Source organism: Halostagnicola sp. A-GB9-2 (assembly GCF_030068615.1).
Classification (GTDB): Archaea; Halobacteriota; Halobacteria; order Halobacteriales; family Natrialbaceae; genus Halostagnicola.
On record NZ_JASJOC010000014.1, the window covers coordinates 1 to 90,366 of the forward strand.

At 58.7% G+C, this 90,366-nt stretch carries 71 protein-coding genes and 3 pseudogenes; 33 read left to right on the plus strand and 41 right to left on the minus strand.

Going from position 1 to position 90,366, the window contains the following annotated elements; all coding sequences use genetic code 11:
- Window positions 1-1,210, plus strand: a 1,210-nt coding sequence (locus QNM96_RS20185) for an FAD-dependent oxidoreductase (protein WP_283838606.1), incomplete at its 5' end; no start/stop codon positions are given.
- 104 nt (window positions 1,211-1,314) lie between these two features.
- Here QNM96_RS20185 and QNM96_RS20190 read toward each other — a convergent pair.
- Together QNM96_RS20190 and QNM96_RS20195 are read right to left on the minus strand one after the other, a co-directional pair.
- Window positions 1,315-2,283: an alpha-ketoacid dehydrogenase subunit beta gene (locus QNM96_RS20190; RefSeq protein WP_283838607.1), complete on the minus strand. Its 969-nt coding sequence runs from the start codon at window positions 2,281-2,283 to the stop codon at window positions 1,315-1,317.
- Between the two features lie 11 nt (window positions 2,284-2,294).
- The gene (locus tag QNM96_RS20195; protein WP_283838608.1) at window positions 2,295-3,452 is read right to left on the minus strand and encodes a thiamine pyrophosphate-dependent dehydrogenase E1 component subunit alpha; all 1,158 of its coding nucleotides are present in this window, start codon (window positions 3,450-3,452) and stop codon (window positions 2,295-2,297) included.
- Window positions 3,453-3,618: 166 nt separating this feature from the next.
- Between QNM96_RS20195 and QNM96_RS20200 the strand changes: the two genes are divergently transcribed.
- The 4 genes from QNM96_RS20200 to QNM96_RS20215 all read left to right on the plus strand — a co-directional run bounded on the left by QNM96_RS20200 (window position 3,619) and on the right by QNM96_RS20215 (window position 7,060).
- Window positions 3,619-4,629 (plus strand): ABC transporter substrate-binding protein, encoded by a 1,011-nt coding sequence (locus QNM96_RS20200; RefSeq protein WP_283838609.1) that lies wholly within the window; start codon window positions 3,619-3,621, stop codon window positions 4,627-4,629.
- Between the two features lie 71 nt (window positions 4,630-4,700).
- Window positions 4,701-5,486 carry an ABC transporter ATP-binding protein gene (locus tag QNM96_RS20205; protein ID WP_283838610.1) on the plus strand — a complete coding sequence of 262 codons (786 nt, stop codon included), beginning with the start codon at window positions 4,701-4,703 and terminating at the stop codon, window positions 5,484-5,486.
- Window positions 5,487-5,489: 3 nt separating this feature from the next.
- Entirely contained in the window at window positions 5,490-6,290 is an 801-nt protein-coding gene (locus QNM96_RS20210; RefSeq protein WP_283838611.1) for an ABC transporter permease, read from the plus strand.
- Entirely contained in the window at window positions 6,281-7,060 is a 780-nt protein-coding gene (locus QNM96_RS20215; RefSeq protein WP_283838612.1) for an ABC transporter permease, read from the plus strand. Before QNM96_RS20210 ends, QNM96_RS20215 begins: the two co-directional genes overlap by 10 nt.
- A 120-nt stretch (window positions 7,061-7,180) precedes the next feature.
- Here QNM96_RS20215 and QNM96_RS20220 read toward each other — a convergent pair whose 3' ends face one another.
- The 5 genes from QNM96_RS20220 to QNM96_RS20240 all read right to left on the minus strand — a co-directional run bounded on the left by QNM96_RS20220 (window position 7,181) and on the right by QNM96_RS20240 (window position 14,179).
- Entirely contained in the window at window positions 7,181-8,086 is a 906-nt protein-coding gene (locus tag QNM96_RS20220; protein ID WP_283838613.1) for a tetrahydrofolate dehydrogenase/cyclohydrolase catalytic domain-containing protein, read from the minus strand.
- Between the two features lie 200 nt (window positions 8,087-8,286).
- On the minus strand, window positions 8,287-8,898 hold the full coding sequence (locus QNM96_RS20225; RefSeq protein WP_283838614.1) for an aminodeoxychorismate/anthranilate synthase component II: 612 nt from the start codon (window positions 8,896-8,898) through the stop codon (window positions 8,287-8,289).
- Window positions 8,895-10,409 (minus strand): anthranilate synthase component I family protein, encoded by a 1,515-nt coding sequence (locus QNM96_RS20230; protein ID WP_283838615.1) that lies wholly within the window; start codon window positions 10,407-10,409, stop codon window positions 8,895-8,897. The genes QNM96_RS20225 and QNM96_RS20230 overlap by 4 nt, the downstream gene beginning before the upstream one ends.
- Before the next feature lie 148 nt (window positions 10,410-10,557).
- Entirely contained in the window at window positions 10,558-12,990 is a 2,433-nt protein-coding gene (folP, locus tag QNM96_RS20235; RefSeq protein WP_283838616.1) for a dihydropteroate synthase, read from the minus strand.
- 787 nt (window positions 12,991-13,777) lie between these two features.
- On the minus strand, window positions 13,778-14,179 hold the full coding sequence (locus tag QNM96_RS20240; RefSeq protein WP_283838617.1) for a thioesterase family protein: 402 nt from the start codon (window positions 14,177-14,179) through the stop codon (window positions 13,778-13,780).
- Between the two features lie 191 nt (window positions 14,180-14,370).
- Here QNM96_RS20240 and QNM96_RS20245 point away from each other — a divergent pair, with 191 nt between their 5' ends.
- Together QNM96_RS20245 and QNM96_RS20250 are read left to right on the plus strand one after the other, a co-directional pair.
- A complete protein-coding gene (locus QNM96_RS20245) occupies window positions 14,371-15,933 on the plus strand; it encodes a class I adenylate-forming enzyme family protein (RefSeq protein ID WP_283838618.1) in 1,563 nt (520 codons plus the stop codon).
- Window positions 15,934-16,433: 500 nt separating this feature from the next.
- A complete protein-coding gene (locus tag QNM96_RS20250) occupies window positions 16,434-17,786 on the plus strand; it encodes a hypothetical protein (RefSeq protein WP_283838619.1) in 1,353 nt (450 codons plus the stop codon).
- Between the two features lie 89 nt (window positions 17,787-17,875).
- Here QNM96_RS20250 and QNM96_RS20255 read toward each other — a convergent pair whose 3' ends face one another.
- Window positions 17,876-18,361 carry a phosphopantetheine adenylyltransferase gene (locus tag QNM96_RS20255; RefSeq protein WP_283838620.1) on the minus strand — a complete coding sequence of 162 codons (486 nt, stop codon included), beginning with the start codon at window positions 18,359-18,361 and terminating at the stop codon, window positions 17,876-17,878.
- Window positions 18,362-18,705: 344 nt separating this feature from the next.
- Here QNM96_RS20255 and QNM96_RS20260 point away from each other — a divergent pair, with 344 nt between their 5' ends.
- Complete coding sequence (locus QNM96_RS20260; protein WP_283838621.1) at window positions 18,706-19,560, plus strand: methylenetetrahydrofolate reductase; 855 nt, start codon at window positions 18,706-18,708, stop codon at window positions 19,558-19,560.
- A gap of 196 nt (window positions 19,561-19,756) precedes the next feature.
- Here the strand turns inward: QNM96_RS20260 and QNM96_RS20265 are convergent, their stop codons facing one another.
- A complete protein-coding gene (locus QNM96_RS20265) occupies window positions 19,757-20,716 on the minus strand; it encodes a formyltetrahydrofolate deformylase (protein ID WP_283838622.1) in 960 nt (319 codons plus the stop codon).
- 295 nt (window positions 20,717-21,011) lie between these two features.
- Between QNM96_RS20265 and QNM96_RS20270 the strand changes: the two genes are divergently transcribed.
- Window positions 21,012-21,965, plus strand: a complete 954-nt coding sequence (locus QNM96_RS20270) for an NAD(P)-dependent oxidoreductase (RefSeq protein WP_283838623.1) — start codon at window positions 21,012-21,014, stop codon at window positions 21,963-21,965.
- An 89-nt stretch (window positions 21,966-22,054) separates the two neighbouring features.
- Here the strand turns inward: QNM96_RS20270 and QNM96_RS20275 are convergent, their stop codons facing one another.
- Window positions 22,055-22,834: an aldolase/citrate lyase family protein gene (locus QNM96_RS20275; RefSeq protein ID WP_283838624.1), complete on the minus strand. Its 780-nt coding sequence runs from the start codon at window positions 22,832-22,834 to the stop codon at window positions 22,055-22,057.
- Between the two features lie 360 nt (window positions 22,835-23,194).
- Here QNM96_RS20275 and QNM96_RS20280 point away from each other — a divergent pair, with 360 nt between their 5' ends.
- Window positions 23,195-23,956, plus strand: coding sequence for an IclR family transcriptional regulator (locus QNM96_RS20280; protein WP_283838625.1), 762 nt, complete (start codon window positions 23,195-23,197; stop codon window positions 23,954-23,956).
- Window positions 23,957-24,578: 622 nt separating this feature from the next.
- Window positions 24,579-25,514 (plus strand): VOC family protein, encoded by a 936-nt coding sequence (locus QNM96_RS20285; RefSeq protein WP_283838626.1) that lies wholly within the window; start codon window positions 24,579-24,581, stop codon window positions 25,512-25,514.
- A gap of 225 nt (window positions 25,515-25,739) precedes the next feature.
- Here QNM96_RS20285 and fdhF read toward each other — a convergent pair whose 3' ends face one another.
- Window positions 25,740-27,857 (minus strand): formate dehydrogenase subunit alpha, encoded by a 2,118-nt coding sequence (gene fdhF, locus QNM96_RS20290; protein ID WP_283838627.1) that lies wholly within the window; start codon window positions 27,855-27,857, stop codon window positions 25,740-25,742.
- Window positions 27,858-28,046: 189 nt separating this feature from the next.
- Between fdhF and QNM96_RS20295 the strand changes: the two genes are divergently transcribed.
- A complete protein-coding gene (locus QNM96_RS20295; RefSeq protein WP_283838628.1) occupies window positions 28,047-28,625 on the plus strand; it encodes a hypothetical protein in 579 nt (192 codons plus the stop codon).
- 146 nt (window positions 28,626-28,771) lie between these two features.
- Window positions 28,772-29,548 (plus strand): fumarylacetoacetate hydrolase family protein, encoded by a 777-nt coding sequence (locus QNM96_RS20300; protein ID WP_283838629.1) that lies wholly within the window; start codon window positions 28,772-28,774, stop codon window positions 29,546-29,548.
- Window positions 29,549-29,669: 121 nt separating this feature from the next.
- On the opposite strand, the gene QNM96_RS20305 is transcribed toward QNM96_RS20300, so the two are convergent.
- The 3 genes from QNM96_RS20305 to QNM96_RS20315 all read right to left on the minus strand — a co-directional run bounded on the left by QNM96_RS20305 (window position 29,670) and on the right by QNM96_RS20315 (window position 32,745).
- The gene (locus tag QNM96_RS20305) at window positions 29,670-30,452 is read right to left on the minus strand and encodes a fumarylacetoacetate hydrolase family protein (RefSeq protein ID WP_283838630.1); all 783 of its coding nucleotides are present in this window, start codon (window positions 30,450-30,452) and stop codon (window positions 29,670-29,672) included.
- Between the two features lie 180 nt (window positions 30,453-30,632).
- Entirely contained in the window at window positions 30,633-31,586 is a 954-nt protein-coding gene (locus tag QNM96_RS20310; protein WP_283838631.1) for a VOC family protein, read from the minus strand.
- 199 nt (window positions 31,587-31,785) lie between these two features.
- Window positions 31,786-32,745 (minus strand): amidohydrolase family protein, encoded by a 960-nt coding sequence (locus tag QNM96_RS20315; protein WP_283838632.1) that lies wholly within the window; start codon window positions 32,743-32,745, stop codon window positions 31,786-31,788.
- Window positions 32,746-32,964: 219 nt separating this feature from the next.
- Between QNM96_RS20315 and QNM96_RS20320 the strand changes: the two genes are divergently transcribed.
- A complete protein-coding gene (locus QNM96_RS20320) occupies window positions 32,965-33,336 on the plus strand; it encodes a VOC family protein (protein WP_283838633.1) in 372 nt (123 codons plus the stop codon).
- A 66-nt stretch (window positions 33,337-33,402) separates the two neighbouring features.
- Here the strand turns inward: QNM96_RS20320 and dmpG are convergent, their stop codons facing one another.
- The 8 genes from dmpG to QNM96_RS20360 form a co-directional block, all read right to left on the minus strand.
- Window positions 33,403-34,440, minus strand: a complete 1,038-nt coding sequence (dmpG, locus tag QNM96_RS20325; protein ID WP_283838634.1) for a 4-hydroxy-2-oxovalerate aldolase — start codon at window positions 34,438-34,440, stop codon at window positions 33,403-33,405.
- Window positions 34,433-35,374: an acetaldehyde dehydrogenase (acetylating) gene (locus QNM96_RS20330; protein ID WP_283838635.1), complete on the minus strand. Its 942-nt coding sequence runs from the start codon at window positions 35,372-35,374 to the stop codon at window positions 34,433-34,435. The genes dmpG and QNM96_RS20330 overlap by 8 nt, the downstream gene beginning before the upstream one ends.
- A gap of 124 nt (window positions 35,375-35,498) precedes the next feature.
- Complete coding sequence (locus tag QNM96_RS20335; protein ID WP_283838636.1) at window positions 35,499-36,992, minus strand: aldehyde dehydrogenase family protein; 1,494 nt, start codon at window positions 36,990-36,992, stop codon at window positions 35,499-35,501.
- 359 nt (window positions 36,993-37,351) lie between these two features.
- Complete coding sequence (locus tag QNM96_RS20340) at window positions 37,352-38,659, minus strand: FAD-dependent oxidoreductase (RefSeq protein ID WP_283838637.1); 1,308 nt, start codon at window positions 38,657-38,659, stop codon at window positions 37,352-37,354.
- A gap of 101 nt (window positions 38,660-38,760) precedes the next feature.
- Entirely contained in the window at window positions 38,761-39,210 is a 450-nt protein-coding gene (locus QNM96_RS20345) for a DUF126 domain-containing protein (protein WP_283838638.1), read from the minus strand.
- The gene (locus QNM96_RS20350; protein ID WP_283838639.1) at window positions 39,207-40,493 is read right to left on the minus strand and encodes an aconitase X catalytic domain-containing protein; all 1,287 of its coding nucleotides are present in this window, start codon (window positions 40,491-40,493) and stop codon (window positions 39,207-39,209) included. The genes QNM96_RS20345 and QNM96_RS20350 overlap by 4 nt, the downstream gene beginning before the upstream one ends.
- 194 nt (window positions 40,494-40,687) lie before the next feature.
- Complete coding sequence (locus tag QNM96_RS20355) at window positions 40,688-42,760, minus strand: TRAP transporter fused permease subunit (RefSeq protein ID WP_283838640.1); 2,073 nt, start codon at window positions 42,758-42,760, stop codon at window positions 40,688-40,690.
- Between the two features lie 60 nt (window positions 42,761-42,820).
- On the minus strand, window positions 42,821-43,870 hold the full coding sequence (locus QNM96_RS20360; protein ID WP_283838641.1) for a TAXI family TRAP transporter solute-binding subunit: 1,050 nt from the start codon (window positions 43,868-43,870) through the stop codon (window positions 42,821-42,823).
- Between the two features lie 469 nt (window positions 43,871-44,339).
- Between QNM96_RS20360 and QNM96_RS20365 the strand changes: the two genes are divergently transcribed.
- The 3 genes from QNM96_RS20365 to QNM96_RS20375 all read left to right on the plus strand — a co-directional run bounded on the left by QNM96_RS20365 (window position 44,340) and on the right by QNM96_RS20375 (window position 47,038).
- Window positions 44,340-44,792, plus strand: a complete 453-nt coding sequence (locus QNM96_RS20365) for a MaoC family dehydratase (protein WP_283838642.1) — start codon at window positions 44,340-44,342, stop codon at window positions 44,790-44,792.
- Between the two features lie 159 nt (window positions 44,793-44,951).
- On the plus strand, window positions 44,952-45,551 hold the full coding sequence (locus QNM96_RS20370; RefSeq protein ID WP_283838643.1) for a TetR/AcrR family transcriptional regulator: 600 nt from the start codon (window positions 44,952-44,954) through the stop codon (window positions 45,549-45,551).
- Window positions 45,548-47,038, plus strand: a complete 1,491-nt coding sequence (locus QNM96_RS20375) for an MATE family efflux transporter (protein WP_283838644.1) — start codon at window positions 45,548-45,550, stop codon at window positions 47,036-47,038. The genes QNM96_RS20370 and QNM96_RS20375 overlap by 4 nt, the downstream gene beginning before the upstream one ends.
- Window positions 47,039-47,537: 499 nt before the next feature.
- Here QNM96_RS20375 and QNM96_RS20380 read toward each other — a convergent pair whose 3' ends face one another.
- From QNM96_RS20380 to QNM96_RS20400, 5 genes are all read right to left on the minus strand, one after another.
- A complete protein-coding gene (locus QNM96_RS20380) occupies window positions 47,538-48,521 on the minus strand; it encodes an ABC transporter permease (RefSeq protein WP_283838645.1) in 984 nt (327 codons plus the stop codon).
- A complete protein-coding gene (locus QNM96_RS20385; protein WP_283838646.1) occupies window positions 48,518-49,585 on the minus strand; it encodes an ABC transporter ATP-binding protein in 1,068 nt (355 codons plus the stop codon). Before QNM96_RS20385 ends, QNM96_RS20380 begins: the two co-directional genes overlap by 4 nt.
- Complete coding sequence (locus QNM96_RS20390) at window positions 49,575-50,633, minus strand: ABC transporter ATP-binding protein (protein ID WP_283838647.1); 1,059 nt, start codon at window positions 50,631-50,633, stop codon at window positions 49,575-49,577. The genes QNM96_RS20385 and QNM96_RS20390 overlap by 11 nt, the downstream gene beginning before the upstream one ends.
- Window positions 50,634-50,637: 4 nt before the next feature.
- Entirely contained in the window at window positions 50,638-51,390 is a 753-nt protein-coding gene (locus QNM96_RS20395; protein WP_283838648.1) for an ABC transporter permease, read from the minus strand.
- A 371-nt stretch (window positions 51,391-51,761) separates the two neighbouring features.
- A complete protein-coding gene (locus QNM96_RS20400) occupies window positions 51,762-53,525 on the minus strand; it encodes an ABC transporter substrate-binding protein (RefSeq protein ID WP_283838649.1) in 1,764 nt (587 codons plus the stop codon).
- 1,317 nt (window positions 53,526-54,842) lie between these two features.
- Between QNM96_RS20400 and QNM96_RS20405 the strand changes: the two genes are divergently transcribed.
- Both QNM96_RS20405 and QNM96_RS20410 read left to right on the plus strand, forming a co-directional pair.
- Complete coding sequence (locus QNM96_RS20405; protein WP_283838650.1) at window positions 54,843-56,519, plus strand: aldehyde ferredoxin oxidoreductase C-terminal domain-containing protein; 1,677 nt, start codon at window positions 54,843-54,845, stop codon at window positions 56,517-56,519.
- An 80-nt stretch (window positions 56,520-56,599) separates the two neighbouring features.
- Window positions 56,600-56,881: a MoaD/ThiS family protein gene (locus QNM96_RS20410; RefSeq protein WP_283838651.1), complete on the plus strand. Its 282-nt coding sequence runs from the start codon at window positions 56,600-56,602 to the stop codon at window positions 56,879-56,881.
- Window positions 56,882-56,919: 38 nt separating this feature from the next.
- Here QNM96_RS20410 and QNM96_RS20415 read toward each other — a convergent pair whose 3' ends face one another.
- Window positions 56,920-57,843, minus strand: coding sequence for an FAD-dependent oxidoreductase (locus QNM96_RS20415; protein WP_283838652.1), 924 nt, complete (start codon window positions 57,841-57,843; stop codon window positions 56,920-56,922).
- A 202-nt stretch (window positions 57,844-58,045) separates the two neighbouring features.
- Between QNM96_RS20415 and QNM96_RS20420 the strand changes: the two genes are divergently transcribed.
- From QNM96_RS20420 to QNM96_RS20435, 4 genes and pseudogenes are all read left to right on the plus strand, one after another.
- Window positions 58,046-59,815, plus strand: coding sequence for a CocE/NonD family hydrolase (locus QNM96_RS20420; RefSeq protein WP_283838653.1), 1,770 nt, complete (start codon window positions 58,046-58,048; stop codon window positions 59,813-59,815).
- A 195-nt stretch (window positions 59,816-60,010) separates the two neighbouring features.
- Window positions 60,011-61,204, plus strand: coding sequence for a beta-ketoacyl synthase N-terminal-like domain-containing protein (locus QNM96_RS20425; protein WP_283838654.1), 1,194 nt, complete (start codon window positions 60,011-60,013; stop codon window positions 61,202-61,204).
- Entirely contained in the window at window positions 61,201-61,704 is a 504-nt protein-coding gene (locus QNM96_RS20430; protein ID WP_283838655.1) for an OB-fold domain-containing protein, read from the plus strand. Before QNM96_RS20425 ends, QNM96_RS20430 begins: the two co-directional genes overlap by 4 nt.
- A gap of 64 nt (window positions 61,705-61,768) precedes the next feature.
- Window positions 61,769-61,953, plus strand: a pseudogene (locus QNM96_RS20435) (IS4 family transposase); the annotation flags it as partial.
- A gap of 79 nt (window positions 61,954-62,032) precedes the next feature.
- Here QNM96_RS20435 and QNM96_RS20440 read toward each other — a convergent pair.
- Together QNM96_RS20440 and QNM96_RS20445 are read right to left on the minus strand one after the other, a co-directional pair.
- Window positions 62,033-62,266 (minus strand): annotated as a pseudogene (locus QNM96_RS20440) (IS6 family transposase); the annotation flags it as partial.
- Window positions 62,267-62,331: 65 nt separating this feature from the next.
- Entirely contained in the window at window positions 62,332-63,393 is a 1,062-nt protein-coding gene (locus QNM96_RS20445) for an alcohol dehydrogenase catalytic domain-containing protein (RefSeq protein WP_283838656.1), read from the minus strand.
- Between the two features lie 92 nt (window positions 63,394-63,485).
- On the opposite strand from QNM96_RS20445, the gene QNM96_RS20450 reads away from it, so the two are divergent.
- A complete protein-coding gene (locus tag QNM96_RS20450; protein WP_283838657.1) occupies window positions 63,486-64,502 on the plus strand; it encodes an ABC transporter substrate-binding protein in 1,017 nt (338 codons plus the stop codon).
- A 19-nt stretch (window positions 64,503-64,521) separates the two neighbouring features.
- On the opposite strand, the pseudogene QNM96_RS20455 reads toward QNM96_RS20450, so the two are convergent.
- Window positions 64,522-64,753: pseudogene (locus QNM96_RS20455) on the minus strand (IS6 family transposase); the annotation flags it as partial.
- A 293-nt stretch (window positions 64,754-65,046) separates the two neighbouring features.
- Here QNM96_RS20455 and QNM96_RS20460 point away from each other — a divergent pair.
- Entirely contained in the window at window positions 65,047-65,565 is a 519-nt protein-coding gene (locus QNM96_RS20460; RefSeq protein WP_283838658.1) for a VOC family protein, read from the plus strand.
- 879 nt (window positions 65,566-66,444) lie between these two features.
- Here the strand turns inward: QNM96_RS20460 and QNM96_RS20465 are convergent.
- Both QNM96_RS20465 and QNM96_RS20470 read right to left on the minus strand, forming a co-directional pair.
- Window positions 66,445-67,206 carry an SDR family NAD(P)-dependent oxidoreductase gene (locus tag QNM96_RS20465; RefSeq protein WP_283838659.1) on the minus strand — a complete coding sequence of 254 codons (762 nt, stop codon included), beginning with the start codon at window positions 67,204-67,206 and terminating at the stop codon, window positions 66,445-66,447.
- Between the two features lie 199 nt (window positions 67,207-67,405).
- On the minus strand, window positions 67,406-68,644 hold the full coding sequence (locus QNM96_RS20470; RefSeq protein WP_283838660.1) for a hypothetical protein: 1,239 nt from the start codon (window positions 68,642-68,644) through the stop codon (window positions 67,406-67,408).
- 373 nt (window positions 68,645-69,017) lie between these two features.
- Here QNM96_RS20470 and QNM96_RS20475 point away from each other — a divergent pair, with 373 nt between their 5' ends.
- Window positions 69,018-69,803, plus strand: a complete 786-nt coding sequence (locus QNM96_RS20475) for an IclR family transcriptional regulator (RefSeq protein ID WP_283838661.1) — start codon at window positions 69,018-69,020, stop codon at window positions 69,801-69,803.
- A gap of 467 nt (window positions 69,804-70,270) precedes the next feature.
- On the opposite strand, the gene QNM96_RS20480 is transcribed toward QNM96_RS20475, so the two are convergent.
- Window positions 70,271-70,606 carry a hypothetical protein gene (locus QNM96_RS20480; protein ID WP_283838662.1) on the minus strand — a complete coding sequence of 112 codons (336 nt, stop codon included), beginning with the start codon at window positions 70,604-70,606 and terminating at the stop codon, window positions 70,271-70,273.
- A 135-nt stretch (window positions 70,607-70,741) separates the two neighbouring features.
- Between QNM96_RS20480 and QNM96_RS20485 the strand changes: the two genes are divergently transcribed.
- Window positions 70,742-71,107 (plus strand): Rieske 2Fe-2S domain-containing protein, encoded by a 366-nt coding sequence (locus QNM96_RS20485; RefSeq protein WP_283838663.1) that lies wholly within the window; start codon window positions 70,742-70,744, stop codon window positions 71,105-71,107.
- 13 nt (window positions 71,108-71,120) lie between these two features.
- Here QNM96_RS20485 and QNM96_RS20490 read toward each other — a convergent pair whose 3' ends face one another.
- Complete coding sequence (locus QNM96_RS20490) at window positions 71,121-72,242, minus strand: amidohydrolase family protein (protein WP_283838664.1); 1,122 nt, start codon at window positions 72,240-72,242, stop codon at window positions 71,121-71,123.
- Window positions 72,243-72,657: 415 nt separating this feature from the next.
- On the opposite strand from QNM96_RS20490, the gene QNM96_RS20495 reads away from it, so the two are divergent.
- Both QNM96_RS20495 and QNM96_RS20500 read left to right on the plus strand, forming a co-directional pair.
- Complete coding sequence (locus QNM96_RS20495) at window positions 72,658-74,199, plus strand: GMC family oxidoreductase N-terminal domain-containing protein (RefSeq protein WP_283838665.1); 1,542 nt, start codon at window positions 72,658-72,660, stop codon at window positions 74,197-74,199.
- Between the two features lie 236 nt (window positions 74,200-74,435).
- A complete protein-coding gene (locus tag QNM96_RS20500) occupies window positions 74,436-75,470 on the plus strand; it encodes a 2,3-butanediol dehydrogenase (protein ID WP_283838666.1) in 1,035 nt (344 codons plus the stop codon).
- A 114-nt stretch (window positions 75,471-75,584) separates the two neighbouring features.
- Here the strand turns inward: QNM96_RS20500 and QNM96_RS20505 are convergent, their stop codons facing one another.
- A complete protein-coding gene (locus tag QNM96_RS20505; RefSeq protein WP_283838667.1) occupies window positions 75,585-77,030 on the minus strand; it encodes an aldehyde dehydrogenase family protein in 1,446 nt (481 codons plus the stop codon).
- A gap of 172 nt (window positions 77,031-77,202) precedes the next feature.
- Between QNM96_RS20505 and QNM96_RS20510 the strand changes: the two genes are divergently transcribed.
- Window positions 77,203-78,162 (plus strand): MBL fold metallo-hydrolase, encoded by a 960-nt coding sequence (locus QNM96_RS20510; RefSeq protein WP_283838668.1) that lies wholly within the window; start codon window positions 77,203-77,205, stop codon window positions 78,160-78,162.
- Between the two features lie 24 nt (window positions 78,163-78,186).
- Here the strand turns inward: QNM96_RS20510 and QNM96_RS20515 are convergent, their stop codons facing one another.
- The 4 genes from QNM96_RS20515 to QNM96_RS20530 all read right to left on the minus strand — a co-directional run bounded on the left by QNM96_RS20515 (window position 78,187) and on the right by QNM96_RS20530 (window position 84,866).
- Window positions 78,187-79,335 (minus strand): acyl-CoA dehydrogenase family protein, encoded by a 1,149-nt coding sequence (locus QNM96_RS20515; protein ID WP_283838669.1) that lies wholly within the window; start codon window positions 79,333-79,335, stop codon window positions 78,187-78,189.
- A gap of 63 nt (window positions 79,336-79,398) precedes the next feature.
- On the minus strand, window positions 79,399-81,084 hold the full coding sequence (locus tag QNM96_RS20520) for an AMP-binding protein (RefSeq protein ID WP_283838670.1): 1,686 nt from the start codon (window positions 81,082-81,084) through the stop codon (window positions 79,399-79,401).
- A 107-nt stretch (window positions 81,085-81,191) separates the two neighbouring features.
- Complete coding sequence (locus QNM96_RS20525; protein ID WP_283838671.1) at window positions 81,192-83,129, minus strand: 3-hydroxyacyl-CoA dehydrogenase NAD-binding domain-containing protein; 1,938 nt, start codon at window positions 83,127-83,129, stop codon at window positions 81,192-81,194.
- A 186-nt stretch (window positions 83,130-83,315) separates the two neighbouring features.
- On the minus strand, window positions 83,316-84,866 hold the full coding sequence (locus QNM96_RS20530; protein ID WP_283838672.1) for a GMC family oxidoreductase N-terminal domain-containing protein: 1,551 nt from the start codon (window positions 84,864-84,866) through the stop codon (window positions 83,316-83,318).
- Window positions 84,867-85,357: 491 nt separating this feature from the next.
- Here QNM96_RS20530 and QNM96_RS20535 point away from each other — a divergent pair, with 491 nt between their 5' ends.
- The 3 genes from QNM96_RS20535 to QNM96_RS20545 all read left to right on the plus strand — a co-directional run bounded on the left by QNM96_RS20535 (window position 85,358) and on the right by QNM96_RS20545 (window position 88,205).
- On the plus strand, window positions 85,358-86,440 hold the full coding sequence (locus tag QNM96_RS20535; RefSeq protein WP_283838673.1) for a hypothetical protein: 1,083 nt from the start codon (window positions 85,358-85,360) through the stop codon (window positions 86,438-86,440).
- Between the two features lie 91 nt (window positions 86,441-86,531).
- On the plus strand, window positions 86,532-87,101 hold the full coding sequence (locus QNM96_RS20540) for a hypothetical protein (protein WP_283838674.1): 570 nt from the start codon (window positions 86,532-86,534) through the stop codon (window positions 87,099-87,101).
- Between the two features lie 21 nt (window positions 87,102-87,122).
- A complete protein-coding gene (locus tag QNM96_RS20545) occupies window positions 87,123-88,205 on the plus strand; it encodes a hypothetical protein (protein ID WP_283838675.1) in 1,083 nt (360 codons plus the stop codon).
- Window positions 88,206-88,508: 303 nt separating this feature from the next.
- Here QNM96_RS20545 and QNM96_RS20550 read toward each other — a convergent pair whose 3' ends face one another.
- On the minus strand, window positions 88,509-89,540 hold the full coding sequence (locus tag QNM96_RS20550) for a zinc-binding dehydrogenase (RefSeq protein ID WP_283838676.1): 1,032 nt from the start codon (window positions 89,538-89,540) through the stop codon (window positions 88,509-88,511).
- Window positions 89,541-90,366: the final 826 nt, after the last annotated feature.

The following is a 90,366-nucleotide window of genomic DNA, read 5'->3' on the forward strand; positions in this document are numbered from 1 at the left end:
GGAGATGGGCGTCCACGCCGACCCGTCGATCGACATGCGAGCGCTCGTCGAGTGGAAGGACGATGTCGTGGATCAACTGACCGGCGGCGTCGAAAAATTATGCAAGGCCAACGGCGTCTCGTTGGTCGAGGGCACCGCGACGTTCATCGACGAGGACGCCGTTCGCGTCGCCCACGGCGGCGAAGGTCAGGGGAGCGAGTCGATCGAGTTCGAACACGCCGTCATCGCGACGGGGAGTCGTCCGCTCACGATCCCCAACTTTGATTTCGCGAACGACTCGATCTGGTCTTCTCGGGATGCGCTCGATGCCGAGGAAATCCCGGACGAGCTCCTCGTCGTCGGCGCGGGGTACATCGGCATGGAACTTTCGACCGTGTTCGCGAAAGCCGGCGCTACCGTGACTGTCGTGGAGATGCTCGAGGATGCCCTGCCAACCTACGAGGACGACATCGCACGCGTCGTCAAAGATCGAGCGGAGGAACTCGGTATCGACTTCCGATTCGGCGTCAGCGCAACCGATTGGGACGAGGCCGACGGCGGCGTACGGGTACGCGCGGAAGACGAGGACGGCGAGGAGTCGGTCTTCGACGCAGATCGCGTCCTCGTTGCCGTCGGTCGGGAACCGGTCACCGAGGACCTTGAGATCGATGCGCTCGGGCTCGAAACCAACGATCGCGGATTCATCGAAACCGACGAGCGGGCGCGAACAGACCTCGAGCACGTCCTCGCGGTGGGTGACGTGGCGGGGGAACCGATGCTGGCTCACAAGGCCAGTGCTGAAGGGCTCGTCGCCGCCGGCGTCGCCGCCGGAGAACCCGTGGCGCTCGATCACCAGGCGATCCCCGCGGCCGTCTTTACGGACCCCGAAATCGGAACGGTCGGGATGACCGAAGCGGAGGCCACCGATTCTGGATTCGACCCCGTCGTCGGAACGATGGCGCTGCGAGCCAACGGTCGGTCGCTGTCGATGGGCGAATCCGACGGATTCGTTCGAGTCGTCGCCGATTCCGAAACCGGGTTCGTCCTCGGTGGACAGATCGTTGCTCCGGAGGCGTCTGAACTCATCGCCGAACTCGGTCTCGCGATCGAAATGGGCGCGAAACTCGAGGATATTACGGGAGCCGTCCATGCCCATCCGACACTGTCGGAGGCTATCATGGAAGCGTCCGAGAACGCTCGAGATCGGGCCATTCACACGTTGAATCGGTAACCCTCGAGACGGAATTCTGAGTCGTGTTGCTCGTCGAACTGGACAGATCGCATCGAATCGTCCGAAAACGAGCCGCGTCGCAAGAAAACCCGGTTGCAGGACCGTCAGTGACTCATCGTTTCTTCGATCGCTTCTTCGATGCGCGGCGGATGCGGGATGTAGAAATCTTCCATCGACAGGAGCGGAACGGGAATATCGAATCCGGTGACCCGGTTGATCGGCGCTTCGAGGTACATGAGCGCGTCGTCGTTGATCGCGGCGATGACTTCGCCGCCGAAGCCGCCGGTCTTGGCCGCTTCGTGGACGACGACACACCGCCCCGTCTTTCGCACGGATTCGAGGACGGTCTCCCTGTCGAAGGGGGAAATCGTTCGGAGGTCGATGATCTCAGCGTCGACGTTCTCGAGGTTGTCGACGGCCTCTATCGTGTTGTGCATCATCGATCCCCAGGAGACGACGGTAACGTCGGTTCCTTCCCGGCGTACCGCCGCTTTCCCGAGCGGTTCGGTGTAGGTCTCCTCGGGAACGTCTTCTCGGAGCGAGCGATAGACGTGTTTGGGTTCCATGAACAACACCGGATCGGGATCGCGGATGGCGCTGATGAGCATTCCCTTCGCGTCGTGCGGGGTCGACGGAATCGCCAGTTTCAGGCCGGGGATGTGCCCGTACGCTCCTTCGAGGCTTTCGGAGTGGTGCTCAAGCGCACGAACGCCGGCGCCGTAGGGCGTGCGAACGACCATCGGTGCGGTGAGTTCGCCGCGGGTTCGCCAGCGGATTCGGCTTGCGTTCGTGACCAACTGGTCGAACGCGGGCGGCAGAAAGCCCGAAAACTGGATCTCGGCGACCGGGCGGTAGCCGTGAGTCGCCAATCCAACCGCGGCCCCGGCGATGGCGATCTCCGAGAGCGGTGCGTCGAGCACTCGGTCCGACCCGAACTCCGCTAACAGCCCCTCGGTGGCTCGGAAGACGCCGCCGGATTCGGCGACGTCCTGCCCGAAGACGACAGTCTTGTCGTCGTTTTCCATCTCTTTGTGCAATGCGTCGTTGACCGCTTCGATAATTGTCGCGTTCATGATATTGGCTCTTATCCCTTGGGTCGGCGTTCGATATGGTCGTACACGTCGGGCCGTTCTTCGAGAAAGTCTTCTAATCCTGCTAATTGGCGCTCGAGTTCGGGCGGCATTTCTTTGTAGAGATACTCAAATATCTCCTCGACATCGCGCTCTTCGAACTCGTCTGCGGCCTCGACGGCCTCCTCGAACTCCGTCCCAAACTCCTCGCGGATCGCCGCTTCGTCGACCGCGTCCCACCGACCGGTTTCCTCGAGGAACGAACGGTACCGCTCGAGCGGATCACGGTCTTTCCATTTTTCGACCTCCTCGTCGCTTCGGTAGCGAGTCGGGTCATCGCTCGTGGTATGTGCGCCCCGTCTGTACGTGACCGCTTCGACCAGAACCGGGTTCCCCTCGAGGGCGCGCTCTCGGGCGGTCGAGACCGCATTGTAGACGGCGAGCACGTCGTTGCCGTCGACGCGAATGCTGTCGATTCCGTACGCGAGTGCCTTCTGTGCGACCGTCTCGGCGTTCGTCTGCTCGTCGAAGGACAGCGAAATAGCGTACTGGTTGTTCAGACAGAAAAACACCGCGGGAACGCCGAGAACGCCGGCTAAGTTCATGCCTTCGTGAAACGCGCCGGTCGACGTCGCACCGTCGCCGAGGTTCGTGAACGTGACGGTGTCTTCGTCCCCGAGTTGCATCCCCCACGCCTTTCCGGTTGCGAACGGGACGTGCGCACCGACTGAGATGGACATCGGAACGATGTTTGCGTTCCTCATTCTCGACGCATCTTCGATGCCGCGCCAATACATGAGGAGGTCTCGCAGCGGAAGTCCGTGCATCAACAACGCAGCTGCCTCGCGGCCATACGGGAATATCCAGTCGTCCAGTGAAAGGGCGGATCCACTCCCGACAATGCTCGCTTCTTGCCCCCGTCCCGAAGCGATCGTTCCGAGTTGACCGCGGCGCTGAAGTTTCGTTGCACGATCATCGTACACGCGCTGTACGAGCATCCACCGATAGAGATCGCGAAACTCGTCGTCGCTGAGATCGGGCACCCGCTCAGAATCGAACGATCCGTCGGGATCTACCACGGAGTACGTTTCAATATCCACGTCTCCTTGCGAAATCGGGTCGACGCCGACGTCACCCGGCGTGAAAGAGATGGACTGTGGACTGTTATCCATTGTACGATTCTACATCTCCTAACTAACGATAAACGGTTTCTTCTACAGGTAATATTTTCCTACAGTACGCGATTTGGCTGTGTCGAACTTTGGAGATATAGATGCACTAACACGTGCGTGGCGTGTTACCGTAACACTTTTACCAATTCTGTATGACTACCAATGTATGCTACCTAGTAGCAGAAGGCAATTCCTTAAAACTGGTACAGCCGCAACAGCTGTCGGTCTCACAGGACTGGCAGGGTGCGTGGGATCGGATGAAGGGGCGCTTCAATTCAACTTTGTCGTCCCAATCGAAAATCTGGGCTCCTTGCTCGATATTCCCGAGCTCCAAGACGAGTTAGAGCACGTCGGCGAAGACTACGAGTTCGAGATTCATCAGGACGCGAGTACACCCGATACCGTAAACGCGCTCGCATCCGGCGAAGCTGATCTCGGATTACTAACCATGGAGAGTTTCCCCAATGCAGTTGCCGCCGACGCCGTTCCCGGTGGAATCTCGACGATCGCTATCGACATGTGGGACGCTCACCCGGACTACTTCGCGGTGAACGTCTGCTCGCTTCCGGACTCGGACATTACTGAACCCGAGGATTTGGAGGGTGGAACGGTCGCCGTTAACGCGGTCGGGACCGGCGTCCACGCAGTCTACGTCAAAATGTTCGATCAACTCGGTATCGACCACGAGGAAGACGTCGAATTCATCGAGCAGGGGTTCCCGACATTTATTCCGGGGCTCGAAGATGGAATCTTCGATGCGGCGATTTTCCCCGGCCTGTATTCCGTCGATGCGCGAAGCGAGGGGCTCACTGAAGTCTTTACAACCCGAGACGCGTTCCAGGAGGAACTCCGACCGTACCCATACACGTTCACGACTGCGACGAATGACGCGATCGATGAAAAGGAAGACGAACTCCAGGCGTGGATGGATGACTTCCGAGACGTTATCGATTACATCGAAAACAACCGCGACGAGGTTGTCTCGCTCGCCGCTGATCACTTCGAAATCCCCGAAGAGACGGTCGACCAGTTCTTCCTGACGGAGAACGACTACTACCGCGACTTCGAGATCGACTTCGACGCTCTCCAGGGAATCGTCGACGAAATGTACGACCTCGGTCTCACCGAGGAGGAGGTCAATATGGAAGAGCACGCGACGAACGAATTCGTCTCGTAATGGGATCGATGCTGTGTGGTCGTATCGCATGAGAACAGTTAAATAGCGTTTCGCCGCATTCCTAATCAAAAATGGTTGAAGGACACGTCACAATCTCGAATCTGGAAAAAGTATACGAATCGGGGGCTGAACGAACGAAGGCGATCGACGACCTCTCCTTAGAGGTACCAAGCGGCGAGTTTTTGAGCGTCGTCGGTCCCAGCGGGTGCGGAAAAAGCACGCTCTTGTATCTCGTTGCTGGGTTTCTCGAGGCGTCGTCGGGCACGATGGCGGTCGACGATCAGTCGATCAACGGACCGGGGACCGACCGAGGTGTCGTCTTTCAGGACTACGCGCTCTTTCCGTGGCGCACCGTCATGGGAAACGTCACGTACGGTCTCGAACAGAACGGTGTCGCCAAGGAGGAACGCCGCTCGAGAGCGCAGCGATTCATCGATATGATGGACCTCGACGGGTTCGAGGATAAGTACCCGAAGGAGCTCTCTGGCGGAATGAAACAGCGGGTTGCTCTCGCGCGAACCCTCGCGTACGATCCGAAGATTCTCCTCATGGACGAACCGTTCGGTGCGCTGGATCAACCGCTCCGCGAACTGCTCCAGGATCACCTTCTCGACATTTGGCGCGATCTCGAGAAGACGGTGATGTTCATCACTCACGACGTGGAGGAAGCGGTCTACCTCTCGGAGCGTGTGATGATCATGACTCGCCATCCTGGAACGAAAAAAGCGTCCGTCGAAATCGATGTCGACCGATCGCAGGATCGGGAGGATATCATCATGTCCGACGAGTACACCGATATGAAAAACCAAGTTTGGCAGTCACTTCGCGAAGAAACCCAACCGGAGAAACAACTGTAACCCATGTCCTATGCCAACCTTCGATTAGCCGATGTCGAAGAAACGGTGCCCGAGTCGATCCAGCGGCCCGTTCGGTTTCTCCTCGAATGGATCCCGTTGTTCATCGTCATAGGGTTCTGGGAGTTCGCCAGCGGCGTGTTCGTCCCCAGTGTCGTCCTCCCTCCGCCGTCCGAAGTCGCGTCCGTCACGTGGGAGTTGCTTGTTTCCGGTGACGTGTTGCCCCACCTGCAGATCTCGCTGTTCCGCGTCGGGGTCGGGCTCGCACTCAGCATCTCGATAGGCGTCCTGCTGGGGGTCGGTATGGCCCGCTCGGATCCCGTCGAGGACTTCTTTGAAGTCTTCCTCGCGTTGATCTACCCAATCCCCAAAGCGGCGCTCGTTCCGCTCGCGATCCTCTGGTTAGGCGTCGGTACGGAAACGGCGGTCTTGATCGTCTTCCTGGCCTGCTTGCTTCCGATCGTCTTGAACAGTTATAACTCCGCTCGAGACGTCGATCAGAACCTTATTTGGTCCGCACAGATGATGGGGATGCCGTCCTGGAAGATCCCGCTCAAGGTGGTCATCCCGGCGACGATACCGAGTATCCTCACCGGGATTCGACAAGCGATACCGATTGCGTTCATCGCGCTCGTGAGCGCGGAACTCATCGCCTCGAACGAAGGCGTCGGATTCGAAATTCTGCGCTACAGCGAGGTCGGCGCGTACACGCACATGTTCGCCGTCCTCGTTATCATTTCGGCGGCCGCTTTCTTCGCGGTCCGTGGGTACGAGTGGTTAGAACAGAAGGTGGTTCGATGGACGTAAGCAACAAGCTCTCGTTCGACCGTACCGATGCGGTCAACGCCGGAAAGTCGGTGTATTCGTTAATCATCGTTCTTCTGATCTGGGAGATCGTGACTCAGCTCGGGATGATTCACTACTACTTCCTCCCACCCCTTTCGGATATCCTCGTTCGGTTCTTCGAGATGACCGTTGACGGGACGCTCATCTACCACGGCTATCTGACGGTTCGACGGGCCCTCGTCGGTCTCGTGATCGCCTGTACGCTCGGGATAGTTATCGGCGTACTGACAGCTCGCAACCGAATTGCGAGCTGGTTCTTCGATCCCATCATCGAGGTCGGCTATCCCGTCCCCGTCATCGCTCTCGTTCCGGTCTTCCTGTTCTGGTTCGGGACCGGCGACCTCTCGAAGATCGTGCTCGTCGCGATCGGCTGTTTCTGGCCCGTCGCGATCAACGTTCGGAACGCGACTCGAGACGTCGACGAGAACCTCATCTGGTCGGCTCGGATGATGGGAACGTCGGATCGACAACTGCTCAGAAGAGTGATCGTTCCGGCCTCGGCTCCCGGCATTATCTCCGGCATCCAGATCGCGCTCCCGATCTCGCTGATCATCACCTTCGTCTTCGAGATGGTCGCGGGCGGCGGCGGGCTCGGCCACATCGAGATCCAGGGCGTGCGAACGTTCGATTCGGTGCAGGTCTACGCGACGTTGATCGCGATCATGATTCTCGGATTCGCCCTCGACAGGGGTCTCCGTCAAGTGCGCTTTAGACTCCTTAATTGGACCTAACGGGAGCATCCCTCTTTCTTCACTGTCGTAGCGTTCGACGTGATCGATCGGTACGAGAAAATGTCTCGTCGGACGGCTACTCACTGGGGCGTCTACCGAAGTGGAGACGATTAGAAACGATCACAGCGTCGGCTCCGGCAACTCGACTTCGATACCTTCCTGCAGACCCGTCGCCTTCACCGTATTGTACAGAAGCATCGATATCGTCATCGGTCCGACGCCGCCAGGAACTGGCGTAATCGCACCGGCTTTCTCTTTTGCACTGTCGAATTCGACGTCTCCGACCAGTTCGTACCCCTTCTCGGTAGCCGCATCGACGCGGTTGACGCCGACATCGATGACGACGGTCCCTTCCGAGATCATCGAGCCGTCGATGAGGTTCGGGACGCCGGTCGCCGCGACGACGATATCCGCGTCGCGGGTTTTCTCGCCGAGGTCGCTCGTGCGCGAGTGGCAAACGGTGACGGTCGCGTTACCGCCCGGCCCTTTTTGCGTTAGTAAGTTTGCCAGCGGTTTGCCGACGATGTTCGACCGGCCGACGATGGCGACATCTTTCCCTTCCGGATCGACGTCTATCGCCGACAGGAGTTTTTGGACGCCGTGAGGCGTGCACGGAACGAATCGCGGAGTACCCGAGACGAGTCGCCCGACGTTTTCCGGATGAAAGCCGTCCACGTCTTTCATCGGATCGATCCGCTGAAGTACCGCCTGCTTGTCGACGTGGTCGGGAACCGGCATCTGGACGAGGATGCCGTTCACGTCGGGATCCGAATTCAGAGTATCGATATGTTCGAACAACTCCTCCTGTGACGAATCCGCGTCGATCTCGATGTGAATGCCGTTTACGCCGACCGCATCACACGCCCGCTGTTTCATCGAGACGTACGTCTCGCTGGCGTCGTCGTCGCTCATGAGAACGGTCGCGAGGCTCGGGGTGACCTCCGAGTCCGATAACGCGGCTACGCTCTCCGTCAGTTCGTTCTTGATCCGGTCTCCGATCTCGTTGCCGTCGATAATTTGGGTCATGTTGTGGCGAACACCTTTAGTTTGGGTTTCCGTGTACGAATACGAGTCGATTCAGGCTGGTCCGTCGATTACTCCGGAATATCGCTCGCCCTCGTCCACTCGGTGGGTACCAAGTCACAATCAACCTAAAAAATGATTTCGATGTCTGTAACGCCGAAGCGACGCGTACGCGAGTAATCGACCGGCGTCCAGCGTCGCTTTCACTCGACAACCGCAATCGAACTGCAAAAGTTCTCGACCATTCGCTCTCCCATCTCGGTGAGAACGCTTTCCGGGTGAAATTGAATCCCGAAATGGGGCTTTTCCGCGTGTCGGACGCCCATAAGCACGCCTCGCTCGTCGTCAGTTCGTGCTGTCGGGACGATGCAATCGGGAAGTTCGCTACCCGTCGCCGCGAGCGAGTGGTACCGGCCGGCCGTAATCGGGTTCGGAAGGCCGGCGAACAGTCCTTCGTCGTCGTGTACGACAGTCGATGATTTTCCGTGGACCACTTCGGGCGCGTGGTCAACGGGTACACCGTTGGCCGCACAGAGCGCCTGATGGCCGAGACACACGCCCAGCGTCGGATACTCGGTTTCAACGAAGATATCCATCGAGACGCCGGCATCGTACGGTGTTCCGGGTCCCGGCGACACGACGATTCCGTCCGGATCCAGTTCGCGAACCCCCGCGATGTCGATTTCATCGTTGCGTCGGACCACGACTGGCGACGAACTGCGCGCTTCGGTCCCGTGCGTTGCTGGGACGGCATCACCGATGTACTGTACCAGATTGTAGACGAACGAGTCGTAATTGTCGATAATCAGGATCATTTGACATCCTCGAGTGTGCCGGTCGGCGTTTCGACGTCGAAAGACCCGCTTTCGTCGAGTGCCGTGTCGATAGCGGTGATCAGTGCGGCAGCTTTGTCCAGCGTCTCGTAGTATTCACTACCCGGATCGGAGTCGTGGACGATTCCCGCTCCCACCCGAAGGTGGTACTCGTCTTCGTGCCGGACGAGCGTTCGGATAATGATGTTCAACGTAGCGCGGTCGTCGAAACCGAGGACGGCGATACTGCCGGTGTACGGCCCGCGACACGTGTGTTCGACTTCGTCGATAATTTCCATCGTTCGCGGTTTGGGTGCGCCGGTGATCGTTCCGCCGGGAAAGACCGCGCCGATGGCGTCCGCGATCGAAGTCTCGGCACGCCGTTTCCCTTCGATCAGTGAGACGAGGTGCATCACCTCCGAATACCGGTCGATGCGGCGGTATTCGGTAACGTCGATGGTTCCGTACTCGCAGACTTTTCCGAGGTCGTTCCGTTCGAGGTCGACCATCATTGCGTGTTCCGCGCGCTCTTTTTCGTCTGCGCGTAACTCCGTCTCGAGCGATTCGTCTTTCTCCTGGGTCTCCCCGCGAGGACGAGTTCCGGCGATCGGTTCCGTCGCCACCCGATCGTCTCTGACCTCGAGCAGAAGCTCCGGGCTCGCACTCACCAGATCGACGCCCGGGTATTCGAGCAGTCCCGAGTAGGGGGCCGGGTTAACAGCCCGGAGCGCCGAGAACGCTTCGACCGGATGGACGTTCGCCGGTGCCGTGAGCCGGTGAGAGACGTTCGCCTGGAACGTGTCTCCGTTGCGGACGTGCTCTTTGACCGTTCTCACTCGGTCGGCGAACCCCTGCGGGCCGCAACTGCTTTCGAAGCTGGCCGATTTCGCGGCCGATGTCGGCATCGATATATCGGACGAACCCGTCGTCGCGTCTTCGGCTAGTGCCACCGCTTTTTCTCGTCCGCGCTCGTACGCCGCCCTCGGATCGTCTTTCACGACCGGACAGGCGGTAACGTGGAGTGTAACCTCCCCGTCGCACGGCTGACGCCAGGCGGCGACGCAGTCGAATACACCGAGCTGGAGGTGGGGCAGTCGTCGCTCGTTTCTCGTCGTCGTCGGCAGATCCTCGAGTTCGCGGGCGACATCGTACGAGAGCCAACCGAACGCACCGCAGGGGTAGGGCACGTTGCAGTGACCCCGGACCAGCTGTTCGCGTTCGAGGAGTTCGTCGATAGCCGCTAACGACGGACTCGAGTCGCTGTCCTCGCGGAAGACGTCCTCCGTGTCGATCCGAACGCGTTCGATCGGTTCGATGCCGAAGTACCCCCAGCCGTCCTGACCGCCGGAGGTCTCGAGATAGAACCCGCCGGCCCCGTCTCGAGCGTTTCGGTACGCGTCGAACGTGTCCGAAACGACGACGCGCACTTCGACCGGAACTCTGGCGTTCGAGGGTGCGTTCTCGGCGACGCTTGCGAACGTCTCGACGTCCGTTTTGACGGCTGGTTCAGTCATGGCCGGGGAGATTCTACTCGTGGCGATCGTTTTGGGTGTGTCCAGTAGCTATCCGGAGGTACGTCGGTGGTCAAAATAACTGGTTCCCCGGGCCGGGGCCGCTGTTGGGAGGTCCGGAAACTGGGTGCCGCGAGAAATGTGTTATCCATTAGAGGTTGTCTCCTGACTGCTTTACAGATCTCGCCGTTCGGACCGCCGCCGCGTTCTCGGCGACATCGTGGACCCGAATAATGTCCGCACGGCGTTCGGCGGCCAGTGCGGTCGCCGCGACTGTCGGTGCAAGCCGATCGTCGGGCCCGCACCCGACCTCGCTGAACAGCGATTTGTGAGAGTGCCCGAGAAGCACCGGACAACCGAGCGCCTGCAGTTCGTCGAGTCGGCCGATCAGTTCGAAGCTCTCCGACGCGTTCTTTCCGAACCCGATTCCGGGATCGACGATAATTCGTTCCCTCTCGATTCCGTTTCGCTCGGCGAGCAAGATTCGCTCCGTCAGATCGTCGATCACGTCCTCCACGATATCGTCGTACGGTACCGTTTGATCGGGATTCACCGGCGTCTCTAGGCTGTGCATCACGACGACGGGAACGTCGTTCTCGGCGACGACCTGGCGCATCTCGGGATCTACAAGCCCCGAGACGTCGTTGATGATATCCGCTCCCGCGTCGAGAGCCGCTTTCGCGACCTCAGCTTTTTGCGTATCGACGGCGACGAGACTCGAGCGATCCGCGAGCCGTTCGACGACCGGGATAACGCGATCGATCTCCTGGTCGGCGGGCACCGGCTTTGCCCCCGGTCGCGTGCTTTCGCCGCCGATATCGACGATGTCTGCACCGTCTTCGATGAGGCGAGTGGCTCTCTCGACGGCGTCTTCGGTCCGGTTGTACTCGCCACCGTCGTGGAAGCTGTCCGGCGTCACGTTCGCGACCCCCATGATGGCCGGCGAGTTCTTGGCCCATGGATACTCGCTCCACGGGTTGTCCTCGTCGAAGCCAAGGGTAGTGCGAAGTTGGGACGCAATATGGGAGAGCTCGCCGTCGGTTTCCTCAAGCGCTTCGATGAGTTGGCGGAACTGGTTGTGAGATCCATTCAGAACGACATCGACGTGCTGGTGAACGCCCTCGATGGCCGAGGCGGTCGCCGCTCCGCCCACAGACCGCATGCGTTCCGTTAGCTCGTCTACACTCCTCGGTCGACAGAAGGTCTTGACCGTCTGTTGCTGAAAATCCTCCAGCACACTCGAGGCGCGTGTGGGCGAGATCTGACTATTCTCGAGCACTTTCCGTAAGCTCGCCCGTGAGCGAGTTCGTTTCGGAATGAGGCGTCTCGTCCATCGATCTCGAGCTTCGGCGACCGTATACAGTGATCCCGTCACGAGCACGAAATCGTCGGGTTCGGCGCGGTCGATCGCTCGTTCGACCGCGGTGAGAACCGTCGGGGCAGTAGTGACGTCGGCAGCTGTTTCCCGGTCGACGATACTCTCGAGCGTTTCAGGTGACTCGGCGCGGTCTACGTCCGGTTGGCAGACGACGGCCGTGTCGAACCGGGGGAGTGTAGCGACCATCTCTTCGTGGTCTTTGTCCTGTAGTACCCCGAGGACCACGTGGAGTCGATCGTAGTCGTATCGGTCCACGAGTGACGCGAGTTTTGAACAGGCATCCGGGTTGTGAGCGCCGTCGAGCGCGACGTACGGCTCCGACGTGACGATTTCGAAACGCCCCGGCCACTGCACTCGCCGGAGTCCCTCCTCGACCGTCGACCGTTCGACGTCCGCGACCTGCGTTGCGAGCACTGTCGCGATGCCAGCGTTTATCGCTTGATGAGTTCCGAGGAGCGGGATCCGCGCCTCGAGATCCCACTCTGGGGTCTGTACGGTTACGCGCTCTTCAGTTTCGGATACGACCCCGTGGCTCTCGACGCGGACATCCGAACCCCGGCCACCGACGGTTACGGTCGCCGTCTCCTCGCGGATGGCCGAGAGCGCTTCGCCGATTGCACCGGTCACTAACGGTCCGTCTGAAGGGGCAACCTGAGCCTTATCACGGGCGATTTCTTCGACGGTTTCGCCGAGCAGATCCGTGTGTTCCAAACTGACCGACGTGACCGCACTGGCGACGGGGTCGACGACGCTCGTCGCATCGTATCGTCCGCCGATCCCGACCTCGAGTATCGCAATATCGACGTCCTGTTCGGTAAAGTATGCGAACGCGAGAGCGGTCAGTACCTCGAACTGCGTCGGTGCGTCGCCGGCGGCGGCACGTTCGTTCACGTGTGATTGTATTCGCGAAACGAGCGATGTCAGCCGTGATTTCGGTATTTTCCTTCCATTGAGGCAGATCCGTTCGCGAAGATCGTTCAAATCGGGCGACGTGTACAACCCCACGTCTACCCCTTCCCTTTCGAGAACGCTTGCGAGCATACTCGCTGTGCTTCCCTTCCCGTTGGAGCCGGCAATCTGGATGTAATCGATTGTGTCGTATGGGACCTCGAGATCTCTGAGCATATTCTCCGTCGTTTCTGTCCCAAACTTCGGTCTAGATCGCTGTAGGGTAGCTAGATAATTGACTGCCTCGAAATACTCCATACTCTCGGTAATATTCTGTGAAGTATTAAGCTAACGGTGTCTTCTGAACGTATTTTGGTCTCGCTTTCGAGAAGCCGCTGGCTCGCGCCGTCGTTCTCCGGTAGTATTGTGGACGTTTCATGCGACTAGCTACTAGTGTCCCGATTCCGTTTGATCCGAGTATATGGGAAGAAATACGCGAAGCATTGGTGGGTGGTAACATACAACCTTCGATAAATTGCGCACGTGGATAGCGTTTTTTGGAAGCTTTTTGGAAGCCGCTCGTTCGTCCGCTCGTCACGCTCTCGGATTTATTTCCGAAATAATCGGAAGAATATACTCATTCCGTGTAGGGGCGTCTAGGCCGGTTACCCCGCGCAGAATGGTGGTATGTTATCTTTCAACAAGGGCGAGGGATGCTGTGGCGTTCGCCCTCATGTGGGCGATCCGGATCGGAGACTCGAGAAATCCGAGCCAATTTACAATAATATGGGTGTAATAATACTCGCTGAGACAGACGGGCATAGGATTGTAATGGAAATTGAGTGCCGGCTTGTTCAGGCGATGATCCGATAGTATCGGAAATAGAAATAACCCCTCGTGTAGAAGCCGGAATTTAGGTGGCTAGCGGCGCGATCGACGATATGAGCGATGTCGTGTGCTGTCAGCCGGTCTCGCAATAGCACCACCTCTTTGTCGTCGCCTCGCGTGTCGTAAAAACCGAGATCGCTCTCGAGGCTCGTCGAAGATCGATTCAGGAGTGAATACGCATCGGGCTGTGAATCAACACAGCCTGTTCAGAACGGGGCTATTCAGCCGTGTCGCCGAGAATCGCCTTGATCTCGTCGGGTAGCGGTCGACTCTGATTGTCCTCTTCCGAGACGCAGACGTGTTGCTCGTGTCCCGTGTACGCCGTACCACCGTCCTCGTGTGTCGCGGTGAACTGCATCCCGAGGCTCTTGTTTCCGATTTCGGGCTCGACCGAGATCTGGAGCACGTCCCCGACCATCACGGGACGTTCGAACTCCATGTCCATCGCGACGATCGGCAAGAAAACTCCGTACTCCTCTGGGATATCCCAGTACGCGATTCCGTTGTCGTCCATGTATTCCTCGCCGGCGCAGTGCATCGCGTTAATGAGCCGTGGATAGTAGGCGATACCTTGCGGATCAGCCTCTCCCCACGCACATTTCCATTCGTGCTGAAACATCGTTCGAAATTGGTTTTCCCTTGTATAAGTAACTTCCCCTCGATTGATACCACGTTCTTATCGGCTGGAAACTAGCGCACTCGACCGAATTCAACGTATTTCCGCTTTCTATCCCCTGAACGATGTGGTCCTATGACACGTAGCAGGATAACACTCAAACTATAAGTAAAACCACTACAAGCGTATCTACTATGCACCACACTTCGACAGTCGAAGTACCGGCGATCAAGGATCTCTCGAGTATTGCGGCCGAAAACAATCCCCACAAACCGGCCTTTGGCAACGGTATCGACGGCAGGGGAGTAACCTGGCAAGAGTTCAACGACGAGAGCAACCAGGCCGCGAACGCCTTCGGGGAACACCTCGGACAGGGTGACCGAGTCGCGCTTCTCTGTGAAAATTCCCTCGAGCATACGACCCTCTGGAACGGCGCGCTCAAAGCGGGGTGTACCGTCTCGAATCTCCACGTCCGAGCCTCCCCGAACACGCTCAAGTACTGTATCGACTCGTTTCGGCCTCGAGCGCTCGTCGTCGACGAATCAACCGTCGAATTCTTCGAGGAGCGCGTTCGCGATAAGCTCTCGACCGACATCGACGTGATCGTCAGCACGGGCGAGTCACAGTTTGACTTCGATCGATCGTTCGAAACGTTCATCAGCGATCAACCGACCGACCAACCGGACGTCCGCGCTCGAGAGGACGACACTGCCGTCGTGATGTGGACATCGGGGACCACGGGAAAACCCAAGGGCTGGTGCCACACTAATCGCAGTCTGTACATGCGCGCAACGGCGGTAGTCGACGTCCTCGAGGTGAATCGGTCGACGAGGCAACCCCACGTCTTTACGCCGTCGTTCGCGGCGTGGTACTCGGTGGTGCTTCCGGCGCTAGTCTCTGGTGCGACGACGTATTTCCTCCAGACCTGGGATCCCGAGGAGTATCTCCGGACGATCGACGAGTACAATCTGACGACCGCGCTGCTCGTCCCGACGATGTGGCGGGAACTCCTCAACCTCGACTCGTTCGGTGATTTCGACGTGAGCTCCCTTCAAGCGATCACGTCGGCGGGAGAGGTTCTCGACGCGACGACGCTCGAGCGGTTGCGGGAGAACATCTGTGACATCGTCAAAAACTCGTACGCGGCGACGGAGGCGTATGCGACGGTGATGACGAACGACGAATTGGAGGAGGGCCGGATCGAAAGCGTCGGAAAGCCGGTGCCGGGGGTACAGATCAGGATCATCGACCGCGACGGCTCGTATGAGGATGTCAAACCGACGGGTGAGGTCGGAGAGATAGCAATCAAGGCACCCGATTGTCCGGTTTGGGCGTGGGGGCGTACGGAGAAAACCGAAAGCACGTTCGAGGACGGGTGGTGGCATTCCGGCGATCTCGGCTACCGGGACGAAGAAGGATTTCTGTACCTCGAGGGGCGGACCGATTTCCTCATAATGTCGAAGGGGATCAAGGTTTATCCGAACCCCGTTGAGGAACGTCTTAACGCGCACGAAAAGGTGAACGAATCCGCGGTGGTCGGCGTCGAAGACGAGGAGTACGGGGAGAAGGTCACCGCGTACGTCTACCCCGCGACTTCCGACCTCACTGTCGATGAACTTGACGAGTGGTGTCTTTCGAGCGATGAACTGGCCCGCATGGAGCGGCCCCGTACGTACCACTTCGTGGACGAATCCTTGCCTCGCACTTCGACGGGGAAACTCGATCGGAAAGCAACGAAACGCGAGGACATTCGGTAGACAGGCTTCCGTCTCGATGCCGTATTGGCGTTTCACTCGCGTAACCCCTTCCCCGTCAATGTCGCCGGAAGGGTCGTGTGAGGCCGGGCAAAAGCGTTCTCGCAAAACGGTACTATGGAATCTGCTGTCGGATGGAATCGGCTGTCGGCGTGTTCCCGTCTCAATGGGCGATATCGTTGTTCTCGGATAGGGCCCGCCGATCGTTCTCGGATGGGGCCGCTGATGACTGTTCGTGCGCACGGTTTATGACTGCTGTTCGTGCGCGCGGATCGAGTAACTTGAGCGCTTGCACGCTTCGGTCTCTCACAGTTCGGCGAGGAGTTTCGCGAACACTCGATCCGAGATGGAATCATCCCGGTACGGTCGGTACGATGAGACTCTCGAGGGATGTAGTGGGTCCTTCCTTCGTTTTATCGGTGGAACGAGAACCGTTTCCGCTCGGTGACTAGTCTGCGGAAATTATAAATACTCGAAGGCCATCCATCAAATCGCACTACACAATGAGCGAAAGAGCATGGTCCTTTAGCGACAGTATGGAAGAGGCAGTCGAAGCTGCCGGCAATCCAGTTGAACTGATGCAAGATCTGGGAGTCGGCCAGTTTACCAAGGTCCGAGACGAGTACACTCACTGGATCGAAGAACAGCGGTCGTGGCGGGAGTCGGTTGCGCTCGCTGATCAGTCCTATCACATGACCGACCACCACGTGAAAGGCCCCGACGCCGTCGAGTTCTACTCGGACTTCGGTATCAACAACTTCGAGAATACCGAACCCGGGAAGGCGAAGCAGCTGGTCGTTTCCAATCCGAACGGCTACTTCATCGGCGACGCTATTCTCTTCCACCTCGATGACGACGAGTTCCTGAGCGTTGGCGGCGCGGCCGCCCACAATTGGCTCCAGTACCAGATCGAGACGGGCGAGTACGACGTCACTGGCGAGCTTCAGGGTCGGCCGGTTCAAACCGGCGACGATCCGACGAACTTCAGGTTCCAGGTCCAGGGCCCCGAAGCGATCAAGGTCATGGAAGAGGCGGCCGACGAACCGTTACCAGATCTCGGATTCTTCAACTTCGAGCCGATCTCGATCGATGGAAAGAGCGTCAACCTCCTGCGTCACGGGATGGCCGGCGAGCCCGGATTCGAGTTCTGGGGGCCGTACGAGTACGGTGACGAGATCAAGTCTGCCGTTCTCGATGCGGGCGAAGAGTACGACATTCGTCGCCTCGGTGCTGAGAGCTACCAGACGCCGAATGCCATCCTCGGATGGGTCCCGCTCGTCGTGCCCGCTATCTTCGACGAGGAGATGCAGGATTACCGCGAGTGGTTGGACGTCGGGCAGGGCCTGCTCTCGATCGGCGGAAGCTTCGAATCGGACGACATCACGGACTACTACTTCACGCCGGTGGAGCTCGGATATGACCACATTCTCGACCTCAGTAGCGATTTCGTCGGCCGGGACGCCCTCGAGGCCGAAGCCGACGACCCCGACCGCGAGAAGGTAACGCTGGTCTGGGACGGTGACGACGTGGTCGATGTCTTCGCCTCGCTGTTCGAAGAGGGAGATACGTATCAGTTCATGGAGTTCCCACACCCGAGATCGTCGGCGTGCCCGTACGACGAAGTGCTGAAAGACGGTGAACACGTCGGAGTTTCCACGGACAAGAGTTACATCTACAACAAGCGAGAAATGCTCTCGCTGGCCGTTGTCGATACTGAGTACAGCGAACCGGGAACCGAGGTCACCCTCACTTGGGGCGAACCAGAAGGCACGGAGAACCCGAAAGTGGAACGTCACGTCCAGAAAGAAATCACGGCAACCGTCGCAACCGCTCCATACAGTGAGGACAAACGATAGACAGCGGTCGACTCCCGTACGGCGTGTTTCCACGACCCTGCCCCCATTCGAGCCGTAGTTTCGGATACCCGTTTTACGTCTTTTCTTGATCAGCGCGTAGAGGAGGTATCGTCGGTAGACTGGGGAGACACGGTGCCGAATTCATCGATCTCTCCGCTAACGATACGCGTGCTCGAAATGATTCCCCCATCCTCCGCCCGGACGTGCGGAACGACGTCGATTTCTAACGGTTCGTGACCGTGCTCGAGACGGATTTCGTTGATACGCTTCGCACCAGGTTCCGTCTCCGGCGAAACGACGAGAACGTCGAACTGCGGCTTCGTCGCGATTCCTGTCGGCTCGTTCAGGCGGCGAATCTCGAACGAGCGGCCGCCGGAGTGCTTCGCCAGTTCGGGACGAAGGTTCCGTCTCCGCGTTTCGAATGGTCGGACGTGTCGTTCTTTTCGGCGCGTTTCTTGTGCGAGACAGTCGTTCGTGAGTCCGACCGTGACGTTTCCTCGTTCGAACGCCCGTTCGAGGAGCGCTCGATGACCGTCGTGTACCGGGTCGAATGTGCCGCCCAGCGCAACCTTCATACGAAACGATTGGGGGAATACCGACTAAACCAGCTTCGGTTCGAGAGAACAGTTACGAACGCAATAATCCGGTTACTCGAGACGATCAGGTTGCGTACGCCACGCGAGTAGCGTCACGATATCAAGACATGCTGTCGTTTGCTGCTGAGGGTACCCACCGTCGGAGCCGTTTCCCGCGGATTTGACGACTCGAATCCCGTCATAAGGAAAAGCTTTTATGACTTTGCCATAAACTCACACAATGTGCCGAGCCCAACCGGACACGGGACAGTCGACAAACACCCGCGAACCAAATCGCCTCCCGATGAGCTACAATCCAACCAGTATAATAGAGGTTGCAACCAATGACAGTTAATTCTCAGGCGGCCGCGACGACGGATACGGTATCGAACCTACTCAACGATCTCCGATACGAGCTAATGCCATTCGAGAGCTTCGGCGAGCAAATCGAGCACCTGCCGGACGGTGCCACGGTCACGATCACGGCTTCGCCGACGCTCGAACTCGAGTCGACGATCGAGTGGGCGGAGAAAGCCGCAGAGCGCGGGTTCGAAGTCGTGCCCCATGTATCGGCCAGATACGTCGAAGATGTCTCTCACCTCGAGGAGATCGCCGAACGGTTGCGGGCGGTCGGGATCACGGATATCTTCGTCCCAGGGGGCGACCGAGAGGAACCGATCGGCGAATTCGAGTCGGCGTACGAGCTCCTCGAAGCGCTCGAGACGATCGAGTGCGAATTCGAGGAGGTCGGCATCACGGGGTATCCCGAGGGCCACGCGTTTCTCTCGGAGGAGACCTTAGCCGAGTCGATGAAAAAGAAAGCGCCCTACGCTACCTACATAACGACCCAGCTCTGTTATGATTCCCAGGCGGTCATCGACTGGATCGAAGACATTCGCGCTCGTGGCATCGAACTCCCCGTGGAGGTTGGGATCCCGGGCGTGATGAAATACCAGAAGCTGATAAACATCTCACAGAAGGTCGGCGTCGGCGATTCCGTGCGTTTTCTCAAAAAGACGAGCGGGATCCTCGGATTCGTCCGCCAATTCATCGGTTCGCGCGGGAAGTACGAACCCGACGACCTCGTCGACGGTCTCGCGTCCTACGCCAATGATCCGGAGTACGGCATCCGGGGGCTGCATATTTACACGTTTAATCAGGTCCCTGACACCGAATCTTGGCGTACCGGCCGATTATAGCTGAAATAGTCCTTTGTAGTCGATTGTAACTGAAGTAGTCCTTCGTGTCTCATCGTGAGCAAATGGTCTTGTCCTCCGTCGGTCGACGACTATACGCTCGTGAGAAACGCGTCGAATTTTCCGTACTCGTCCGCCGAGAAAATCGATTTTCGCTCGCAATCCAGTCGACAGCAGGGGGATCTTCGATTACGTGTCGTCAGTCGTCGGCTGGCTCGGCCAGGTTTTGTGCTTTGACCGAGTCCTTATCTACCGGGCCATCGGGATTTAATTCGGTAATTTCTTCGGGGAGGCCGAGTTCCGTATCGTCGGCCTGAACGTTGGTTCGTCCTTTTCCAGCGATAATGTCGTTATTCAGATGGAGTTTGATCGCTTCGATCAGCGCATCTGCTTCGAGCGGCTGACCGCGTTCTTCTAGCTCCGCTTCGGTTGCGTCGTCGGGGACGTTAAACGCTCGTTGCGTGATGATCGGGCCCTGATCCAAATCCGGCGTCACGTAATGTGCCGTAACGCCGGCGATTCGGACGCCCTCTTCGATTGCTTGCATATATGCTGCTGCGCCGGGGAACGCAGGAAGCAGGCTCGGATGGACGTTGATAATGCGGTTCTGGTACCTGAAGACGACGTCCGGACTGAGAATGCGGATGTATCGTGCGAGCGCGATCAGGTCGACGTCGTACTTGTCAAGTAGCTCGATCAGTTCATCTTCGTCCGGGACGCCTTCCTCGTCGCCGATATCGTGGAACGGGACGTCGTGTTTTTCGGCGAGTGGCTGCAGTTTGGCGTGGTTGCCGATCACGACGTCGATGTCGGCACCGAGCTCTCCGCTTTCTGCCTCCTCGAGCAGGGCCTGGAGACAGTGACTCTCTTTCGTCACGAGCACCGCGACCGATTCACACTCGTCGCCGTCCGTGAACCGAACCCGTGCATCGACGTCTAACTCCTCACACAGTGTTGCTAAGTCGTCCTCGAGCTCGTTTTCCGAGCAGTCCATTTCGGATGTGTCGACGCGCATCGTCATCCGAAACACGTCGTCTTTCACCTCTTGATCGAGATCTTCGATGTTGATATTGTTCTCGAACAGGAGGGACGTGATTCGTGCTAAAAGGCCAGTGTCGTCGTCACCGACGACTGTTATTTCGGTTAGTTTCGTATCCATCTCTAACACTGCCGCTGTTACTTGCGGTCGTCTGCATAGAATACGTTCTGGACCAAAAATCTACCGCCATAGACCCTCCTGTTCAGCTCGATCTCCGTCGCCTTTTCAGCGCGGATCAGCATACCGATTCGGCGAGTGACGGCACTGGCCGGGCGTATCCACGGGTACGATACCGACGACGTTTTCGCTTTGTGCACGATCCTCCTCGAGTATTCCCCAAGGCCCAGAAGAACCCGTACGGACGCGTTATACGGCTGATCGGTACAATCAAGTGCCTGCGAAGACGACTCGTGACATGGTTCAGGTAATCATCGACCAAGACATCACTCCGACTTCGCGGCTTCTCACTCAATTGCCTGATTCGTGGGAGACCACCGTCGGGATAGACAACGACGAATACGCGCGACAGATCGCTGGCTATGACGTTGCGCTCGTTACTTCCCGCATCCCTTTTTCGCCGGAACTGATCGAACAGACGTCACAACTCGAGGCTATCGGCAAACTCGGAACCGGGATCGATTCGATCGATCTCGAGGCGGCCGAAGACAACGACATTTCGGTCACGCACACGCCGGGGCACAACGCCCTTTCGGTGGCGGAACACACGCTTTGTCTCACGTTGGCGACGCTCCGTCGACTCACGGCGGCACGGGAGCTGATCGCGACGGATCGGTGGCGAGACGAGTACCCGCTCGGGTCGACCCTCTCGGGATCGACGGTCGGTATCGTCGGGTTCGGAGACGTTGGTAAACGAGTGGGCACGCTCCTCTCAGGGTTCGACGTCGAAATCCTCGCGTCCGATCCGTACGTCCCGAGCATTGACACCGAACTGGTCGGCGGCGAGGGGGCGTCGTTGGGCACTCTTCTCAAGGAGAGCGACGTCGTTATACTCACAGCCGAGCTAACCGACGAAACGCGCCATATCATCGACCAACGGGAACTGTCCATTATGGATTCCTCCGCAATCCTCATCAATACAGGCCGCGGCCCCCTCGTTCGAGAAGACGCGTTACTAGACGCCCTTTCCTCGAATTCGATCGCAGGAGCGGGGTTAGACGTGTTTTCGACGGAACCGCTCGGTTCCGATTCGGAGCTTCTCGAGTTGGATACCGTTGTCACAACGCCACACGTGGCCGCGATGACCACCGAGGCTCGCTCCGAGAATATCGATCAGCTCGCGTCGAACGTTACGCGAATAATGGACGGAGAGCGTCTCTCCGAACGGTATATCGCGACGGCGAAAAAATAACGAGTGCAGAAGCGTCCGACAAGTTTCGAGCGAAACGTTTTGAGAGGTTCAAACCGATGTTCGTCGAGGAAGATCTGATCGAGCCGCGGTTACAGTTCTCCGATTTCGCTCAGTCGTTCCGCCAAGGTATCCTGGATTGCCGAAAGGTCGCCACCCATACGGACGATCTGATAGCCGTCTTCTACGACGGATTCGATCTTGTCGGGGCTGTTCGCGATACACCCCATCGGAACGTCCGCCGATTTGCAGGCGTCCTCAATTTCCCCAATCTGTGCCGTAACGTCCGGGTGATTTTTGTTCGTCGGATGGCCCATTTGTACCGAGAGATCTGACGGGCCGACGAATACGAACCCGAGTTCAGGGACGGATAGTATTTCGTCCAAATTGTCGACCGCCGTCGTCTTTTCGATCATCACTCCGACGCACACCTCGTCGTCTTCGGTCGAGACGTAATCCTCCGAAAGACCCCACGTTCGCGCTCTCCCGCTGGCCATTCCGCGCTCGCCGGGCTCGTTTTCGTAAACGAAGCGAGACGCCTTTACGGCTTTGTGCACCTCTTCGGCGTCGTCGATCCGGGGAATGAGGATATTCCGAACTCCCGTATCGAGGACTTTTCGAACGAGCGATGGCTCTGCGGAGGGGAGTCGCACGAACAACTCGATTCCGCCGACATCGGCGGCGCGCGTTAACTCTTCGAACATCGTGCTATCGTACGGGCTGGGTCCCATGTGCTCGAAGTCCAGCCAGACGAAGTCGAGTCCCAGTTCTCCGTAGATCTCTATCACGGCGGGTGAGAACGTCGAGGATCTGGCCCCGAGTACGGATCCATTATTCTCGATCGTTCTGCGGAAATCGTTTGTCTGGTCCATAGTGCACTTCCCATTGGATGGTACACTCCAATATACATTCCGGTCCCAGAAGAGACGACACGCAGTTGTCCATCTTTCTATCGGTCCGATCAAAGAATGTGGGCCACCGGGGTGAGCTATGAGTCTCACCGTATATGAGCTACGGAGGGGTAGACTCTCAAATGGCTGATGACCTCCCAGAGCCAGGGAAGTGATGAGTTACTCTACCCTTAGAATACTAACATAGTCTCCAACGTGTTAATAGTTGTGTTCAATGCAGTTTAGCCTGGCCTCGTTCGTTGCGGAGTCCACTATCGTTCACCGACGACTGTTTCCGAATAGATCGGAAATTACAAGACGCATCCGGTCCAATGTTCTCGCATGACACGCGAGACAAGCTCACTCACAACGATTCACCGGGCGTTCGAAATACTCGAGCTCCTGTGGGAGTTAGACGGCGCCGGACCCACCGAGTTGGCTAACCGAATGGACCTTCCGGACAGTACCGTCTACGATTACTTGCGATCGCTGAGTGATACGAAGTACGTTACGCGCGAAAATGGAACGTATTTCTTGAGTTCGTATTTCCTTACGATCGGGGGGAAAATGAAACACCGCAACCGCCTTTTTCAGGTTGCGAAACCGGAGATGAAGCGAATCGCCGCTGAGACGAACGAGTTGGTCGGATTGACGATCGAGAACGACGGAATCGCGGTGGTCTTTCACCAGGAGGAAGGGAAACAGGCGTTGAGTCTCGGGACGCATCCGGGAGCTGCGACGCCGCTTCACACGCTCGCCACGGGGAAAGCTATACTAGCCTATTTACCGGATGAACGAGTGGACGAGATTATCGCCGAACGCGGCCTCGAACAGCGGACGGACCATACGATAACGGACGTCGATCGGCTGAAGGATGAATTAGCTGAAATTAGGGATAACGGGTACGCCGTCGACTGGAACGAGCAAGTTACCGGCATGGGGATGGCTTCGGTTCCGATTCTTATCGACGATCAAGTACTGGGTTCGTTTGGTATCGTCGTGCCAACCGGGCGTATTCAGGACGAACAATATCAGCAAGAATTATTGCGAAAATTACAGGAGATGGAGGAAACTGTAACGATTAATTACCAGTTCGGGGAATAGGCCAGGGCCCGGTGAGACGGAGAACGGCTACTCTGGTCTTGACGGTACATGGAGACGGAAGCCGTCGTGGAAACAATCCGAAGCCGTCGCCAAAGTACTGCTTCCGAGATAGTCGGAATCATACCTCGTGGATGGTTTACCCCTCGCTGAATTACATTGTACGATTGTAAATGTTGGTGTGGTTGGGAGATGAATACACGGAAATTCATGGGCTTGTACAAGCTTCCACTCCCGATTCGGTCTGAATCGGATCGAATCGGTGAAGTCTCTCCGCATATATCGGTGCTATTTCCCCATAATTGTATATTTAATTAATACTATTGAGTTGTGAGTATACCTTAGATTCCGTAATGCGTCGAGAGACGGTTGTAGACTAGCGCGTAGAAACACCGCACGGCCGTCTCCCACATCCGATTAAATCGGATACAATATCTCGAGCCAGTCCCGACGCACCGGTCGAGTATCCGGAAAAGCGATCTTCGTTCGAGTGCGGATCGGTCCATGATACAGAACGTCGATTTGTCGCCTGTCGAAGGTCGTTCGTGCTATCCGAAGATCCGTGTTTCAACCGAACACCTACTATATCGAATGAATTAATAGGGTGGCTCACGTCTCGCTATCCATGTCTCCGGAACTGTCCCGTCTCGGTCACGTCGCACTCGAAGTACCCGATCTCGAAGCGTCGCTTCGGTTTTACCGGGATTCGGTCGGCCTCGAGGAGGTAGAACGAGAAGGTGACACGGCGTATCTCCGCGCCGTCGAAGAGTTCGATCACCATTCGCTGCGTCTTCGGGAGTCTGGTTCCGCTGGCGTCGATCACATCGGCTGGCAAACGGAAGATCAACAAAGCATCGATGGGTTTGCGGAGCGACTCCGCGATCAGGGTATCGACGTGGCGCGAGTGGAAGCCGGCGAAGAGCGCGGTCAAGGGGAGGCGATTCGGTTTCAGGTTCCACACGGCCACGAGTTCGAAATCTACCACGAGATGGAAAAACCCGATCCGCCGAAGGAGCGGCGGTCGAAGCTGAAAAACAAATCGTACATCTCGGCTGAAACGAGCTCGATCGCTCCGCTTCGCGTTGACCACGTTCAGATCTGGGATACGGACGCGTTCGAAGCCGCCGAGTGGATGCAGGAAACGCTCGGACTATCGGTGATGGAGTACTATGATCAGAAGGACGGCTCTCGCTGGGGGACCTTTTTGAGCGCGTCAAAGAACAAAATCGAGGCCGCGGTTATTCAAGGCGAGAGCGACGACGATTGTCCGGGGTTACATCACATCGCATTCACGTCCGAGAGCGCGGAAGATCTGTTCAATGCGGCGGATACGATGAACGAACGCGGGTACCCGATCGACGGACTCGGCCAGCATTCGATCTCGAGGGGAAAATTCCTCTACGTCAGGGACGACTCAAGCGGCCACCGAGTAGAATTCAACGTCCGCGGATACCTGGTGTTCGATCCGAACTGGGAGCCGATCGCCTGGCAGGAAGGCGACTTAGACGACCGGCAGTGGATCGGCGAGATCAGGGGATTGGATACCGTGAAATACAATTGAGGACGTACCGAATCGCGGCCAGATCAGCCAAGGCGGCCCGTGACCGGCGTATCCCGATTCCCGCGTTGTCTGATTCGTCTCGAGGACAATCGTGAGCGAGCGGGCGTCCTTCTAATTGTCAACTATTGGTTATACTCCCGGAACTGAGTAGACGACGGTTACGTAATCGGTTTGCCACGACTTGCCGACTCGATCAACTGGTTGCACGCGAACCGAAGTACCCCGTTAATCGTCGGCCGGTGTTTCGGGGCTGTCTTTCTCGAGCGTGACCTCGATATCAGTCGCCGCGGCCTTGTACTCGGGGATTTTGGCTCGCTCGTCAAGGACGTCGTTCGTGAGCTTGTTCGCGGAGGCGGCCGCGAAGTGGGGCGTCGTCCAGACGACGCCTTCCTTGATATCTTCGGTGACCTGCGCCTCGACGGTAATTTCACCCCGTCGAGATCTGAGCGTGACTTCCTCGCCCGTTTCGATCCCGTACCGTTCGGCGTCATTCGGGTGGATATCGACGAAGTTTTCGGGCGTCTGTCTGTTGAGCGTCGGCGACCGACGGCTCATCGTCCCCGTGTTGTAGTGTTCCTCGAGGCGAGCGGTCGTCAAGATGAGCGGGTACTCGTCGTCGGGCGTTTCGGCTGGCGGCGTGTGACTCACACCCTCGATGTGACCCAATCCGCTTTCCGTGTCGAACTCTTCCTCGTAGAGGAACGGATCGCCCTCGTCGCCCAGTTCGTAGCAGGGCCAGTGAAGCCCCTCTTCGCCGAGCAGGTCGTAGGTCATCCCGTGGTAACTCGGACAAACCTGGCGTAACTCTTCGAAGACCACTTCGGGGTCGTCGAAGTCAAACCCGTCGGCGCCGAACAGACGAACACCGACTTCCGAGAGGATGTCCAGGTCGTGGCGGGTGTTTTCGTGGACTTTCTCGATTCCGCGCATGCGCTGGACGCGGCGGTCGGTGTTGGTGACGGTCCCACCTCGTTCGGCCCACGAGGTCGCCGGGAGGATGACATCCGCGTACTCTGCGGTCTCGGTCATGAATATGTCCTGGACGACCATGAACTCGAGTTCCTGGATTCGTTCGGCGACCCGGTTCGCGTCGGGTTCGCTCATGACAGGGTTTTCACCCATGACGTAGACCCCTTTGATCGAATCCCCGAACTCGTGTGAGATTTCGACGTTCGTCAAACCCGGCTCGGGCGGGACCTCGAAGCCCCAGACGTCCTCGACCGATTTGCGGGCCTCGTCGTCGTCGACCAGCTGATAGCCGGGCAGGACGTTGGGCATCGCTCCGACGTCACAGGTTCCTTGCACGTTGTTCTGTCCGCGCAACGGATTGACGCCCGTTCCGGGCCGACCGAGGTTGCCCGTGATCAGCGCCAGATTAATCTCGTTTTGGACGTTGTCGACGCCGCACCGATGCTGGCTCATCCCCATCCCGGTGAAGATCGCCGCGTTGTCGGCCGTGGCGTACTTTTTCGCGGCCAGTTCGATGTCCTCGAGCGGGACGCCACACTCCTCGGCGGCCGCTTCCTTGTCGAAGTCTTCGAGCGTCGCTTTGAGGTCGTCGAATCCTTCGGTTCGCTCCGCGATGAACTCCTCGTCGATCCAGTCGTTCTCGAGGGCCGTCTTGATGACGATGTTCAACAGCGGAATATCGGTTCCCGGGTTCAACTGGAGGTGCATGTGCCGTTCCGTCTCGTCGATCTGGAACGACTGGGTCGTCTTGTTCGCGTGGGGATCGACCTGGATGACGGTCGCACCGTCGAGCATCGCCTGCCGGAAGTATTGACTGTTCGCGATCGGATGTTGCTCTCCGGGGTTCGCCCCTTGTATCCAGAAGACATCCGTTTCGTCTCGAAGATCCCGCATGCTGTTCGTCATCGCGCCGGCACCCAGACTCGTCCGGAGCGCCCACACCGTCGACGCGTGACACATTCGGGTGCAGTTGTCGACGTTGTTGGTTCCGTAGCGCCGAGCCAGCTTTTGAAGGAGGTAGTTCTCCTCGTTCATCGTCTTCGAGGAGCCGAAAAAGCCCATCGCATCGGGCTCGTACTCCGATCGGATTCGCTCGAGTTCGCTTACAATGTACTCGTAGCACTCCTCCCAGGTCGCCTCGCGGAACTCCCCGTCCTCCTTGATCAGCGGTTCGGTCAATCGATCCTCGTGGGCAATGACTTCTGTCGCCGCACCGCCTTTGATGCAGATGCGCCCTTCGTTGACCGGCGCGTCACCCCAGGGCATGAACCGAACGTCGTCGGGTTCTTCGCCCTGTTTGACCTGAATTCCGCATCCGACGCCGCAGTACGGACAGATCGTTTTGGTGGGAGATTCTGTCTCATCCGTCGACATCGTGATCACCTGCTTGATTGTGGGTCATGATATGGTATACTAACGCTTCCCACGGGTATGAACCTTTCTCTCATCGCGATTCGGTTCGCCGGGCTGTCTGTCGTTTTTGTGACCGATCCGTACGTCCGCCTGCAGGGGTCAGTTCCAAGGGCAACATTCACGCTCTTGGCACACGTACCCTCCGTTACGATGGATCTCTCAGCGGAATCTGTCGGTCGCCTCGTCGAAGCGTACCCGGATACCCAACCCCTCGCCGGGGTCGAGGCGGACCACCTCGAGATGCTTCCCTCGACGCTGGAAAGCGGTTCGTACGGTCGGCGCGACGTAGAGTGGATCGTGCAGTGGTACTATCGACGGTTTTTGGGTGATTATCCCGATGCCGAACGACGCGAAGCCGAAGACGCCTTCAGCGACAACGAGTTCGACGATATCCGCCGAGCGATCGACGGCGCGTTGCAGCGCGAGACGACGGGAGCGAGACTCGAGTGCCTCACGGACCTTACCGGCGTCGACGTTTCGGTTGCGACCGCGTTCTTACAGTTTCTCGACCCGAAAACCTACCTTGTACTGAGCGAAACCGAGTGGGAGTCGTTGCGACGGTGTGGCGAACTCTCGAAGCAGTATCCGTCACGGCCGTCGTCAGCTGATTACGACCGATACCTACGGGTGTGTCGATCGGTCTCTGATCGGTGTGAGTGTACGCTTCAGACGCTCTACCGAGCATTGTGGCAGATCCAGATAGGACAAGGTCGAGCCGATAGCGATTAACGAGCACGGCTTTGAGTCCGGATATCAAAACTCAACTTTGTAGGAGCATTGTTCTCCGTTTCCCGACTCGCATCGACACGGACGATGCGGCGTTCGTCTCGCTTCGTATCCCAATCTATTTGCTGGTGACCGCTTCTTGTATACGTATGCTTGACGACGAGACCCGCAATCGGCTCGCGGAATCGCTCTACGAGGCACTGCAAACGAACGACCCCATCGACAGGCTCACCGAAGCGCACGACATGACGACCGAGGATGCCTACGCCATCCAGTCGAACCTCGTCGACCGTCGTCTGCAGGACGGCGCGTCTCTCGTCGGTCACAAGATTGGGCTCACGAGCACGGCGATCCGCGACCAACTCGGCGTCCCCGAACCCGACTTCGGTCGGTTGCTGGACACGATGTTTATCGACGGGCGGAAAATTCCCGGCGACGAACTCATCGAACCGCGCATCGAACCCGAGATCGGATTCATGATCGGCGAGGATCTCGAGCCGCCGGTGTCGTCCCTCGACGTCCTGGCCGCGACCGAGTTCGTCGTTCCGGTTCTCGAAGTGATTGATAGTCGCGTTCGCGACTGGGATATCCGAATTCAGGATACCATTGCAGACAACGCGTCGTCTGCGTTGTATCTCACCGGCGAGACCCGAAGTGCCGTCGACGGGATCGACCTCTCCCTGGAGGGGCTGAAGCTCTATCGCAACGGCGAGCTCGAGGCCTCGGGTGTCGGCGCAGCGGTTCTCGATCATCCCGCGCGAGCGGTCGCGTGGCTCGCGAACACGCTCGACGATTTAGACGAGACGCTCGAGGCTGGGCAGTTTATTTTGAGTGGTTCAGTAACACCCGCGGTCGATATCGAATCCGGAGACGTGTTCACGGCCGAATTTGCTTCGATCGGGACGGTTACTGTGACCGTCGAGTAAAAACGGTGTTTCGGCCGTTTTCGGGGGAGCGTTTCCGCCGTCTCACTGAGACTCACTGTGGCTGATGAGAGTGGACAAAAATCGAATTATTGTCACATGAGAACAGCGGACAAATCGGTGTTCACTCGGCGGTGAGCGTAATCTCTCCGATGTTTGCGAACTTGATCTGATACACGTCGCCCGGTTCGATGTCGATCGCGGCGTTGATGCCGCCGGTGAGGATCAACTCGCCCGCTTTGAGCCCTTCGTCGAGTTCGTCGAGTCTGTTTCCGAGCCACGCGACCGCTCGAGCGGGGTGTCCCATGATATCCGCGCCGACTCCCGTCGCCTCGAGTTCCCCGTTGACCGAGATGACGACGCTTTCCATCGCGAGGTCGACGTCGGTCACGTCACGAAGCGTTTCTCCGACGAAGACGCGGCCGGCCGACGTGTTGTCGGCGATGACGTCTTGGGCCGAGGGGATAGTCCACCCCTGGAACCGACTCTCGAGGATCTCGACGACCGGAACGACGGCGCGCGTGGACGTGAGGATATCGGTCGGGGTCACCGGCGCGGAGATGTCCTCGTCGAGGATAAGGCCGATTTCGGCCTCGAGTCGGGGGGAGATCAGCGAGTCGGTCGGTATCGTCGCCTCGTCGAGTACGGTTTCTTCGGTCACGGAGCCGAATATCGGCTCCTGAATCCCGAGCTGTTCTTGTTTCGCCTCGCTTACGAGGCCCAGCTTGTGGCCGGTTATCCGCCCGTCATCGCCGCAAATGCGGTCGATGACCCCTGACTGTATCTCGTAGGCTTCGTCCACCGAAATTTCCTTCTCGTCCGTAAGCGGTGGAATCGGCGAACTCGTCTTCTGTGCCTCGTAAAGCGATTCCGCGAACTCAGTCGTTTCGTTTTTGCTAAGAGTCATCCGGTTTGTTCTTTCGTTGATTGCTTATTTAGTGTTCCGCCTCTCCCGCATCGATAGTCCCGTTTCAACGGATGGACAACGATGAACGGCGACCGAAATCCGAAATGGTCGAGTCGACTCGGACTCCACTCCGATACGTTGTCTTGAAGTCGAACGGCGTATCGGAGCTGGTGATCGCGCTCAATTAACGTACTCGAGGCCGTCCCATGCCGGTCCTTGGCCGACCCACTGGTGATTAGTTTCGCCGCCGATGTCTTCTTCCGTCCACTCGATCGGCTCCCAGTCGGGTTCGAAGTTGAGGTACCCGGGACCGGCGAACAGTTCGATGCGGAACCCGCTTGCGGGATCGGACACGTACAAGAAGTCCGCACGCGTAATCGCGTGACGGCCCGGACCGCCGTCCGGTTCGATACCGTGTTCGCTCAGGATGTCGGCGGCGCTCCAGAGTTCGTTGAGACTATCGAGGTGATAGGAGAGATGATGGAATCCTTCGGAGGACCCCGGTGGTTCACGATGAATCGCAATATCGTGGGGCAGCGGCGTCACCGCGAGCCACCATCCCCAGAGCTCGTCGTCTTCCGCTCGGTACCGTTCGTTTAGTCTGAAGCCGAGTTCGTCTTCCAACCAGACTGCGTGGTCCGTGGCCGTTTCGCTCGGGTCTTGGACGTGAACGTGATCGATGCGCCGCGGTGCGATTCGATTCGCGACGGCTTCGGTGTAGTTGCGATTCTTGAGCCCCGACCGTTGGTCTTCGGGGGCTCGAGGCTTTTCGACGTCGTAATAGAACTCGTAGGGATGGCCGAACTTCTCGATTCGAATCGCCTCTCCCTGTCCCGATTCGACTCCCGCGTCGAGATAGGTAACGTCAGTGCCGTTTGTTTCGAATTGGTCGGCGAGTTCGCTCAACGCGTCGGCACTAGACGTCCGAAACGCGATGTGATCGACCCCTTTCTGTCCCGATTCGGTGATGCTTAGCGTGTGATGTTCCCAATCTCGTTGGCCGCGGAGATAGGCGGTATCGTTGGTCTGTTCGACTATTTGAAGCCCGAGAACCTCGTTGAAGAACCAGAGTGATTCCTCGAGGTCGGGCGTGTGTATCGCGACGTGGCCGAGTTTTGCGATTTGTGACTTCATCATTCATATCACCAGCTAGTGATAGCCGCGTTCCTGTGTCTCCTGTTGACACAAACCACCGTTGGCGGCTTGCTAAAACTGTTCGTAAGACAGATATATAGGTATTTTCCTCCGACCGCTTGCTCTCGAACCGGACATCGGACGACCGAGTACTTCGATGTCGACGACAAAATCCGCAACTGGCCGCCGTTCGAGCGCGTTACTCGATCAACTCGAGGAGGTTTTGGGAGTAGATCTGCTCTCGTTCCGATTCACCGATATCCATCTCCTCGATGGCGTCGAGTCCGTTTTCGATGCCTGCGCGTCCTCGACCGGGTCCGAACGGGTAGTCGGTGCCGTAGATGAACGTGTCCCCGAAGAGGTCGTACGCGCATTCATGGGCCGAGACGGAGTTCCCGAGACAGCTGTCGGCGTAAAACTCGCCGAAGTAGTCGCTCACCGGTTGCTCTAGGTCGGGAAGGTCAGTATCGGCGTAATTGTCCGGATACTGCATGCGGGTCTCGTAGAACCCGTCGATGCGCCCGCTGAAATAGGGAATCATGCCGCCGCCGTGATGGGAAACGATGTCGAGATCGTACTTCTGGACGACGCCGCCGAACACGAGCCGCGAGAGCGCGAGCGTGGTGTCGAACGGCCAGCCGAAGAGTCGATGATCCATGTACTCGCTCGCCCAGTCGTACCACTCGAACAGTTGTGGGTGGATCCACAGGGGCGCGTTTTCGGCGTCGGCCTTGGCGAAGAGCGGATCGAACTCTGGTCGATCCAGCGGCTTGCCGTCGATGTTCGAAAAGATCTGAATGCCGGCCATGTCGAGATCGTTGACGCACCGGTCGAACTCGTCGATGAACCCGTCGTTGACCTTCGGAATCGTGCCGACCGGAACGAACCGATCGGGGTGCTGATCGGCGATACGCTTGATCTCGTCGTTCGCTAATTTCGTGAGTTCCAGCGCCGTCTCGTCGCCCATCCCCTGCCAGATCGGTGGCAGGGCGATCGTGATAACCTGCTTGTCGATGCCGAACTCGTCCATGTCCCCGAGGCGCTGATCGAGATCCCACAGAAACGACGGCGAGCCGCTGAGACCTTGAAATTCGTACTCCTCGAGCAACGTTTCGTAGAACCGTTCCGTCAGCGCGTGGGTGAATGCGTCGATTTTCATCGTTGGAAGTGTGTGAGCGGTCGTCGAACCCGTTCTCGGACAGTGCTCGGGTTGTGATACCGATGATACATCACTAGTAACGAATACGCATCATATAAACCTCACGTCCATGCGGCGAGTTCTTCGCCTCTCGTACTCCGTCGGCGCGAGCCCTCGGGCGTCGGTCGTTTCGCCGCGTTGTTCCGACGATTTTATGCTTTCAGCTATCCATCCACTCCTATGGACGTCATACACAGTGCGCTGTGGGTATCGGACATCGACGAAACGCTGTCGTTTTACGTCGATTCGCTCGGCCTCGAGAAGACGCGGGAATTCGAGAGCGGCGAGGGCGCTCGAAACGTGTTCGTCGCCGGCGACTCCGACACGGAGATCCAGTTCAAGTCCCATCCGGACCGCGAGGCGTCCTCGGACGGGTTCGACCACGTGGCAATTGAAGTCGACGATACCGACGCCGAAGTCGAGCGACTCGTCGAGGAAACGGGCTGTCGGGTTCGGCGGGGCCCGCTCACCTCGGACGGCGCGAACGCTCGAGTCGCGTTCATCGAGGATCCGGACGGGTACGGCATCGAACTGGTTCAGGAGTTCGACTGACGACCGGCGGTTCGCGACGCTTCTCCGATCGGTTAGCAAAACGAGACGGGACCACTCGAGAGTCCGTTAGTCGTCGGCCTCGGCTTCGTCCGCCCGCTCCTCCGCGATGCTCGCGGCGACGTCGGTAATCATATCCTCTTGTCCACCGACGACGCCCATCTCGCCCAGTTCGACGAGGATCTCTCGAGGGTCGAGATCGAATTTCTCGCCGACGCGACGGGTGTGTCGCAGGAACGACGAGTAGACGCCCGCGTAGCCCAGGACGAGCGAGTCGTTATCGAGTTCGGGCATCGTCTCTTCGGTTAACATCGGAACCAGAACGTCCTCTGCGGCGTCCATCGTACTGAAGAAATCGGGCGTCACGTCGTACCCGGCTTTCTCGAGCGTGCCGACGAGCACTTCCATCTGGGCGTTCCCGGAGCCGGCACCGAGACCGCGAAGACAGCCGTCCACCGTCGTCGCCCCGGCTTCGATGCCGGCGAGCGTGTTCCCGATCCCGAGGCCGAGGTTGTTGTGCGCGTGGAACCCGACATCGATTGATAGCTCGTCGGCGAGCAGTCCGACCCGCTCGCGAACGTCTTCGGGAAGCATCGCGCCCGCCGAATCCATCACGTAGACCGCGTCAGCGCCGTACTCTTCCATGAGTTTGGCCTGCTCTAACACCTTCTCCGGCGGCTCCATGTGCGAAAGCATCAGGAGTCCGTTCGCCTCGAGACCCCTGTCCGTGACGAATTCGAAGTGTTCGGCGGAGACGTCCGCCTCCGTCACGTGGGTCGCGATGCGGCAGATGTCGGCACCTCGGTCGACCGCGAGATCGATCTCTTCGACGGTTCCGATCCCGGGAAGCATCAGCACCGAAAGCTCGGTATCCGTTAGTTCGGGGACGACCGCCTCGAGGTACTCCGAAGTGTCCGCGGCCGAAAATCCGTAATTGATCGACGAGCCGCCCATGCCGTCGCCGTGGGAGACTTCGACGACGTCCATCCGCGAGTCGTCGAGGGCGCTTGCGATGTCCGCCATCTGCTCCGGCGTGAACTGGTGGTCGACGGCGTGCATGCCGTCCCGAAGCGTCATGTCGACGAGTCGAACGTCGCGTTCAGTCATCGGCATCACCCCCGACGGTCCGCGCCTCGGCGGAGTGCTCCGCGATTCGTTCTGCCGCACCGAGCGCGGCGCTGGTCATAATATCGAGGTTTCCGGCGTACGGCGGTAAGTACTGCCCCTCTCCCTCTACTTCGAGCATCGTCGTGATGACGACCGAATCGCCGAGATCGAAGCCGACGTCGTCCTGGTCTTTGACGCTCGGCTCGAGGGTCACCTCGTATCCGGGGACGTACGACTGAATTTCGCTCTCGATCTCGGCTACAGAGTCGCGGACGTCGTCTACGTCGGTCGTATCCGGAACTTTCGTGTACACCGTGTTTCGCATTAGTATCGGCGGTTCGGCGGGATTGAGGATGATGATCGCTTTTCCCTCGTCGGCGCCGCCGACTTCCTCGAGGCCGGCAGCGGTGGTCTGGGTGAATTCATCGATGTTCTGGCGGGTTCCGGGGCCGGCGCTTTCCGAAGAGATCGTGGATATCATCTCCGCGTACTCGACGTCGGCGACTCGGTTCACCGCGTGGACGAGCGGGATCGTCGCCTGTCCGCCACAGGTGACCATGTTGATGTTGTTCCCGCTGTTCGTAACGTCGTCCATGTTGACGGCAGGGACCGTGTACGGACCGACTGCCGCAGGGGTGAGATCGATCGCGAACAGGCCGAGCTCCTCGTACACCGGCGCCTGCTGTTCGTGGACCGTCGCGCTTGTGGCTTCGAAGACGATGTCGAATTCGTCGGCGTGTTCTCGGACACTGTCGATTCCGTCCGTTCCCACGTCGATACCTTCGTCGACGGCGGCCTGAAGCCCCTCGGACTCGTCTACCGGGAAAATACCGATCATCCGTTGTAGATCGATCGAATTGCTCCGACCGAGGATCTTGTACATGAGGTCAGTGCCAATGTTTCCAGGACCGACTATCGCGGCGTTCACTGCCATACGGTAACAGTCGTATTAGCGATATTTAGTACTACTGCAAAGCGGATGAGTCAATCGCGATGGAAGCGGCGTATCGATCCTCGGACAGTCTTCCACCAAATATTTCGGAATCGCTTCGGGGCTCTTAGAACAGGTAATCGCGCGACTCGCGCTGGACCGACGTCCACTTCACTTCGGTGAATTCGTCGATGATCCAGTCACCGTTGTACCGACCCATACCGGAGTCCTTCTTGCCGCCGAACGGCGTGTGCGGCTCCGCGTTGACCGGCTGGTCGTTGACGTGCATCATTCCCACCTCGATCTGGTCCCCGACGTCGCGAGCGCGACCGCGGTCCGCCGAATGGACCGAGCCTGCCAGTCCGTATTCGGTCGCGTTCGCGATTTCGATCGCTTCCTCGTCAGTACTGAACGGGATGATCGGCGCGACGGGTCCGAAGTGCTCGTTACAGGCGGCAGCCATGTCGTTTTCGACGCCGGTGAGGACGGTCGGTTCGACGAACAGATCGTCGTAGTCGCCGCCGGCCTCGAGCGTCGCGCCTTCGTCGATCGTTTGCTCGATGTATTCGACGATCTCGTCGCGCTGTTCTTCGTTGATGATCGGCCCGATGACCGTGTCCTCGTCGGTCGGATCGCCGATCGGAAGTTCGGCCGCGCGGTTCGCGAGCCGCTCGGCGTACTCGTCGTAGAGCGACTCGTGGACGAGATGGCGGTTGATCGAAATGCAGACCTGTCCCTGGTGCCAGAACGAACCGAACGTCCCGGCGTCGACCGCGGCGTCGAGGTCGGCATCCTCGAGGACGACGTGCGGGTTGTTCCCGCCCAGTTCCAGCGCCGGGAGCGCGAAGTGGTTCACGGCGTTCTCCCCGACGAGTCGTCCGGCTCCGGTCGAGCCAGTGAAGGCGACGACGTCGCTGTCGGGATGGGACGCCGTCCGGTCGCCCGCCACGGTGCCGTGGCCGGGAACGACGTTTATGACTCCGTCGGGCAATCCGGCCATTTCGAATAGCCGAGCGATGACGAGTCCGCCGGAAATCGGCGTCTCGGTCGGCGGCTTGAGAACGACGCTGTTCCCGAGGGCGATGGCGGGAGCGACGGCGCGAATCGCGAGTTTCAGTGGCACGTTCCACGGGCTGATGACGCCGACGACGCCGGCGGGGTCGCGCTGGATGATGTTTTCCTTCCCTGGAATCTTCGATTGGTTGTGGCGGCCGGACATGCGGAACGCGAACGACGCCGCATCGTGGACGAACGTCACGGCACCGCCGTGCTCGATGTCGAGCTTGGGCGGGGCGCTTCCCGCCTCGACTGCGAGGATTTCGCGGATCTCCTCGGCGTGGGTTTCTAGCAGTTGTGCGACCGTCCGAACGACCTTTGCACGCTCGTCGGGTGTTGTTTCGGCCCACGCTTGCTGTGCGCCGACTGCCGCGTCGTACGCGTCGTCGATGTCTTCGACCTCACCTAACGGAACCTGAGCGATCGTCTCTCTCGTCGCCGGATTTTCCACGGCAACCCGCTCCCGTTCCTCGACGGAGCGCCATTCGCCGTCGATAAAGAGCGCGTTCCAGTCACCGTCGACTGATATTTCGGGTCCGTCTGGTCGAGCAGTCTGTTTAGCCATCGTGAGATCCTTACACCTCTACTTGCTTGAGTTTTATGGGTTATCACTGCCGGGGTCGATTCGGTTCCGTTATCGACCGAGCGAGCACGATCCGCACGCGGAGACCGCCTGAGCGCTCGAGGACTATTGCGAGTGATCGCGGATCGGATCGAATCCGATTATATCGGTCCAATCGCTCATTCCTTGTGACTGCACAACGATGAGGTACTGGTACTAGTTCGAGCGATAGCGTTCGCCCGACGGCAGCCGGTATAGCCAGTGTACAAGTAGCGAGGGTCGTCGCACTCGCTGTTCGTTCCGACCGAGTTTCGATTTCCCCGTTTCTGCGCCGAAACCGGATAGAAGAGCACAATCGGTGATTAGTCGGTTCGTTCGAGGTTCTCGTCCAACCGCTCTTGGAGGTCGTCCATGTCGATCTCGTAGACCGGGTCCGAACCCGCCAGATCGAGACTGTGTGCGGCGGCAGCTCCCATCGCGATACAGATACCCATTATCCGGATCGCCGAGAGGGCTTCGGTATCGGCATCGACACAGCGGCCGACCGTGACGATGTTGTCCGCTCCCTCGGGTATCATACAGGACAGCGGGATGTAGTAGACGTGGCCGTCTTCGAAGTGCTCCCAGTGAACGTCTTCTGGGGTGTCGTGGAGCTCGACCGACCACGAACCGCGCGCGACGGCGTCGTCTGGCCGGTACCCCTCCCGCAGGTCGTCGAGCGTCAGTTGCTCACGGCTCTTGATCCAACGGGTTTGGCGGATCCCGGGATTCCCGTAGCGGCGAACGCTCGCGCCATCGAAGATTTCGGAAAACTCCGTTTGCAGGAACTCGACTGTCTTGTCGGCCTGCCGGCGTCCCTCGAATACCATATTACCGTACCCGAGCGGGTCCAGCGGCGTCTCGATGTGAGTGATGTTAGCCAGCATGAAATCCTTCTCGGGAAAGTGCATCAAGTGGCCGTCTTCCCGGACGAGACCGTACTCCTCGCCGACTTCCTCGAGCCGATCGTGGACGTCGTCCATGGAGAAGTCCCCAACGGTGTCGGTGTCGTACCCCTCGATGAGAAAGTTCAGCGAGCCGTACACCGGTTCGTTGGGTTCGCGTAGCTCGAGTCCGGCCTCCCAACAGAGGCTCCCATCGCCGGAGGCGTCGACGAATCCGTCCGCTTCGACTCTGACTGAACCGTACCGCGTCGTGAAATCGAGATGGTCCACGCGACGGTCGGTGAACTCCACGTCGGTGAGTATCGCAGCGAGCAGCGTTCGCACGCCATGCTGTTGGCACTTTCGTTCCATCCACCGCTGGAGTTCGACTTCGTCGTACTGGAACAGGACCGTCGAGAGTTCCGAAGTCTGGGCACTGAGCCGCTGAATCGACCCCTCCGGTTCCAAGTCCTCGATGAGGTCGTCAGCGATGCCGTGAGTGAGCTGATAGGGATCGTCACCGTGGGAGTACAGTCCGATGAGCGTCCCGATGATCGAGCCGACCGCCTGACCGCCGATCGACTGCGACGCGTCGGCCAAGACGACGTCTGCACCCGACTTGGCAGCCTCTAACGCGGTCGAGACGCCTGATATTCCCGCGCCGAGGACGCAGATATCGGCTTCGATGTGCGTTCGTTCGTCCTGTTCCGACTTGGATACCGTGTCCGTCTGGATGTCTTCTGTCATTGTAGCGTCTTCCCCGTTGTGTTTCACTGCCCGTTGACGAACCCTGGTAGGGGCCAGAGTTCCCCCGATGATCGTGTCCGGTTCGCGATCGGAAATACCGGTTACTCTGGTACGTCCCCGTCGCCGGAGCCAGCGCGTTTCGTGATCGTTACGATACCCTCGTCACCGTCGACGGCCACCAGATCGCCGCTGTCGATGATCTCTGTCGGATCCTCGTCTAGGTCGGTCACGGCAGGCACCCGCGTGACGACAGCCCCGAGCGCCACTTTCGTGGTCGTCTCTTCGTAGATCATCGCAGCGGGTGCGGTGTCGGCCAGCCGCGTCGTGTGAAAGACTGACGACCAGCCCGAGGAGCCCTTCGCGCCTCGGAACACGAGCACCTTGTCCGTGAACGATTCGCCGTGGAGGTCGTGGCGCATTTCGATAATCGTCCCGTGTTCCGGATCGACGCCGCCCCAGCCGGAGATCGTCTCGTCGGTGACGATGGCCTCCGCCTCGATATAGCCGTCGACGACGGGGCGTCCCTCGAGAACGATCGTCTCGTCGGTCATGGCCGCTCACCGTCCCAGGAACCGGAGATTGCCGCATCGATGACGTCTTCGGTCGAGCCGAACCACGCCTCGACGTCCATGATGGCCGGAAGATAGTGAACTTGCTTGGCCGAATCGAGCGCGACGACGTCGGTCTCCGGCGGGACGGCCTGACTCATCGACGAACACGTATCGGTCATCATCTTCCCGCCGGCGGCACGGATCACGTCCGCGTGCCCCTCTTGTTCGGCTTGATCCCGAACCTTTCGAGACGCGAACAGCCACAGTTCGACGTCTTCGTCGAGCTCGTTCCCCTCCAGGAGACGACTGGCTTCCCGCACCTGTTCTATCGAGTAGTGCGGACAGCCCAGCATCACGAAGTCGATGTCGCGGTCGTCACCGACAGCATTGAGTTCGTCGTACACCTCCCTGCGGGCCTCCTTGTCGTAGCGATAGACGTCCTCCGGTTCGTTGGGACCGAACGCACTGGCCTCGGTCTCGGCTTCCGGGGTTTCGCCGACGACGTGGTAGAGTTCGATCCCGCCGGAGGTCGCCGCAGAGGCGCCGAAGTGCTTGTGCTCTACCCGGCTCGGACTCCCGTAGTCACCGATCAGAACGGGGATGTCTTCCTGAATGTGTTTACCGACGAAATAGCCTAGCATTCCCCAATTCATGATATCGTCGACCGGCACGTCGACTTCTATCCGATGGGTTCCGTACCTGTTCTCATCCCGATGGAGCCCCCAGTCGGGAATTTTACCCGTGAGCATCGCGGCACTGGTGCTTTCACGTCCCTCGACGTTCGTCCGCGCACCGAGGACGGAGTTGATGAACACGACGGCCGACGACTCCATCCACGCACAGTGTTCCCCGTACGACGGGAGGTTTCCCGCGTGGTACGGCGTACACGTCTTCAGAACTTCGACATCGTGGTCGGCGGCGAATTCCTCGCTTATACGGTCCAGTTCGGCGTTTTTCTGGTCGGTTCCCAGCTCGTCCCAATGTTTGGGTTCGACCTTCCCCTGCAGTCGGGTGGCACCGGCCTCGGTATCGGGGACGTCAACGACCCGATCGCTATCGAGATCGTATCGCGAGAATATCTCGTCGTGACTGGTACTCTCCCCGCCGTAGTAGTTCTCGAGGAATTCGTTGACCGCTCCGGGGACACCAGCAACGTTGTCCGTACTAATGAGGCGGTCGGCGTCTAGCGCTTCGGCGTACCTGATCAGTAGATCCATCGCCACCTGTTTGGCGGGACCCTCCTCACCGTTCAGCATGGCCCGTTCGTCGGGATCTAGTTCCATCGCTGATCACCTGAGCCCCACTCAGGTGAACGGGACGGTCCGATCCCTGTTATAGTCGGTTTAGTAATATGTTTTCTCCGTACAACTAGTCCGTGTGTGTTTATCATACACATACACTATTACCTTATCAGTGGCTAAAAGCTTTCGTCGGTACTCCGGCGAAAAGGATTCGTAAATCGGGAGAACTAATCCAATTAGTCGGAGCGTGCTGTTAGGCCGGAAGTGTCCACCCTCGGTGAGATAAAATAACTCACGGCCATAAACGTCACCAGCATGCTGGCGACCGCAACCTGGTACAGGTACGTATCGAACACTCCAAGGTGAGTACCGAACATACCGAGCAGCGAGAGCCCCAGGAATACGATTCGGTGGATCGACGAGAGATGGTTTCGGCCGTCGAACGCAAACATGCTCATACAGAGGCCGATGACACAGATGACGGTCGTCAGTAGCAAGAGTATGGTAACCGGGGTCTCCCAATAGATCAACGAATCGTTCGCGATGAACACGAACGGGATCAGGAACCCAGGGAAGGCGAGTCGCATCGATTGCTTCGCCGTCTCGAGATACGACGCTTCCGCTAATTTCGCTGCGATGATCGTCGACGGACCAACAGGTGGTGTAAACGATGCGTACAGCGCGAAGTAGAACACGAACATGTGGGCGGTGATATCCCTGATACCGAAGCCAACCATCGCAGTCGCTGCCAGTGACGCGGTGAGGATATACGCCGCCGGTGCCGGCATTCCGAGACCGAACAGCAGGCTAACGATCATCGCTAGAACGAGCAGGAGGAGCAGATTTCCGCCGGCGAGCCCGACCATGAACGTACTCAAACGCTGCGCGAATCCAGTTTGCGTTAGCACTTCGATGAGAATCCCGATGGATCCGAGTACGGCGATCAGTGCGGCCATGTCGACGGCACCCTGTCGGAGCCCGCGTACCGTTTTGACGGTGGCCTCTTTCGCGCCGTTTCTCCCGTCTTCGACGATCGTTTTGACGAAGAAGACGCCTATCAGTGATAGCACAGTGTAGTAGCCAGCAATTAGCGGGCTGAACCGCAACACTGCGAGAAGATAGATGAGAACAGCGAACGGGACCATGTACCAGACGGACTGGAGGAAGAGACGATAGTCGACATCGCCCGACGTGTTCGACGTCCAGCCGTGCTTGAAGATCAGGAGTTGGACGGCAACGACGATGCTGAAGTAGAACAGGAAGGCCGGAATCAGTCCCGCCTGTACGATCGAGAGATATGGTACGCCGACGAGGTCGGCCATAATGAACGCAGCGACGCCCATAATCGGGGGAACGAGTTGACCGCCGATCGACGCGACCGTTTCGACTGCGCCGGCATAGGCCTTATCGACGCCCTGCTTTTTCATCATGGGAATCGTGAAGTTCCCGGTCGTTGCAGTGTTCGCAGCGCCGCTCCCGGTTATCGATCCGAAACCGAGACTCGCGACGACGGCCACGTGGACGATTCCGGTTCGAGTGAGTTTACTGATTTCCTCGCTCACTTCGACGATGTAATCGAGAATACCGTAGGACTTTGTGAACCCTGCTAATAGGAGGAATATCGCGACCCAGGTGGCGCCGATCTCGAGGATGAACCCGTAGACGCCGCCGAGACCGATCGCCGCGATTCTGATCATCTGTTCCAAACCGAGACCGCCGTGGTAGAACAGACCCGGGAGATACGGGCCTAAGAAACCGAAGAGGATTCCGATAACGACGACGGCGCCCATGATCTTCCCGAAAGCCCGCGTCGTGACGTCCGTAACGAGCACGATGACGATCGCACCGACGAGGAAATCCAGTTGGGTATTTCCGGCGATAGGCGCCTCGGTGAGGAGACGAGAGAAGTGAAACTGAATGTAGAGGGCAGTCGCCAGCGAGAGCGCCGTGAGGGTGAGAAACAGCGCCGGTTTTATTTTCTCGTACGACCGACTGACGGCTAACCAGACATGCTTCACCTCGGCGTCGATTTGTGGAAGGTATCGCCCGATACGGATGTATTTAAAAATCGGAACGGCCACGTTGTCCTCATCGACCGCATCCGAAGCCTCTTTTTCGCCGTAGATCTCTCTAAACTGAAGCATGTAATAGATAGCCATGCTCAGTCCGAGGATGAGATTGGCGTGTTGCGTGCGGACACCGTACAGTGAGAACGCGTAGTAGATGAGGAGCAACGACATGATGACTCCGAGAACCCAGATCACGCCGTCTCCGAACCGATAGAGCGACTTTCGATTGGTCCAATTCATACAGGCTCCTCTCCCGTATTCATAACTAGTATCATATTTTGTATTGTGGGTGGAGTTCCGCTACTCCGATGCGCGCTCGAGGTCGTCGTCCCAGGCTCCGACATCCTCGTAGAAGTCGGCCGCGGCCGAGTGAAACGGGAACCCGTCGAAACTGAACCGCGTCCAGTGGTCATCGTACTGGTGGAACGTCAGGAAGTCGTGGTACGTGCCCATGTCGTCGCGCTGGTCCCACGCCGTTTCCATCATCGTCGTAATAAGGTCTCCCTCCGCATCGGCAGGTGCACAGAGATACGTCGTCTGGACCATTCCCGGAATGGAGTCCGGGGTACTATCGTACCCGTCTACCAAGTCCGGATCGATGGCGAACGTCGTGAACTCGTCGGAAACAGTTTCGAACTGGTCTTCCGCCATTTCGAGAGGATGGACATCAGACGACCCCTGTAGTTGCTGGACCCAACCCGGGGTGATTAGATCGGTGCCTTCTTCTTCATCGGCCGTGGGTGCGTTGTTGGTCGCCGAGAGTCCGATGTCTATCCGTCCTTCTTCGAGAGCAGAGCCCATGTCACCGAAGCCGACCGGGGTCTCGTCGAACTCGATCTCGAGTAGCTCCATGATTTCGACAAAGTAGTCCATGACTGCTGTACCGGACGGACCTGCAGAGACGCTGGTATCCGCATCGATGTCGTCGTACGAGGTGATGTCCTCGTCGTTAGATACCAGAATCCACTCCGTCGTGGCCGTTTTCAGTAGTTGCGTGAGTTCGTAGTCGATATCGGCGTATTCGTCTTCACCACGCTCGATCAGGAGGGCGTTGTAATCAGTGAGCAACGCGAGATCCATTTCGCCTCGTGCCATGTCACCGACGTTGGCGGCCATCCCGTCGTTGGGACGCACGTCGAGGTATATATCGTCTGTATTCTCGTTCACCGCGGAGCCGAAGCCCTGCATCGACGCGTAGTTCGCCGTCGCTGAGGCGGCGGTACCGATAACCAATTCGTTCTCGCCTCCCCCTTCTCCCAGACAACCGGAAAGCGTTGCGATACCCACTGCACTTGCTGCACCCGTGCCTTTCAGGAAGCTACGCCGATCGATAGTGGTGTCTTGGTTCATGTTATCATATCCCTGTATCTGTGCTAATAGCACATCAGCATAAATCTATTGCTTCGTAGGATCGTTAGACAGAGCTTGATTTCGGGGTTTTCACTCACCCAGACGATCGGTAGAAACCGAAACACTGCGCTTGAATCTGCGGATATCTAACCGTTCGACGAAGATTGTAGACGGCACATTTGAGAACCTGCTCGCGGAATTCGAGATGCCAGCTTCGCGCACGTACGGCGGGAGCGGCCAGCGCAAGTCTTGAATATCCAGCCGGAACGCGGTGGAGGTGTTCGGTCGATGAACGACGTCGACCGTATTGAAGTCGTTCCCCCGCCGAGTTCGAGAACGGCGAGACGAAGAGTATCGCCGTCGGTCGGACAGAAGTCGGCTGTTTCTCACGATGTTCGCGGATCGACCGTAAAGGGACGACGCTGTACCACAACAGAACACTTTTCCATTTTTCCTGCTACGTACTAGCATGCAGTATTACGACGATATCGAAGTCGGTGAGACTCGAGAATACGGCGACTACCACGTCCCGAAGGAGGAAATCATCGAGTTCGCAAAGCAGTACGATCCGCAACCGTTTCACACCGACGAGGAAGCCGCGAAAGACTCACTCTTCGGCGAACTTGTCGCCTCGGGCTGGCACGTCGCGGCGATCTGTATGCGGTTGAGCGCCGACGGGATGGGTGAGGAGTACGCGACGATCGCCGGTATCGGTGTCGATGAACTCCGATGGAAAAACCCGGTTGCGCCCGACGACACGCTTTCGCTTCGAGTCGAGATCGTCGATAAACAACCGTCCGAAAGCAAGCCCGACCGCGGACACATAGAAACCCTGCGAGAAGTCACGAACCAGGACGGTGATATCGTGCTCTCGATGATCGGACTGTCGCTGGTTGAGCGCAAACGGACTGAAAACGACTAACGTCGGGAACGGTCCGGGTCGATTTTAGGGGTGTCGTACGCCCTCGAGAAACTTTTCGTATCCTCGAGCCCCTTCATCGAAGTGTACCGGTACTTTTTTGCCTGGCAAACGCTTTATATAACAAAATGACTGACTGGCTGGCCAGTCAAATTGAGCACAATGAACGAAACCACCGACGAACTCATGGATGCGACCTATGCAGCCCTCTGCAAACACGGCTACGCATCGCTTCGGATGCAGGATATCGCGGACGAGTCCTCGAAGAGCAAATCGACGCTGCACTACTATTACGATAGTAAACAGGACCTCCTCTACTCCCTGTTCGATTACCTGCAGCGCTCGTTCGCCGAACGCATCGCAGGGCTGGAGGGAGACACGCCCGACGAACAGCTCGTGGCCCTCATCGAGACGTACCTCGCCCCCCGAAACGAAGAGACCTTTCAGCGCTTCAGGACGGCGTTGCTCGAGATCAAGGCCCAAGGGCCCTACGACGATCGATTTCGCTCTGAACTGGCGGACTTCGATCGACTCCTCCACTACCGGTTTCAGTCGATCCTCGAGAGGGGCCAGGAAGCGGGAACGTTTCGCGATGAGATCGACCCGGACCAGACGGCCGATTTCATCGTGACGGTGCTCAACGGCGTCCAGACTCGCCACGTCGCCGTCGGACATCCCCTCGAACGGAGCTGTGAGACGCTCGAGACGTACATTTCGGAACACGTGCTCGTGTCGGATCGGGTGGAGGTTAGCGTCGAGTGACCCTTCGAGAACATCTGAACGCGATATTCAAATCGTCGGATCAACTCAATCTCACATCGGGGGGAATCGCAAAACCGCTTATTTACCTCTCGATTCCGCTGATTATCACGAATCTCCTTCAGGTCACCTACAACCTCGCGGATACGTTCTGGCTCGGCCAGCACAGCACCACCTCGCTGGCTGCGATCAGCTTCGCGTTTCCAATGGTCTTTTTCCTCATCGCGCTCGCGCTCGGCGTTTCGGTTGCCGGGAGCGTGCTCGTCGCCCAGTACACCGGCGCGGGCCAGGAACAACAGGCGGAGTACGCCGCGTCGCAGACGGTGACGTACTCGGTTATCACGTCGGTTATCCTCGGCGCGTTCGGCTACGTATTCGTCGACGATGTCCTCGGATTGCTCGGTGCATCACCGGAGGTCGCACCCCTCGTCGCCGATTACATGCGCGTATACTCCGTCGGGTTGGTCTCAGTTTTCGGCTTCTTCGTCTTCCTCGCGCTCATGCGCGGGTACGGCGATACGGTCACGCCGATGCTCGTGATGTTCGGATCGGTCGTGATCAACATCGTCGTCGACCCCTTTTTCATCTTCGGCTTCGAGAACAACCCCCTATTCGGCTATCTGGGGATCCGTGGCTTGGAAACTGAACTGTTCGCCCTTACTGGCTACGCAGGGTCGGGAATCGAAGGCGCGGCCATTGCGACCGTTCTCTCGCGAACGCTGGCGTTCGGCGTCGGACTGGTGATCCTGTTTCGGGGTACTCACGGCGTTCAGATCCACCTCTCGGAGATGTCGCCGGATCTAGAGTACGGTCGCCGATTGATCGATATCGGGATGCCTGCCTCCGTCGAGGGGACGGCTCGAGCGCTTTCGATCAACCTGCTGTTAGTTATCATCGCGGTGTTCCCAGAGACGGTCGTCGCGGCGTTCGGCATCGGCACTCGAGTCTTCTCGGTCATCTTCCTTCCCGCGATCGCATTCTCACAGGGCGTGGAAACGATGACCGGACAAAATATCGGTGCCGGAAAGATCGACCGGGCGGAGCGGACCAATCACTTCGGCGCGAAGGTGATGTTGCTCGTGTTGAGCGGCCTCGGCGTACTCGTTTTCTTCGCCGCCGAGCCGATCGTGTCCGTCTTTACGACCGACCCCGAGGTCGTCGCCGAGGGCGCGTTGTTCCTGCGATACACGGCGTTGACGTTCGGATTTATGGGCGTTATGCGGGCGTACAGCGGCGGATTCCGCGGCGCCGGAAAGACGCTGATCGCGGCCGTTATCTCCATCCTCACGCTCGGCGTCATTCGGTTTCCGCTCGCCTGGATCGGCGCGGAACGCTTCGGTTCGGAGGGCGTGTGGCTCGCGTTCGCCGTCTCGACGGTCATCGGCGGCATCATCGCCTTCTTGTGGTTCGGCCGAGGAACGTGGCGCGACGGAAACGTCACTGACGAGCAGAAGGGACTTGAGGATGAAACCATGGCGGTCGATGACTGAGCGTTCCGTTCCTCAGTGACGGGTTCCGTGTGGTTTCCTTCTACGTTTCCTCGCCGATCAGTTCCAATGGGTGTCGACTGCGCCGTCGCGCCGGTTCCGATACGGTGTCGACGGTCGGACGAACGACTCGAGGCGCTCGGCATTGCTCAGTGGAATACGGTCGCCGCAATCCATCCCCGACAGCGACTCCTATGGCCGTATTCGAGCGGCAGTTCGTCGCCGCTGGTCGGTAAACCGGCCGACTCGAGCAGCGATTCCCGGCGTCACTTGCCGCACCGCCGGCCTCCCATCCCATCACGGATTCCGTCGATCCCGTTTTGTCCGACGTTGGCCCCGTTCTGACGGTCAGCCACGTCGAGTTCCGAAACCGGCGCTTCGAGTTTTGAAACGGCGTGTAGAACGCTCGATTAGACGACATCTCTCGAGCGGGTGCTTGTTCGTTTCAGTCGTCGTCCAGCGTGAACGTCTTGGCACCGAAAAAGGGTCGAAGGTGTCCGATTTAGTCTTCGATCGTGATCCGCGGATCGATAACCGTGTAAAAGATATCGACAATAAGGTTGCCGAAGATGATCCAAATCGCGACGATGATGAAGAGGAATTGGATTACCGGCGTATCCCGCGAGAGGACGGAGTCGAACAGGAGCGTCCCGATACCCGGCCAGTTGAAGACGGTTTCGATGAGGACGAGTCCGCTGATCGCGGTCGCCGTCTGTGCCGGCAAAAGAGTGATAACCGGGAGTGAGGAGTGTTTCATGAGGTGTTTGAACCGAGTTTTACTCGGTAGTCCCGCGATGCGCTGGAAGTAGGTGTACTCCTGTCCTTTGACGTCGATGACGCTCCCGCGCATGATCAGCGCCGGATAGTACAGGAACGTCAGTACGATCGTCGTGAACGGAAGCACGTAGTGACTCCAGAAGTCGGTCGTGAGGTAGATCTCGTAGTGCGACTCGACCTCGGCGTACGTCTCGTACCCCGCCATACCGCCGACGGGGAACCACCCTAACGCCGAGGAGAATATGAGCAGGAGCAAGATCCCGATGAAGAAGTTCGGGGTCGTTCCGGCGAGCGTCGGCGGGAGGATCCCGTATCGCTCGAAGGCCGTTCCCGACTTCGTTCCCAGCAATGCGCCGTAGATCGAACCGATGGTGAACGCGACGAGGATCGCGGGGATAACAAGGATCAGCGAGTTCATCAGCGGGGCGCGAACGTAGCTCAAGACCGGCTCGTTCGAGACGTGGGAGGTACCGGGGTCTCCCGTTACCATATTCGCCATGTAATGGTAGTATTGCATGTACAGCGGCTCGTTCAGCCCCCACGATTCTCGAATCTCTTCTAATTCGCTGGACGATGCACCGCCGCCGGCCAACGTCGTCGCGTAGTCCCCCGGCATGAGCCGGAACGCGATGAACAGGAAGGACACGACACCGAATATCAAAAGCACCGTCACGAAGAGTCGACGGATGTAGTATTTGATTTTACTCATGACTCCGACACCCCCGTTTTATTGACTCCGATCGGAGAATCACCGACGGGTTGCTCGTCGTACAGGTGGCAGGCGACCTGGTGTGTGGTCTCTTCGTCGTGGACTTCGAACGCCGGTTGCTGATCGCACACGTCCATTCGCTCCGGACAGCGATCCTTGAACCGACAACCGCTCGGCAGGTTTTGCGGATCGCCCGGCGTTCCGTCGAGTTCGGTCCAGCTTCGATCGTGGAACGGATCGGGAACCGGGATCGCGTTGATCAGCGCCTGCGTATACGGGTGCTTCGGATCGGAAAGAATCTTCCGCGTCGGCGCGCTTTCGACGATCCGACCGAGGTACATGACGTTTACCTCGTCGCACACGTACGACACCGTGGACAGGTCGTGAGAAACGTAAAACATCGCGACATCGTACTCCTCGGTGAGTTCGCTCAGGAGCTTCAGGATCGACGCCTGGGTCGACACGTCGAGCATAGACACCGGTTCGTCGGCCAGCACGACATCCGGCTCGAGAATCAACGCTCGAGCGATCGAGACGCGTTGTTTCTCGCCCCCGGATAGCTGCGATTCGCGGCGATCGATGTACTCTTCGGCCGGCGTGAGTCGAACCGTCTCGAGCATATCGAGCAGTTCCTCCTCGTCGGTCTCGATGCCGTGTATCTTGAACGGTTCTTTGAGCGTTTCTCGGACGGTGAAATGGGGGTTCATCGTGTTAAACGGATCCTGGAAGATCACCTGAATTTTCCGACGGAGTGCCTTCCAGTCCGCTTTGTCGAACTCCGATATCGGCTGCCCGTTGTACAGGATTTCGCCGCCCGTCGGCTCGTGTTCTCCCATAAGCGTCAACAGGAGCGTCGACTTCCCGCATCCGCTTTCTCCGATGATACCGTGTACCTGGTTCTCCGCTAACTCGAGGTTAACGCCGTCGACGGCACGGACCGGCTCTTGAGCGCCCTCTCCGAAGAACGTTTGGCGCAGAGTTTCTGCGATATTTGTCGACTGTTCGAAGTGCTTTTCGACGTTTCGAAGTTCCAGTATCGGCTCGGTCTCGTTGTTAGTCGTCATCTTCGTATCCCTCGTTTTCGATAGCGTTCGCCTGTGGTCTCCCGATCGTGTTCAGGTGCTCGCTCGCGAGCGATTCCATCTCGTCGCTTCTGAAACACGAGACAGCGTGACTGTCGTTTCCGTTCATCGATTCGATCGGCGGAAGCGATTCTTGGCATTCCTGTTCGGCCCACGGACACCTGCTCGCGAACGTACAGTAGTCGACCTCCTCGCGTAGTGCTGGAGGGCTTCCCTCGATAACCTCGAGTTCGCGATCGGGGTGTCGAGCGTCGGGGAACGACTGCTGTAAGAGTATCGTGTACGGATGTCTCGGTGTGGAGAATATCTCCTTCGTGGTTCCTTTCTCCGCGATCTGTCCCCCGTGCATGACCGCCATCGAATCGCAAGTCTCGAAGACGACCGCGATGTCGTGCGTAATGAGAAGCAACGCGAGGTCCCGCTCGTCTCGCAACCCGTCGATGTGTTTGAGGAACTGATCCTGCATGATCACGTCCAGCGCCGTCGTCGGTTCGTCGGCGATGATCAGAGACGGATTCAATAGCAACGACATCGCGATTATCGCGCGCTGTTTCATCCCCCCTGAGAACTGGTGTGGATAGTCGGTGACTCTCGATTCCGGAAGACCGACGATATCGAATAGCTCCTTAAGCCGATCCACCGACTTTTCGGCCGACCAGTCGGTGTGGACGTTCGCGATTTCGATCGCTTGGTCGCTCAGCTTTGCGAGCGGGTTGAGGCTGTTCATCGCCGCCTGTGGAATCACTGAGATCTCTTTCCAGCGGATTTCCTTGTTGTACTCTTTTTCGGAGAGATCTTGAATTTCCCGGCCCTTGTATCGAATCGTTCCCGCGGAGACCTCCCCGTTCGAATCGAGCCCCTTAATCACTGATTTTGCGAGCGTACTCTTTCCACAGCCGCTTTCGCCCACGAGTCCGAAGTACTCGTTCGCACCGATCTCGAACGACGCATTGGTTACGGCGTGGACGTCTTCGCTATCCATCCGATACGTGATGTCTACGTTTTCGACTTCGAGTAGTGGTTCTGTCATTGTCTTAGGAAACCTGGTTAACTTGCTCTTCGTTTACTCGCTCGTAGCTCCGTCCGAGAAGGAAAATCGCGAGCACCGTAAAGGAAATCATCGCTCCCGGCGGAATCGACCACCACCACGCCTCGGTCATGCTCCCGGATGAGTACGCGTTTCGGAGCATCACACCCCACGATGGAACGTACGGGTCCATGAAGCCCAGGAACGCGAGACCGGCACTGATTAGAATGGTTATCCCGGTTCCGAGAGCCAAGAAAAGCACCACCATCCCCATCATATTCGGCAGAATGTGGCGCGTGATGACGTACCGGTCGCTTGCGCCCAACATTTTTGCGGCCTTGATGTGTTCGCGCTCTTTGATCTGTAACACCTGCGACCGAAAGACGCGGGCGTTCCCCCGCCACAGTAATAACCCGATGATGAGGACCGAACTCCAGAACCCCATTCCGAAGTAGGCGACAAGCACGATCGCAGTTGGGATGATCGGAATCCCGTAGGCGAAGTCAGTTATTCGCATGAGTAAGCTATCGACCCGTCCGCCGTAGTATCCTGACACCATCCCAACGGTGAGCCCGATACCGACGATAATCAGCCCGCCGACCAGGCCCGTGAGCAGGGTCGAGCTCGCACCAAAAAGTAATCGGGAGAAAACGTCTTCTCCGGACGTAGTCGTACCGAGCGGGTGCGCCATCGACGGCGATTCTAGTCTGGCGATTTCTCCGTCCGGAGTGCGATGGACCGTCGTGTGTTCGTACGGCATCAAGAATTGATCGAACACGCTAATGAATACGAGTATCGCCAGAAAGACGAGACAGGCTATCGTTATTCGGTCCGAAAGGTACTTGTTAATTCCATCCCTGAAACTTTCTACAAAGTTGTTTTTCAGTAATGAATTGAGGCGGGCTTCTATGTCGGTGGATTCACTCATATTGAGCTAATTGTTAAAACGTCACACAGGGAACCTACATAAAAGTTTCCTTCAAACGCCGCTATCACAGTATTTAGACTAACTGACACTATCCCGTTCTGGCTCCCCCGTGCTAGTACCGAACCCAATTGACTCGTCCGCTTCTTCGTATTGTCGTGTTTCGGAGGCTCGTTGAAGGATCTATGAAATTGGGGCCGAGCGAGTTACTCGAGACACGAGTATTCGCCGGGATGATCGGCGGGTTCGTCACCCTGCGGCCAGCGCGGGTCCGTGTCGATGTCGTCTGGATACACTAACCGGTCATCATCGTCCCAGGTCCAACCCGCTTCTTCAAGGATTTCTCGCGCTCGTTCGGTGTCTCCGCTCGGCGACTGAGCGATCTGGGTTAGCCCTTCCGCGTCATCGGGGTAGAACGGATGTTGCTCTCCCCACGGGGCCGAGTGCAAGTGTATCTCACCGTTGCCTCTCGACAGGAGCTCCCTGAGATACTCCCGGTCGATGGCTTCCGAGAGCGCGAGACGGAACTCTCTGAACTGTGTCACTGGGAAGCTGTGTTGTGGTGTCAGCTCCCAATCGCCGAATCCTGGCACCCCGTCGATCTCGATTTCGTCGTCGTCTTCGATATTTGCCACGAGGTCGCTCCCGAGACTGAATATTGCGTCGAGGTCGCCGTCTTCCAACTCTCGAACGGCACCGGTCTGATCTTCGAACGATCGCATGACCAGTTCGCCCTCGGTATCGATCCAGTGGTCGTCGTACGGCTCGAGGTGCAAGATTTCGTCTCGCTGCCAGTTGACCACCTGGTACGCGCCGGAGCCGACGATCGGATCCAGATCGACGTTGTCCGGGTTCTCTTCTGCCCCGCCGTCCAGCCAGACGTCTTTCGGCACGATACCCCACGTCGTCGCCGTTCCGCGAAGGAAGGGTGCGTGCGGTTCGGCGAAATTGAATTCGACGGTGTGATCGTCGATGACGTCTATCGATTCGTAGGGGACCTCGCTGGCCTCCTGGAAGTGAGCCGTGTTCTCGTTGACGAACTCGAACGTCCACTGGACGTCCTCGGCCGTGATGGGATCGCCGTTGTGGAACGTGGCATCCTCGCGGATATCGAACCTGAACGTGGTCGCGTCGTCCTCGATCTCCCAATCCGTCGCGAGGAAGGGCTGGAGCTCGTTGTTCTTGTCGAAGTACACCAACGGCGAGTAGACGACGGTCCCCCAGACCGTCGTCGGTGTGTTCACCATGTAAGTGGACGACTGCATCGCCGTACTCGTCAGGTTCGTCTGGATCGTGTCGCCGTCTGCAGGGCTCATCTCCATGAAGAGGTCCGTATTTCGATCGGCGACCCCCTGGTCGCCGGTATCGTCGGGAATGTCCACCCCGTCCGGCCGGTATGCAGATTGAACGTACATCGAGAAGAGATTGATCGTGCCGATATCCTCCGAGAAGGTGCTCACTGCATCTTGAATCACCGCTTCGCGCTCGTCAGGATCCGAGATGGTGACTTGCTCGTTGACGAGATCTGTGTATTCACAGTTTGCGTACTGGCTTACGTTTCCTAACCCGTTTGCGCCCGCCCGCTGGGCCTGGAACTGTCGAAGGACATTGTGCGGCTCGAGAAACTGCGGCATGTCCGGGGTGACGTCGAGATGGAGGTGACGCGACCGATCGTCGTTGTATATCTCGTCCCACATCGTGTTTATTTCTTTCGTCGAAACATTTGCTGGGACCCCCAACTCGTCCTCGAGCACTTCGGCGAGGTGAAGGTGGGCTTGTTCGATTGAGGATTCACCCGTAACGCCTGTCATCGAATCGATTTGCAACGTCGGCACCGGTTCACCCGGTTCGTGTTCTTCGGTGCTACCCCCCATGCACCCTGCCAGAGCCGCCCCAGCCGCCGCCGAAAGCGCCCCCAGGTATGTTCGTCTATCGGTACACCACTCGTGAGTTGTGTCTTTATCACTCATTATAATCCACTTGGCCTCCGCATCGGACCCTTGTCACTTGTGCGTGTGTGGCACACCCTTGTGTTATTCGTCGTTATATATATAAGTTTCCCATCGCGTGATGAAACGTGACAAACGTGTTCCGCGAGAATTCCCGTCACAGCACGGGTCAAGCCGGAGAAATCGCCGTCCTATCGCGAGAAATGCTTCGAATCGGACTCCCATTCGATTGCAGGCCTTATGATAGGTCGTCCGAATCGGTAGGGAGGATTCATTCGTCCGGCCTTCAAATCCCTGTTTGTCGCACCGATAGCATTCGTGAGCGCGTTTAAATTACTAGTACTCGACGATACCTCTAGTATTCGATGACGCCTCTCATTCTGCCCATCTCGTATTTGACACTGTCAAATTCGAGTAGCCCGTTCAGTACAACAGACGGTAACGTACTTCAACCGGTTGAATCCTTTCTAAAAGCAAATTTGCGACGCTCGTTCAGCGACGGGGTGCGTAATTTCTTGAGACATGCTACCATGATATGTGGAATTTCACCAAGTGACTAGAGAAGACGCTGAATGAGCCATATCGTTCGTTATAATTACAATTCTTCAACTCAAACTCCGCTTTCACACCGTCTTCAAAGACATCACTCAAGCAAGTAATTACAACCATATGTATGTATAAAATGGCCCCTCGCGGGACTTTCTTTTTTGACGCTGCCAAAATAGGATTGTACTAACGCCGATGGAACGGTCCGTTCTCGGAAGCACTCGGCCCGTCGAGTGTTCCCGGCGTTCCTCCGTTTCGGGGCGTCTCCGTTTACCAGTTGCGTCACCCGGTAACGAATTCGATTACGGTGCTCTTCCGGTGTGTCGTTCAGCGGTCCAATTCCGCTCCCGGAAAGTGACCGGTTCGGTTGTCCGTCTCTTTTGAACGTGGCGGTCACGGTCGACAATACTTCCACCGGGCGGCCTCGGGCGAATGCCTTCCTCCTCGAGATAGCGTCGGTACCGTTCCGTTGTTCTACCATGGTGGTTGTTCACACTTCGATTTGAGAGAGTCAAAGAACGTGCGGCCGTTATCATTGTCTCGGGCGTTTGCGGATACGGCGTAACTCCCTGAGAATGTAAACCAGTACGCGAATTGTGATACCGTGTCTCGCCGTTGAGTGACAGATTATCGGCCTCGATGCGAGCCGTCGATGTTCGGACCGGCAATTCGATGTTCGAACCGCCGATCGTCCGCTTCCGCGACCGAGTTGCGGGAGCGACAAAGTCTCGTGGCGCGAACGAGGGTCAGTTCCCCTTCACACTTATAGTCTTGCACTGATAATGATGGAGTATGATTCACGCTACAGGTCCGCTGTTGAGTCTGGATGTCAGTAAACGAACGGCAACAGAAACGAATATCGACTCGCTGCTCGAGACGCACGTCGGCGGCCGCGCCGCGGCGACCGCACTCGCCCACGAGCGGATCCCCTTCGATGCAGATCCGTTCGGTCCGAAAAACAGGGCGTATCTGTCGACTGGCCCGCTCCAACAGTCGCAAATGTCTTTTACGGGTCGGATGAATATGACCGGCCTCTCGCCGTTGACCGACGGACTGGTTTCGAGCAACGCGGGCGGGTATCTCTCCCGCAACTTCGTCAGTACGGGCATCAGCGTCCTCGAGGTGACGGGCGAGAGCGACGAACTACTCGCGATTCACGTGACCGACGACGGCGTCACGTTCGAAGAAGTGCCGGAACTCGAGGGGGCGACCGTTCCCGAGGTTTCGGAGTACGTCGAAACCAACCACGACCTCGGACCCGAACATTGTATCGCGATCGGACCGGCTGGCGAGAATCTCGTTCGATTCGCCTCGGTGATGACGTTCGACTCCCGGACGTTCGGCCGCGGCGGGCTCGGCGCGATACTCGGCTCGAAAAACGTCAAGTGCGTCACCTTTTCGGGAGACGTCGAGCCGCCGATCGAGATTCCGGACCCGCCGGAGACGGACGTCCACCGCGAGGCCGCACAGTCGGACGATCCGATGCGTCGGCAGGGAACGGCGGGCGGAACGGAGTTCATCAACGACAATTTCTCGCTTCCGACGCGGTATTTTGAGGAGTACGAATTCGAGCACGCGGCGGATATCGGCGGGAACGCCGTCGAAGAGAAAAAGTACAAGAAGGGGGCGTGCTCGGCGTGTGCGTATGCCTGTAAACTCCCGACGCGCGACGAAGAGACCGGCCTCGAGACGGAGGGGCCGGAGTTCGAAACGATCTACGCGTTCGGTTCGAGTCAGGGTGTCGACGATGTCGTCGACGTCATGAAGGGGAACGAGCTGTGCGATTCGCTCGGAATGGACACCGTCTCCGCGGGCGTGACGGTCGCTGCGTATCTGGCGAGCGAAGACGAGTTCGGAAACGCCGCCCTGGCACAGGAGGTAACGGAGAAGATCGCTTATCGCGAGGGCATCGGAGACTCCCTCGCGGAAGGCGTTGCGCGCTGTCACGACGAACTGGGCGTCGAAGACTTCACGGTCAAGGGGATGGAGTTCGCCGCCCACGACGGCCGCGTCCTCCACGGCCAGGGGCTCTCTTACGCCGTCGCGAACCGCGGTGCCGATCACATGTACGCCGGCATGCTGTCGCTCGAGTACAGCGGGCAGATCGATCCGGAGGGGACGCTCGGAAAGGCGGAGACGCTCGTTCGAGAGGAAAACTCGGCCGCGTTCCGGGATACCGGGATCGTTTGTGCCTTCGGAAGCGAGTACGTCACCGAAGAGCGTCTCGAGACGCTGTTCGACGCGCCCTACGAGGAACTCCTCGAGATCGGGGCCCGAACCGTCCAGCTCGAGCGCCACTTCAACAACCGTCGCGGCATCGATCGCTCGGACGACGAACTCCCCTACGAAATCCCGGATCTCGAGGCGGCGATCGCGGAGTACTACGACGCTCGCGGGCTGAACGACGACGGCACCGTCCCCGACTCGACGGTCGAAACCGCCGCCTCTAGCGCCGTCCCGACGAACTGATCGTCGAGGACGTGCGCGAATCCGATTTTCGGCGTTTCGTTCGCAGAAAGATCTAATAGCGTCATCTCCGAAGTCGACGTATGAACGTGGAAGTTCGGGCCTTCGGACCGGTTCGCGAGGCCATTGGCACGAAATCCTACGACTGTACGCTCGAGTCGGACGCGACCGTCGGCGACCTGTTAGCGACGTTGCGTTCGGAGTTCGACGGCGCGCAAGCCGTCCTCGACAGCCGATCCGAGAGCGGTGAGCTATCCGCGATCGTCACCGTCAACAAACAAAGCGTCCGGACGCTCGAGGGGGACGACACGGCGTTGTCTGACGGTGATGTCGTGCGTCTCTCGCCGCCTATTCACGGCGGGTGAAAATCGGTACCCGAATGTTGCACGGCGACCCCGATCCGTTACGACCTCGAGTTCGTCTCGACGTGCGATCGCGCCGACCGGACGGCGGTAACGCCGTCACCAACCGCGGCGGCGACTTCCAGCGGGCTATCCCTTCGCACGTCTCCGGCCGCGTAAATGCCTTCGACGGACGTCTCCATATCCGGGCCGACGATCACGCTGCCGTCGTCGTCGAGTTCGACGGTCTCATCGAGGAACGACGTGTTCGGAACTGCGCCGACGTTGACGTTCAATCCGCCCACCGGTTCGGTTCGCGTCTCGTCGGTCTCGTGATCCCGCAGTCGGATCGAGCTGACAACGCCGTCTTCGCCCCGTATCTCGGTCACCGACGTCCCGGTCAGAACCTCGAGCTGGTCGTTCGCTCGAGCGTCCGCTGCGAGCGATTCGTCGGCGGTCAGCGCTTCGGCCGCTTCGACCAAAAGCACCTCCGAGGCGTGGTTCGTCAGGAACAGCGCGTCGATAACGGCGTGATTTCGGCCGCCGACGACGGCGATTCGTTCGCCCGCGTAGAGCGGCCCGTCGCAGGTCGCACAGTCGAACACGCCTCGTCCCCAGTAGTCCGATTCTCCGGCGACCTCGAGTCGCTCCGGACTGCTTCCGGTCGCGATGACGACCGCCGCGGCCTGAAACTGTCCGTGTTCCGTGTGAAGTTCGTGGGGCCGTCCGGGATCGATGCGTTCGACGGCGTCCATCTCGACATCAGGTTCGTATGATTCGGCGGTGTTGACGAGCCGAGATCGAAGCTCCGTTCCGGCTATTCCGTCCGGGAATCCCGGGTAGGACCGAATCTCGTGTCGATTTACGAGCTCCCCGCCGATCGATTCGTCCTCGAAGAACAACACCTCGTATCCTCTGCGTCCCGCGTAAGCGCCCGCGCTGAGCCCGGCCGGTCCGGTGCCGATAATTGCGACATCGTATACCATTGTCTAGGAATAGTTGCTATCTACCCGGTAAAAAACGTTCCCCTGTTTCCGGTGGGCAACCAAGTTTTGCGAGCGGCGAGTTGTGATCCTCTGGTTCCCATGTTGTGATCGCCGCGCTATCGCGCCGTCGCCTCGCCCACAACCCGCTCTCTGATACAATTTCTTAAGTGTGTGGTCCGCAATGTGGAACTCGAGAAGGCCAATGACAGAAGATACCACTCGAGGAGGCGACAGCGAACCACCCAAGTACGCCGATACGAACCGAGCGACGCGGTGTGACGGCGGCCGCGCCGCGGCGACGGAATCACGCGACGTGTGGGAATCGCCGGTCGAAGGAGTTGCGACCGGAATTAGCAAGGAGACCGACGTTCCGATCCCGATGCGCGACGGCTTGGAGCTGGCCGGCAACGTGTACCGACCCGAAGAGCCCGGCGAGGAGTTCGGCGAGGTCCCCGGCGAGTACCCGGTGATCATGGAGTTTACCGGCTGGGGGAAAGACATCTACTGGGGGCAAGCCCAAGAGCTGTTCGGCGAGCAATGGCCGGGAACGGGAGTCGGCTACGAACCGTGGAGCCCGCCGGTCGCACATTCGTGTACCTTCGAGTCGGAGAATCCCAACTTCTGGGTCCCGCACGGATACGTCAACATCGTCGTCGACGGACGAGGGTTCGGTCGCTCGCCGGGAGAGTTCGCCGGATTCGAGGCGTGGGGTCGCGACATGTACGACGCGATCGAGTGGGCGGCGCGCCAACCATGGAGCAACGGAAAGGTCGGCATGAGCGGCGTTTCGATCCTTTCGATCCTCCAGTACTACGCGGCCGAGGCGAACCCGCCCCACCTCGAGGCGATCTGTCCCTGGCAGGGCGCTCCGGACGATCTGTACAGACACGGCGGTATCGGGCCCGTGACGTCGCCGACGTCGACCGATGACTTTCCCGTTCCGAACGATCCCGCTTGGCCCGCGCCGGAGGAGACGAACCCGCCGACGCCCGATCCCAGATCCGAGGACGAGCTATTCGCGGAGATCACCCAACCCGCCCTCATCTGCGGCTCTTGGTCGAGTCACGGCCTCTTTAGCCGGGGCGATTTCAGGGCGTTTCGAAACATCGCCTCCGAGGACAAGTGGCTCTACAACCACGGCCGGGAAAAGTGGGCAACGTTCTACGAAACGGAGGCCCAGGCCTTCCGAAAGCGGTTCTTCGATCACTTCTTGAAGGGTACCGATTCGAGGATTTTAGACGAGAAGCCGGTCAGGGCTGAAGTTCGCGACTCGCTTCGGAGTTGGTCTGTTCGGACAGCGGACGACTTCCCGCTTCCCGAGACGCAGTATCGGACGCTGCATCTCGACGGGACGGATCGCTCGCTGACTGACCGAGGAACTCCCGCCCGGGCGAGCGCAGTCAGCTACGACGCGACGACGACCGACAGTGTCGCGTTCGAGCACACGTTCGAGGAAGAGACCGCGCTGGTCGGGTACCAGGGGCTGAAGCTGTGGGTTGCTCCCGAAGACGCCGCGGACGCCGACCTCTTCGTTACCGTCCGGAAGCTCGATCGGAACGGCGACGAAGTAAAATTCCACGGGTACTCCGCGCCGCTGGCGCATCCGGTTGCGCTCGGCTTCCTTCGACTGTCACACCGGACCCTGAACGCGGCGAAATCGACTCGGTGGGAACCGTTCCTCGAGCGAGACGCGGATCCCGAGCCGGTAGAGCCGGGCGACCCCGTGGCGTGTCAGATCCCGATCCGGCCGTCGGGAACCCGTTACCGGGAGGGGGAGACGCTGCAAGTCGAAGTTTCCGGAACGCTGTTCGGACATGAGGACATGACGGAGACCTACCCCGCTAGGAAGCGAGGGGAAACGGCGCTCGGACTCGAAACGATCAACGAAGGGGAGCACACGATTCACACCGGTGGAGAGTACGATTCCCGGCTCGTGATACCCGAGGTGCCGCCGGAGCCACCAACTCGATGACAGGGAAAGCGACGAGAAAGCCGAGACGCGAATCGCGTGAGGGTGTGTAGCGCAAACACTAATAACGGTCCCCCCGAATTTCTGGATGATGCTGAATCACAGTAGCGTCCACGCAATTTTCCTACCCGCGGGTACCCACGCACTATCGGAATCCGGCGTGTGGTCAGCGCGCGAGAACGGCGGAGGGAGGAACCGATGACCCAGACCGCGGCAATCGTCGGCGGCGGCCACACTCGCTGGGGCGACCGACAGGCGACGTGGAAGGACCTCGCCCAGGAGGCCGGGAAAGCGGCCTTCGACGACGTTCCCGGTGTCACGCCGGACGACGTCGAGGGGCTGTTCGTCGGCGCCGTCCAGCCCGAACGGTTCGCCTTCCAATCGCACGTCGCACCGCTCGTCGCGGAACTGCTCGGCGTCGACGTCGACTCGATGATCGCCCGGACGGAACTCGCCTGTGCGAGCGGACAGGCCGCGCTCCGGTATGCCTGGCTCGCCATCGCCGCTGGGCAACTGGACGTCGCGCTCGTCATCGGTGTCGAAAAGATGAACCTCCCGGACGACCGTACAGAGGAGATGCAATCGAGCATGACGAACGTCGTCGACAGGGAGTTCGACGGCGTCAACGGACTCAACGCGCCGTCGTACTTTTCGCTCATCGCCCAGCGACACATGCACGAGTACGGGACGACTCGAGAGCAACTCGCGGCGGTAAGCGAGAAAAACAAAACCCACGCGGCGAACAATTCCTACGCGCAGTTTCAGAAGGCGGTTGATGTCGACGACGTGCTCGAGTCCTATCCGATCGCGCCGCCGCTCAATCTGCTCGACTGCAGCGGGATCACGGACGGCGCGGCGGCGCTCTTGCTCGTGAGTGAACGGAAAGCCCGCGAACTCACGGATACGGCCGCGTACGTGACGGGAAGCGGGCAATCGTGCATGGCGAGTAACTCGATCAACAACCTCCCGTCGCTGTCGGCGTGGCCGCAGGCGACCGTCGCAGCCGAAAAGGCGTACGAACAGGCGGGTATCGAGAACCCCGTAGACGAACTCGACGTCGCCGAGATACACGATTGTTTCTCCATCAGCGAGATCATCGAGTACGAGGACCTCGGCTGGGTCGAAAAAGGCGAGGGTGGGCGCTTCATCGAGGAGGGTCGAAGCGCTCTCGACGGCGACATCGCCGTCAACCCCCGCGGCGGCCTCCTCGGCTGTGGCCACCCGCTCGGTGCGACCGGCATCTCGCAGGCCCTGGAGATCTACCGCCAGTTTACTGGGGATGTTCCCGACGCCAGACGGGTTCCGGACAGCCCGGAGACCGGCCTCATTCACAATCTCAGCGGTAGTGCATCCGTTCACAGCGTCATGACTCTCGCGAGGGATCCACAATGACCGACGATACGACGCCGTCGCGGGACACCGTCGCCGTTCCGGAGCGGATCGACTTTCCGCGATTGCTCGATTTCTACAACCTCCAGTCCGAGGAGGAAACGCGCATACACGAGTTCTACGATCGCCTTCGCGAAGATTCCTTATCGACGACGCGGTGTGACGAATGCGACGCGCTTCACTTTCCGCCGCGCATCGTTTGTCCGGAGTGTACCGGTGACGACCTCTCCTACACGTCGCTCCCGCACGAGGGAACGCTGTTCGCGTTCTCTGTCGTCCGCGGAAGTGCGCCGATCGGCATGACGGACGATGTCCCGTTCGTCATGGGTATCGTCGATCTCGAGGGCGTCGACGTTCGGCTCTCGGCTCGTATCGACGGAGCCGCATACGACGACCTCTCGATCGGCGATCGAGTGACGCTAAAAATCGTGGATATCGACGGCCCGCGAGACGAGGACCGCGTGTTTTACCGTTTCGAACCCGTGAGGAGTGTATCAGAGTGACGATGAAGCCGTAAGCGGAGCGTCGGGTGTTCGCCAGAGCGTTCGACGCGCCTTTGATCATATTCTGGACTAATTGAAGGTCGAAGCGGAGTTCCAGTGGAGGGGGTATGCAGGGACGCAGTCTTGGGACACGAAGACGTTCCGCGTCGTCGGCGTCCGCAACGAAGACGCCGCCGACTACCATTTATCTATCACGAATCTGCCGCTAAAAGGTTTTTACCGGAAGATCTAGCGATATTCTACCGCTGTGGGTTGAGGCGAACTTTCGGTTCGCCGACCATTGGAGAGCTCTGTTCTCCAAGAGGCTGCACGAGAACTCCGTTCTCGTAGATGTCGGCGGGTTACTCTGGGCCTCTGAGAGTTTGTGCGTCCAGTTCCAAATTGCGCCGTGAGACAGATCAATGTCGAGTAATTCGAGCACTGCGACGACATCTCGAACCGATAATCCCATCGAATGTAATCGCATCCCGAACACCCTGACGGGTGTCGGAATGCGCTCGTTCTCCCAAACCTCATCACCGTCTACGTCTACGGTCTCTCTGAGCAGGTTGGCGAGTTGCATGGTCACTTCTCACCGCCACCTGCTCGTTCCTCGAACTCTCATCTAGACAGTCCCGAAGAATCAAATCACGGATGGAGAACGATTTTGACTCCCTGTCGGTCAGCTTCGGCGGCAAAAGCCGCTTCGAAGTCGCTCATCTCGAATCGTGGCCCGACGACGGGCGACAGATCGATCGCGGGCGCGATCGCGAGCGTCCGGCGCCAGTCCGACTCGCGGCGGGCATTGACCGTTTGGACCGAAATCTCCTCCTTTAGGAGGTCGTTGAAGCCGAACGGGACGCGCTCGGCACCATGATAGACGCCGATCTGGACGAGTTCGCCGCCCGAGCGGATGCTCGACTCCGCGAGCCGAAGCGCAGATTCGTGGCCGGACGCCTCGAGGAACACGTCGGCCGAATCGTCGAGCGCGCCCTCTGTAACGTTTCGCGTCGACGTGGCGCCCATCTCCTCGGCGATCGGGAGTCGCGTCCCCTCGTCGACGTCGGCGCCGATCATCACTATCTCGCTCGCACCCGCTTCGCGCGCTGCGAGCAGCGCGCTTAATCCCGCCGATCCGGGGCCGGTGATCGCGACGCGATCCCCGACCTCGAACGATGACGCCTCGATCCCGTGGACCCCGATGGCGAGCAACTCGAGGAACACGCCCTCGTCGAACGTGATTTCGTCGGAGAGCGTGTAGAGGTTGCGTGCGGGCACTACCACGTACTCCGCGAGCGCGCCGGGCACCTCGGTGTCGATCCCGATCGCCTTCCGACCGTGCGGCGAGAATCCGGTTTCGTTCGTGCAAAGATTGCTGCGTCCCTCCCGGCAGTTCCGGCACCGTCCACAGGAGATCCGCGGCTCGACTGCGACGCGCTCACCGCCCTCCCAGCCCTCGACGCGCGGCCCCACGGCGTCCACCACGCCCGCAAATTCGTGGCCGAACACCTGTGGGAGGTGTGGCTTGTAACGGTGGTAGGACTCCTCCCACCGGTAGAATGGGGCTTCGACGCCGCCGTCGATGCCGACGGACTTCACGGCGATCCGCACTTCACCCTCGCCTGGTTCCGGGATCGGTCGTTCCGCGAGATTCATGCCTTCGCTCGCCTCCCGCTTCTCCAGCACCGTCATCTTGCCCGTAGTCGCCATTGTGGAACTAGTTTGTGGGAGTAGAGTTACTTCTTTTGGGCAACTCCCACGGGAAAGTTATATATGATATGCGGAAGATGGTGGCAAATAGCATGGGAAATTACACACGGCGAGCCGCACTAAAGCGTGGTACGGCTCTGGGAGCAACTGTCGGTCTGTCTGGAATAGCTGGCTGTAGTAGCATTCTTGGAGGGGGCGATAATTCAGAATTGGGGTTTAATTTCACTGTCCCGATCGAAAATACTGGATCCTTATTTGATATCCCAGAGATTCAGGATGCACTTCCGAACGTCGGTGACGAATACGAACTAAATGTTTCACAGGATAGTGCTACCACGGACTCGGTCAACGCTTTAGCCACTGGTGAGACGGACGTAATTTTGGTTGCGAACGTCAGTTATGCGAATACTGTTCTCGAAGAAGCCGTTCCTAGCGGTTTAACTACAATTGCGAGCGGGTTTGGTGACGCTTATCCAGACCATTATGGGGTTACTGTGTACTCTCTCCCCGACTCTGACATAACTAATCCAGAGGATCTCGAAGGAGCAACACTTGCTGTGAATACTCTTGGTGGTGGAATTTATGCAGTTTGGATGCACCAATTACAGCAAGTTGGACTAACTGCTGATGACGTCGAATTCGTCGAACAAGGATTCCCGACATTCGCTGAAGGATTACGAGATGGTATTTTCGACGCTGCAATTTTCCCCGCATTGTTTGCGACAGAAGCACGCTCTGAGGGCTTTACGGAAGTCTTCAAAAGTCAAGATATACTTGATCCATACCCTCATGCATTTGTCGCGTCTGGAAATGATGTTCTAGACGAGAAAGAAGATATGATACGCACCTTCTTAGAAGATTATCAGGCACTGATTGACTACGTCCATGACAACCGGGATAAAGTAGTTTCGCTTGCCAGTGAACACTTCGAGATGGCAGAAGAGACTGTTGACGCATTTTATCTCTTAGAGGAGTACGACTATTACCGTGGGTCCGCGGAGCTTGACATGGACGAACTTCAGTATGCAATCGATCTGGTAAGCGAGGTTGATGCCATCGACGAGTCGTTCGATGTGACCGAACATGCAACTAATGAATATCTCCCATAAAATAATTTAGAGAAACAATTCAGATAAGCAAATTCAATGTGAAATCTATCGATCTAAATCGCTCGTTGACGGTTCTGCGTCGGCGTAGTCGAAACAGTTGAAGAAATCGAGAGTTCTTCTTTTCACTGCTCGGAAAACACGTTCAACGCTATTCCAATTTCTATATCGTTCGTATCTGAAATTGAGGCATGCCAAGACTACGTATCTTGGAGCGCCGGTACTCCATTAACGAGGAATACAGCGTCATCAACAGCTGGTGGATCTTCTGTGTGTCTTCGATCGGTCGTTCCAACAGCGGTGGCGGCGAGTGGCTGAGGTATTCGCCAAGGCCATTGCCTCCTCATTCCTCTCGAAAAGATGTCTCGATAAGTCGCCGCTGTCACGTGGTTCTCCGCGTAGCTAAAGACGGATAGGGCTAGCAATTATCGCAGGACGAGTCTGGTCAGATTCACCGCAATCTCGGCACAGCCCTGGTCTCAGACAGTCACTAAACTAGAACGGGTGGTGTAAAGAGCTAAGTTCCCCTTTCACCATAATAGTAGTGATGGTTGGAGTGAAATACTCTCACGTCACAATCGTGGTTGACGACCTCGACGAGACCGCCGAATTCTATCGAGAGGTCTTCGGCCTCGAGGAGTTACCGACGCCAGACTGGGACGTCCCCGTTAGGTGGTTCGGTATCGGTGATGCCCAGTTACACCTCCTTGATGATCCCTCGCTTCCAGCAGAGGTCAGTCACTTCGCGCTGCACGTCGACGAGTTTGAGCCTGTCTATGAGGGGGTTCGCAACTATGACAGTGCAACCGTAGAACCGTTCACTGACCGGACTGGTGCCGAGATTGTCGACGGCCACCAACCAGTTTACTATCTCCCCACAGGGACCGTGCAGTGGTACATCCGTGATCCGTCGGGGAACTTGATCGAGATTAATTATCCCGAGGTGGACGAAATTCACGAGTCGGTTGTCCCTAACATCGTCGAGCGGCAAGACGTGGAACCGAACGACGGCCCCCATCCAGGTGACATATACGGAGAATTCGGCGTCCAACCCGGAGACGACTGAGGAGCGAGCACGTACGGCGCTGCCGTCAGAACTCAGGAACCCCGAGGATGAGTCCAGAGGTGTTCAAATAAGAATTACGAATAAGGAAGTGCAATATTCGAGCGTCTATACTCGATATCGCCTCTCACGCCAATGGTAACGGCTAAATTCGAAAGTTGATGTAACACGCAAATTCACGGCCCTCAGTGGTGCAATCTCGAGCGCGACATCGTGAGGTCTGCTCGGGCGTTCCACCGGCTATAAAACCTTCCGGCATTGTCGGGTAACCAGGGATACTTTGTCCCCCTTTATCAAGGAGACCTCGCAGCTTCCTCGCAGAGCATCCCGTCGCCGTGATATACGTGTGAAAGCCGAGAAGCTCTGTCTGAGCGGAGATGGACGACATGCTCGGGCAACTCCACGAACTGCCGATTGTCGACGAGTCTGTCGGGCTCGAATCGATCTGCGTGGGGGACGGTGCCGACCACTTGCGGCAAGAGTACGATGTCAGCATCCTTCCGACGACGTTGTACTTCGTTGGGCAGTTGGTGGACGTGCGAAATGTCGGTCCCCGTGAGTTCGATCACGTCGTACGGGAGGTCGAGATACTACTGAACCGCGGGAACGAATCTAGGTCGGAAAATTCCCAGTCGAAAGTAAAGTCTTTCTCCGTATTCGATTGCCCGCACCGAGTCGGTTCCGACCGGGTGTAGAAAGTCCCGAAGAGAAACGAGGCGCCTTTTGTCCCGGGAATATCAGCGTGTAGCGTCGAATCCGTGCCGTATACGCTGTTGAATCAGACTGTAGGTTCGGTACGCTCTAAAGAAAGACCTCGACGACTTCTGAGATTCAACTGTGTTCCTTTGTAGAAGGATCGTCGTTCAACGACTATTCTGCGGGTTACTGGTCCTGCAGGAAATCCGGCCACTCCTCGGGCGGTTTCTCGAGGTAGTCGGGTCGCTCGTTGAGACTCCCACCGCCCTCGATTTCGAGGACCGTCCCGGTGATGTAATCGGAGAGGTCGGACACGAGAAAGAGGACGCCGTCAGCGACGTCCTCGGACGTGACACCGCGACCGATCGGACCGCTCGGACCGCCGCCGGGACAGATCGCGTTCACCCGAACGTCCGGCCCCAGGTCTCGAGACGTGTGCTTTGAGAGGCCGATGAGGCCCCACTTCGAAGCGGTATAACTTGGGTTGCCGTGGACGGTGACGTTTCGACCTGCCATCGAGGAGATGTTGACGATTCGCCCTTGGCCGTGTTTTTGCATCTCCGACGCGACGGCCTTCGTGCAATTGAACGGTCCCGAGAGGTTCAGGCCAACCCCGTCGGCCCACGTGTCGAAATCGAGTTCAGTAAAGTGGTCGGTCGTGCTCCCGCCGGCGTTATTGACGAGGATCTCCACGCTTCCGAACCGGTCGACCGTGGCCTCGACGAGCGCCTCTGCGGACGCCGGATCGGTCACGTCGCAGTCGACGACCTCCACCTCGATATCGTAGTTTCGAAGTTCTTCGGCCGTCTCCTCAGCTTTCTCGACCTGGACGTCGGCGATCACGATGTTGCTTCCGGCCTCGCCGAGGCGTTTGGCGATTCCGCGTCCGAACCCCTGTGCTCCACCGGTGACGATTGCAGTCTCATCTGTCAGATCGATATTGATCATGTGTTCTGCTCACTTGCGACAAGGATAAGCGTACCGAATTGTCTCGGGCGTTGGCACCGTTCTCCGCTGGGTCGTTGCACTACGCGTCTTCTTTCGCTGGCTCGAGAACAGTGTATTCCGACGGGTCGCGGCCGTTCGACGGCGGAGAGTACCGCGGGCTAGCGCTGTTCGCTCGGCCGTTGTGCGTGCGTCATCGGAGTCAGTTACGAACTTCGATAAGGTTCGTCTTGTACTCGTCCGTCGGGAGGTCGTCGACATCGACGACCGTGGGATCGACGCGGACTTTGAGCTGACCGCGGACGACGTCGACGACATCGTTGATGAGTTCCGATTCGGATCGGGTAGTGTTCGGCTCGGACGCGATTTCGATCGAAATCGGATCCTCGAAGTGGACTTTGCTTTCGTTCGGGACGATCATTCGAACGCGCGGTGCGACGCCGTCGACTTCCGAGATGACGTCGCGGACCGCCGACGGGAAGACGTTCATGCCCTTGTAAATGAGCATGTCGTCGGTTCGGCCGATGCACTGAATCTTCGGCGACGTTCGACCGCAATCGCAGTCGGTCCCCGTCACGCGGGCGTAATCACCCGACCGGAATCGAACCAGCGGCGTCGCTTCCCGGCGCAGGTGGGTGTACACGAGTTCGCCTTCGTTCCCGCTTTCGAAGGGTTTGGTCTCGCCCGTTTCCGGGTCGATCAGTTCGACGTGCGCGTGGCCCTGGCCGTGGAAGTGCATCCCCGATTCTTCCTCGCACTCGGCCCACATACAACCGATGACGTCTCCCAGTCCCATCGCCTCGCGGACCAGGTTAGCGTCCCAGATGTCGTAGAACTCGGATCGGATCTCCGGGTTAGAAATTCCGGGCCCACCGCCGCCGATAACCTTCGTCATGGACAGATCCTCCGGCGAAACGCCGCACACTTCCTCCGCCTGTTCGGAGAGGTATTGGACGTGTGAGGTGGTCGTCCACAAGACGTCCGGATGGATATCGGTCGCGACGGAAAGCAGTCGGTCGGTGCTTTCCCCGCCCGCGGGGACGACGTTCGCACCCAGTTTCGTTAGCGACTCGAAATACGGCGTTCCGCCGGTGATCATCGTTTGTCCCGCCCCGAACAACACCGTGTCCGACGGTCGGACCCCCACCGTGTAAAATGCGCGCTCTTGGACCGTGTTCCAGTCGCGTCGATCTTTCGACGTGAGCCCGAAGTAAGTGGGTTTGCCCGTCGTTCCGGACGACGAAATGACGCGATTGAGCGCCGAGGTAGGAGCGGTTTGGTGTTCGCCGAGGGGTTTGGCCGGCGTTTGGCTCGCTTGACAGTCTCGCTCGTCCTGTTTCGTCATGAACGGAAGCTCGGCGAACTCCTCGAGCGTACCGATAGCCGTAGGATCGACGTCCCACTCCTCGAAGAGACGGCGGTAGTATGCTGATTGTTCCATGAGATATTCAAGCTGACTGGGAAGGAGACGCTCGTGTTCAGCGAGTACTTCTTCCCATGGCTGAATCTCAATCGGGTCGTAAACATCAACCATGATTTGGTAAGTCACTGCCTAGCTAATTCAGTCTATCGGTTCGTCTCTTCGAAACTAGTCAGATACAAACTCCAAGAATTGGTCAGCATCGCCGGTTACGGCCTGTCTGTCGGACTGAAGTCGAAATGACGACCCTTCGTCGGATCTCGCCCATCGAAAGTCCTCGAAGCCGGCTGAACTGAACTGACCTAAGATTTCGATGGGAGAAGAACGAGAGGAAGTGAGCGCATTATTTTGACCCTCGCAAAAGAATATATACCTTCATTCTATATTATTATCCATGTCGGATGAAAGCCGCCGAATCCAATCGGTCGATCGGTCGTTTCAGATACTTCGCCAAATCAACGAAACCGGCTGTAGTAGCGTCTCGGAAATTTCCGAAGATGTCGGCCTCTCACCGGGGACCGTCCACACGCATCTGGCAACCCTCAAATCGAATGGGTTCGTCAAGCAGGAGGGAGAAAAATACAAGTTAGGAATGGAGTTCATCCCCTTCAGCGAGCGGGTGCGAGGCCAGACCGACCTCTTCCGAGCCGGCAAGATGGAGATTGAGAAGTTAGCTCACGAGTACGACGCTGTGGCGCACCTGATAACGGAATATCAGGGCAAGACGCTTATTCTGTACGAAACCTTCGGGAAGGACGCCATCGGGAAAGAGATACACACCAAGAAACGAGACGAACCGCAAGTCCACACCCACTGTACGGCCGGCGGGAAAGCGATACTCGCCCACCTACCCGAGTCGGGGGTCGAACAAATCATCGAACAGCAGGGGTTACCGGCGTACACGTCCCACACGATAACCGACGAGGACGAACTGTACGAGGAACTCGACCAGATTCGCGATCAGCGGTACGCGGTTAACAATCAAGAGGTCGTGTACGGAAACCAGGGTATTGGCGCGCCGATCATCGACGAGCACGAAACCGTCATCGGCGCGATAAGCATCTCCGGCCCGGCCAACAATTGGCAGGGAGAACAACTCGAGAACGAACTCGCCAAGGCGGTCATTCGATCGGCGAACAACATCGAAATCAACATTCATACCGGAACTGGCCTGCTGTAGTATTTGAGGATGTCAAATTGGTGGTGACTCTCCCCTCCGAACTATACATGTGTATGGGTGTAAATTCGCGCGCTTTTGTTCGCGACCGAGATAATTACGGGGTCCCTCCCGAAAGACGCGACAGATGTAGTGGGTTAGATCGATTGAGGGCACAAACAACTGGTGATTCCAACAGAATAGCGTGATTCGATAAAAGCAGATTGATAAGTACCCGCGGAATTTGTATCCCGCTCGTCTTTTCCCAATGCGATAAATCAACGCAGGGAAAGCGGATAGCAGTCGATCGCTCTGGTCATTTGACGCTCTCAAAACAATTTGAACGATTCGGAGAACCCTGCTCTGTCGGATCGCTAGAGTCATCGATCCGCGGATCACGATCGCGGATCAGTAGGACCGTCCCGATGATTTCGGCCGTCTGATGGACGGTCTCCAACGGCGGTCCGAATCATCTCCGAGTGGTTGATAAGTCAGTCGGTCGCTCCGATCTCACCGGTCGCTCGTTCGACCGCGGATCTGAACGCCTCCGAATCGATATGATAGATCGTGTTGCCGCTGTCGTCGCGCGATCGTTCGACGGAAAACGCGTCGTCGCCGTCGATTTGGACGGTCCATTCGTCGGTGTATTCAACGTTGATACCGAGAAACAGAACCTCGCAGTCGTGGACCGACTCGAGAGTCGGAACAACCTCGTGAACGTAGACGTTGTCGTCGAACCGGGGTGGCTCGTACGACGGAAGATCCATCGACGCTCTTGCACGTTCGTTTGCCCGCCACCAGTCGGGTTTCTCTCGATCATCGCTCATGCGTGAGCGTACAGTCTCGAGGTGAAAGTACGTGTCGACGTTTCAGTTTCACTTCAGCGTACCACCTAAACCGGCCATACCGGTGCGTACCATGTCACCAAAACTATTAATAATGCAACGGTGGATCGTGTGAGCATGGCAGAACACTCGATCGTCGAAGCGAGCGAATTAGCCGACGGTGATCACCTCGTGGTCGAACTTGAAGGACGCGAGATAGGCGTCTTCAACATTGACGGCGACTACTACGCGCACACGAACTGGTGTGCACATCAAAGCGGGCCGGTTTGCGAGGGGCAAACCGCAGGCTTTCTCGATGCGGAGTTCAACAGGGAGTCACTGGAAACGGACATCGAGTGGACGCGCGAAGACGAAATCATCGCCTGTCCGTGGCACGGGTGGGAGTTCGATCTGGTGACCGGCGAGTGCCACTCGAAACCGGGAGTACAGTTGATCTCACACGACGTATTCGTTGAGGACGGCGAAATCGTCGTCAGCGTCTGATCGGTTAACGCGATCAGATCGGCAACCCGAACGCGTCGATGGCGTTTTCGCCGAAGACACCGCATTGTTCTTCCTCCGAGAGGTGACTGAAGAAGCCACGAATCGTCTCCGGGTTGTCGATGTCGAAGTGAGGGAAATCGGTCGAAAACAGGATGTTTCCCGATCCGACGATGTCGATGATGTCGGCCATGTGCGATCGCTTCGAGAACTCGCCGAGGGGTTGGGTCCCGAAGTAAAATTGATCTCTGATGTACTCTTCGGGCATCTTCTCGAGCAATGGTGCCTGGCTCCGCCAGGTACTGTACTCGCGGTTCAGCCGCGACATCATGTACGGTACCCAGCCGATGCCCGACTCGAGGAAGATGAAGTTTAGATCCGGGAACTTCGCCGGCGTCCCCTCCAAGATGAGACTCGTCATCACCCACATCATCGAGTACGGATGGCTGAGCGTGTGTAATTCCGGCATCGTCGACATCGAACCGATGATCCCCGGCATCTCCCACATCTGTCCGGTCGCCGTGGTGTGGAACGCGATCGCCAGGTCGTTGTCCTCCGCGGCGGCCCAGATCGGATCGTACCGGGAGTCGCCGAGCCCACGCTCCTGTCCGCCGGGGTGAACGAGAACCGCGACCATCTGTCGCTCGTCTGCGAGTCGTTCGATCTCCTCGACGGCCGCTTCCGGCTCCCGCGTTTGGATCGAGATACTGCCGAAGTAGTCGTCGTTCGAATCGAGGAACTCCTCGAGCAAGACGTCGTTGGTCGCCGGCATTTCCTGGAGGATCTGGTCCGTGTCGGGGTAGACATCCCACATCGGGGTCATATTGATGACCGGGTAGTCGACGCCCAGTTCGGCGCGGAGCGTATCGTCGATGTCCGACGGCTCCAGTACGGGATCGAACCCTTCGAAGTTAAATACGCTCATCTTGCCGGGGATTTCGCTGTGAGCTCCCGATCGGGGGAACCCGTAGCTACCGGACCCCTTGTCGGGATGTAACAGGTGACTGTACGGCATCTCCATTCGTTCGGCGACCATCTTCGCGATCTCGGGGATGTGCCCCTCGACATGGACGTCCGAATCGATCACGGTGAACTCTTGGAGTGGTTGCTCGTCACTCACTCCCGTGGGTGATCCCATAGGAGCTAGCATTCGGTGCTAAATAATAATAGTTTGCACGTACGAGTTTAGCCCCAGCTGACCTACTGTGAGAGGGGGCTGGCTAAACATGGACGAAATAGAACTGGGCGCGCTCAAACGTCAGTGTCTTGACCGCCGGATCTACCGCGCAGCGACTCCAGGCGGAGGTGGCTGCGTAGCAGGATCACCGAACGGATCTTTTCGGTCTGTCGAGTAGCAATTCACGACTACTGATGCCCGGGTCAAACTTCGCCAGCTCTGTCCAGTCGAGTCCGAAGAGAGCTTCCAACTCCGGAGTTGAAGCGACACTGGGCGTTGATGGTAACTGTCGCAAATGAGAGAGCCGTTTCGGACTGAACCAGCCGCTGTGGCGGGTTGAGGCGATCGACATCTATTAGGTGTGTGAACAATTAATATGGCAATTATAGCCATGTACGATTACATCATCGTCGGCGGTGGTAGTGCCGGCTGTGTCCTTGCGAACCGGCTTACGCAGGATCGGACTGTCGACGTGCTCTTACTCGAGGCGGGAGAACCGCAAGAAGATCGCGAGACGGTAAAAGACCCCACGCAGGTGTCGGAGTTATTGGGGTCGGATATCGACTGGACGTTTTCGATCGAACCGCAACCCGGTCTGAACGGCCGAGCCATCGACTGGCCGCGAGGGAAAGCCCTCGGCGGCTCGAGCGTCATCAACGGGATGGCCTACGTTCGGGGTCACCCGTGGGATTTCGACAATTGGGCGGCCCAGGGCAACGACGGCTGGAGCTACGAGGATCTCTTGGCCTATTTCAAGCGGTCCGAGGATTTCACGGGAGAAGCGAACGAATTCCACGGAACCGACGGCCCGCTGAGCGTCGATCAGCGGGGGAGTTCCGACGCCTTCTCCGAACTGCTCGTCGATGCGGCGATCGAAGCCGGGATGGACCCAAACGAGGACTTCAACGGCCGAAAACAGGCGGGCGTCGGCTACTATCACTCCACGGTCGACGACGGGGAGCGCCACAGCGCCGCCGCGGCGTTTATCGAGCCGGTCCTCGAGCGGCCGAACCTGACCGTCGAAACGTCGGCTCACGTTACCCGTCTGCTGTTCGACGGTGATCGCGTCACCGGAGCGGTCTACGAACAAGACGACGCCCAAACCGAAGTGGAAGTCGACGACGGCGGCGAAGTGATCCTTTCAGCCGGCGCGATCCAATCTCCGCAGTTGCTCATGCTCTCGGGCATTGGCCCGGCCGATCACTTGGCGGACCACGGCATCGACGTGAGGCAGGATCTTCCCGGTGTCGGCCGAAACCTGCAGGATCACCTTCGCGTCTCGATCGCCTACGAAAGCCCCGAACCGATCGTTCCGTCGGAGCAAGCGGACCCGGAAACTCGGTTCGATCGAACGCTAGTCGGCGCGTTCGAGCGATCGGACCCGGCACTTCCCGCACCCGACATTCAGTACGGCCTCGCGGTCGGGATTTCGCCTGAGGATCCCAAAGGGGGCTTTTCGATTACCGCCTTACCGCTTCGTCCGGAGAGTCGCGGACGGCTTACGCTCCAGTCTCGTGATCCGTACGAGCAACCGAAACTCGATCCGAACTACCTGGCGACCGAGAAGGACGTCGACGACATCGTGACGTGCATCCGACGGGCTCGAGACATCGCACAGACGGACGTCCTCTCCGAGTACAGGGAGACGGAGGTTCGACCGGGCCCAGACGTGCAATCGGACGAGGAGATCGCGGAATTCGTCAGGGACACCGTCATGACGGGGTATCATCCGACCTGCACGTGTAAGATGGGTACAGGAGACGATGCGGTCGTCGACGACCGACTTCGCGTTCGCGGAGTGTCCGGTCTCCGCGTCATCGACGCCTCGATCATGCCGAAGATCACGAGCGGGAACACGAACGCACCGACGATAGCGATCGCAGAAAAAGGCGCTGATCTGCTCAAAAACGCCAGGTAACGATCGTCCCTGAGGCCGCGACCGTCGCGTTCGATAATTCTTCGGAGCGTGGGAGCCCGGTCGTATCTGTCGCCCGCGGTTCGGCGTTGCGAGAGGTGGAGCGGCGACCGACGGTAGTCGCGTGCGGGCGACACTCGTCTCGATTCCGTCCCGTTTGATTCCGTCCCGTTTGATTCCGTCCCGTTTGATTCCGTCCCTATATTTTATGCCGGGGCGGTTCGTATCCACCAGTGGTTATGCAAGCAGCCCAATATTACGGGAACAGGGATATCAGAGTCGAGGACGTCGACGAACCGTCCCCCGACGAGGGCGAGGTACTGATCGACGTGGACGCCTGCGGAATCTGCGGTTCCGACATCGGTGAATACCTTCACGGGCCGCGGTCCGACGACAGAGTCCCGTACACGATGGGTCACGAGGTCGGCGGAACGATCGCGGAGACCGGCGACGGCGTCGATATCGAAGTCGGTACCGAGATCGTGCTGAACCCGCTCGTCGCCTGCGAAAACTGCCCGCGTTGTGCCGAGTCGAAGTACAACCTCTGTGAAAATCTCGAGGTTATCGGCGCGCAACGACCCGGAGCCTACGCGGAGCGGGTGACGGCCCCGGCCAGCAACGTGGTTCCCCTTCCGGACGGCGTTTCGCCGGAGATGGCCGCGGTTTCCGAGCCGGTGACGGTCGCGTTTCACGCCCTGATGCAATCCCCGCTCCGACCGGGTCAGTCCGTCGCGGTCGTCGGGCTCGGCCCCATCGGGCTGGGATTGGTACAGCTCGCCAAGGCCGCCGGTGCCGGTCCGGTTTACGCGTCGGGACACCGGGAGGCCCGGCGAGAGCTCGCTCGCGAGTGCGGCGCGGACGTCGTCATCGATCCGAGAGAAACGGATCCGATCGAACGGATCAGGGACGAGACGGACGGCGGCGTCGATGTCGCGTTCGAAGTGGCCGGCAAGGAATCCGCGCTCAACGACGCGATCAAGGCGACCAAACCGAGCGGACACACCACCCTCGTCGGCGTGTTCAAAGGTCCGGTGGAGTTCGAGCCGATGGACCTCGTCAACAACGAGCGATCCGTTAACGCTTCGGCCGCCTATCACACGGGGCCGCTCGCCGACCGAGACTTCGGCGCGGTGCTCCAGAAAATCGCGACTGGCGCGGTGGACCCCGAACTCCTCGTTACGTCTCGGATCGACCTCGAAGACATCGCCGACGACGGGTTCGAGGCGCTCGTCGACGGCGACAGCGAGGAGGTAAAGGTTCTCGTTCGACCGTGATCGGTCGAATCGGAACGACACGTTGACCGGGGCTTCGCGTGTTAGCGGGTGATTTCACGCTAAAACGGTGATACGATGGTTCGACTGTCTCTCGGATGGTGTTTTCGGATCCGCCTATTCGTCCATCGTCATGTCGATGCAGACGTTTTTCGTCTGCAGGTACGAATCGAGTGACTCGAGGCCCATCTCGCGGCCGATTCCGCTTTTCTTCATCCCGCCGAACGGCGTCGCCGCCGATCCGCCGAACCACTGATTCACGTATATCGACCCGGCTTCGATCTCGCGTGCCGTCTGGAGCGCCCGCTTGAGGTCGTTCGAGAAGACGCCGCCCGTGAGCCCGAGCTCGACGTCGTTCGCGATCTCGACGGCTTCTTTGCGGTCCGAGAACGGAATAACCGTAAGTACCGGCCCGAAAATCTCCTCCTGGGCGATCTGCATCTCGTTGCTGACGTCCGAGAAGACCGTCGGCTCGACGAAGTACCCGTCTCGATCGAGCGCTTCGCCGCCGGTCTCGAGCGTCGCGCCTTCCTCGAGGCCGATGTCGATGTAGTTGAGCACCTTATCGTGGTGTGCGGCGTGGTTGAGGGGACCCATATCGGGATCTTCCATGCCCGGGCCGAGCGTATAGGCCTCCGCTCGTTCGACGATCCGCTCGACGAACTCGTCGTAGATCGACTCGTGGACGATGGCCCGATCGGCGGCGGCGCAGATCTGTCCCGTGTTGCTGAAGATACCGATCGCGATCGAAAACACGGCCTCGTCGAGGTCGGCGTCGGGCATCACGATCGCCGGGTTCTTGCCGCCGAGTTCGAGCGTGACCGGCGTGATGTCCTCCGCTGCCGATTCCATCACCGCCTGTCCCGTGGGGACGCTTCCGGTGAACGAGATCGTGTCGACGCCTTCGTGCGAGGAGAGGGCGGCGCCGGGCTCGGTCGCGCCGGTGACCACGTTGATAACGCCGTCGGGGACGCCGGCCTCTTTACAGATCTCCGCGAGGTGGAGCGACGAAAGCGGCGTCGTCGGTGCGGGTTTGATAACGACCGCGTTTCCCGCGACGAGCGCCGGTGCGGTTCCCTGCGCACTCAAGTTGAGCGGGGCGTTCCACGGGATGATCTGGGCGCTTACTCCGTAGGGCTCTCTGATCGTAAAATCCAGCGTGTCCTCGCCGACCGGGATGCTTTTGCCTTCGAGTTTGTCCGCCGCACCCGCGTAGTACTCGAAACACCCGGCCGCCCCCTCGACGGCACCCCGGGATGCCGTCAACGGCTTCCCCTGATCGAGCGTTTCGACTTCCACGAGCGTCTCCGCGTGTTCGCGGATCCCGTCCGCGATCCGTTGAACGATATCTCCACGTTCGCCGGGCTTTTTCGCTTGCCACTCATCGAGCGAGTTCCGCGCGGCCGCGACCGCCTCGTCGACGTCGTCGGCGGTCCCCGCCGCGAACTCCGCGATCGGTTCCTCGGTCGCGGGGTCTTCCGTCGTGAGATAGTCGTTGCTCGAGGCCGGCACCGTCTCGCCATCGATGAACAAGTCGTACGTATCCTTTATTGCATCTGACATAGTATATCAACAGCGGGCTGCATCGGTGGTCCGGGTAAACCGCTGTAGAAAGTTACAACAAGCTCATACTAAATAATTTTACCGATGCTTAATCGTCGGCGAGGAGTGTGGCAACCAGCAGACGATGAGAACGAGCAAGAACTATACCCACACCCGATAATACTCCCTATGAATGCTGGAGAGTACTGCGACGATCTCGCGCGTCGAATTCTCGATGGAGTTTCCGCCGGGACACGTCTCCGCGTACGTTCTGGACGGAGACGAGGTGATTCTGTTCGATACCGGCCCCGCCTCGATGTCGACGGAGCAACCGGTTTCGTTCGCCGATCAGTGCGACTACGCTCTCGAGGAAATCGACCACGTCTTTCTGACCCACCCACACCCCGACCACGTCGGTCGTCTCCGTGAACTGGTCGAGGGAAGCGACGCGGACGTGTACGCTCCGCTTACTGCACGCGACCGGCTCAGTCGCCCCCTCGAGACCGTCACCGACCGAATTCGAGACACGATCGCCCAGAGCGGGTTCGATCGGTCCGAACGGGAACAGATGTACGACGACGAAACACACTTACAGCGATGGATGCGGACGAACTTCCTCGTCGACGCCGTCGACCATTGGCTCGTCGACGACCAGCGGGTCACCGTCGGCGAGCGGACCGTCGACGCGATTTGGACGCCCGGTCACCACGCCGACCACCATTGCTACGCGACGACGGTCGACGGCGAGTCGGTCCTCTTCTCCGGCGACATGGGTATCGAACCGTTCCGAGCGGTCCTCCTCAATAACCGACTGGACCGCGAGTACCACAACGCCGTCGTGAGCTATCGGCGCTCGCTCGACCGCCTCGAGAAGCGCACCATCGACCGAATCTTCCCCGGACACGGCCCCGTCCACGACGCCCCGCTCGAGTCGTTTCGGGACGATCGCGCGAGCCTCGATCGCCGGATCGAGGGTGTTTCCGACGCGCTTGTCGACGGGCCGATGACGGCCGCCGACGTTTCCGAGGACGTTCTGGAGGAGGCCCACGCGATGCACTTTTTCCCCGAGATTCTCAGTACGCTCACGTACCTGGTCAACCGCGGACAGGCGTCTCGCGAGCGCGACAGGGACCTCGTCTACTACGCTCGCTGAACTCGTTCGAGTACCCCCGGAAAATTAGGTGTGGCGGTAGATCAGGTCGCGCTGAATCTCGTTGACGCCTTCGTAGATGATCGGGAGCCGCGCGTCGCGGAAGAGTCGGGAAATCCGACGTTCGTCCAGCACGCTCCGTCCGCCGTGGAGTCGCATTCCGGTCTCGGTGCATTCGACGGCCGTTTCGGTCGCCTTCGTCTTCGCCATCGCCGCCCAGTCGGTCGCGTTCGCGTTTTCAGCCACCTGCTCGGCGGCGTGCCAGGTCAGTGCCCGCGCGCTCTCGAACTCCGTTCGGGCGTCCGCGAGGTCGTGTTGGACGGACTGAAAGTCGCCGACCGGTCGTCCGAACTCCTCACGTTGTTCGACGAACTCCCAGGTCTCCTCGAGGGAGGCGGCGGCGATTCCGAGGCCGTGTCCGCTTGTGGAGATCCGGCCGTGGTTGAAGAACTCGGAAACCATACGGAACCCCTCGCCCTCCTCGCCGACGAGATTCTCGGCCGGGACCCTGCAGTCGTCGAACTCGATGTGGGCCTGCTGGGACGCCCGCATTCCGATCTTTTCGGGGATGTGTTCCGCGGCGTATCCCGGCGCGTCCGTCGGAACGATAAGCAACGAATGGTTGCCGTGTCTGTCGTCCGGATCGGAGCCCGTCTTCGCGTAGACGAGGAGCCAGTCGGCGTCGATCCCGTTTCCGATCCAGTACTTCTCGCCGGTTATCACCCACTCGTCTCCGTCCCGCTCCGCGGCGGTCGTCATTCCCGCCAGATCGCTCCCCGTCTCCGGCTCCGAAATGGCCATCCCGGTGCGCTCCTCGCCCGACGCGACCGGCGGCAAGCGCGTTCGCTTCTGGCGTTCCGTTCCGTACCGCTCGAGGATGTTCGTCCCGAAACTCCGACTCCGAATCGCCATTCCAATGCCAGCGTCGGCGCGGAAGAACTCCTCCGCGACCGCCAGGTTCTCGAGGAGCGACGTGTCGCGGCCGCCGTACTCCTCGTCGATCTCTATCCCGACGAGATCAGCCTCGACCGCCGCGTCGACGACCGCCGTCGGGTACGTCCCGTCGTCGAAATGCCGCTCAGCGTTCGGCTCGATGTACTCGCGTGCGAACGCTCGAGCCTCTCGCTTAATCGGCTGAGCGGACGCAGGAACCGATGATTCGTCCAGTAACTCCATGTTGGATAACTGAAGGACGGCGACAAATCTCTTTCGCCGGAAGAAGGGGCCCGATGCAGATCGCTACTCGGCGATGTCGTGCCGTTCGCGAAGCGCCGTTCGACGGAGCTTTCCGGTCGAGGTCCGCGGGAGTTCCTCGACGAACTCGAGTTCACGCGGATATTCGTACTTCGCCAGACGATCCTTAACGTGTTGTTTCAACGCCGAGCGGCGGTCCTCGCCGGGATCGTAGCTGTCGTTCAACACGACGAACGCCTTCGGAATCTCGCCGCGCGTTTCGTGGGGAACGCCGATCACGCCCGCTTGCTCTACGGCTTCGTGCGTGACGAGCGCTTCCTCGATCTCGTCGGGGCCGAATCGATAGCCGGAGCTAATAATGAGGTCGTTGTCACGAGCGTGGAACTGGAAGTAGCCGTCCTCGTTGAACGAGACGATATCCTCCGAGAGGAGCCAGCCGTCCTGGATCTTCTCGGCCGTCTTCTCGGGCCTCTCGAGGTACTCCACGAACAGCATCGGGTCTCCCTCGTACCGGACCGCCAGCTCGCCGGTTTCGCCGGGCTCCTCGATCGGCTCCATCGTGTCCCGGTCGAGTACCGCGACCTCATGGCCGATCGACGGGATCCCGAAGTACCCGGTGCGGTGCGTGTAGTCGAACCCGGGATCGTCGCAGATGAGCCCGCCGAATTCGGTCGCGCCGTACCCCTCGATGAACGCCGCGTTCTCGAAGGTGCTGGTCGCCCAGTCGATGATGCTCTCTCCCGCGGATTCGCCGCCGGTCGAAAACGCTTGCAAGCTCTCCAGATCGTACTTCTCGTCCGCGCCGTCTATCTGCATCATCATGCGAACCGCGGTCGGCGGGAGGTTCAGGTGCGTGATGTCGAATCGCTCGATGAGTTCGAACTCCGCTTCGGCATCGAACGATCCGCCCGGGGAGCCGACGACCGGGATTCCGTAGAACAGCGGCGGAAAGACCATCTGATTCAGGGACATGATCCAGGACCACTCGGAGATCGTCCGAGCGACCTGGTCCTCACCCGTCTCGTGTCGTTGGAGGCTGATAAACTGCGGAAGGAGGCCGAGGAGATGTCTGTGCGCATGAACTGCGCCCTTGGGCTTGCCCGTCGTTCCGCTCGTGTAGATGATGCAGGCTTCGTCCTCCGGATCCGTCTCTCGCGTTTCGAAATCGTTCGAATGGCCCTCGATGGCATCCCAGAAGTTGATTTCGCCCGTCCCGTCGAACGACTCGTTCGTCACGACGAGTTCGAGCGCGTCGAGGTCGTCGCGGATCTCGCGAAACGTCTCGATTGCGCCTTGGCCGACCACGAACGCGACGGACTCGGAGTCCGCGAGCCGGTATCGAAGCCCGTCGGAACCGAGGAGGACGCTGAGCGGGACGGTGCTCGCGCCGAGCTTGAACGCGGCGAGGTGCGCGACGAGCGACTGCAGACACTGCGTTCCGTTGACGGCGACCCGATCTCCGGGTCCGACCTCTCGACTCTCGAGAAACGATGCGAATCGGTTCGCGTACTGCTGGAGCTCGCGAAACGTGTACGCGCTCCGGCGCTCTCCCCCCTCTTCGATATGGAGGGCAACGTCGTTCCCCTTGGTCGCGGCCCACCTGTCACAGACGTAGTGGGCGATGTTGAACGTCTCGGGAATCTCCCACTCGAACCACGCGTTGGCTTCTTCTATCGTCTCGAATCCCTGCTCATGAAAGTAGTAGTTCTCCAATCGGTCGATATCGTCCATTCTACTGGTAGAGTAAAGACTACACACATTAAATGTTATTTAACTCATCTTATAGAACTTCGCGACGGGAACGACGATTCACCGACCGACATTCAACTCCGCCGCGGCTAGTCGAAGTTCGGATCTCGGTCGTGCGTAAACGCCTCGACGCCCTCGAGCATGTCGTCGGTCGTGGCCAGCAGGCCGAACGCCTGACTCTCCATCGCGATCGCCGTATTCAGGCTCGCGTTCTGGCCCTCGTTGATGACCTGTTTCGCCGCTTTGAGCGCCGTTTTCGGGCCGCTCGAGATGTTCGAGATGAACCCGTCGACGGTCTCTTCGAACTCGTCGGCCGGCACCGCCCGGTTCAGGATACCCCAGTCGGCCGCGCGCTCGGCGCTGATCTGCTCGCCCTGGAAGACGAGTTCCTTCGTGCGCGCCTCGCCAACGAGGCGAACCAGCCGTTGGGTTCCGCCGCCGCCTGGAATGAGGCCCAGATTGATCTCCGGGCTCCCCAGTTTCGACTCCTCGGTCGCGATGCGGATGTCACAGGCGAGGGTGATCTCGAAGCCGCCGCCCAGACAGAGTCCGTCGACCTTCGCGATGGTCGGCCGTTCGAACTCGTAGATGGTTTCGACGGCCTCGTCGACGCCCATCAGATCGGTCGGGTCGGCGGTCGTAAAGCCCGTGATATCGGCACCGGCGCTGAACGCCCGCTCGCCCGCCCCTTCGAAGGTGACACAGGACACTTCCTCCGTATCGACCGTCTCGAGCAGCCGTTGAATCTCGTCGAGCATGTCCGTCGAGAGCGCGTTGAGCCGTTCCTCGCGGTCGAACGTGACCTCGAGGACGCCGTCGTCGTCGAGCGTGTGCGTGATGTAGTGGTAGGGCCCGCCGTCGCCGTAGTCGTAAAATCCTTCGCCAGCGTCCTCTCCGGTGCGGCCGTCCTCGACGAGTTCGACGAGGTAGTCGGCCGGCTCGTAGCGCGCCGCGCCGGTCTCCTCGTAGAGCGACTCGACTTTCTCGAGCACCCGATCAAGGCCGAGCTTGTCGCCGGTCCGGCAGGTTCCCTCCGGGAGGCCGCCGCCGAGGCGCATCGCGATGTCGATGTCTTCGGGCTCTGCGACTCCCTGACCGACGAGACGCGCTGCCTCGTTTATCATCCGCGCCTCGATCCGGAGCGTGTCGAACCCCTCGCCGTCGCCGGGTTCGTAGTCGACTCCGCGTTCGTCGTAGTCGTAGAACCCTTCTCCGGTCTTCCGACCGAGGTCGTCGTTTTCGACGCGCGTTTCGACGCAATTGGGAAGGGGTTTGTCCCACTGCTCGCGACTGTGTGCGAGCACGTCCAGCCCACCGAAATCCGCGAGTTCGAACGGTCCCATCGGGTATCCCCGCCGAAACACCATCGCCGCATCCGCCTGCCGGACTCCCGCTGCGCCCTCGTCGAACATCCACGCGGCCTCTTCCATGAAGGGGACGAGGACGTTGTTTACGATGAATTCGGGGACGTCCTTTCGGACGAGCACGGGCGTCTTGTCGATCGATTCAACGAACTCGTACGCTGTGTCGACGACACCGTCGTCGGTCCGTTCGCCCGAGACGACTTCGACCAGATCCATCTTCACCGGCGGGTTGAAAAAGTGCATTCCGCAGAACCGCTCGGGTCGATCGACGGCTCGTGCGATATCGCCGACTTTGAGACTCGAGGTGTTCGTCGCGAGGATGGCGTCGTCTCCGGCGGCGTCCGCAACGTCGGAAAACAGATTCCGCTTCAATTCGAGATCCTCGGGGATGGCTTCGATGACGATGTCCGCGTCGGCGACGGCCCCGGCGAGATTGGTCGTCGTGTCCACTCGCCCGAGGACGGCGTCCGGATCGTCCTCGAGTTGTCCCTTTTCGGCGAGTTTCTCGACGCTCCACTCGAGCTGTTCGTAGCCGTCTTCGACGTACGACTCCTCGATATCGCGAAGCGAGACGTCGTAGCCGGCGATCGCCGCGAGTTCGGCGATTCCGTGACCCATACTGCCAGCTCCGAGCACTGCGACGCGGTCTATCTCCTGTAACATCGTGCTACTAATTACGATAATAGGTATTCAAGGTGTTGATTAGATACAATCGGCTTTCTTCGAAAACGGACCGATCGTGCCACGGCGGAATCTCCTTCGGTTGACGGTCTCTACGCCGGATCGAACCTCACTCGCCGCAGAGACGCACGAAATCGAGAGTGCTCCGCTCTCGAGTTTGACCGCTGTTCATGCGTCCTTGATGAGATCCGCGCCTTTCTCGGCGATCGCGATCGTCGGCGCGTTCGTGTTGCCGCTCGTGACCTTGGGCATCACCGACGCGTCGACGACGCGGAGGCCGTCGATGCCGTGAAGACGGAGATCGTCATCGACGACGGCCTGCTCGTCAGTTCCCATCTTACACGTACAGGTCGGGTGGTATCCCGAGACGGCGTTGTTTCGAATGTACTCCGCGATTCCTTCGTCGCTCTGGACGTCCTCGCCGGGTTTCACCTCCTTCTCTCGGTACTCCGAGAGGACGTCCGTCTCTCCGATGCGTCGCGCTCGACGGATGCCTCTGACGAAATCGTCGACATCTTTTTCGTCGACCATGTATTTCGGATCAAGTTCCGGATCGTCGTACGGGTCGTCGGATTGAAGTTTCACGCGCCCGCTGGCGACCGGACGAAGCGGGAGGACCATGATCGAAAATCCAGCCTGCGGGTCGGCTTCCGATCCTGGCGAGAGTCCGTACTGGAGATCGGGTGCGGGGAGAGACGGATCCGACCGCTCGAACGCGCCGACCATGACGGTGTCGTATCGCGTTCCGCGTTCCTCGCCCCCCTCAACTTCGACCGGTTCCGGTGCGGACTCGACCGGTTCCGTACTCTCGTAGACGACCGGGACCCGGAGGTGATCCTGCAGGTTGCGGCCGACGCCGGGGAGATCGCGTTTCACGTCGATGCCGTGGTCTTCGAGATGGTCGGCCGGGCCGATCCCTGAGAGCATGAGCAGTTGCGGCGTCTGAATCGCTCCCGCCGAAAGGATCACTTCGCCGGTGTCGTCGACCTCCACTTCGTGTTCCTCGCCGTTCTGTTCGTATATTGCACCCGTCGCCCGATCCCCGTCGAACGTGAGTTTGGTGACGTGAGCGCTCGTTTCGACGGTCAGGTTCGGTCGGTCGAGAACCGGCTTGATGAACGCCGCAGCGGCGCTGTGTCGGTGACCGTCTTTCGTCGTGGAGTGGTAGTAACCGATTCCCTCTTGTTGGGCACCGTTGAAGTCCATGTTGAGCTCCAACCCGGCTTCCATTCCGGCCTCAACGAGCGTCTTCGAGAAGTCACTGGGCGTCCCGCGCGACACGCTCAGCGGCCCGTCGGTTCCGTGGTACTCCTCGTCCCCGTCGGCGTTCAGGGTTTCGGACTTCTTGAAGTACGGTAACAAGTCATCGTAACTCCAGCCGTCGTTGCCCATCTCTGCCCAATTGTCGTAGTCGTAGGGGTGTCCGCGGACGTACGCCATCCCGTTGATGACGCTCGAGCCGCCGAGCGCTTTCCCCCGCGGCCAGTCGATGGTTCGACCGTTCATCCCCGGCTGGGGTTCCGTGTCGAACTTCCAATCGAGTTCGGATCCCAGGACGTCCCACACTCGGGTGGGATCTTTTACCATATCCCTGTCTTCGGCCGGTTCGCCTGCTTCCAGTAGCAATACCTCGGTGTCTTCGGATTCGGTCAATCGGCGGGTGAGTACACAGCCTGCACTCCCACCACCGACGATCACGTAGTCGTACATGGTAGACATTATCTCCCTTCTCCAATTAGTAACTAATAATTTGCGTTTATTCGAGTTGATCAGTGTTCGTCTCGACCGAATTATCTCCACCTCAGCTTTCGAGTACGGACCGCAAAGAGTGACGATGTCTCGTTCAAGCGACAGCGGTAGTCAGTCGAAAGAATCGATCCTCTCGGGGCATCGTGCGGTGGCGGAGGAGGTCGTTTCCGATTTCACACAACAGTCTATCGGCGACGAGCGACAGGACGCTGCGAGCGGAGAGACTTCGAGACCCTCGATCCGACGACCGGCGAAGTCCTCCCCTCGGTTCCACGGGGCCGCGCGGAAGACGTCGATCGCGCCATCAAGGCCGGATCACAGGCAACGTCCCCGACCTAGCCGTCTCCAGGGAGACGACCACTCACTAGCTACTGAGATCACACGTATCGACACACCAGCAACAGCCACAGCAAAAAGATCAAGTTATCGCGGTTAGTATCATTGATTGATTCGAGTCATCAATGGCCCATCATCAACCTCGCGAAGACTCCATTAGCACCGTTTCCCGTTCCCTGTACCGTCAGGGGTTGACAGACGGTTTGCCCGTTATCCCGCCCACGGACGAGCGGGTTGGAAAGATGCTGCGCGGCACCGACAAGCCGCGCGATCATGTTCTCGGTCGACTCGGCAACGACGATAGCCCGATCACCGTCGAGCAGTTGGCGTCGAACGCGGTGATGGCCGGCTGTCTGCCGACGTCCATGCCGATCCTCGAGGCGGGGATACGAGCGCTCGCCGATCCGAGCTCGAACTCCATCCAGTTTTCCGTCAGCACGGGCGGCTGGGCGTACCAGTGGGTTCTGAACGGTTCCGTTCTCGACGATTTCGGTGTGGCGGCCGGCAGCGGTCCGTTCGGACGAAATACCCGCGTGAGCCGTGCGACCGCGCGGGCGCTTGGAATCGCCTACCGAAACACGACGAAGATCTATCCCGGCGAAAAAGACATGGGCGTGATGGCGAACCCGCTCAAGTTCAGCTTGTTCCTCGCCGAGAACGAAACGACCAGTCCGTGGGAACCGTACCACGTCACGCACGGCTTCGACGAGGGAGAGAGCACGATCACGCTCGGTGGCCCGAACAGCTTCATCCAGTGGGAATCCGGGGCGGACAGTCCCGAAGCGATTCTCGGCGGGATGATCGAAAACACGCCGCCGTCGATGGTCGGCGGGGAACAACAAGGCGGGGACTTCGACCAAACGATCTTGCACGTGCTCAGCTCGGAGGATCTCGAGACGCTGGCCGAGGCCGGTCTCACCAAACGGGGGGTCAAAGAGTACGTCTCCGAGAACTCCTACATCCCTATCGAGGAATTTCAGAAGGGCGTTCTCTGGGACGACGCGCTGGACGACTACCATGGCAAGGTCGACAGCAGGCAGGTACCACAAATCAGCGGCCCCGAATACGTAAAGCTCGTCGCGGGCGGGCGTAGCGAGAGCCAGTCGAACGTGGTCATCGGGCCGTCCATCGGCGGCCCGGTCACGAAGAAGATCGAATTCCCGGACGAGTGGGGTAGCTTGGTAACGGAGTACGCCGTCGAGGGGTAACGGGCCGATCATTCCCCGTTTTATCGTCCTCGAAAACCGTTGTTACTTGTCACCAAAAACTATATGCCCTGTGCGAGTGTTACTCTCCCATATGGGTCTCATAACGCCCTCTTCGACGGGTAATGACGCTGAACAGAAGCCACTCGTTCCTCGAGTCACTTCCCTGGAAGGCAAACACATCGGGCTGTACGACAACGGGAAGCCGGCGGCCGAACCGTTGCTGACCGCCGTCCAGGAGAAACTCGCACAGCGGTATCCCGATGCGACGTTCGAATGGTATCACGTTGAACACCTGAACCAGATCAAGAGCGACGACGAACAGGAGAGCGTCGTCGACTGGGCCGAGAACGTCGACATCGGTATCGGGGCGATCGGCGATTGTGGCTCTTGTACCAAGTTCCTCGCGTGGGGAATCGAACTCATCGAGGATGCCGGAACGCCGGGCGTCGGCCTGATCGACGAAGGGTTCGAACTCGACTACCAGTCGAACGCCGTCGAGCGCGGCCGTCCGCTTCGGTACAAGAAGACGCCCGTTCGATGCGAGACGACGGATCTCGACCGAGTTCGCGAAGAAGTGAGCAACGAAGTCGTGGATGGAATTGAGGAAGAACTCACTCGATCGCTAAACGACAAAGAGCGCGCAGAGCAAGTAGCGCAGTGACCACCGCAACCAGGAGAGACCATGTCTAATCAAACACAGAAAGAGCAGTCGCTAGAGGAGATCAACCGATCACTGTATAAAGAAGGGCTAACGGATGGCCTTCCCGTCATACCGCCAACTGACGAGCGAGTGGAAGAAATGCTTCGCGGGACCGATAACCCGCGGGACCACGTTCTCGGGGAAATCGGAAACAACGACAATCCGCTTACCGTCGAGAAGTTGGCGTCGAACGCGGTGATGGCCGGTTGTCTGCCGACGTATATGCCGGTACTGGAAGCCGGGGTTCGGGCGCTCGCCGATCCGGATTCGAACTCCATCCAGTTCTCGGTCAGTACCGGGTCGTGGGCTTACCAGTGGATCGTCAACGGCCCCGTTCAAGACGCTCTCGATATCGAGAGCGGGTCCGGAGCGTTCGGTCCGAGCTTCCACGCCAACCAGACCATCGCGCGCGCCCTCGGGATCGCCTACCGGAACACCGCGAAGATCTATCCCGGCGAAAAGGATATGGGTGTGATGGGGAATCCCGCCAAGTTCAGCTTCCTCGCCGGCGAGAACGAAGATAGTAGTCCGTGGGAGCCCTACCACGTTACGAACGGGTTCGACGAGGAGGACAGTACGATCTCCCTCGCCGGACCGAACAGCTGGGTCCAGTGGTTCCCACACGAGAACAGCGCTCAGGACGTCCTTCGTGGGATGATCGACAACACGCCGGAGTCGATGCGCGCGAGTAGCGGAGAAGATCTGAACGCCACGATCACTCACTTCGTCAATCCCTACAATGCCGAAGAACTCGAGAAAGAAGACCTGAGCAAGGAAGAGATCAAGGAGTACATCGTCGAGAACTCCTACCGGAAGACCGACGGCACGTCCAACTCGATGCTCGACACCGATAAGGTCGTTCCGCGGCAGGTCAGACAGTACGATGACACCGACTCCATCAACATCGTGGCCACGGGCGGAGCCGGCCGCGTCAACGCCATCGCGGGGACCTCCATCGGCGGCCCGGTCACGAAGAAGATCGAGTTCCCGGACGAGTGGGACTCGCTGGTGGAGGAGTACTCGGTCGAACGCGAATGGGTCCCCACCGAGGGGTTCTACGACTAACCCGCAACGATTCACCCGTCAGGGTAGTCGGTGCTCCCCCTCCGGCGGCGGTGTGAAGGGATACTGGCCTGAGATCCAGGCGAAACGCTCGTGTCCTTCAACCAGACCCCTTTCGCTTCGGGGCGGTATCCGTTTCCGCCGCTTTTTCTTCTCTCTTCGAATCGGAAAGCGACGGGTATAGCCCGCGCCCCAGTCGCTTTCAGCGCCCTCGTTGCCATATAGCCGACCCGAAAAACAGGATCCTGGTCCGAAGATTCGATCGTTCGCACACGGTGCCGTCGGTGTGACTATCGACCTTCGAGGCTACGGACAGACGAGGATCTTGCGTTCCTCATTGTCCTCGCTCAGGAGTGTTTCGAATCCCTCGTCGACGACGTCCTCGAGGCCGATACGCGAGGTAACGTACTTGTCGGCGTCGAGTTCGCCGGTCTCGAGCTGGCGAAGCACGGCGTTGTACTCCTTGGTGACCCGCGGCCCCAGTTGGTGGGATGTCGATCCCGAAATCGACCGCTGGGAGCTAACGAGACTCTGCGGTGAGATCTCGACGTCATCGCTGAACACGCCGATGACGGTCGTGTGGCCGTTCGCGCGCGTCGACTCGATGGCCTGATTGAGCGTCGCCTGGTGACCGACGGCTTCGAACGCGACGTCAACGCCGGTTCCGGTCTCTTCGCGAACGCGTTCGATCGGATCTTCTTCGGTCGGGTCGATGACCACATCTGCGCCGAACTCCCTCGCGACCTCCTGGCGTGACTCCTGGGGCTCCGAGACGTAGATCGGTCCCGCGCCCGTCGACTTCGCGAACTGGATTACGCCTAACCCGATCGGCCCGGCACCGACGACCATCGCGCTGTCGCCGATTCCCAACGGGGATTCGCGGACGGCGTGCAGGCCGACGCTGACGGGTTGAGCGATAGCCGCGTCTTCGGGTGAGACCCCCTCCGGCAGGACGATTGCGTTGTCAGCGCTTTCTACCACTTTCTCCGCGTATCCGCCCGGCTGGGCCGAGGTCGCATTCAAGTTCCGACAGAGGTTGTAGAGCCCGTCCTCACAACACCAACACTCCATACAGGGTGTATGTGGACTGAGAACGACGTCCGTCCCGACTTCGATATCGACATCGTCGCCGGTTTCGATAACCGTTCCGCCGACTTCGTGGCCGAGCGTCACGGGTAGTTCGGCGTCTCCGTGGAGTCCTTCCGTGTAAAAGTGAAGGTCAGATCCACAGATTCCACACGCTGAGACGTCCACCAATATCTCGCCTGATTCGGGGGTCGGCTCGTCAACGTCTTCGACAGTCATATCTTCTGTACCGTAGAAGAGTGCAGCTCTCATGTACCATGAATCACATCATTTATTATTAAATGTGTTGATCAGGGCAACCCGTGCGTCAATCTTGCGCCGCTGTGGTAGTGACTGTCGCATGTCTTCGGATAAATCGGATCAACGGGATAATTGAAGAGCGTCAAATGTGCCGTCAGTCTCAGTCCGTGCCACCGAATTCCAGTTATAGCGAACGCCCGATGCTTTCCGGTCTGAGACTACGTGTGAATAACCATTCCTACAAGAGATCTCTCACCGTCGTACTCCTCGGTGGGAATTGATGGGACATTCTCTTCAAATTAATGCGCGCGGAGTTACGTTACTGTGTATTTCGAGTCTTCATTTGATATTGTCAACTCTTCGTTGCGGTTGTAGAGCATAAGTTAATACCCATATTGTTGGATTTTATGGCTACTTGTCGTGATTACAGTACTAGCGCATTACTCTGTGACTGTTGTTACAATAGTATGGGTGTAAATAATTTCTGTGGTATCTCCTGTTAGTGGTATACAAACCCAAATGAGAATGCGAAACAACAACATGGTCCATTTGATGCAGTCAAATACGGATCGAGAGTTATTCAACTCTTATAGAACTGTTTCGACCGAAATCGGTGTTGGTTCGTGAAAGTCCGATTTATACGGACCTATTTTCGGAGACCGCTTGGAGGAGAAGTAGTTCAAAAGCGACGTGGACAGTCTTCTTCAAGGCGGGTTCGCAGTGAATAGTCAGACCCGTGACCGACGGTTAGTCGTTCGTCGCGGCCTCGAGCGTATCAGCGTTGGCAACTCGCTCCTGATCCTCGAGGTATTCGTCAACGTCGAGGGCGGCTTTGCTT

Excerpts from the sequence above, each read along its gene's own strand:
- QNM96_RS20190 (WP_283838607.1), bottom strand. The coding sequence starts at position 2,283 with ATGAACGCGACAATTATCGAAGCGGTCAACGACGCATTGCACAAAGAG.
- QNM96_RS20195 (WP_283838608.1), bottom strand. The coding sequence starts at position 3,452 with ATGGATAACAGTCCACAGTCCATCTCTTTCACGCCGGGTGACGTCGGC.
- QNM96_RS20200 (WP_283838609.1), top strand. The coding sequence starts at position 3,619 with ATGCTACCTAGTAGCAGAAGGCAATTCCTTAAAACTGGTACAGCCGCA.
- QNM96_RS20205 (WP_283838610.1), top strand. The coding sequence starts at position 4,701 with ATGGTTGAAGGACACGTCACAATCTCGAATCTGGAAAAAGTATACGAA.
- QNM96_RS20210 (WP_283838611.1), top strand. The coding sequence starts at position 5,490 with ATGTCCTATGCCAACCTTCGATTAGCCGATGTCGAAGAAACGGTGCCC.
- QNM96_RS20215 (WP_283838612.1), top strand. The coding sequence starts at position 6,281 with ATGGACGTAAGCAACAAGCTCTCGTTCGACCGTACCGATGCGGTCAAC.
- QNM96_RS20220 (WP_283838613.1), bottom strand. The coding sequence starts at position 8,086 with ATGACCCAAATTATCGACGGCAACGAGATCGGAGACCGGATCAAGAAC.
- QNM96_RS20225 (WP_283838614.1), bottom strand. The coding sequence starts at position 8,898 with ATGATCCTGATTATCGACAATTACGACTCGTTCGTCTACAATCTGGTA.
- QNM96_RS20230 (WP_283838615.1), bottom strand. The coding sequence starts at position 10,409 with ATGACTGAACCAGCCGTCAAAACGGACGTCGAGACGTTCGCAAGCGTC.
- folP (WP_283838616.1), bottom strand. The coding sequence starts at position 12,990 with ATGGAGTATTTCGAGGCAGTCAATTATCTAGCTACCCTACAGCGATCT.
- QNM96_RS20240 (WP_283838617.1), bottom strand. The coding sequence starts at position 14,179 with ATGTTTCAGCACGAATGGAAATGTGCGTGGGGAGAGGCTGATCCGCAA.
- QNM96_RS20245 (WP_283838618.1), top strand. The coding sequence starts at position 14,371 with ATGCACCACACTTCGACAGTCGAAGTACCGGCGATCAAGGATCTCTCG.
- QNM96_RS20250 (WP_283838619.1), top strand. The coding sequence starts at position 16,434 with ATGAGCGAAAGAGCATGGTCCTTTAGCGACAGTATGGAAGAGGCAGTC.
- QNM96_RS20255 (WP_283838620.1), bottom strand. The coding sequence starts at position 18,361 with ATGAAGGTTGCGCTGGGCGGCACATTCGACCCGGTACACGACGGTCAT.
- QNM96_RS20260 (WP_283838621.1), top strand. The coding sequence starts at position 18,706 with ATGACAGTTAATTCTCAGGCGGCCGCGACGACGGATACGGTATCGAAC.
- QNM96_RS20265 (WP_283838622.1), bottom strand. The coding sequence starts at position 20,716 with ATGGATACGAAACTAACCGAAATAACAGTCGTCGGTGACGACGACACT.
- QNM96_RS20270 (WP_283838623.1), top strand. The coding sequence starts at position 21,012 with ATGGTTCAGGTAATCATCGACCAAGACATCACTCCGACTTCGCGGCTT.
- QNM96_RS20275 (WP_283838624.1), bottom strand. The coding sequence starts at position 22,834 with ATGGACCAGACAAACGATTTCCGCAGAACGATCGAGAATAATGGATCC.
- QNM96_RS20280 (WP_283838625.1), top strand. The coding sequence starts at position 23,195 with ATGACACGCGAGACAAGCTCACTCACAACGATTCACCGGGCGTTCGAA.
- QNM96_RS20285 (WP_283838626.1), top strand. The coding sequence starts at position 24,579 with ATGTCTCCGGAACTGTCCCGTCTCGGTCACGTCGCACTCGAAGTACCC.
- fdhF (WP_283838627.1), bottom strand. The coding sequence starts at position 27,857 with ATGTCGACGGATGAGACAGAATCTCCCACCAAAACGATCTGTCCGTAC.
- QNM96_RS20295 (WP_283838628.1), top strand. The coding sequence starts at position 28,047 with ATGGATCTCTCAGCGGAATCTGTCGGTCGCCTCGTCGAAGCGTACCCG.
- QNM96_RS20300 (WP_283838629.1), top strand. The coding sequence starts at position 28,772 with ATGCTTGACGACGAGACCCGCAATCGGCTCGCGGAATCGCTCTACGAG.
- QNM96_RS20305 (WP_283838630.1), bottom strand. The coding sequence starts at position 30,452 with ATGACTCTTAGCAAAAACGAAACGACTGAGTTCGCGGAATCGCTTTAC.
- QNM96_RS20310 (WP_283838631.1), bottom strand. The coding sequence starts at position 31,586 with ATGAAGTCACAAATCGCAAAACTCGGCCACGTCGCGATACACACGCCC.
- QNM96_RS20315 (WP_283838632.1), bottom strand. The coding sequence starts at position 32,745 with ATGAAAATCGACGCATTCACCCACGCGCTGACGGAACGGTTCTACGAA.
- QNM96_RS20320 (WP_283838633.1), top strand. The coding sequence starts at position 32,965 with ATGGACGTCATACACAGTGCGCTGTGGGTATCGGACATCGACGAAACG.
- dmpG (WP_283838634.1), bottom strand. The coding sequence starts at position 34,440 with ATGACTGAACGCGACGTTCGACTCGTCGACATGACGCTTCGGGACGGC.
- QNM96_RS20330 (WP_283838635.1), bottom strand. The coding sequence starts at position 35,374 with ATGGCAGTGAACGCCGCGATAGTCGGTCCTGGAAACATTGGCACTGAC.
- QNM96_RS20335 (WP_283838636.1), bottom strand. The coding sequence starts at position 36,992 with ATGGCTAAACAGACTGCTCGACCAGACGGACCCGAAATATCAGTCGAC.
- QNM96_RS20340 (WP_283838637.1), bottom strand. The coding sequence starts at position 38,659 with ATGACAGAAGACATCCAGACGGACACGGTATCCAAGTCGGAACAGGAC.
- QNM96_RS20345 (WP_283838638.1), bottom strand. The coding sequence starts at position 39,210 with ATGACCGACGAGACGATCGTTCTCGAGGGACGCCCCGTCGTCGACGGC.
- QNM96_RS20350 (WP_283838639.1), bottom strand. The coding sequence starts at position 40,493 with ATGGAACTAGATCCCGACGAACGGGCCATGCTGAACGGTGAGGAGGGT.
- QNM96_RS20355 (WP_283838640.1), bottom strand. The coding sequence starts at position 42,760 with ATGAATTGGACCAATCGAAAGTCGCTCTATCGGTTCGGAGACGGCGTG.
- QNM96_RS20360 (WP_283838641.1), bottom strand. The coding sequence starts at position 43,870 with ATGAACCAAGACACCACTATCGATCGGCGTAGCTTCCTGAAAGGCACG.
- QNM96_RS20365 (WP_283838642.1), top strand. The coding sequence starts at position 44,340 with ATGCAGTATTACGACGATATCGAAGTCGGTGAGACTCGAGAATACGGC.
- QNM96_RS20370 (WP_283838643.1), top strand. The coding sequence starts at position 44,952 with ATGAACGAAACCACCGACGAACTCATGGATGCGACCTATGCAGCCCTC.
- QNM96_RS20380 (WP_283838645.1), bottom strand. The coding sequence starts at position 48,521 with ATGAGTAAAATCAAATACTACATCCGTCGACTCTTCGTGACGGTGCTT.
- QNM96_RS20385 (WP_283838646.1), bottom strand. The coding sequence starts at position 49,585 with ATGACGACTAACAACGAGACCGAGCCGATACTGGAACTTCGAAACGTC.
- QNM96_RS20390 (WP_283838647.1), bottom strand. The coding sequence starts at position 50,633 with ATGACAGAACCACTACTCGAAGTCGAAAACGTAGACATCACGTATCGG.
- QNM96_RS20395 (WP_283838648.1), bottom strand. The coding sequence starts at position 51,390 with ATGCCGTACGAACACACGACGGTCCATCGCACTCCGGACGGAGAAATC.
- QNM96_RS20400 (WP_283838649.1), bottom strand. The coding sequence starts at position 53,525 with ATGAGTGATAAAGACACAACTCACGAGTGGTGTACCGATAGACGAACA.
- QNM96_RS20405 (WP_283838650.1), top strand. The coding sequence starts at position 54,843 with ATGATTCACGCTACAGGTCCGCTGTTGAGTCTGGATGTCAGTAAACGA.
- QNM96_RS20410 (WP_283838651.1), top strand. The coding sequence starts at position 56,600 with ATGAACGTGGAAGTTCGGGCCTTCGGACCGGTTCGCGAGGCCATTGGC.
- QNM96_RS20415 (WP_283838652.1), bottom strand. The coding sequence starts at position 57,843 with ATGGTATACGATGTCGCAATTATCGGCACCGGACCGGCCGGGCTCAGC.
- QNM96_RS20420 (WP_283838653.1), top strand. The coding sequence starts at position 58,046 with ATGACAGAAGATACCACTCGAGGAGGCGACAGCGAACCACCCAAGTAC.
- QNM96_RS20425 (WP_283838654.1), top strand. The coding sequence starts at position 60,011 with ATGACCCAGACCGCGGCAATCGTCGGCGGCGGCCACACTCGCTGGGGC.
- QNM96_RS20430 (WP_283838655.1), top strand. The coding sequence starts at position 61,201 with ATGACCGACGATACGACGCCGTCGCGGGACACCGTCGCCGTTCCGGAG.
- QNM96_RS20445 (WP_283838656.1), bottom strand. The coding sequence starts at position 63,393 with ATGGCGACTACGGGCAAGATGACGGTGCTGGAGAAGCGGGAGGCGAGC.
- QNM96_RS20450 (WP_283838657.1), top strand. The coding sequence starts at position 63,486 with ATGGGAAATTACACACGGCGAGCCGCACTAAAGCGTGGTACGGCTCTG.
- QNM96_RS20460 (WP_283838658.1), top strand. The coding sequence starts at position 65,047 with ATGGTTGGAGTGAAATACTCTCACGTCACAATCGTGGTTGACGACCTC.
- QNM96_RS20465 (WP_283838659.1), bottom strand. The coding sequence starts at position 67,206 with ATGATCAATATCGATCTGACAGATGAGACTGCAATCGTCACCGGTGGA.
- QNM96_RS20470 (WP_283838660.1), bottom strand. The coding sequence starts at position 68,644 with ATGGAACAATCAGCATACTACCGCCGTCTCTTCGAGGAGTGGGACGTC.
- QNM96_RS20475 (WP_283838661.1), top strand. The coding sequence starts at position 69,018 with ATGTCGGATGAAAGCCGCCGAATCCAATCGGTCGATCGGTCGTTTCAG.
- QNM96_RS20480 (WP_283838662.1), bottom strand. The coding sequence starts at position 70,606 with ATGAGCGATGATCGAGAGAAACCCGACTGGTGGCGGGCAAACGAACGT.
- QNM96_RS20485 (WP_283838663.1), top strand. The coding sequence starts at position 70,742 with ATGGCAGAACACTCGATCGTCGAAGCGAGCGAATTAGCCGACGGTGAT.
- QNM96_RS20490 (WP_283838664.1), bottom strand. The coding sequence starts at position 72,242 with ATGGGATCACCCACGGGAGTGAGTGACGAGCAACCACTCCAAGAGTTC.
- QNM96_RS20495 (WP_283838665.1), top strand. The coding sequence starts at position 72,658 with ATGGCAATTATAGCCATGTACGATTACATCATCGTCGGCGGTGGTAGT.
- QNM96_RS20500 (WP_283838666.1), top strand. The coding sequence starts at position 74,436 with ATGCAAGCAGCCCAATATTACGGGAACAGGGATATCAGAGTCGAGGAC.
- QNM96_RS20505 (WP_283838667.1), bottom strand. The coding sequence starts at position 77,030 with ATGTCAGATGCAATAAAGGATACGTACGACTTGTTCATCGATGGCGAG.
- QNM96_RS20510 (WP_283838668.1), top strand. The coding sequence starts at position 77,203 with ATGCTGGAGAGTACTGCGACGATCTCGCGCGTCGAATTCTCGATGGAG.
- QNM96_RS20515 (WP_283838669.1), bottom strand. The coding sequence starts at position 79,335 with ATGGAGTTACTGGACGAATCATCGGTTCCTGCGTCCGCTCAGCCGATT.
- QNM96_RS20520 (WP_283838670.1), bottom strand. The coding sequence starts at position 81,084 with ATGGACGATATCGACCGATTGGAGAACTACTACTTTCATGAGCAGGGA.
- QNM96_RS20525 (WP_283838671.1), bottom strand. The coding sequence starts at position 83,129 with ATGTTACAGGAGATAGACCGCGTCGCAGTGCTCGGAGCTGGCAGTATG.
- QNM96_RS20530 (WP_283838672.1), bottom strand. The coding sequence starts at position 84,866 with ATGTCTACCATGTACGACTACGTGATCGTCGGTGGTGGGAGTGCAGGC.
- QNM96_RS20535 (WP_283838673.1), top strand. The coding sequence starts at position 85,358 with ATGGCCCATCATCAACCTCGCGAAGACTCCATTAGCACCGTTTCCCGT.
- QNM96_RS20540 (WP_283838674.1), top strand. The coding sequence starts at position 86,532 with ATGGGTCTCATAACGCCCTCTTCGACGGGTAATGACGCTGAACAGAAG.
- QNM96_RS20545 (WP_283838675.1), top strand. The coding sequence starts at position 87,123 with ATGTCTAATCAAACACAGAAAGAGCAGTCGCTAGAGGAGATCAACCGA.
- QNM96_RS20550 (WP_283838676.1), bottom strand. The coding sequence starts at position 89,540 with ATGAGAGCTGCACTCTTCTACGGTACAGAAGATATGACTGTCGAAGAC.